Source organism: Shewanella sp. SM69, assembly GCF_025653985.1.
Classification (GTDB): domain Bacteria; phylum Pseudomonadota; class Gammaproteobacteria; order Enterobacterales; family Shewanellaceae; genus Shewanella; species Shewanella oncorhynchi.
In genome coordinates this window covers 1-115,343 of the sequence record NZ_JAKKRV010000005.1, presented here as the reverse complement: position 1 = coordinate 115,343, position 115,343 = coordinate 1, and the positions used below count along the sequence as shown (strand labels likewise).

Annotated in this window: 99 protein-coding genes, 1 tRNA gene and 1 pseudogene (1 of these 101 running past the window's edge); 41 read left to right on the top strand and 60 right to left on the bottom strand. The window is 45.0% G+C overall.

Annotated features, from left to right (window positions below):
- The 5 genes from lepA to rpoE all read right to left on the bottom strand — a co-directional run.
- A protein-coding gene (lepA, locus tag L5M37_RS09205) for a translation elongation factor 4 (RefSeq protein WP_028760822.1) crosses the window boundary here: on the bottom strand, positions 1-705 show its 5' end (the start). It extends 1,086 nt beyond the left edge of the window; the window shows 705 of its 1,791 coding nt (coding positions 1-705); the start codon lies at positions 703-705; its stop codon lies off the left edge, out of view.
- A 166-nt stretch (positions 706-871) separates the two neighbouring features.
- Complete coding sequence (locus L5M37_RS09200; protein ID WP_263200208.1) at positions 872-1,345, bottom strand: SoxR reducing system RseC family protein; 474 nt, start codon at positions 1,343-1,345, stop codon at positions 872-874.
- Between the two features lie 10 nt (positions 1,346-1,355).
- Complete coding sequence (locus tag L5M37_RS09195) at positions 1,356-2,288, bottom strand: MucB/RseB C-terminal domain-containing protein (protein WP_263200206.1); 933 nt, start codon at positions 2,286-2,288, stop codon at positions 1,356-1,358.
- 12 nt (positions 2,289-2,300) lie between these two features.
- The gene (locus L5M37_RS09190) at positions 2,301-2,927 is read right to left on the bottom strand and encodes a sigma-E factor negative regulatory protein (protein WP_028760825.1); all 627 of its coding nucleotides are present in this window, start codon (positions 2,925-2,927) and stop codon (positions 2,301-2,303) included.
- A gap of 41 nt (positions 2,928-2,968) precedes the next feature.
- On the bottom strand, positions 2,969-3,547 hold the full coding sequence (rpoE, locus tag L5M37_RS09185) for an RNA polymerase sigma factor RpoE (RefSeq protein ID WP_028760826.1): 579 nt from the start codon (positions 3,545-3,547) through the stop codon (positions 2,969-2,971).
- A gap of 190 nt (positions 3,548-3,737) precedes the next feature.
- Here rpoE and nadB point away from each other — a divergent pair, with 190 nt between their 5' ends.
- Positions 3,738-5,351, top strand: coding sequence for an L-aspartate oxidase (nadB, locus tag L5M37_RS09180; RefSeq protein WP_028760827.1), 1,614 nt, complete (start codon positions 3,738-3,740; stop codon positions 5,349-5,351).
- Positions 5,352-5,385: 34 nt separating this feature from the next.
- On the opposite strand, the gene L5M37_RS09175 is transcribed toward nadB, so the two are convergent.
- The 10 genes from L5M37_RS09175 to rppH form a co-directional block, all read right to left on the bottom strand.
- Positions 5,386-5,826 carry a protein YgfX gene (locus L5M37_RS09175; RefSeq protein ID WP_173497031.1) on the bottom strand — a complete coding sequence of 147 codons (441 nt, stop codon included), beginning with the start codon at positions 5,824-5,826 and terminating at the stop codon, positions 5,386-5,388.
- Entirely contained in the window at positions 5,807-6,055 is a 249-nt protein-coding gene (locus tag L5M37_RS09170) for a succinate dehydrogenase assembly factor 2 (protein ID WP_028760829.1), read from the bottom strand. Before L5M37_RS09170 ends, L5M37_RS09175 begins: the two co-directional genes overlap by 20 nt.
- Positions 6,056-6,140: 85 nt before the next feature.
- A complete protein-coding gene (nhaR, locus tag L5M37_RS09165; protein WP_028760830.1) occupies positions 6,141-7,049 on the bottom strand; it encodes a transcriptional activator NhaR in 909 nt (302 codons plus the stop codon).
- 115 nt (positions 7,050-7,164) lie between these two features.
- Positions 7,165-7,551, bottom strand: a complete 387-nt coding sequence (locus L5M37_RS09160; RefSeq protein ID WP_105249860.1) for a hypothetical protein — start codon at positions 7,549-7,551, stop codon at positions 7,165-7,167.
- Positions 7,552-7,553: 2 nt separating this feature from the next.
- Positions 7,554-8,723, bottom strand: a complete 1,170-nt coding sequence (gene nhaA, locus L5M37_RS09155) for a Na+/H+ antiporter NhaA (RefSeq protein WP_028760832.1) — start codon at positions 8,721-8,723, stop codon at positions 7,554-7,556.
- A 117-nt stretch (positions 8,724-8,840) separates the two neighbouring features.
- The gene (gene thyA, locus L5M37_RS09150; protein WP_105249861.1) at positions 8,841-9,635 is read right to left on the bottom strand and encodes a thymidylate synthase; all 795 of its coding nucleotides are present in this window, start codon (positions 9,633-9,635) and stop codon (positions 8,841-8,843) included.
- Complete coding sequence (gene lgt / locus L5M37_RS09145) at positions 9,632-10,441, bottom strand: prolipoprotein diacylglyceryl transferase (protein ID WP_263200204.1); 810 nt, start codon at positions 10,439-10,441, stop codon at positions 9,632-9,634. Before lgt ends, thyA begins: the two co-directional genes overlap by 4 nt.
- 42 nt (positions 10,442-10,483) lie before the next feature.
- The gene (locus tag L5M37_RS09140; RefSeq protein WP_028760835.1) at positions 10,484-11,284 is read right to left on the bottom strand and encodes a sulfite exporter TauE/SafE family protein; all 801 of its coding nucleotides are present in this window, start codon (positions 11,282-11,284) and stop codon (positions 10,484-10,486) included.
- Positions 11,285-11,343: 59 nt separating this feature from the next.
- Positions 11,344-13,578: a phosphoenolpyruvate--protein phosphotransferase gene (ptsP, locus tag L5M37_RS09135; RefSeq protein WP_263200202.1), complete on the bottom strand. Its 2,235-nt coding sequence runs from the start codon at positions 13,576-13,578 to the stop codon at positions 11,344-11,346.
- Between the two features lie 22 nt (positions 13,579-13,600).
- Positions 13,601-14,125, bottom strand: a complete 525-nt coding sequence (gene rppH, locus L5M37_RS09130; protein WP_006080762.1) for an RNA pyrophosphohydrolase — start codon at positions 14,123-14,125, stop codon at positions 13,601-13,603.
- A 690-nt stretch (positions 14,126-14,815) separates the two neighbouring features.
- On the opposite strand from rppH, the gene mutH reads away from it, so the two are divergent.
- Positions 14,816-15,487 (top strand): DNA mismatch repair endonuclease MutH, encoded by a 672-nt coding sequence (gene mutH, locus L5M37_RS09125; RefSeq protein ID WP_131523041.1) that lies wholly within the window; start codon positions 14,816-14,818, stop codon positions 15,485-15,487.
- 122 nt (positions 15,488-15,609) lie between these two features.
- Positions 15,610-16,677, top strand: a complete 1,068-nt coding sequence (locus L5M37_RS09120; RefSeq protein WP_105249866.1) for an adenylate/guanylate cyclase domain-containing protein — start codon at positions 15,610-15,612, stop codon at positions 16,675-16,677.
- A 55-nt stretch (positions 16,678-16,732) separates the two neighbouring features.
- Here the strand turns inward: L5M37_RS09120 and oxyR are convergent, their stop codons facing one another.
- The 3 genes from oxyR to L5M37_RS09105 form a co-directional block, all read right to left on the bottom strand.
- Positions 16,733-17,644, bottom strand: coding sequence for a hydrogen peroxide-inducible genes transcriptional activator OxyR (gene oxyR, locus L5M37_RS09115; RefSeq protein WP_198572141.1), 912 nt, complete (start codon positions 17,642-17,644; stop codon positions 16,733-16,735).
- A 282-nt stretch (positions 17,645-17,926) separates the two neighbouring features.
- A complete protein-coding gene (locus L5M37_RS09110) occupies positions 17,927-18,292 on the bottom strand; it encodes an Hpt domain-containing protein (protein WP_263200200.1) in 366 nt (121 codons plus the stop codon).
- A 204-nt stretch (positions 18,293-18,496) separates the two neighbouring features.
- A complete protein-coding gene (locus tag L5M37_RS09105) occupies positions 18,497-19,426 on the bottom strand; it encodes a TIGR01212 family radical SAM protein (protein ID WP_263200199.1) in 930 nt (309 codons plus the stop codon).
- Positions 19,427-20,013: 587 nt separating this feature from the next.
- Here L5M37_RS09105 and gltB point away from each other — a divergent pair.
- The 8 genes from gltB (at position 20,014) to L5M37_RS09065 (ending at position 30,023) form a co-directional block, all read left to right on the top strand.
- On the top strand, positions 20,014-24,462 hold the full coding sequence (gene gltB, locus L5M37_RS09100) for a glutamate synthase large subunit (protein WP_263200197.1): 4,449 nt from the start codon (positions 20,014-20,016) through the stop codon (positions 24,460-24,462).
- A gap of 6 nt (positions 24,463-24,468) precedes the next feature.
- Positions 24,469-25,875, top strand: a complete 1,407-nt coding sequence (locus L5M37_RS09095; protein WP_263200194.1) for an FAD-dependent oxidoreductase — start codon at positions 24,469-24,471, stop codon at positions 25,873-25,875.
- Positions 25,876-26,195: 320 nt separating this feature from the next.
- A complete protein-coding gene (locus L5M37_RS09090) occupies positions 26,196-26,906 on the top strand; it encodes a 5'-methylthioadenosine/adenosylhomocysteine nucleosidase (RefSeq protein ID WP_219252991.1) in 711 nt (236 codons plus the stop codon).
- A gap of 22 nt (positions 26,907-26,928) precedes the next feature.
- Positions 26,929-27,918: a cobalamin biosynthesis protein gene (locus L5M37_RS09085; RefSeq protein ID WP_263200192.1), complete on the top strand. Its 990-nt coding sequence runs from the start codon at positions 26,929-26,931 to the stop codon at positions 27,916-27,918.
- Positions 27,919-27,974: 56 nt separating this feature from the next.
- On the top strand, positions 27,975-28,352 hold the full coding sequence (locus L5M37_RS09080; protein WP_012088590.1) for a DUF2721 domain-containing protein: 378 nt from the start codon (positions 27,975-27,977) through the stop codon (positions 28,350-28,352).
- A complete protein-coding gene (locus L5M37_RS09075) occupies positions 28,349-28,975 on the top strand; it encodes a trimeric intracellular cation channel family protein (protein ID WP_105249873.1) in 627 nt (208 codons plus the stop codon). Before L5M37_RS09080 ends, L5M37_RS09075 begins: the two co-directional genes overlap by 4 nt.
- A 1-nt stretch (position 28,976) precedes the next feature.
- Positions 28,977-29,468 (top strand): nuclear transport factor 2 family protein, encoded by a 492-nt coding sequence (locus L5M37_RS09070; RefSeq protein WP_028760847.1) that lies wholly within the window; start codon positions 28,977-28,979, stop codon positions 29,466-29,468.
- A gap of 126 nt (positions 29,469-29,594) precedes the next feature.
- Positions 29,595-30,023, top strand: a complete 429-nt coding sequence (locus tag L5M37_RS09065) for a hypothetical protein (RefSeq protein ID WP_263200191.1) — start codon at positions 29,595-29,597, stop codon at positions 30,021-30,023.
- Positions 30,024-30,122: 99 nt separating this feature from the next.
- Here the strand turns inward: L5M37_RS09065 and tyrS are convergent, their stop codons facing one another.
- Entirely contained in the window at positions 30,123-31,316 is a 1,194-nt protein-coding gene (tyrS, locus tag L5M37_RS09060; protein ID WP_263200188.1) for a tyrosine--tRNA ligase, read from the bottom strand.
- A gap of 126 nt (positions 31,317-31,442) precedes the next feature.
- Here tyrS and L5M37_RS09055 point away from each other — a divergent pair, with 126 nt between their 5' ends.
- From L5M37_RS09055 to L5M37_RS09035, 5 genes are all read left to right on the top strand, one after another.
- Positions 31,443-32,849, top strand: coding sequence for a peptidoglycan DD-metalloendopeptidase family protein (locus tag L5M37_RS09055; protein WP_263200187.1), 1,407 nt, complete (start codon positions 31,443-31,445; stop codon positions 32,847-32,849).
- Between the two features lie 20 nt (positions 32,850-32,869).
- Complete coding sequence (locus L5M37_RS09050) at positions 32,870-33,979, top strand: anhydro-N-acetylmuramic acid kinase (RefSeq protein WP_263200185.1); 1,110 nt, start codon at positions 32,870-32,872, stop codon at positions 33,977-33,979.
- A gap of 433 nt (positions 33,980-34,412) precedes the next feature.
- Positions 34,413-35,108 carry an aquaporin Z gene (aqpZ, locus tag L5M37_RS09045; protein WP_212599971.1) on the top strand — a complete coding sequence of 232 codons (696 nt, stop codon included), beginning with the start codon at positions 34,413-34,415 and terminating at the stop codon, positions 35,106-35,108.
- Between the two features lie 164 nt (positions 35,109-35,272).
- Entirely contained in the window at positions 35,273-35,653 is a 381-nt protein-coding gene (locus tag L5M37_RS09040) for a DUF2750 domain-containing protein (RefSeq protein WP_028760853.1), read from the top strand.
- A 25-nt stretch (positions 35,654-35,678) separates the two neighbouring features.
- Positions 35,679-36,128, top strand: a complete 450-nt coding sequence (locus L5M37_RS09035; protein ID WP_168823456.1) for a hypothetical protein — start codon at positions 35,679-35,681, stop codon at positions 36,126-36,128.
- 115 nt (positions 36,129-36,243) lie between these two features.
- Here the strand turns inward: L5M37_RS09035 and erpA are convergent, their stop codons facing one another.
- Both erpA and L5M37_RS09025 read right to left on the bottom strand, forming a co-directional pair.
- Positions 36,244-36,594: an iron-sulfur cluster insertion protein ErpA gene (gene erpA / locus L5M37_RS09030; RefSeq protein WP_006080742.1), complete on the bottom strand. Its 351-nt coding sequence runs from the start codon at positions 36,592-36,594 to the stop codon at positions 36,244-36,246.
- Positions 36,587-37,390 carry a DUF6776 family protein gene (locus L5M37_RS09025; RefSeq protein WP_263200184.1) on the bottom strand — a complete coding sequence of 268 codons (804 nt, stop codon included), beginning with the start codon at positions 37,388-37,390 and terminating at the stop codon, positions 36,587-36,589. Before L5M37_RS09025 ends, erpA begins: the two co-directional genes overlap by 8 nt.
- Positions 37,391-37,464: 74 nt before the next feature.
- Between L5M37_RS09025 and L5M37_RS09020 the strand changes: the two genes are divergently transcribed.
- From L5M37_RS09020 to nhaD, 4 genes are all read left to right on the top strand, one after another.
- Entirely contained in the window at positions 37,465-39,189 is a 1,725-nt protein-coding gene (locus tag L5M37_RS09020) for a chloride channel protein (protein WP_263200182.1), read from the top strand.
- A 231-nt stretch (positions 39,190-39,420) separates the two neighbouring features.
- On the top strand, positions 39,421-40,440 hold the full coding sequence (locus tag L5M37_RS09015; protein ID WP_105249881.1) for an aspartate carbamoyltransferase: 1,020 nt from the start codon (positions 39,421-39,423) through the stop codon (positions 40,438-40,440).
- Positions 40,441-40,466: 26 nt separating this feature from the next.
- Positions 40,467-41,759 carry a glutamate-1-semialdehyde 2,1-aminomutase gene (gene hemL / locus L5M37_RS09010; protein WP_263146046.1) on the top strand — a complete coding sequence of 431 codons (1,293 nt, stop codon included), beginning with the start codon at positions 40,467-40,469 and terminating at the stop codon, positions 41,757-41,759.
- A 797-nt stretch (positions 41,760-42,556) separates the two neighbouring features.
- Entirely contained in the window at positions 42,557-43,804 is a 1,248-nt protein-coding gene (nhaD, locus tag L5M37_RS09005) for a sodium:proton antiporter NhaD (RefSeq protein ID WP_028760859.1), read from the top strand.
- Positions 43,805-43,911: 107 nt separating this feature from the next.
- Here nhaD and L5M37_RS09000 read toward each other — a convergent pair whose 3' ends face one another.
- Positions 43,912-44,994: a general secretion pathway protein GspB gene (locus L5M37_RS09000; RefSeq protein WP_131523057.1), complete on the bottom strand. Its 1,083-nt coding sequence runs from the start codon at positions 44,992-44,994 to the stop codon at positions 43,912-43,914.
- Positions 44,994-46,667, bottom strand: coding sequence for an ExeA family protein (locus L5M37_RS08995; RefSeq protein WP_263200179.1), 1,674 nt, complete (start codon positions 46,665-46,667; stop codon positions 44,994-44,996). The genes L5M37_RS09000 and L5M37_RS08995 overlap by 1 nt, the downstream gene beginning before the upstream one ends.
- 178 nt (positions 46,668-46,845) lie before the next feature.
- Here L5M37_RS08995 and L5M37_RS08990 point away from each other — a divergent pair, with 178 nt between their 5' ends.
- Together L5M37_RS08990 and L5M37_RS08985 are read left to right on the top strand one after the other, a co-directional pair.
- Entirely contained in the window at positions 46,846-48,096 is a 1,251-nt protein-coding gene (locus L5M37_RS08990) for a multifunctional CCA addition/repair protein (protein ID WP_263200178.1), read from the top strand.
- A gap of 233 nt (positions 48,097-48,329) precedes the next feature.
- Positions 48,330-48,596 carry an Lpp/OprI family alanine-zipper lipoprotein gene (locus tag L5M37_RS08985; RefSeq protein WP_006080732.1) on the top strand — a complete coding sequence of 89 codons (267 nt, stop codon included), beginning with the start codon at positions 48,330-48,332 and terminating at the stop codon, positions 48,594-48,596.
- 623 nt (positions 48,597-49,219) lie between these two features.
- Here the strand turns inward: L5M37_RS08985 and L5M37_RS08980 are convergent.
- From L5M37_RS08980 to folB, 4 genes are all read right to left on the bottom strand, one after another.
- Positions 49,220-50,062, bottom strand: a complete 843-nt coding sequence (locus L5M37_RS08980) for a putative RNA methyltransferase (RefSeq protein ID WP_263200177.1) — start codon at positions 50,060-50,062, stop codon at positions 49,220-49,222.
- A 118-nt stretch (positions 50,063-50,180) separates the two neighbouring features.
- On the bottom strand, positions 50,181-50,981 hold the full coding sequence (locus L5M37_RS08975) for an undecaprenyl-diphosphate phosphatase (protein WP_105249887.1): 801 nt from the start codon (positions 50,979-50,981) through the stop codon (positions 50,181-50,183).
- Positions 50,982-50,999: 18 nt separating this feature from the next.
- A complete protein-coding gene (gene folK, locus L5M37_RS08970) occupies positions 51,000-51,503 on the bottom strand; it encodes a 2-amino-4-hydroxy-6-hydroxymethyldihydropteridine diphosphokinase (protein ID WP_105249888.1) in 504 nt (167 codons plus the stop codon).
- A gap of 68 nt (positions 51,504-51,571) precedes the next feature.
- Positions 51,572-51,922, bottom strand: coding sequence for a dihydroneopterin aldolase (gene folB, locus L5M37_RS08965; protein WP_105249889.1), 351 nt, complete (start codon positions 51,920-51,922; stop codon positions 51,572-51,574).
- A gap of 268 nt (positions 51,923-52,190) precedes the next feature.
- On the opposite strand from folB, the gene plsY reads away from it, so the two are divergent.
- Positions 52,191-52,802: a glycerol-3-phosphate 1-O-acyltransferase PlsY gene (gene plsY, locus L5M37_RS08960; RefSeq protein WP_212599962.1), complete on the top strand. Its 612-nt coding sequence runs from the start codon at positions 52,191-52,193 to the stop codon at positions 52,800-52,802.
- A gap of 83 nt (positions 52,803-52,885) precedes the next feature.
- Here the strand turns inward: plsY and tsaD are convergent, their stop codons facing one another.
- Positions 52,886-53,902, bottom strand: a complete 1,017-nt coding sequence (gene tsaD, locus L5M37_RS08955) for a tRNA (adenosine(37)-N6)-threonylcarbamoyltransferase complex transferase subunit TsaD (RefSeq protein ID WP_131523062.1) — start codon at positions 53,900-53,902, stop codon at positions 52,886-52,888.
- Positions 53,903-54,117: 215 nt separating this feature from the next.
- Here tsaD and rpsU point away from each other — a divergent pair, with 215 nt between their 5' ends.
- The 5 genes from rpsU (at position 54,118) to L5M37_RS08930 (ending at position 58,897) form a co-directional block, all read left to right on the top strand.
- The gene (rpsU, locus tag L5M37_RS08950) at positions 54,118-54,333 is read left to right on the top strand and encodes a 30S ribosomal protein S21 (protein ID WP_006080725.1); all 216 of its coding nucleotides are present in this window, start codon (positions 54,118-54,120) and stop codon (positions 54,331-54,333) included.
- 6 nt (positions 54,334-54,339) lie between these two features.
- Positions 54,340-54,783 (top strand): GatB/YqeY domain-containing protein, encoded by a 444-nt coding sequence (locus L5M37_RS08945; protein WP_028760869.1) that lies wholly within the window; start codon positions 54,340-54,342, stop codon positions 54,781-54,783.
- A gap of 83 nt (positions 54,784-54,866) precedes the next feature.
- On the top strand, positions 54,867-56,591 hold the full coding sequence (gene dnaG / locus L5M37_RS08940; protein WP_263200176.1) for a DNA primase: 1,725 nt from the start codon (positions 54,867-54,869) through the stop codon (positions 56,589-56,591).
- Positions 56,592-56,726: 135 nt separating this feature from the next.
- A complete protein-coding gene (gene rpoD / locus L5M37_RS08935; protein WP_105249892.1) occupies positions 56,727-58,565 on the top strand; it encodes an RNA polymerase sigma factor RpoD in 1,839 nt (612 codons plus the stop codon).
- A gap of 255 nt (positions 58,566-58,820) precedes the next feature.
- Positions 58,821-58,897, top strand: a tRNA-Ile gene (locus L5M37_RS08930).
- Between the two features lie 243 nt (positions 58,898-59,140).
- On the opposite strand, the gene L5M37_RS08925 is transcribed toward L5M37_RS08930, so the two are convergent.
- Positions 59,141-61,261, bottom strand: coding sequence for a methyl-accepting chemotaxis protein (locus tag L5M37_RS08925; protein ID WP_131523064.1), 2,121 nt, complete (start codon positions 61,259-61,261; stop codon positions 59,141-59,143).
- A 230-nt stretch (positions 61,262-61,491) separates the two neighbouring features.
- The gene (gene mak, locus L5M37_RS08920) at positions 61,492-62,388 is read right to left on the bottom strand and encodes a fructokinase (protein WP_263200175.1); all 897 of its coding nucleotides are present in this window, start codon (positions 62,386-62,388) and stop codon (positions 61,492-61,494) included.
- Positions 62,389-62,807: 419 nt separating this feature from the next.
- On the opposite strand from mak, the gene L5M37_RS08915 reads away from it, so the two are divergent.
- Both L5M37_RS08915 and L5M37_RS08910 read left to right on the top strand, forming a co-directional pair.
- Positions 62,808-64,373 carry a peptide MFS transporter gene (locus L5M37_RS08915; protein ID WP_028760874.1) on the top strand — a complete coding sequence of 522 codons (1,566 nt, stop codon included), beginning with the start codon at positions 62,808-62,810 and terminating at the stop codon, positions 64,371-64,373.
- 513 nt (positions 64,374-64,886) lie between these two features.
- The gene (locus tag L5M37_RS08910; protein ID WP_263200174.1) at positions 64,887-65,894 is read left to right on the top strand and encodes an LLM class flavin-dependent oxidoreductase; all 1,008 of its coding nucleotides are present in this window, start codon (positions 64,887-64,889) and stop codon (positions 65,892-65,894) included.
- 143 nt (positions 65,895-66,037) lie between these two features.
- Here L5M37_RS08910 and gabT read toward each other — a convergent pair whose 3' ends face one another.
- From gabT to L5M37_RS08860, 10 genes are all read right to left on the bottom strand, one after another.
- Positions 66,038-67,315, bottom strand: coding sequence for a 4-aminobutyrate--2-oxoglutarate transaminase (gene gabT / locus L5M37_RS08905; RefSeq protein WP_113941280.1), 1,278 nt, complete (start codon positions 67,313-67,315; stop codon positions 66,038-66,040).
- A gap of 32 nt (positions 67,316-67,347) precedes the next feature.
- On the bottom strand, positions 67,348-68,796 hold the full coding sequence (gene gabD / locus L5M37_RS08900; RefSeq protein WP_263200173.1) for an NADP-dependent succinate-semialdehyde dehydrogenase: 1,449 nt from the start codon (positions 68,794-68,796) through the stop codon (positions 67,348-67,350).
- Positions 68,797-68,846: 50 nt separating this feature from the next.
- Positions 68,847-70,133: an NAD(P)/FAD-dependent oxidoreductase gene (locus tag L5M37_RS08895; RefSeq protein ID WP_263200172.1), complete on the bottom strand. Its 1,287-nt coding sequence runs from the start codon at positions 70,131-70,133 to the stop codon at positions 68,847-68,849.
- A gap of 262 nt (positions 70,134-70,395) precedes the next feature.
- On the bottom strand, positions 70,396-71,211 hold the full coding sequence (locus L5M37_RS08890) for an ABC transporter permease subunit (protein ID WP_105249905.1): 816 nt from the start codon (positions 71,209-71,211) through the stop codon (positions 70,396-70,398).
- Positions 71,208-72,113, bottom strand: coding sequence for an ABC transporter permease subunit (locus L5M37_RS08885; protein WP_212599956.1), 906 nt, complete (start codon positions 72,111-72,113; stop codon positions 71,208-71,210). The genes L5M37_RS08890 and L5M37_RS08885 overlap by 4 nt, the downstream gene beginning before the upstream one ends.
- Positions 72,110-73,246, bottom strand: coding sequence for a polyamine ABC transporter ATP-binding protein (gene potA, locus L5M37_RS08880; protein ID WP_028760881.1), 1,137 nt, complete (start codon positions 73,244-73,246; stop codon positions 72,110-72,112). The genes L5M37_RS08885 and potA overlap by 4 nt, the downstream gene beginning before the upstream one ends.
- 177 nt (positions 73,247-73,423) lie before the next feature.
- Entirely contained in the window at positions 73,424-74,524 is a 1,101-nt protein-coding gene (locus L5M37_RS08875; protein ID WP_028760882.1) for a polyamine ABC transporter substrate-binding protein, read from the bottom strand.
- A gap of 599 nt (positions 74,525-75,123) precedes the next feature.
- Complete coding sequence (locus tag L5M37_RS08870) at positions 75,124-76,479, bottom strand: glutamine synthetase family protein (RefSeq protein WP_105249908.1); 1,356 nt, start codon at positions 76,477-76,479, stop codon at positions 75,124-75,126.
- A 2-nt stretch (positions 76,480-76,481) separates the two neighbouring features.
- Positions 76,482-77,243, bottom strand: a complete 762-nt coding sequence (locus L5M37_RS08865) for a gamma-glutamyl-gamma-aminobutyrate hydrolase family protein (RefSeq protein ID WP_219252965.1) — start codon at positions 77,241-77,243, stop codon at positions 76,482-76,484.
- A 699-nt stretch (positions 77,244-77,942) separates the two neighbouring features.
- A complete protein-coding gene (locus L5M37_RS08860) occupies positions 77,943-78,491 on the bottom strand; it encodes a cupin domain-containing protein (RefSeq protein WP_028760885.1) in 549 nt (182 codons plus the stop codon).
- Positions 78,492-78,727: 236 nt separating this feature from the next.
- Here L5M37_RS08860 and L5M37_RS08855 point away from each other — a divergent pair, with 236 nt between their 5' ends.
- The gene (locus L5M37_RS08855) at positions 78,728-80,035 is read left to right on the top strand and encodes an NAD(P)/FAD-dependent oxidoreductase (protein WP_263200171.1); all 1,308 of its coding nucleotides are present in this window, start codon (positions 78,728-78,730) and stop codon (positions 80,033-80,035) included.
- Here L5M37_RS08855 and L5M37_RS08850 read toward each other — a convergent pair.
- The 6 genes from L5M37_RS08850 to L5M37_RS08825 form a co-directional block, all read right to left on the bottom strand.
- Positions 80,019-80,525 carry a DUF2937 family protein gene (locus tag L5M37_RS08850; RefSeq protein WP_028760887.1) on the bottom strand — a complete coding sequence of 169 codons (507 nt, stop codon included), beginning with the start codon at positions 80,523-80,525 and terminating at the stop codon, positions 80,019-80,021. The two genes, L5M37_RS08855 and L5M37_RS08850, sit on opposite strands and share 17 nt — an antisense overlap.
- A 105-nt stretch (positions 80,526-80,630) precedes the next feature.
- A complete protein-coding gene (locus L5M37_RS08845) occupies positions 80,631-81,491 on the bottom strand; it encodes a sulfurtransferase (protein WP_212599954.1) in 861 nt (286 codons plus the stop codon).
- Between the two features lie 230 nt (positions 81,492-81,721).
- Complete coding sequence (locus tag L5M37_RS08840; RefSeq protein ID WP_263200170.1) at positions 81,722-82,135, bottom strand: septal ring lytic transglycosylase RlpA family protein; 414 nt, start codon at positions 82,133-82,135, stop codon at positions 81,722-81,724.
- Between the two features lie 262 nt (positions 82,136-82,397).
- On the bottom strand, positions 82,398-82,793 hold the full coding sequence (locus L5M37_RS08835; protein WP_173497017.1) for a hypothetical protein: 396 nt from the start codon (positions 82,791-82,793) through the stop codon (positions 82,398-82,400).
- A 106-nt stretch (positions 82,794-82,899) separates the two neighbouring features.
- Positions 82,900-83,307, bottom strand: coding sequence for a hypothetical protein (locus tag L5M37_RS08830; RefSeq protein ID WP_173246211.1), 408 nt, complete (start codon positions 83,305-83,307; stop codon positions 82,900-82,902).
- Positions 83,308-83,730: 423 nt separating this feature from the next.
- Entirely contained in the window at positions 83,731-85,227 is a 1,497-nt protein-coding gene (locus L5M37_RS08825) for an aldehyde dehydrogenase (protein ID WP_028760892.1), read from the bottom strand.
- 280 nt (positions 85,228-85,507) lie between these two features.
- Between L5M37_RS08825 and L5M37_RS08820 the strand changes: the two genes are divergently transcribed.
- The 4 genes from L5M37_RS08820 to L5M37_RS08805 all read left to right on the top strand — a co-directional run bounded on the left by L5M37_RS08820 (position 85,508) and on the right by L5M37_RS08805 (position 89,707).
- Positions 85,508-86,845, top strand: a complete 1,338-nt coding sequence (locus L5M37_RS08820) for an aspartate aminotransferase family protein (RefSeq protein WP_263200169.1) — start codon at positions 85,508-85,510, stop codon at positions 86,843-86,845.
- Between the two features lie 69 nt (positions 86,846-86,914).
- Positions 86,915-88,405, top strand: a complete 1,491-nt coding sequence (locus L5M37_RS08815; RefSeq protein WP_173246218.1) for a CoA-acylating methylmalonate-semialdehyde dehydrogenase — start codon at positions 86,915-86,917, stop codon at positions 88,403-88,405.
- A gap of 30 nt (positions 88,406-88,435) precedes the next feature.
- Complete coding sequence (locus L5M37_RS08810; RefSeq protein WP_263200166.1) at positions 88,436-88,801, top strand: cupin domain-containing protein; 366 nt, start codon at positions 88,436-88,438, stop codon at positions 88,799-88,801.
- Positions 88,802-88,984: 183 nt separating this feature from the next.
- Entirely contained in the window at positions 88,985-89,707 is a 723-nt protein-coding gene (locus tag L5M37_RS08805; protein ID WP_263200164.1) for a TorF family putative porin, read from the top strand.
- 71 nt (positions 89,708-89,778) lie between these two features.
- On the opposite strand, the gene nagP is transcribed toward L5M37_RS08805, so the two are convergent.
- From nagP to L5M37_RS08765, 8 genes are all read right to left on the bottom strand, one after another.
- Positions 89,779-91,077: an N-acetylglucosamine MFS transporter NagP gene (gene nagP / locus L5M37_RS08800; RefSeq protein WP_263200303.1), complete on the bottom strand. Its 1,299-nt coding sequence runs from the start codon at positions 91,075-91,077 to the stop codon at positions 89,779-89,781.
- 323 nt (positions 91,078-91,400) lie between these two features.
- On the bottom strand, positions 91,401-92,555 hold the full coding sequence (nagX, locus tag L5M37_RS08795) for a transmembrane glucosamine N-acetyltransferase NagX (protein WP_263200163.1): 1,155 nt from the start codon (positions 92,553-92,555) through the stop codon (positions 91,401-91,403).
- A 469-nt stretch (positions 92,556-93,024) separates the two neighbouring features.
- The gene (gene nagA / locus L5M37_RS08790; protein WP_263200161.1) at positions 93,025-94,194 is read right to left on the bottom strand and encodes an N-acetylglucosamine-6-phosphate deacetylase; all 1,170 of its coding nucleotides are present in this window, start codon (positions 94,192-94,194) and stop codon (positions 93,025-93,027) included.
- 133 nt (positions 94,195-94,327) lie between these two features.
- A complete protein-coding gene (gene nagB-II / locus L5M37_RS08785; protein ID WP_263200159.1) occupies positions 94,328-95,326 on the bottom strand; it encodes a glucosamine-6-phosphate deaminase NagB-II in 999 nt (332 codons plus the stop codon).
- A 17-nt stretch (positions 95,327-95,343) separates the two neighbouring features.
- Positions 95,344-96,279: an N-acetylglucosamine kinase gene (nagK, locus tag L5M37_RS08780; protein ID WP_263200157.1), complete on the bottom strand. Its 936-nt coding sequence runs from the start codon at positions 96,277-96,279 to the stop codon at positions 95,344-95,346.
- A gap of 223 nt (positions 96,280-96,502) precedes the next feature.
- Positions 96,503-99,301, bottom strand: coding sequence for a family 20 glycosylhydrolase (locus tag L5M37_RS08775; RefSeq protein WP_263200155.1), 2,799 nt, complete (start codon positions 99,299-99,301; stop codon positions 96,503-96,505).
- A gap of 28 nt (positions 99,302-99,329) precedes the next feature.
- A complete protein-coding gene (locus L5M37_RS08770) occupies positions 99,330-100,817 on the bottom strand; it encodes a methyl-accepting chemotaxis protein (RefSeq protein WP_113941300.1) in 1,488 nt (495 codons plus the stop codon).
- Positions 100,817-101,833 carry a substrate-binding periplasmic protein gene (locus L5M37_RS08765; protein ID WP_113941301.1) on the bottom strand — a complete coding sequence of 339 codons (1,017 nt, stop codon included), beginning with the start codon at positions 101,831-101,833 and terminating at the stop codon, positions 100,817-100,819. The genes L5M37_RS08770 and L5M37_RS08765 overlap by 1 nt, the downstream gene beginning before the upstream one ends.
- Positions 101,834-102,329: 496 nt before the next feature.
- On the opposite strand from L5M37_RS08765, the gene L5M37_RS08760 reads away from it, so the two are divergent.
- Together L5M37_RS08760 and L5M37_RS08755 are read left to right on the top strand one after the other, a co-directional pair.
- Positions 102,330-103,247: a sulfite exporter TauE/SafE family protein gene (locus tag L5M37_RS08760; RefSeq protein ID WP_263200153.1), complete on the top strand. Its 918-nt coding sequence runs from the start codon at positions 102,330-102,332 to the stop codon at positions 103,245-103,247.
- Between the two features lie 14 nt (positions 103,248-103,261).
- A complete protein-coding gene (locus L5M37_RS08755; RefSeq protein WP_263200152.1) occupies positions 103,262-104,788 on the top strand; it encodes a tryptophan halogenase family protein in 1,527 nt (508 codons plus the stop codon).
- Positions 104,789-104,841: 53 nt separating this feature from the next.
- Here L5M37_RS08755 and L5M37_RS08750 read toward each other — a convergent pair whose 3' ends face one another.
- The 3 genes from L5M37_RS08750 to L5M37_RS08740 all read right to left on the bottom strand — a co-directional run bounded on the left by L5M37_RS08750 (position 104,842) and on the right by L5M37_RS08740 (position 109,882).
- Positions 104,842-106,383 carry a tryptophan halogenase family protein gene (locus tag L5M37_RS08750; protein WP_263200150.1) on the bottom strand — a complete coding sequence of 514 codons (1,542 nt, stop codon included), beginning with the start codon at positions 106,381-106,383 and terminating at the stop codon, positions 104,842-104,844.
- A gap of 20 nt (positions 106,384-106,403) precedes the next feature.
- On the bottom strand, positions 106,404-107,108 hold the full coding sequence (locus L5M37_RS08745; RefSeq protein ID WP_113941305.1) for a SapC family protein: 705 nt from the start codon (positions 107,106-107,108) through the stop codon (positions 106,404-106,406).
- 95 nt (positions 107,109-107,203) lie between these two features.
- Complete coding sequence (locus tag L5M37_RS08740) at positions 107,204-109,882, bottom strand: TonB-dependent receptor (protein WP_113941306.1); 2,679 nt, start codon at positions 109,880-109,882, stop codon at positions 107,204-107,206.
- Positions 109,883-110,270: 388 nt separating this feature from the next.
- Between L5M37_RS08740 and L5M37_RS08735 the strand changes: the two genes are divergently transcribed.
- The gene (locus L5M37_RS08735; protein WP_263200147.1) at positions 110,271-111,284 is read left to right on the top strand and encodes a LacI family DNA-binding transcriptional regulator; all 1,014 of its coding nucleotides are present in this window, start codon (positions 110,271-110,273) and stop codon (positions 111,282-111,284) included.
- Between the two features lie 52 nt (positions 111,285-111,336).
- Here L5M37_RS08735 and L5M37_RS08730 read toward each other — a convergent pair whose 3' ends face one another.
- Together L5M37_RS08730 and glnB are read right to left on the bottom strand one after the other, a co-directional pair.
- Complete coding sequence (locus L5M37_RS08730) at positions 111,337-112,626, bottom strand: NAD(P)/FAD-dependent oxidoreductase (protein WP_028760910.1); 1,290 nt, start codon at positions 112,624-112,626, stop codon at positions 111,337-111,339.
- 196 nt (positions 112,627-112,822) lie between these two features.
- Positions 112,823-113,161, bottom strand: a complete 339-nt coding sequence (glnB, locus tag L5M37_RS08725; RefSeq protein ID WP_028760911.1) for a nitrogen regulatory protein P-II — start codon at positions 113,159-113,161, stop codon at positions 112,823-112,825.
- Between the two features lie 241 nt (positions 113,162-113,402).
- Here glnB and L5M37_RS08720 point away from each other — a divergent pair, with 241 nt between their 5' ends.
- Both L5M37_RS08720 and L5M37_RS08715 read left to right on the top strand, forming a co-directional pair.
- Positions 113,403-113,915, top strand: a complete 513-nt coding sequence (locus L5M37_RS08720) for a GspH/FimT family pseudopilin (RefSeq protein ID WP_263179861.1) — start codon at positions 113,403-113,405, stop codon at positions 113,913-113,915.
- A gap of 117 nt (positions 113,916-114,032) precedes the next feature.
- Positions 114,033-114,527 carry a GspH/FimT family pseudopilin gene (locus L5M37_RS08715; protein ID WP_263179860.1) on the top strand — a complete coding sequence of 165 codons (495 nt, stop codon included), beginning with the start codon at positions 114,033-114,035 and terminating at the stop codon, positions 114,525-114,527.
- Positions 114,528-114,619: 92 nt separating this feature from the next.
- Here L5M37_RS08715 and L5M37_RS08710 read toward each other — a convergent pair whose 3' ends face one another.
- Positions 114,620-114,925, bottom strand: coding sequence for a TapY2 family type IVa secretion system protein (locus L5M37_RS08710; protein WP_263200145.1), 306 nt, complete (start codon positions 114,923-114,925; stop codon positions 114,620-114,622).
- A 279-nt stretch (positions 114,926-115,204) separates the two neighbouring features.
- Between L5M37_RS08710 and L5M37_RS08705 the strand changes: the two are divergent.
- Positions 115,205-115,343, top strand: a pseudogene (locus L5M37_RS08705) (IS4 family transposase); the annotation flags it as partial.

Here is a 115,343-nt window from a genome sequence, read left to right as displayed (position 1 = left end):
ATCCGCAGTGTGGTTTTGCCCTGTAGACATTACCTTAAACTTGTCACCTTTTTTCAGGCTACCGTGTTTAATTCGCACTAACGACACTACGCCTAAGTAATTATCAAACCAAGAATCGATGATCAAGGCTTGCAATGGTGCGTCAGGATCGCCTTCTGGCGGTGGAATTTTGGCAACAATGACTTCTAAAACCTCATCGACACCGACACCGGTTTTAGCCGAACAACGCACAGCATCCATCGCATCAATACCGACGATATCTTCAATCTCGGCAGCAACACGTTCCGGATCGGCTTGTGGTAAGTCAATCTTGTTTAAAATGGGTACCACATCTAGATTCATATCCAGCGCGGTATAACAGTTTGCCAGTGTCTGAGCTTCAACGCCCTGACCCGCATCAACCACCAGCAAAGCACCTTCACAGGCAGCTAATGAGCGCGAGACCTCGTAGGAGAAGTCAACGTGACCTGGGGTATCAATAAAGTTGAGTTGATAGACAAGGCCATCTTTGGCTTTATAATCCAAAGTGACACTTTGTGCCTTAATCGTAATACCACGCTCACGTTCTAGATCCATAGAATCTAAAACTTGAGAATCCATTTCACGGTCGGTTAAACCGCCACAAACCTGAATAAGACGATCTGATAGCGTCGATTTACCATGGTCGATATGGGCAATAATTGAGAAGTTTCTAATTTGTTTCATTATGCTGCAATGACTAATACTGAAAATGGATACGGTTCAAAGGAGCGAAATTGTACCTGATTGCGGTTTCAATACCAATCACATTCACTCCTACTTAAGACAGGCCGATAAAACAACGCCCAAAACCGCAGTTAGCTGCTATTTGATAAAAAATAACACATTGAAATTATTGAGCTAATTCGTTTAAATTGATGCTCCTACCTAAATAGGCCAAAATCACAGGCTGAGCATCAACTTCTAAACGTTTAGCCTGTTGCTTACCAAAAGACCACGCAATCAAGGCACCAACGGCCGCAAAGCCCATGGCACCTAGGTTAGGATTAAACTCAAGCAACTGGCCTAAAAATTGGCCTAACGCAGCGCCAACAAACAAACCAAACAGCGGCATTAAATAGATTAATGCCGCAGCTTTGAGGATTACGCTCTCGGGAAGTCCTAGTTTGAGTAACTCACCCGCCTCGCAGCGGCGCTCACTCTGAATCGAAAATTGCTGGGTTTTCGAGGAAAAAGCCTGAGCAACAGCAGAAGTCCCGCAAGACTCACTGTTACTGCAGCTCTTGCAGGTACTCTTAAGTTCGACTTCAACCGTCAACCAGCCTTGGCTATCACTGGCGACGACTCGGGCAATTTCTTCCATCATAATCGGCGTCCTATTCTAGCGTCAGACTTTTAGCAATGCGTGTTAGAGTTTCTGTCGGCACTTTACCCACAGCAACCACTTCGGCATTACCCACTTTTTCTGAGACTAACGACAAACCATTACGGGTGATTAACTCCTCAGGCAATGGACTTGTACTTGCTCTCGCAACATAAACGGAGATACTCGCTAGCCCATCAGTTAGTGCTATGTATTCCACCGCCTCATGGCTACCAATCAATCTATGGTGATCACGCACGACCACAGTAAAACCTGCGGGTAACCAAGCAAATTGCCAGTTTTGACCGTCTTGGCGCTCGGCTTGATCGATAACTGCAGGCCATTCTTGCTTATAGGCTTCTTGCAAAATGGCTGGCGGCTCGCTGAATTCGATGAGTTCAATCACCATGATCTGCTCAAGCAATTGCTTATCTTGAGTCAGCATGTCGTATCGCAGCGGCAGATAGGTTTCCATATCGAGCCAAATTTGAAAGCCATAACGGAATTCATCATTGGGCAATAGGCGGATCATTTGCCCCGGACGACCAGCAATACGGGTGCGACCACCAAGCACAAACTGATAACCCACTTCTAAATCCGCCATATTGGCAGAAAAAGCGGCAGGCCAAACACCTTGGATATGATTAGAAACAATACTGTATGCAGGCTCGTCGTGCTCAATAAAGGTGACACGATTGCCGACACGCACAGCATTTTTAGGTGGACCGTTAAGGTATTCTAGAAAGGCAACTTCTTGATTATTCACCTTACCATGCAGGTAAACCAAAGGCCGAATATGATCGGCCTGAAGTTGAATAATCGATGCTTTAAACTCTTTCTCTCGTAAAGCCTGACTCATTTTCTCGAGCCAAGCTTTGGCAGGCATGTCTTCCTGCGCGGTTGCAGGAAAGACCAAGGCTAATAAAGCCAACAGGATTAGACGCAAGCTAACTCCTCGTTATTGATTGACCGGAACAGGTACGACCTCGGTATTGTCCTCTACAACCGCACCAGTATTCAATCGTTGTTGCAACATATGATCTTGGATATAAGTATTAATTCGGCGACGTTGCTCATTTACCTGATCATTGGTATAGCCTTGATTCTGTTGTACAGGACCGGTTTGTAGGCTCACAGGTGATGCGCTACCAATCAGCGGCCTTGTAATTAACACGGGCGATGGTGACGCGGCATCATCGGCGGTTTGATTGTAATTCTGCACACCCACAATCGCAAACATAGCAACCGTCGCAGCAATGGCATATTGACCAAATTGCTTAAATAAAGGTACGACGCGGCTTTGCTCCGAATTGGCGGCAATTTGTGGCGTTACAGGTGCAGTGACTTTAGACGCATGATGCTTAGGCGCAACTATCGCTGGCTCAAGTTCAATGGCGGCAGCAATGCTAGCAGAGAGATCTAACACAATAGTCTGCGGCAATTCGCCACGCATGGCATCGCCTATCATATGATAGTTATGCCATTTATCATGTGAATGTGTATCAGCAGATAACTCTGCCATGGTCTGCGCATCAGTCTCTCCATCGACTGCGGCAGATACCCATTCTTGACCTAATTTATCCATTTTTCACCTGTCTAAATATAAGGGTTTCTTAAAATAAGAATTTAGGCTTCCAGCAACGGCTGGAGCTTTTTATCGATTGCCTCTCGAGCTCGGAAGATACGCGATCTTACGGTCCCGACAGGACAATCCATGACTATGGCAATATCTTCGTAACTCATACCATCGAGTTCACGCAATGAGATGGCCATTCGTAATTCTTCAGGCAAGGTCTCTAATGTATCGAAAATCACTTTTTTGATTTCATCCGATAACATTAGCCGTTCTGGGGAGGCAAACTCCTTCAGCGCGTCACTGCCTTCGTAATATTCGGCATCTTCTGCATCAACATCATTCGCAGGCGTTCTACGCCCCTGTGATACGAGATAATTCTTCGCAGTGTTTACTGCGATGCGGTACAACCAAGTATAAAATGCACTTTCACCGCGAAAGTTTGGCAAAGCTCTGTAAGCTTTGATAAACGCTTCCTGTGCCACATCAGCAACGTCCGCTTGGTTCCGTACATAACGGGATATCAAGCTAATGACTTTACTTTGATATTTAAGCACTAACAGGTTAAAAGCGTTTTTATCACCTTGTTGTACGCGCTCAACTAATTGTTGATCACTTAATTGTCCACTCATCCGAGCCGACTTCTCCTAAATCTAAAATGCTGATTTCTCAGTCGCTCGAATCATATTCACTTATGTAGACTCGCGGGCTTTGAAAAAGTTCTAAAAATTATACAAAAAAAGTAAGGTAAAAAGGAAAGTACCCATAATCGGTGAGTTGGTTTACCATAGTTGGCACTCTTCAGTCACATCATGATACCCGATGAAACAAGTAGTTGAACACCAATCTGACATATTAGTCATAGGTAGCGGTGCCGCAGGTCTGACACTAGCTTTGCATCTTGCTGAAAAAGCAAAAGTAATTCTGCTTTCAAAAGGCCCACTCTCGGAAGGGTCGACTTACTACGCCCAAGGCGGTATCGCCTCCGTCTTCGACGAAAGTGACACTATCGAATCCCATGTTGCAGACACCTTAATCGCAGGGGCGGGTTTATGTGACAAAGACGTTGTCACTTTCACGGCTGAAAATGCCAAGAGTGCGATGCAATGGCTTATCGAATGTGGCGTTGCCTTCGATAAAGAAGAAACCACTGACGGTAATGCAAAAGACGCACCTTACCATTTAACCCGTGAAGGCGGCCATAGCCACAGACGTATTCTGCACGCTGCCGATGCCACAGGCAAAGAAGTGCAAACCACACTGCAAGAGCGCGCACTCGCCCACCCCAATATTCAAGTTTTAGAACGCTATAACGCCATCGACCTCATCACCACCCGTAAGTTAAATCGCCCAGGTAATCGTGTGTTAGGCGCTTATGTGTGGAATCGCAATGAAGAGCACGTCGAAACCGTTAAGGCCAAGTTTGTTGCGTTAGCAACAGGCGGTAGCTCTAAGGTTTATCAATATACCTCAAACCCCGATGTCGCTAGTGGTGATGGTATTGCCATGGCATGGCGTGCAGGTTGCCGCGTGGCGAATATGGAGTTCAACCAATTCCATCCGACGTGTTTGTACCACGCAGATGCGCGCAACTTCTTACTCACCGAAGCCCTGCGTGGTGAAGGGGCTTATCTGCGTCGTCCTGATGGCAGCCGCTTTATGCCGGACTTTGATGAACGCGCTGAACTCGCTCCCCGTGACATCGTTGCCCGCGCCATCGACTATGAGATGAAACGTCTCGGTGCCGACTGTGTGTATCTGGATATCAGCCATAAAGATGCTGACTTTGTGATGAAGCATTTTCCGACCATCTATAGCCGTTGCTTAGATCTAGGAATTGATATCACTAAAGATGCTATCCCTGTGGTGCCTGCTGCTCACTATACCTGCGGTGGTGTAATGACAGATATGCACGGTCAGACGGATCTCAATGGTCTCTATGCTATTGGTGAAGTCGCCTATACGGGCTTACATGGCGCCAATCGTCTGGCGAGTAACTCGTTACTCGAATGTTTAGTGTTTGCCCGTGCGGCGTCACAGGATATAGAAAGCCAACTGCATAAAATTCAAATCCCGGGACAAATTCCAGCATGGGATGAAAGTAAAGTGTCGAACTCGGATGAGGAAGTGGTCATCGCCCATAACTGGCACGAACTGCGGTTATTCATGTGGGACTACGTTGGAATTGTACGCTCTGATAAACGTCTGGAGCGAGCACTGCGCCGCTGCCTGATGTTACAGCAAGAAATTCAGGAATATTACAGTAACTTCAGGGTTAGCAATAACTTGCTCGAATTACGTAACTTAGTGCAAGTGGCCGAATTAATTATTCGCTGTGCCATGGAGCGTAAAGAAAGCCGTGGGCTGCATTTTAATATCGATCATCCAGAGAAATTAGACGCGCCTCGCCCAACAATTTTACTACCAGAAAAGTAACCGCATACGCATAGATTACTTCATCATAAACAGACTAAATCTTAGAATGAGGTTTAGTCTGTTGCATTTTAGCCCGCAGCAACAGCCGACATAAATGTCGATAGTCAGTATCATTTAACATATCAGCCCAAACCAGCAAGAGCCGCAGCTGAGTATCCACTTCGATATAAATCAAGCAAACAAAGGGCGTGACCCAAGTGCGTTTTAGTACCTGAAAGTGCTCCCCCGTTGACAAACGTCCCTCGCCTTTATCACTCAGCACAAAATCTAAACGCCAATGCTGCAGTCGCCACAACTGCGACAGCAAAAAAATACTAACAAGTACGATAAACAAATATTTAAGCAGAGATAAGGCGATAATGTCGCTTTGGGGCCAAAGCAGAAATGAGCTAGAACAGACACCAATAAAAACGACCAACGAGAGTCGTTGGTCGAAAGAGGCTTTTACGCTGAAACTATGGTGCCGGTCTTCCACGGACTTTTACTATCATACGAGCCAGTTCAGTGTCAGGGCACACTTCATGGCCCATAAACCAAGCAAACAATTCTGGATCTTCACATTCCAACAAACGGATAAACACGGTTTTATCTTCATCGGACATTTCTTGATAGAAGTTTTCAACAAAAGGTTGAAGCAAGACGTCTAATTCCAGCATCCCACGACGACATGCCCAGCGAACCCTTGCGATGTTCATTAATTCCAAGGTATTTCTCCCAACACAGATTTGGCATTAGTCTATCAGTTCACTGACTAAAGTGTCGATTAACCCTTCATATTGACTCACAAAATTAGCATTGTTGTACTTGCGTATCGAGCCCCTCAAAGAGATCGCTAAAATCTGTATCCAATAATCGCTTTACCGCAGGATGTTGGATCATACGTTCCGCAAACATCACATGGTATTCCTCTTTCACATCGGTGGTTTCACCGAGCAAATTCATACCATGGGAAATCACTTCTTGGCGATAAATCGACGGTGTGACAAAAATACCTCGTTTAAGGTAACCAAAGGCCTTCATCATGGCCGCATCATCGAACTCGCCCAAGATACTGACTTTAAGATTTTGCTCGTCAAACCAGCGATATAGCTGTTGTCCGAGTGAAGTTCTACGGCCGGGGATTAATAGCTGGCCTTGTTCTAAACAGGCAGGAAAATCAGCGCTATAAGTCTCAGCGGAGAAAAAACTCACGCCACACTCGCCTAATTTTTTAGATAAAATTTCAGGGTATTTCAGTGACTCACCTGCACAATCCGAAAGGATCATATCCAATTTATGCTCACGTAAACGCGCCATTAGGCTCTCGTGAGTCGCCTCATAGCAGGCTAAGTGCATAGAATTGTCATTAGGCACTACGGATAATAAAACTCGGCTGACTAAAGCTTTAGATAAGGCATCGGCAATACCCACCTCGAATAACATGGCATCCGCTTTTTGATAGTTAAGTAAATCGAGCATTTCATAGCTAAGGCTAAACATCTTATCGGCGTAGCGAAAAACCAATTCACCTAATTCTGTCGCCTCCAATGTCCGCCCGACTCGCTTGAACAGACTGCCGTTTAACCTATCTTCTAAGGCACGAATTTGCCCCGTTATCGTTTGCGGCGTCAAACATAGGGCTTCGGCCGCCTTCGCGACCGAGCCCTTTTTCTTAATCATCCAAAAATAATACAAGTGGTTATAATTCAAGTGCAGCATGCTAACCCGCTGTTAATGCTCCCTCAAACGCCAAAGCGCTGAGGGGTTACTGTGTTATTTTAAACTCGATTAGTTTAAAATCAGATGATTAAAAACCTGATGATTCCCAGTCAAGTTACTTTAAACGCTGGCAGTCGAGTAAGTTAGTAACTATGCCTTGTAACTGCTCCAAATCGGCAGCATTCCCCAGACTTACCGCTTCAGTGACTCCTGAAACTAAAACGTTACGTTCTGGAATACGTTCGGCGCAATAGGTTCGATTCGCTTCTTGGAAACGTTTACCACCGCGATACTTAAGTGCCCTCGATTCATAACCATTAGTTTCTAATCTCGCCCCTAAGGAATCAGATTTAAACATCAAAGCGCCATCCACTATTCCTTCAAGATAGCTTTGGCAAGTCTGCGAGTTTGCATCCTGATTACAGGCCGAAATTTGCGATGCCGTCGCGGTTGTCGATAAACATAAGAGCGTTGCTATTCCCATTAATTTCAACTTTATCATAGTTATACTCCTTTATTAGGTAACACTTTTGATAACCAGAAATACCCGACTAACGCTGCCATAATCGAACCGATTAAGGTTCCTAGGCGTGCTAAGTCACCGTACATAGGGTCTGCATGTTCAAAAGCTAACGACGCAATAAACATAGACATAGTAAAACCAATACCGCACATGGCCGCGACGGGGGCAATTTGCTTCCAACCTACGCCATCAGGCAATTGCGCTAATTTTAGTTTCACCGCAATAAAGCTAAATAACATTACACCGATTGGCTTACCTAACATCAGACCCAATGCAATACCAACAGGAACAGGAGAAATTAACGTCTCCAAATTCATATTGCCGACATAAACACCCGCATTAGCAAAAGCAAACACTGGCAAAATGAGGAAAGTACTCCAAGGATGCAAACTATGCTCTAAGCCTTCTGAGGGTGAACTGCCATCCTTTGCCCGCAATGGGATACAAAAAGCAATGATGACGCCAGCCAGAGTCGCATGCACTCCAGACTTAAGAACGGCAACCCAAAGAATTAACCCTAAGATGCCATAGGGTAAAAGTGAAGTAACCCCTTTGCGGTTTAACCCGACCAGGCCCGCAATCGCTAAACTGGCAATCACTAAACTGATGGTTGATAAGTCAGTACTGTAAAACAGCGCGATAATCACTATGACGCCTAAGTCATCGATGATAGCTAAAGCAAGTAAGAAGACTTTCAGTGAAACAGGAACGCGGCTTCCGAGCAGCGCCATAATACCTAAGGCAAAGGCAATATCGGTCGCGGCAGGAATCGCCCAGCCCGCTTGTGTGACAGGATCACCGTAGTTAAACAGTAAGTACACACCAGCAGGGACTAACATGCCGCCAATGGCTGCAAAGGTAGGCAGGGAAGCTTGAGCGACACTCGATAAAGCGCCTTCAAGTAACTCACGTTTCACTTCTAAACCAATCAGCAAAAAGAATATGGCCATCAAGCCATCGTTTATCCACAGGATAAGTGGCTTGTGTATGTTGAGCTCGCCAATTTTGACTTGAACGTCAGTGCCTAAAAAGCCTTGATAAAGTCCAGATAAGGGGGAATTGGCCATCAGCATGGCTAAGGCAACAGCAACCAATAACAGGATACCGCCAGCCGACTCTTGGCTCAGAAAATTTCTAATTGCTTTTTCCATCTTGCACTCCTAAAAATCATAATGAATTGAGTGTAGACGAATTGTAATGACAAATATAATCGTAAGTTTCTCCCTAACACCTCGGTTATCCCGAAGTGTTAGACTAAAAAACATACATCACACAGCAACAGGGGCTTTGATATGAGGGTGTGGAGCGTAGTTTGTTAATTCAAAATCATCGAATTGATAGTCAAAAATCGACTCAGGTCTGCGTACAATAGTCATGGTCGGCAACGGTTTTGGATCACGACTTAACTGCAGTGCCGTCTGTTCCATATGATTAGAATATAAATGGGTATCGCCACCCGTCCACACAAAATCACCTAAGGCCAAGTCACATTGCTGGGCGACCATCATAGTTAACAAAGCATAACTGGCAATATTAAATGGCAAACCAAGAAACACATCACAACTACGCTGATACAGCTGACAAGATAATTTACCATCGGCTACATAGAACTGAAAAAACGCGTGGCACGGTGCCAAAGCCATTTTATCCAGTTCGCCCACGTTCCACGCAGAAACAATAAGACGGCGAGAATCTGGCTGAGATTTTATCTGGGCGATAACTTGCGAAATCTGATCGATAGCATCACCACTCTGGGTTGGCCAACTGCGCCACTGGGCACCATAAACTGGGCCCAAATCGCCATTATCATCGGCCCATTCATCCCAAATGCTGACCTTGTTTTCGCGTAAATAGGCAACGTTAGTTTCACCCTTCAAAAACCACAGCAATTCATGGATGATAGAGCGCATATGGCATTTTTTGGTGCTCACCAAAGGAAAACCTTTGCTCAAATCGAAGCGCATTTGATAGCCAAATACCGAGCGAGTCCCAGTACCTGTGCGATCCGATTTATCCACGCCTTCGGCTAATATGTGCTTCATTAAGTCTAAATATTGTTTCATTGCTGCTTACCTTGCTTACGAAAAATCAAGTACAAACCGATTAACACCATAGGCATAGAGAGTATCTGCCCCATAGTCATAAATCCCCAGTAGAGTCCCAACTGTGTGTCGGGTTGCCTCACAGTTTCAACCATAATACGGAACATACCGTAACCGACTAAGAACATACCAGAGACTGCACCGACTTTATCGGTACGTTTGCTAAACCAGTAAAGTAATAGGAATAATGCTACGCCTTCAAGGGCGAACTGATACAACTGGGATGGATGACGTGGGTCAGGCCCACCAGTTGGAAACACCATAGCCCAAGGCAGATCAGTGGTTCGTCCCCAAAGCTCGCCGTTGATAAAGTTACCAATACGACCAGCGCCTAAACCAATAGGCACAACAGGTGCCACCATATCGGCGACAGCAAAAAAAGTACGTTTTTGTTTCCACGCGATATAGAGCATCGCCGTAATCACGCCCATCAAACCGCCGTGGAAGGACATGCCACCTTCGGAGATTTTAAATAAATAGAGGGGACTGGCGAGGAAATAATCGAAATGATAAAAAAGCACGTAACCGATACGGCCACCTAAAATCACCCCAAGAAAACCATAAAAGAGTAAATCTGAAACTTGCTCCCGCGTCCATATCCCCTTTGAACGGTCGGCTTGGCGGTTCAACAACCACATGGCCGCAACAAATCCGACTAAATAGGTAAAACCATACCAACGCAGTGCCGGTTCAAAGGTTTGTCCAAAAAGATTAAACGGTCCAAATGAAACGATCACGGGATCGATATTGGGGAAACTCAACGCCATAACACATCCATTAGCAGCCTAAAACAAAGATAAACATAAAAACTAGGTCAGAATTAACTTAAGGCCGACACATAGAAGTAACAATGCAAATATCTTTTTAAGTACAGGTGTTGGCCAAGTGCTCGCCGCTTTTACCCCCACAGGCGCCATCAAGACAGAAGTAATCACTAAACCAAACAATGCAGGTAAATAGATATAGCCTAAGGTACCATAGGGCAACTCAGGGGCATTCATTCCTGCAATAATATAGCCGAAACTGCCAGAAAGAGAGATTAAGAAGCCCATCGCAGCAGAAAAACCCACGGCTTGACGCATCTGTAAACCATAAAAAGTCAAAAATGGCACTATCAGTATACCGCCACCTATCCCGGTCAAACCTGCCAAAACCGCAACAAAAGCCGATACAACAAAAAGCACTACTGAATTAGGTAATTGACGATTTGATTCGGCCTTAACGGGATAAGCCATTTGAATTGTCATTAAAATAACAAAGATGGCAAAACCTTGTTGTAACTTATCAGCGGGAATACGCTCAGCAATAAAACCTGAAGCCAGCGCGCCTATAATCAGGCCCGGTAACATTGATTTGAATAAATCCCAAGGCACATTGCCACGCTTATGGTGGGCACGTGCCGACGAAATAGAGGTGAGAATAATGGCTGCGAGCGAAGTGGCAATTGCAATATGGGGGAGCTGAGTAGAGCTAATACCGACCGATGGCAAAATATAAAGCAGTGCAGGCACTACAATCAAGCCGCCACCGATACCTAATAATCCTGCCATAAAGCCGACAAATGCGCCTAAAGCCAAGCAAATAAAGAACACCAACAACAAACTATCCACACGAGTACCTACAGCGTGATAAATTGAGGGCCTTAGCTTAAAGCAAAACACAGCATTAGTTAATTAAGAATTGTTGCAAGACCCTGCTGGGTCAAATATTCTTTAACCAGCTCACGCACTTGGAAGCCGTTTGATAGGCTCAGCGCTTTAGCAAGTAATTGATCTAAATCGGCCCGCGCAACACGTCGCAATAGATAATTGATCCGCGCTAAACTGCCCTGATTCATACTCAACTGATCGTATCCCATAGCCACCAGCAAAATGGCCCCCATAGGTTCGCCCGCGAGCTCTCCACAGATACTAATATCGAGTTTATGGTATCGACAATCGAGGTGCGCCTGATGCAAAGCCCGCAATATTCCAGGATGATAACTGTCAAATAACGAGCTCACCCGCGGGTTATTACGGTCAACAGCCAGTAAATATTGGGTTAAATCATTACTACCAACAGAGACAAAATCCACTCGTTTTGCCACATCATCCAACTGATATAGCATGGCGGGCACTTCGAGCATAATGCCTATTCGTGGCATCACTATGTCGCTGTTAACATCGTTTTTTAATTCGACATAGGCTTGTTGCAAATATTCTAAGGATTGATCGATTTCATCTAAGTTGCTGACCATAGGCAGCAAAATACTTAACTGTTTACCGTCTCCCCCAGCCTGTAGCATGGCCCGTAACTGCACCAAAAACAGCTCAGGATGATCCAGAGACAAGCGAATACCGCGCCATCCAAGGAAAGGATTGTCTTCTTTAATCGGGAAATACGGTAAAGGTTTATCGCCTCCCACATCTAAAGTACGCATCACCACAGGTCGACCGGACGCGGCCGATAAGACCTGTTGATAGACTTTGACTTGCTCAGATTCACTCGGGAAGCGCTGTTGCAACATAAAAGGAATTTCAGTGCGATAAAGCCCAATACCGTCGGCACCCTCTGCAATTTCAGAGGCAACACCACTGAGTAATCCCGCATTGAGATACAAGCGAATACGTGAACCATCTAAGGTTACAGAAGGCAGCGCTAATTCTTGGGCATACTGGCGTTGCAAGGCTTTTTGTGCCGAAATCAGGCTACGATACTCACCGACAATCGCAGGTGATGGCGACACCAATAACTGACCACGGCTTGCGTTTACGACTAAAAGTTTTTGGTCAATATTGGCAGATAACAGTTGCTCGACACCTGTGATTGCAGGCACACCTAAGGCGCGGGCTAAAATGGCGGCATGGGAGTTTACGCCACCTAGCTCAGTGACAATACCCGCAAGCTTTTGCCTTGGGAACTCAGCCAACATAGTCGCATCGGCTTCACGGGTAATGAGGATTACAGGTTTATCGGGCTCAAGCTCTAGACGTTCTGGCTCAATAAGTTGGCGCAATGCTTTTTGACCTAAGTCGCGAATATCGCTAGCCCGCTCCTTAAGGTAAGGGTCTTCCATTGCTAAAAACTGTTGAATATAACGTAGAGACACTCGGCTCACCGCCGACTCAGCAACCCAGCCTAATTGCACTTCACGGGTATATTCGCCGCCTAAACTAGCATCATCGAGCAGTAACTGTAATGCATTGAAAATGGAGACAACTTCGTCATCTTGCTCGCGATCAAACCGTTGAGATAAGGCACCTATCGCTTCTTTACAACGCACCATAGCCGTGGTTAAGCGACTCGATTCATAGGCAATATCGTCAGAACGCACCTCAGGCTGTTCAAGGGGAATTTCCCCACCAAGTACGAAGGCATACGCAATGGCGATACCGTTTGACGCTGAAGTACCTTGAAACAGAATTTGTTGATGATGGGAGCTGACTTGAGCTTTTTGTTTTAACCCACGCACCGCCATCGCTAACTGTGCAGCGAGGGTCATCAGAAAGGCTTCTTCGCCCTCACTGAATTGGCGAGCACTCGCCTGCTGTACCACTATCACCCCAACCACAGCCTTCTGGTAGATAATAGGTACAGCTAAAAAAGCGCGGTATTCTTCTTCGGCGACTTCAGGAAAAAGCTTAAACCTTGGATGAAGCCGAGCATCGGCTAAATTAACGGCCTCTTCTCGCTGAGCAGCAAGTCCAACTAAACCTTCAGTCAGCGGCATACGTACTCGACCAACGGCGCTTTTTTCAAGACCATCGGTTGCAGATAACACGAGTTCTTGCTCTTCTAGGATATAGATGGAGCAACATTGGGTTTCCATCGCCGCTTTAGTCGATGAAACTAAGATTTCTAATGCGGTTTCCAAACTGTGGGCAGATGCCACAGCCTGAGTAATATCCCTAAGCGTATTTAACACTGTTTTCAATCCTCTTTTGAAATCAGCCCGTTGTTTTTTGTCTTCCCCGTTTCCTAGGTATTTCTAGGGTTTGGAATGACAATGCCGTTACCGCAAACTCTTTCATCACCTTACGATAAACATCACGCTTAAATGACACAACTTGCCGCACAGGATACCAATAACTTACCCAGCGCCAATCGTCAAATTCAGGATGCCCAGAAGAACTCAAATTAATCGCACTATCTTGGCTTTTCAGTTGTAACAGAAACCACTTTTGTTTTTGCCCGATACACACAGGTTTACTGTCTTGCCTCACTAAACGCTTTGGCAAACGATAGCGCAACCAAGAACGGGTCGAGGTTAATATATGCACGTGTTCAGGTCTTAGGCCCACTTCTTCATACAACTCACGGTACATAGCCTCTTCTGCAGTCTCGCCATCATCGACGCCACCTTGAGGAAATTGCCATGAGTGTTGACCGAAACGTCTAGCCCACATGACTTGGCCATATCTGTTACAAATTATAATGCCCACATTTGCGCGAAAGCCGTCGCTATCAATCACATGGACTCCAAATCACATTAAATTTTAATAAACTGATTGTTTCATAAAGCTAGTCTCTCAGCAAACCTCTATTTTATCCTAAGCTTTGGATAACATCTGACTTAAAAGACATTTATCAACAATGCTAGGAGATGGAATCCGGGGATATCCACATTTTCTGTGGATATCTCTGTTTGAAACTCAGGTGAACTTGTTATAACGTTCAAAAAACATCTATTTACCATCGTTTTTTAAATTTAGCGTTAAAACTTAATAGCAAACAAATTCATAAGCTTGCATATTAATCATGATTTATTTTAGACTAAAAAACCAATAAAGCTCATTATTTGACCAGCAAGAAGTATTTCTATCATTCTCGCGATATTACTCAACTTTATACACAAATAGTGTCCACAACTGTCCACAAAAGCCAGAATAAATGCACTTTATTCGCATTGACTTAGGATTTTTATTAGGTTAAGAGGCTCACTTTACTGAGTTATCCATAATATCTGTGGATAAGTATGTGGGGAACGCAAGGGAAAGCAGAGAGTAACTTTGAACACTTTTTTGCAAAACGGGGGTTAACACGGATATAAAACTTAAAATCAGTCACTTAGAATAAAAACATTCGGTACAAGTTAATCCACCCTGTAGGGCTCATTTTTTAACCACCATTGCTAAGCGGTTATTTTTAAGTAAAATCCAGCCATGAATCGAATTATCCCCCCTGAAAATCTATCTGAACTACTCGAACGTGCCAACATGATGGCGGGCGTGAGTTTGGCGCAGATAGCCAGCCAAAGAAGCATTCGTGTCCCCAAGGATCTTAAACGCGATAAAGGTTGGGTCGGTCAACTAATCGAAATGGAATTAGGCGCAACGGCGGGTTCTAAACCTGAGCAAGATTTTCTACATTTAGGAGTCGAGCTTAAAACTATCCCCATTGATACACAGGGGCGACCGCTGGAGACCACTTATGTCTGCGTGGCGCCGCTATCAAATATCCAAGGATTAACCTGGCAAAACAGCTTAGTCTGCCATAAGTTACAGCGAGTACTTTGGGTACCCGTTGAAGGAGAGAGGCATATTCCTGTGGGTGAGCGCCGTATAGGTACGCCAATATTGTGGGAACCGGATCCGCACGAGTTGCAATTACTGCAACAGGATTGGGAAGAGATCATGGAGCTTATCGCCCTCGGAAAAGTAGAGAGGCTTACAGCGCGTCACGGCGAAGTGCTGCAATTGCGACCTAAGGCCGCGAATAGTAAGGCGTTAACACAAAGCATTGCCGAAGATGGTAGCCTCAAAATGACTAACCCTAGGGGTTTTTATTTAAAGACCAGTTTCACTGCTATGATACTTAATAAGGTATTTGGTTAATTTTTAGTAACGATATGAACTTGGATTGATCCAGATCACAAATTTCACTGGCACTAAGGTGACTCTTTTCTATAAACTACGGCATCCTGAAATCACAGCCGTATTCGGATACCAATCAAGCAGTGAGAGCACGTAGACAAGCGAAAAAACTCCTTTTTGCGATTTTAGCTTGGGCGATTGCCATGGCTGCATTCGTGTTTTTTCGATATGCCCAATCACCAGAGCTGCCCCAATGGGCGGTAAGTTCGGCTGATCTCGCAACACTTGCTATCTACATGGGGATTATTTTCGGCAGCTTACATTGGATGTCGAACGTCATTGCCGATTTCAGTGCAATCAATCGCCTCCCCTATGTGTTTTCAGTCATCTTTAAGGGCTTGTTTTTATTACTGGGTGCTACGACGTTAGCTTACATGACTCAGTTTTTAAATATGTGGGCCATCGAAAATCACATGTCGACCCTCAGACAAATGCTGACGGCGCACATTCTCTATAGTCCTTCATTCCAAGCATTGATCGTATATTTGGTCGTTGTACGAGTGAGCTTAGCTTTTGTCGAGCAAATGGCATTATTAGTCGGGCCGCGTATTTTACTCAACATAGGCCTTGGTAAATACCACAAGCCAAGATACGAGCAGCGCTTATTCCTCTATTTAGACATGGTCGCCTCAACCACACATGCCGAATCACTTGGCGATTACCGCTTTAGTCGATTGATCCAAGACAGCTTTAGTTTACTTTCAGATACAGTGTCCAATAACGAAGCTGAAATCTACCGCTATATGGGAGATGCAGTGCTGCTTCACTGGCCATTAGAAGAAGGGATAGTTCACGACCGCTGCATGAATATTTATTTTGAATTTAGCCAACAACTGAACTGGCAACGCCGCTACTTTGAAGAGCATTATGGCTTTGTGCCGAAATTTAAAGCGGCGGCCCATTGTGGCCAAGTCGTCGCTGCAGTTGTTGGTGTACAGAAACAAGAAATTAGTTTCTTTAGTGACGTGCTCAATACCTTAGCAAGACTGCAAGATCAATGTAATCCACTAGGACAGCGCATGTTGATTTCGGGTGCACTCGCGGGACGTTTAGATAACCCCAACACTCAGTATCACCTATCAAATCTAGGCCCAGTCAAACTCAAAGGGAAACAACACTCAATTGAAGTGTTTGGCGTTTCCCCGCTCTGATTTGTAATCGACTTTAAGCTTTAGCTTGAATTAATGCTTTGCAGTTACAGTCAGTTTATTCCCCGTCCTTAGTTAATAATTTTTGGATCATTAAACCTAAAGTGCGGAAAGTTAAGATCCGACTGGTGGTTTGACGCCAGACCAGGCCGATATCACGGTAAGGTGCCTCACCCGGTGGCGTCATCACCACTAAATCTGTGTCATTCAAAATACCCGCATCAATCGCCATTTGCGGAAGAAACGTGGTGCCCAGTTTACTGTTCACCATCTGCACTAAAGTATGCAAACTGGTGGCGGCAAACGGATTGACTTTCGCACTATCACCTAGCTGACATGCAGTAATAGCATGGCCTGTGATGCAATGCTCACTTTGCAGAAGAAAAATACTCTCGTCCGGCAGAGTTTGATAATCAATAGGTTGATGTATGCCACCCGCTAAATCTTTGTGGGCCACCATTTTGAAAGGATCTATGCCCACTTTCATGCTGTGGTAACCGCTAGTATCAACGGGTAGCGCTAGGATCAATAAGTCCAGCTCTCCTTTACCTAAAGCATCTAGCAAACGCTCAGTGGTATCTTCCTTCAATAATAAACTCATCGCCGGATAAGATTGCTGACACTGGCGGATCACACGACTCAATAGGAAAGGCGCTATGGTTGGAATACAGCCTAAGCGAATATCCCCCGTCATCGGCTCACCTTGATTTTTCACTAATTCCACCAAATCATCCACATCAGTGAGAATTTTACGGGCGCGCTGCACCACTTCTTCACCAATGGCGGTAAACATAAATGACTTATGGTCTCGCTCAATCAACTGATGCCCTAACTGCTCTTCTAGGTTTTGGATCCCACTTGAGAGCGTTGATTGACTGACGAAACACACCTTAGCGGCGCGGTTAAAATTCTGCTCTTGATGGAGATTCACCAAATAGAATAAGTTTTTTAAGCTAGGTAAACTTTTCATTTTCTCGATTGCCATGAAGGTTATGAATTAAGAAATTAAATCTACTTTAGCATAAGTGATGAGCAATAACGCGGCATAAGATATCAGGATTGTGACCCGAATCGATATTCAATCGGTTCGCCGTAAAACTTAAGTGGGAGTAACAAAATAAGATGGGAAAGGCGCTAACAAGAAAATGTCGAAAACAATAAACTTAATCGTAAAACCAATGCAAGATTCACTCAATTGAGCGCAACAATAGACATTATTGCTGCGCCTTAACTTACCTTAGCAAGTAATATTTTATGCTTTGGCTTGGAGGAATAACTTTAACTGTTGTAAATCTGTACTCGCGTGTTCAACGATGTCAGCAACCCAAGAGCCATGTTCAGCATCCCATCTTGCTTCTTCGCCATGCTGTAATAACTGGGCGATCTGCTGAATACGTTTTAACCCCACAGAACCTGCAGCACCTTTAAATTTATGTGCTTCTGAACATAAGGTATCTTTGTCTGCTGCGTCGTTAGCTTTCACTAGATTTCCAACATATTCAGGCATTAACTGCTCAAATAACACCACACTCTTGAGTAAGGTACCGGCACCAATGGCGCTGCAGTACTGTTCGAGAGTATTGAGATCTAGGATTGCTTCTAATTCAACTGTGGCCATAAGGCCTCCCTTAAGTGGTTCAATGCTTAAAACGAATTTATCACATGATACCCACTAAAATTGTCAGTGCAACTTATAGCGATATTCATGGTCTAATTCAGATTAAAATTAACAAAAAACAAACTAATAGTCGTAAATAAACGCTTACGAAATAATAGCGACGACATAACATTTGGGGAGTAAATTTATCCCACTAACTTGCCTCTATCGTTGCGCTAATGCGTGCCCTTGTCCACCATAAAGCTGCAAATTATCCACAATCGCCACCAATCCATCCCAACGATAGGCACACCAATCGGGTGCTAATAGCATAGGTTTTTTCGCATAAGCGGTGACACGGTGAAAAATAACTTCTAGGGGGGTATGGCGGATAATCTCGCCGACACTGTGGGCATAATCCTCAAGACTCAATAAAGGTAAGCGCCCACTTCGCCACGACTTAGCCATAGTGCTACCTTCGACGATATGCAAAGGATGTAGCTTCAAGCCATCAACGCCCTGCTGCAATACAGCAGCTAAAGTCGCCATATAATCGCTATGGGTTTCATCGGGTAAGCCAAGAATGAGATGAGTGCACACCTTAAGACCGCGAGCTCTCGCCCTCGACACAGTGTCACAATAACAGGCGAAATCATGGCCACGGTTAATTCTACGCAGTGTTTCATCTTTGGCTGTTTGCAACCCGAGCTCTAACCACACATCGACACCATTTGCCTGATAACGCGCCAGTAAATCCAGTACATTATTTGGCACACAATCGGGGCGAGTTCCTACACATAAACCGACTATCTCGCCATCTTTAACCGCTTCATCGTACTTAGCCATTAACACTTGATATTCATCGTAAGTGCTAGTATAGGCTTGAAAATAAGCAATAAATTTATCGGCTTGTGCCTGAGGCTTCGCCTCACGATAGCGGCTCTTACCCTGTTCGAGTTGCTCAGTAATACTCAATACATCGGCAGTTTGATGGCTAAATGACGCCACATTACAGAAAGTACAACCTCCGCGCCCTAAAGTGCCGTCACGGTTAGGGCAAGTAAACTTGGCATCTATAGTGAGTTTTCGCAGTCGGGTGCCATATCGCGCCTTACAAACGGCACCAAAGGTGTTCACATATGCATCAAGCCCCATCAGAGCACCCACCAAATTTCATATCGCTTCATTGAGAATAACCAAGATAAAATCACAAATAGAAAAGAAAATACGTGAACAAATAGAAGAAAAAGCTTAGTGTAAATAAGGTAGCGAGAGTTTTCTTGGCGCTACATCAAATTCCCGCCTGACTCATACCGTTATTATCATAAATGTGCGCATCCTCAAATTAGCCAGCTTACCGCTGAGATCTTGCTCACACCAAAATGAATAACAATTCAACAATTTTAATTTTTTATCTATTTACTGTGTTTGCAATAAAAATCACTATTTCTAAATCAAAAACAATCCCATCAGCATGTTACACCTTGGTAAATTTTGAGTTTGATAGTTTTTAAAATTCTTTTTATTCATAATGTTATACAGCACATTTTACTGTTGACGTTAACGTAAGGCAATTGTGGTTTGTGTATGAAACATGAATTAATACCCATGTTTTATGCAAATTTTTGGTTTGACCTTTATTGAATCTCAGGCTAATTTGGGTGGTTCGGGTGCATATCTATAGAAAGTCTTTACATTTTCTCCCCGAGTAGTAATCAGTTGAGGTCTAGGGAGGTTTTTGTATGAGCTTATATCATCCCAGTTTTGAGCGGGACAATTGTGGTTTTGGGTTGATAGCACAGATGGATGGCGAAGCCAGCCACCGCATAGTGCGCACGGCAATCCATGGTCTAGATCGCATGAAGCACCGAGGGGGCATTGCCTCCGACGGTCGCACTGGCGACGGCTGTGGTTTATTAATGCAATTACCCGTGCAATTTTTTGAAGCGATTGCCGCGGAAAATGATTGGCATTTGAGCAGAAAATTTGCCGTAGGTATGCTGTTTTTAAGTCAAGATGATGAACTGGCTGACCAAGCCAAGTTTATTCTTGAGCGCGAACTCGAGCGTGAAACCTTAAGTATTGCAGGCTGGCGCAAGGTGCCTGTCAATCCCGATGTGTTAGGTGAAATTGGCAAGGCTAGCCTGCCACAAATCTATCAAGTGCTGATCAACGCCCCCATTGGCTGGCGTGAAAAAGACTTGGAACGTCGCCTTTATATGGCGCGTCGCCGCCTAGAGCAGCAGATCACCGACGACAAAGACTTCTATGTCGCGAGTTTGTCAGGCCAAGTTATCGTCTATAAAGGTCTGATGATGCCTGTAGACTTGCCCGCGTTTTATCCCGATCTCGCGGACATTCGCTTAAAAAGCTCTATCTGCCTATTCCATCAACGTTTCTCAACAAATACTTCTCCTAAATGGCCATTAGCTCAGCCGTTTAGATATTTAGCCCATAACGGCGAAATCAATACGATTACGGGTAACCGTCAATGGGCCCGCGCCCGTGCCTATAAGTTTAATTCGCCGCTACTGCCAGATTTGCAGCAGGCCGCTCCCTTTGTGAATGAAACAGGCTCAGACTCTTCATCTTTAGATAATATGCTGGAAATGCTGTTATCTGGTGGCATGGACTTATACCGTGCCATGCGTCTATTGATCCCGCCTGCTTGGCAAAGTAATCCAGAAATGGATGACGAATTAAAAGCCTTCTACGACTTTAACTCTATGCACATGGAGCCTTGGGATGGTCCGGCAGGTATTGTGATGACCAACGGTCGCCATGCCGCCTGCGCTGTTGACCGTAATGGTCTGCGTCCATCGCGTTATGTGATCACAAAAGATCGTATTTTGACCTTAGCTTCCGAAGTCGGAATTTGGGATTACGCCGCCGATGAAGTGATTGAAAAAGGCCGAGTTGGGCCTGGAGAATTATTGGTACTCGATACCTTGAACGGCCGCCTGTACCAATCTTTTGAAATTGATAACGATCTTAAACGCCGCCACCCCTATAAAGAGTGGATGGCGAAAAACAGCCGTACTTTAACGCCAGCGGAAGATTTAGCCTCTGAGCAGCACGGTGCCAGCGAGTTAAGTCCTGAGCTATTGCTGCAATACCAAAAACAATTTGGCTATACCCGTGAGGAATTAGAACAAGTCATTTGGGTATTGGCGAAGCAAGGTGAAGAAGCTACAGGTTCTATGGGCGACGACACACCTATGGCGGTATTGTCGAAAAAGTCACGTTCACTGTATGACTATTTTAGGCAAAAATTTGCTCAAGTAACAAATCCCCCCATAGATCCATTACGTGAAAAGCACGTCATGTCATTGACCACTTGTATTGGCCGTGAACAGAACCTCTTCAATGAAACGACTGGGCATGCTTACCGGGTGATGTTCAATTCACCTATTTTATTATTCAGTGATTTTAACCAGTTACTGGGATTAGATAGCACTTACTATCGCGCCAATATTGTCGATTTAAATTACGAACCACAGGAAGGCTTAGAAAGCGCCATTCGCCGCATCACAGCCGAAGCCGAACGTTTAGCCCGCAGCGGCACGACTTTGTTGATCCTTTCAGATAGAGCCATAGGTAAAACAGCGCAAGTGATCCCCGCGGCCATGGCGGTCGGTTCTGTACAGCAAATGCTGGTGAATAAGAGCCTGCGCTGCGACACCAACATCATAGTTGAAACCGCATCGGCGCGAGATCCGCATCACTTTGCCGTATTGCTTGGCTTTGGTGCCACGGCGATTTATCCGTATTTAGTGTATGAGTCAATTTCCGAACTGGCGAAACGCCATGACTTAACCGATACCACGGCATTGATGTTGAACTTCCGCTACGGCATCGAAAAAGGCTTGCGTAAGATCATGTCCAAAATGGGTATTAGCACTGTCGGTTCCTACCGTTGTAGCCAACAGTTTGAAGCCATAGGCATTGCCAGCGAAGTGATCGAACTGTGTTTTAAAGGCGTAATTAGCCGCATCGAGGGCGCAGGCTTTGCAGACATAGCCCAAGACCAAGCGATTCTGCACAAAGCTGCCTACCGTACCCATGTGCCATTACCGCAAGGTGGCCTGCTGAAATACGTTGAGGGCGGCGAGTATCACTGTTTCAACCCTGATGTGGTCAACACCTTGCAAGCATCATTGATTGACAAAGACTTCGCGAGCTATAAAAAATTCACCGAACTCGTCGACAATCGTCCCGTGGCCACACTGCGTGACTTAATCGGTATTAAGGGCGCACAAACATCGATTAATGTCGCCGATGTAGAAGCGGCATCAAATCTATATTCACGTTTTGACAGTGCCGCCATGAGCATCGGCGCCTTGAGCCCTGAAGCTCATGAAGCGCTTGCTATTGCGATGAACCGCTTAGGTGGCCGCTCGAACTCAGGTGAAGGTGGTGAGGATGCACGCCGCTTTAATACTGAACGCAACTCTGCGATTAAACAGATTGCCTCGGCACGCTTTGGCGTTACGGCGCATTATTTAGTTAATGCTGATGTGTTACAGATTAAAGTCGCCCAAGGGGCAAAACCCGGTGAAGGTGGCCAGTTACCCGGCCATAAGGTGAGTGTTGAAATCGCCGGACTGCGTCATGCACGTCCTGGTGTGACCTTGATTTCACCGCCACCGCACCACGATATTTACTCTATCGAAGATTTAGCCCAGCTGATTTTCGACTTGAAGCAAATCAATACTAAAGCGCTGATTTCAGTGAAACTTGTGTCAGAACCCGGTGTGGGCACGATCGCCACCGGCGTGGCCAAAGCCTATGCGGACATGATCACGATTTCAGGGTATGACGGCGGCACAGGTGCTAGCCCAATTACCTCAGTGAAATATGCGGGCAGTCCATGGGAGCTAGGGTTAGCCGAGGTGCATCAATCGCTAGTAGAAAATGGTCTACGCCATAAAATTCGCCTGCAAGTCGATGGCGGCTTAAAAACCGGTACCGATGTGATTAAAGCCGCGTTATTGGGCGCCGAAAGCTTTGGTTTTGGTACTGTGCCTATGATCGCCCTAGGTTGTAAATACCTGCGTATTTGCCACTTGAACAACTGTGCGACTGGCGTAGCAACGCAAGATAAAAACCTGCGCGACAACCATTACCATGGTCTGCCAGAGCGAGTGATGACTTACTTTGAGTTTGTTGCACAGGAAGTTCGTGAATGGATGGCGACCTTAGGGGTGAGCAAGTTTGAAGACCTCGTCGGTCGCAGCGAATGGTTATATGCCCTCGAAGGCCAAACCGCGAAGCAACAAGGGCTCGACTTATCGCCGATTTTGTATCAACCCAAAGTGCCAGCAACCTCGTCACGCACTTGGCAAGAAACCAATCCACCGGCGGATTTAGGGCTGCTTAACCAGCATTTATTAAACGAATGCCAAAGCGCCGTCGATAAGGGCGAGAGTTTCGATGCAGCTTACAGCATCAACAACACAGACCGTTCCGTTGGCGCGACGTTGTCAGGCTATATCGCGAGCACGCTCGGCGTGAAAGGCACCAAAGCGCCGGTCAAACTGAGCTTTAACGGCAGTGCCGGCCAAAGTTTTGGCGTGTGGAACAGCCCAGGCCTTGAGTTAAAACTCTGCGGCGATGCCAACGACTATGTGGGTAAAGGCATGTCTGGCGGCCAAATCGTCATCTACCCGCCAATTGGCAGCCCGTTCCAAAGTGAGCGCAGCGCCATTGTCGGTAACACGTGTCTTTACGGCGCGACGGGCGGCAAGTTCTTCGCCGCAGGTCAAGCGGGCGAGCGTTTTGCAGTCCGTAACTCTGGGGCGATTGCTGTGGTCGAAGGGCTTGGCGATAACGGCTGCGAATACATGACCAGCGGCATTGTGGTTGTCCTTGGTAAAACAGGGGTGAACTTCGGCGCTGGGATGACAGGCGGTTTTGCCTATGTATTCGATCAATTCGGCCGCTTCAATCGCCGTGTGAACACTGAGCTTGTCGATACTCAAAAACTCGAATCACCGATCCATCAACAACATTTAAAAGGTCTGATTGAAGCCCACGTGGCCGAGACGGGCAGCGAACATGCAAAGATGATCTTAAGTGATTTTGGTAACTGGTTAGATTGCTTCGTATTAGTAAAACCTAAAAATATTGCCGTGGCCGATCTGCTCAAATTAGAGAAATCGAGCCCAGAATTAGTTGTAAAAGCGGGGTAATGGCGCATGAGTAACGATTTTCAATTTATTGAAGTGGGTCGTAAAGACCCCGCTAAACACCCTGCAGCTAAACGTGCGACTCAGTTTATTGAGATTTATCAGCCTTTTGCTCAGCCTCAAGTGGCTGAGCAAGCGGACCGCTGTTTAGATTGCGGCAATCCTTATTGTGAGTGGAAATGCCCGCTACACAATTATATTCCTAACTGGCTCAAGCTAGTGGAACAAGGTCGCATCATGGAAGCGGCAGATTTAGTGCATGAGACCAACACTCTGCCCGAAATCTGCGGCCGTGTTTGTCCACAAGACAGACTCTGTGAAGGTGCTTGTACTCTGAACGACGACTTTGGCGCTGTCACTATCGGTAATGTCGAAAAATACATTACCGACACAGCGATCGCCCAAGGCTGGCGCCCCGATATGAGCAAGGTCACGCCACGCCCTGAACGAGTGGCGATTGTCGGTGCGGGTCCTGCAGGTTTAGGCTGCGCGGATATTCTGTCTCGCAACGGTGTTAAAGCTGTGGTCTTTGATAAATATCCACAAATTGGTGGTCTACTCACCTACGGTATTCCGTCTTTTAAACTCGACAAAGCCGTTATGGCGACCCGTCGCAGTGTATTAGAAGGCATGGGCATTGAGTTCAAACTCGGTGTCACTGTCGGTAAGGACATCCCATTTACTAAACTGCTCGAAGAATACGATGCCGTCTTCCTCGGTATGGGCACCTATACCGCAATGAAAGCAGGCCTTGAGGGTGAAGATGCCCAAGGCGTATACCAAGCCCTGCCCTATTTGATTGGTAACACCCATCATTTAATGGGCACTCAGAATGCTGAAACGCCCTACCTGAGCCTTGAAGGTAAGCGTGTGGTGGTATTAGGCGGTGGTGATACTGCGATGGATTGTGTGCGCACAGCCGTCAGACAAGGTGCCAGCAGCGTAGTCTGTGCTTACCGCCGGGACGAGGCCAACATGCCAGGCTCACGTCGTGAAGTGCAAAATGCGCGGGAGGAAGGCGTTAACTTCCTGTTTAACCGTCAACCTGTGGCGATTAAAACCCAAGATGGCAAAGTGATCGGCATTGAATGCGTTGAAACCGCCATGGGAAAGGCCGATGCAAGCGGTCGTCAACGCGCCGAAGCGATTGCCGGTAGCGAACAGTTGCTCGAAGCCGATGCGATTATTATTGCCTTTGGTTTCCAACCTAGCCCAGCACCTTGGTTTGCCGAACACGGTATCGAGCTCGATCAATGGGGCCGAGTCAAAGCGAGTAAGTTAGATGAAAACCCATTCCAAACCACAAACCCGAAAGTGTTTGCCGGTGGTGATATGGTGCGTGGTTCTGACTTAGTCGTGACAGCCATTGCCGAAGGTCGCGATGCCGCCCAAGGTATTCTTAACTACTTAGACTAAGCGCTAAGCTTAAACGCCAATGTGTTTGTTTTATCGGTAAAAAACATTTTACCCTTGTCATTTTAACAAGCACTCTAATGGCTGGACTCGTGCAAACGAGTTCAGTCATTGGCTTGTGGCTTATCGCAATCGGTTGATGGATAAAATAGATAGATAAAGCGCGCATCTTAGGGGCGCACTTTTCCGTTAACCCTCCCGCGTTTTACCCCGCGATTATCAAGCAATCCCAATCTCGCCATAACGACTGCATAAAACTGTGTGGTATATTAGCCAGCATTACCGTGTCCCACTCTTTAAGTGTTGAATCAAAAAGGTCTCCCATGAAAATTGGAATTATTGGCGCAATGGAGCCAGAAGTCGCTCACCTGATCGCCGCCATGACAAATGCGACATCGCAAACCATTGCTGGTATTGAATTTATTGCTGGTACTCTCGCGGGTAAAGACGTAGTCGTGACTCGCTCAGGCATAGGTAAAGTCGCCGCAAGTATTGCGACCACGCTACTCATCGAAAAATATGCGCCGGATGCGGTGATCAATACTGGTTCTGCCGGTGGTTTTGTGGATTCGCTAGCCATTGGCGATATCGTGATTTCTTCTGAAGTGCGTCACCATGATGTGGATGTTACCGCCTTTGGTTATGAAATTGGCCAAATGGCACAGCAACCTGCTGCGTTTATTCCTGCCGCACATTTAGTTGAAGCCGCCAACAAAGCGATTGCTCAACTGGGTGAAGTCAAAGCGATTGAAGGTTTGATTTGTACTGGCGACAGCTTTATTTGCGATCCTGTTCGCACCCAAGCCATGCTCAAAAACTTCCCGACTATGGCCGCCTGTGAGATGGAAGGCGCGGCAATCGCTCAAGTTTGTCATCAGTTTGGAGTGCCATTTGTGGTGATCCGCTCTTTATCGGATAACGCCAACAATGACTCGCCAGTGGATTTCGACTCTTATATTGTCAAAGCGGGTTATCACTCGGCTCTGATGGTGATGTTGCTGCTTGAGCAACTGAATCCTAGCACAGTAAAATAATCACTTAAGTGGAAAGTACCGAATGCACACCTCTTTTTATCAACAACTTGTCGAGATAGATGGCGCTTTGTTTGAAGGCTTTTTGGTACTTTTTTTTGCTTTGTTATTGGCGCGGTTAGCGCCATTACCACGGGAAATGCAGCCGCTTATTTGGTTTAGCCATTTAGCCAAGCAACTCGCTGCCAAAGTGAATCGCCCAGAACGCTCTCCAAGCCAACAAGCCACAGCAGGCTTTTTAGCTATGATGTTGTTACTGTTTCCGTTTTGGGCCATTATCACCTTTTTGCTCGAACTGGCCGCCTTTCCATGGTTTTTCGAATTTTTGGTGCTTTATCTATGCTTAACCGATGCAGGGTTTAGCCAAGTCGCCGATGAAATCGCTAAAGCCTTAAAACGTGGAGACAATGCCAGCGCAAAAAAGCTTTTACAGCCTTGGGTAGTGCGCGATACCGATAGTTTGTCGGAAATCGGCCTAGCCAAAGCCACCATAGAAAAACTCGCCACAGCGCCTATTTACGGCACAGCATCGACCATTTTCTTTTTCGCTATTGCTGGAGCACCGCTAGTGCTAGCTGTGCGAATGCTCAAACAACTCGAATTGAGCTGGCCGCCCATTCAACCAAAGTATCAACATTTCTGCAGTACTGTGAATGGTGTATCCATTATCTTGCTGGCGATTCCGGCTTGGTTGTGGAGCCTGTCGCTCGCCATTCAAGGCGGGCCTAAGGCGTTTGCAAAACTTTTTAGAGCCCCTAAAAATCATCACGCTATTCGAGGTTATGTTCTCAGTGTGAATCTCGTGGCCAGTATTTTGAGAATCGAGCTCGGTGGACCACAGAAGTTTGCTGGCGTGCGTATCAATGTGGATAAATTGTGCTACGGTCCGCAGCCAACCAGTGATGACATCACGCCTGCAATTAAGCTGACCTCACGTGCCTGTACTATCTGGTTTAGCTTTATCATTATACTGCCCTTGTTATGGGCAAGTTTACGTTGGTTACAAAGCCTGTGATATGATGCCGCATTATCTCAACGTGAAGTTAAAGGCTGACCATCTTGCTCGAAAACATGCATGTTTCATTAACAACACCTGCGTTGTTATTTCCTGCTATCTCATTGTTATTATTAGCTTATACCAATCGTTTTTTTGCCTTAGCCGCATTAATCCGAAATTTAAGCAATGGTGAAAAACCCGTACATAAAGATCAAATTAAGAACCTGAGCCAGCGTATTACTATCATTCGTCGAATGCAGGAAGCAGGCGTGTCAAGCTTTGCCCTATGCGTACTGTGTATGATTTTTATCTATATAGGCTTTAATAAAACCGGCTCAGTGATTTTTGGCGCTAGCCTACTGCTCTTGCTCTATTCACTGATTTTATCTGTGATTGAAATCCGCATCTCTGTTGACGCATTAAATATCCATATCAAAGAGATGAGTAAATGAGCCAGTGGATCTACTTTTTTGATTTATGGGGTACCGCTGTATTTGCATTATCCGGCGCACTTGCCGCTGGACGCCATAGAATGGACCCCTTTGGCGTTATCGTGCTCGCCTCGGTTACCGCTGTCGGTGGTGGCAGTATTCGTGATGCCTTAATTGGTGCAACGCCAGTGTTCTGGATCCGCGACCCGAATTACATCATAGTGATCCTCGCGACCGTGCTCGTCTGTTTGCTATTAGTCCGTCGCCCTCGTAAGGTACCAGAGTATATTTTACCCGTCGCAGATGCCTTTGGATTGGCCCTCTTTACCGTGATAGGTGCTGAAAAGGCCCTCAATATGGGCTTGAGTGGGATGATTGCCGTGGTAATGGGCTTGATCACTGGCGTGGGAGGAGGCATTATTCGAGACTTACTGTGTAGACAAGTTCCTATGGTCTTACGCACAGAAGTCTATGCCACAGCTTCGATCATAGGTGGTATCGGCTATACCGTGAGCTTAGCCTACGGTATGGGCGAAAAAATGGCGCTGTTTCTGGCGATGGCCAGTGCCCTGTTAATCCGCTTAAGTGCCATCAAGTGGCATCTTTCATTACCGGCCTTTGATCTCAAGACCAAGAGGGAATAGTTTGCGAATATTGTGTTTTATTTTGTGCCTCATTTTTGTTCCAGCCCTCAATCCTGCAGCGGCGCAAGCCAACTCAGGTGAAATGCCACAAGAACAGCAGTTAGCCGTAAAATATATGAATGCGCTAACTGAACACGACTATAAGACACTGCGAAAATTCTATAACCGCGAAAGCGTCTTCTTCGACAAAACCGCCAACCGTAAATACACTGGCGGCCGCTTCATCATCGACTTCCTTGAGCGCGCCCACGAGGGCGTGCTCGAGTACAACTTCAACATAGAACATATGTATAACGCAGGCTCTTTAGTAGTGATGATAGGTAACTATCATTTCAAGGGTCCAGGTGAACAATTTGGCAAACCGGGGAAAATCATCGATGTTGCGATACCTGGTGTGACAAGCCTTAAGATCGACATGCTCAATCGCAGAGTAACGGAACATGTCGACCTAATCGATTACCAGACCATGTCAGACCAATTAGCGATGCAGTAGTCACAAAATTTACCCGTCTTTGAAACTTGATCCCTAAAAACGAGTCGAAACTAACAATGAGTCAATACCACTGCGTATTTTACCTTTGAAAAATTGACTGAGCCGTTTCGTTTCAATGAGGTTTGTATGAAGTTTTTTGGATTGATTGCCCTACTCGCCCTTAATGGCTTAATACTGGCCCCCAAAGCACAGGCTCTACAGCCCATTATCGTTTCCTACGCCGTCCAGCCAGTAAGCCATTTTAATCAACAACTACGTACCGCTCAGGCGCAACATCAGCCTTGGTCGGAAGATCCCAATAAAATCAGCAGCCAATATGCAGGCAACAAATTTACTTTAGTGCGAACTCAAACCAATAAAGATGGCATTTTGACCTATCAAGTGAGCGAACTTTCCAAGCAGCATCCACAGATGCTGTTGATTATCTCACTGAAACAAAACGCTAAACTTTGGCAGGTAAGTTCGGCCCAATTGGCATGGAAATGCAGTGGCGGGCAACACTTTGGCACCGACAGATGTAATATCGGCGAGCATGAGGCCAATACAGCGCCTTAATCTTGTTTTGTGAAAAGATTCAAAAACAAAGAGCGCCCTAAGGCGCTCTTTTTGTTCGTTTAAACTTACTGTAGCGTAAACCTAACTAAACCAACGTCACTATACCAAAGTCACTTTGGCAAACTTACGTTTACCGACTTGGAATACAGCAACAGTACCCGCGAACAAAGTCATACGGCTATCTTCTAGCTTTTCGCCGTCCATCTTCACCGCGCCTTGCTTGATCATCCGCATCGCTTCTGAAGTCGATGACACTAAGTCAGCGTCTTTCAACAGATTGGCAATCGCAATACCTTCACCCGCAGCTAACTCAATTTCTTCGATATCATCGGGGATCATGCCCTTAGAACGATCGACAAAGGCTTGATGCGCACTTTCGGCAGACGCTGCATCGTGGAAACGTGTGATAATTTCCTTAGCTAAGGCGATTTTAATGTCACGTGGGTTAGACCCATTCGCCACATCTTGCTTAAACTGTTCAATTTCAGCCAGTGGGCGGAATGACAGTAGTTCAAAGTAGCGCCACATCAAGTCATCCGAAATTGACATCAGCTTGCCAAACATTTCGTTGGCAGGTTCGCTCACGCCAATATAGTTATGCGCCGATTTAGACATTTTCTTCACGCCGTCTAAACCTTCGAGCAGCGGCATCATGATCACAGCTTGTGGCTTTTGGCCTTCAGCTTTTTGCAGTTCACGGCCCATTAACAGGTTGAACTTTTGATCTGTACCACCCAGCTCAACATCGGCCTGTAGCGCAACTGAGTCATAGCCCTGAAGTAAAGGATACATAAACTCATGAATCGCAATCGACTGACCCGAGGCATAACGCTTCTTAAAGTCATCGCGCTCCATCATACGAGCCACAGTTTGCTTAGACGCGAGACGGATCATACCAGCGGCGCCCAATGGCTCTAACCAGCTTGAGTTGAATTCGATACGAGTCTTAGCAGGATCGAGGATCTTGTAAACCTGTTCTTTATAGGTTTCCGCGTTCGCTAAAACTTGTTCACGGGTGAGCGGCGGACGTGTGCTATTTTTACCACTTGGGTCCCCCACCATACCAGTAAAGTCACCAATCAAAAAAATGACTTCATGACCTAACTCTTGGAATAATCTTAATTTATTTAAGATTACTGTGTGTCCAAGATGGATATCCGGAGCGGTAGGGTCAGCGCCTAACTTAATACGGAGTGGACGTCCTTCTTTGAGTTTTTCCAGCAGATCCGCTTCGAGTAAAATCTCATCGGTACCACGTCTAATTTCTGCTAATACTTGGTCTAAATCAGCCATCTCGGCAGGGACTCCTAAGGCCATGATCATAAAATGAAGAGACTTATGTTACTTGTTAGCCACCACAATTGAAAGTGTGTACACTAACGGGATTATTTAAGTCTCTGGTTATTGGTATCGGCGTCAATGGGAAAGGTTATAACGTTATTTAAATTGTTGCCTAAAAAGCATCAAATTCTCCTTAGCATTCTTTCAGTTATCACAATGATAACCATGCTTCTACCTTCTGAAGAAGCGCAAGCTTCAAGACAAACCACTAGCATTGATGACCAAGCTCAAATCAACACCCGTTATGATGTGCCCTTAGCTTTTCGCTCGCCTGAACGCCCTGAGTTGCCAGAAGGTCAAACAGATAATGCTCCGACAACGGCTGAACCGTTATCCTCACCCGATGCGCTCGCTACAGCTGGAGTCAATAATCAAGCCGCAGGATCCCACGAAAGCGCTCTACACAGAGATGTCGAACATTTTAACGTCAAAAATGGTGATACTTTAGCCGCGGTATTTGACCGCGCTGGCTTAACCAGCAAAGACGTTTATGAAATCACCCAGTTGCCTTTAGCCAAGCAAAATTTACTTAAGATAATGCCGGGCGAAGAAATTGTGATTTCAAAGGATGCAAACGGTAATTTGACTGAAGTACGTTATCGGGTCGATGCTATTTCCACGCTAGTCATCACTAAAAGCCAAGAGCAATACAACGAAAAAATCTCCGAAAAGGATGTGGAAATCCGCAACCATTTCACCAGTGCCAAAATTAAGAGCAATTTCTGGAATGCCGCCGTGGATGCAGGCATGTCTGCTAACCAGATATTACAATTATCGACCGTATTCGGCTGGGATATCGACTTTGCCTTAGACTTACGCGAAGGCGACAGCTTCGCCATTATTTACGAGCAAGAATATGCCGATGGTGAATTTTTGCGTAATGGCAATATCTTAGCTGCAGAATTTGTTAACCAAGATGAGCGCTATACTGCCATTCGCTATACCGACGGTAACTATTATTCCGAAAATGGCACTAGCATGCGTAAAGCCTTCCTGCGCTCACCGGTCGATTTTAAGTATGTCAGCTCCAACTTTAACCCAAGACGTTTGCACCCAGTGACAGGCCAAGTCAAAGCCCATCGCGGTGTAGACTATGTCGCAGCCATTGGCACGCCCATTAAAGCTGCGGGTAGTGGACGCGTTATTGAGTCTGGTTATAATCAATTCAACGGTAACTATGTGTTTATTAAACATAACGATACCTATACCACCAAATATCTACACCTCACAAAACGTAATGTCAGCAAAGGCGCCAACGTTAAGCAAGGACAAATTATTGGTACTTTAGGTAAAACAGGCCGTGTCACAGGGGCTCATTTACATTACGAATTTATCGTCAATGGCGTACACCGCAACCCGAGAACGATTACGCTACCGAAATCCGAATCAATTGCGAGAAAAGAAAAAAATCAATTCGATGCACTTAGCAAGCAATTGATGACTACACTTTCGCAAAACAAGCAAACGCAATTGGCAATGCAATAACGACGGATGGATTCCTCCCAATGAAAAACGCTTATTATATTGGACTTATGTCAGGCACCAGCATGGACGGTGTCGATGCAGTATTGGTCGACTTTTCAGGCGCGCAGCCGCAGCTTATCGCCAGCCATACCGAAGCTATTCCGAGCCATTTGCTCAAAGGTTTACAGCGCCTGTGCTTACCCAGCTCAGATGAAATTAACCGCCTCGGCCGTTTAGATCGTAATGTGGGTCAGCTGTTTGCCTTAGCCGTCAATAATCTGATGGCTAAATGTGCTATTGCGAAAGAAGATGTCATCGCCATTGGTAGCCATGGTCAAACTGTGCGCCATATGCCAAACCTCGAAGTGGGTTTTACCTTACAAATTGGCGATCCTAATACTATTGCGACCGAAACAGGCATAGATGTCATTGCCGATTTTCGTCGCAAAGATATTGCTCTTGGTGGGCAAGGCGCGCCCTTAGTACCCGCATTCCACCAGCAAACCTTTGCCCAAGTCGGTAAAAAACGTGTCATCCTCAATATTGGTGGTATTGCCAATATCACCTATCTGCCGGGCAATAGCGAAGAAGTCTTAGGCTTTGATACAGGGCCAGGCAACACCTTAATTGATGCCTGGATGCAACAGGTTAAAAGTGAACCCTTCGATAAAAATGGCGAATGGGCTGCATCCGGAAAAACAGATCAAAGCTTATTAACTCAGTTGCTTTCGCATCCGTATTTTTCCCTTGCTTACCCTAAAAGCACTGGTCGCGAACTGTTTAACCAAGCTTGGTTAGAGCAGCAATTATCGCCCTTTAATCATTTAGATGAAGAAGATATTCAATCAACTTTATTGGATTTAACCTGCCACAGCATAACCCAAGACATTATTAAACTATCCAATGAAGGGGAATTATTCGTCTGTGGTGGTGGCGCATTTAATGGTCAACTGATGCAGCGTCTTGCAGCCTTATTACCAGGTTATAAGCTGGATACTACCTCGGCCCTTGGCGTCGATCCTAAGTGGGCAGAAGGCATCGCCTTTGCCTGGCTCGCCATGCGCAATCACTTAGGTTTACCCGCTAATCTCCCTGCAGTAACAGGCGCCTCCCGCGAAGCCGTACTCGGCGGACGATTTAGCGCTAAGTAATTAGCCTTCGCAAAATACTAAAGCGATAACCTAAACAAGAGCTTCTACATGAAGCTCTTGTTGTCTTTAAAAGACAAACTAATCTTTTCCCCTCTTCCTGCCTAAATTTATCAAGAAAATCAGCAGCTATTTTAAAGCCATCTATTCTTAATTACTGAAGCATTTAGTGACAGAAACATGAGTAAAAAAGTTTCGTCACTGAAGCTTAATAAAGTCTCACTATAGTAAAAACGGATACAGGATATTGCTATAAACAGCTCAAACACTTAGGAATAGCCTCATAGGTGTTCAATAAGAAACTGGTTTTAAGGGAACTCATGTCTACAGCGCGATTTTGCTCACTCAGACAAGATCCGCTAATAGGCAGGTAAATTAGGAATAAAGACGCACTGATTAACAAACAAGCGTCTTTAAAAGAATAGGAAATCAAACAATGAACATGTCACAAAAAATGGCGGCAGAATTTCTCGGCACCTTGTGGTTAGTCCTTGGAGGCTGTGGTAGTGCAGTACTTGCCGCTGCATTTCCCGAGGTGGGCATAGGCTTACTCGGCGTCGCTTTAGCTTTTGGATTAACCGTATTAACCATGGCCTTTGCGATTGGCCATATTTCAGGTTGTCATCTCAACCCTGCAGTGTCATTCGGCCTTTGGGCTGGGGGACGTTTTCCGGCAGCAGAATTATTGCCCTATATCGTAGCCCAAGTCGCGGGTGGAATTGTTGGCGCTGGCATCTTGTATCTCATCGCTTCAGGACAAGAGGGATTTTCACTCGCGGGCGGATTTGCCTCTAACGGTTTTGGGGAGCACTCACCGGGTGGCTATAGCATGCTGTCGGTGATGATTTGTGAAATCGTTATGACACTGTTCTTCTTGATTATTATTTTAGGCGCCACCGATGAGCGAGCGCCTAAGGGATTTGCCCCAATTGCCATAGGGTTAGGTTTAACCTTAATTCACCTTATTAGTATTCCTGTGTCCAATACTTCGGTGAACCCAGCGCGTAGCACAGGCCCTGCACTGTTTGTCGGTGACTGGGCGGTATCACAACTCTGGTTGTTCTGGGTAGCACCGATTGTCGGCGCTATTTTGGCGGGCTTTATCTATCGCTACTTCCGCGCGGCAGAATAAAAGCCGAAGATCTAACACAACAGCGCTCTCTTGGCGCTGTTGTTCTTTTTCTAATCCCGCTCTAATGTTACCATTTAGCCAACTGGCGAATTTTGCTGTGCCCTAGGTTTTTACATTAGAGACACAACAGGCTTCGCCCTATCCAAGCAAAAGAGATATTTTTCATGAGCAAGACTGTTAAAAACCTCGCTGAGACAGCAGCAATGACGCCAGAAGCCCGTTACGATTACCTCGTTGAACAAGTTAAAGAACACAAAATACTTTGGACATTACAAGACCAAGACGGTTGCGTGATGTTAACCACTGAAGAAGAAGATTGCATCCCAATGTGGCCAACCGAAGAAGCCGCTGATTCTTGGGCTGTGGATGAATGGAGTGATTGCCAAACGTTAGCGATTCCACTCGATGAATTTCACGAAAGATGGGTGCCAGGCATGGAAGATGACGACCTCTTTGTCGCCGTATTCCCTGTATTAGATGATTTAGGTGTGGTAATCCCGCCTTATGAGTTAGATCAAAGATTAGCGCCTAAGCAAAGCCACTAATCACTATCGCTAAACGAGAATGCCTATGAGCGAGCAAAAATCGGCGATACCGACACCAGAGGCAAGTACAGCCCTGAGTCAGCACTTTCCGAAACGACTCATTGCCCTATTGCTAGTGTATGTTGTTGCGTCAGTGAGTGGCTTAATCGCTAAGCAAGGGGTGTTATTTTGTCTGCTAACCCTCCTGATGGTGATTGCCATTATCGGTCGGCAAAAAGCAGGGCTTATCATGCTGCGCGGCTACACAGTCGTGCAGCTTGGATTGATTAGCATGCTGCCAGTGATCATGTACGATCCGGGCAACTTAGTGGTAGGTCCAACGACAGTGTACTTAGGTGAATGGCAGGGAAAACTGCCTGACTATGTGATTTTTATCGCTTTGATCGTCTTGTCATTACTGCAAGTTTGGATAGCATTTGATAAAAAGGTAAAGGCATGGTTTAAACCTAAGCTTAACCTGAACATCATGAGCTAAGCTCTTGTAGAAAATAAATTTAGCCCAACAAAAAGCCGTCATTGCGACGGCTTTTTTGATCTCACTCCACACCTAAAAAGATGCAAAGTTAGTCATCATTAAACAGAAAAACTTTTTACACAGAGAAACTGGCACCACAACCACAGGTTGTGGTTGCGTTAGGGTTTTTCACGAAGAAGCGAGAACCTTCCAGTCCTGAAGTGTAATCCACTTCACCACCGACTAAATATTGTAGGCTCATAGGATCAACAACCAAGAGAACGCCTTGTTTTTCTATCGTAAAATCGCCGTCATTGACCTTTTCATCAAAGGTAAAGCCGTACTGAAATCCAGAACAACCACCACCAGTCACATAGACTCGTAGCTTAAGCGCAGGATTTTGCTCTTCTTCCAGCAAACCTTTCACCTTAGCGGCTGCCGCATCGGTAAATTGGATTGGCATTGCTGTATCAGCTTGATCAGTCATTACTACCTCTTACATCAGTTTTCTGGGGCAAATTATCCTTTACCTGACTGTTTTGTTCAAGTATTACCCGTGGTTCTTTTTCACCCTGTAATAACTCAGGGGCACTATAGACATGTTCGGTCTGCGAATTCTTAGTCCAGCGGCTCGAAGGCACCAGCACTTTGACTTTCACTTGTTGTAAATTAAAGCCAGCAGGAACAGTGACCTTGGTATCTATGACTTGAAAATAGCGAAAATCAAATTCCAACTTAGAACCCGTGAGTTTGTTCACACTCAAGCTAACAGATTTGCCATCTTGCACACCAATGAGCGTCAATTCTGTTCGACCTTGAATAGCTTGCTTACGCTTTTGCAACTGAGTCAACACCAACTTGAGATGATATTCATCGGCCAAAGCGCCCGGCGTCATTTCAAGTCCGTGAATAGCGACACCTTCAGCATTATCATCCGGTGTCATAATGCTGCGGTAAAATGCCAGCTCATGTTCCAATTCTTTTTGCTTTTTCATTTGCTGGCCAAACATTTCTTGCATTTGGGTATTAGCCTCGCGCTCGACGGACAGCTCTAAATTTCGGGTTGCAAGTAGTTGGGTCTGTGCCTCTAACTCAGCGGTCAAGCGTTGAGTCTTGCTGCTGATATGCTTAACAACAGGCTCATCGCTACTTAATAGCAGAAAACTTATCCAAGCCCCAAAAAGAATAGAAACTAACACTAAAAGCGATAAATACACTGAAGATGGACGATACTTGTGCTCCATCACTTGCAGCCGATCTAGCCAACGATGATAATTTGGCATTAGGTAACAGCCCCTTATATAAAATACAATCAACTCAAGAACAAGTTCGATACAATACAACTCAGGCCAATGTAGTGCAATTAACGATAAATAAAGTCGCTATCCAACATGCCATAGTCACAGCCAAAAAGTATTTAACCAATGAGCTACGTGACCATTTATCTCAAGCCCGCATCAGTGCACAGCTGTGCATACTGGCACTGTTATTTGCTATTTTTGCATCCTGTGTGATCTTACTGTTTCGACTCTTGCTCGTTTGGGCTAATCATTACACCCAAATACAGGCGCTGGATTTTACGGGGAACGTCGCCGACTGGCGAGCCCTGTTACCCCTTTTAGGCGCAATATTAATTTGGATAGTGGCGAAGTTGGGCTCCAAACGCTACAAACGTATGGGAATAGCCTATGTGTTACATAGAGTTAAACTGCATTATGGTAAAATTCCCCTACAATCCGCCGCTGGGCAATTTTTTCAAGCACTCTTTGCCCTAGGCACAAATTTCTCCGTCGGTCGTGAAGGTCCAGCCATTCATCTGGGTGCTGTCAGCGCCAGTTTTCTCGCTGAAAAATTCAATCTTCCCGATAATAGCGTACGCATCATGTGTGCCAGTGGCATTGCCGCAGGGATTGCCGCCACTTTTAACGCGCCCTTGGCGGCGGTGATTTTTGTACTCGAAGTGATAGTACGTGAATATAAAATCCATTACTTCTTCCCGATTATGCTCTCCGCAATTTGTGGCGCGGTTTCAAGCCAATTAGTGTTTGGTAATGTGCACGAATTTGACCGTATTCAAGTGATCCACATTCCCTTAGATCACTACCCTATTCTCGCCATCGGCGGCGTAGTATTAGGCTGCGCTGCGGCGCTGTTTAATTACTCACTCTTAAAAGTTACCGCGACGGGGCAAAACTGGCCACTGATTTACCGACTATTACTGGCGGGCAGCGTCACCACCTTAATAGGTCTAGTATTGCCACAAGCCCTTGGCACAGGCGATCTCGCTATTGGCGAAGCCATTAGCCAACATCCAAGCCTGTTGCTGTTAATCGCCCTATTATTTGCCAAAATCATTGCCACTATTGCGGCGATTGGCTTAGGTATTCCCGGCGGTTTAATTGGTCCACTTTATGGTATCGGCGCGCTGCTCGGGGCGATTTTGGCGCTGATCAGCGCTATCTTATTCCCGTCCATCGCCCCTTATGTAGGGCTTTACACTGTGATCGGCATGACAGCCATGATGGGCGTGTGTTTAAGCGCGCCGCTGGCCGCCTTAGTCGCCCTGTTAGAAATGACTAATGACGCCAGCATTATTTTACCGGCAATGTTTGTAACAATTCCGGCTTTTTTAATTGCTTATCAGGGTTTTAAGACCGACTCCATTTTCTTTAAGCAATTAGAAATTATGGGACTAGGCTATAAGGTCGCCCCCGTGAATTTAGCACTGCAGAAAAAAGGCGTGCGAGCCTTAATGGATAAACGCTTTGTTATCGTCAATAACAACGATGAATTGTTACTCGAAGTGCTAAAACGCGCCGAAGGTCGCCCTGTGCTAGTCCGCAATGCCGATGGCATTATCGAAATGCTTAGTCTTGAAATGCAATCCTATGATGACAGTACCACGCTATCACGCCATCCCATGCAAGGGCTAAGCGACAGCACCACCCTCAATGAAGTCTATTCACTATTGTCGCCCAAACGCTGCGGTGAGGTGTTTATCTATCAAGATACACCAGACAATGTGGTTGGGGTGATCAGTTGGTCGAACCTACAACATGAGATTCGTTCAGGCCAAGCCTAATATCGCTTCAAAATCTAGCCGCTATTCAATACCTAATTTTGATTCAAACCTGAGGCGGCAGATTAAAAGCTTTGGGCTTCATCGCAAAAATCTAACACAGTGGCAATGTGGCTATTTCGTTGCCCCAGTGCTTCTGCTACAATCGCGCCTCAGCCACCCTACATAACATCAGGGCAGATAAGCGCGATACCGCTGCTTAAAATGCCCCCTAGCAAATTGGAAAACAGGCTGATGAATCAGTTCGAAGGATCCCATATCCTCTCCGTAAACCAGTTAGATCTTGACTCAATCCAAACTATTTTTAATGTCGCTAGCCGCATGATGCCCTATGCACTTCGAGAGAAGCGCAATAATGTGCTCGATGGCGCCATTTTAGGTAACCTGTTTTTCGAACCGAGTACCCGTACCCGCGTGAGTTTTGGTTGTGCCTTTAACTTGCTCGGCGGCCATGTACGTGAAACCACAGGCATGGCTTCATCGTCTTTATCTAAAGGTGAATCCCTGTACGATACGGCGCGGGTGTTATCCACCTATTCTGATGTCATTGCCATGCGCCATCCAGACTCTTACTCGGTCAAAGAGTTTGCTGAAGGCAGCCGCGTCCCAGTGATCAACGGCGGCGATGGTTCGAACGAGCATCCGACCCAAGCTTTGCTCGACTTATACACTATCCAAAAAGAACTCAAGTGTGCTGGCCGCGGTATCGATGGCATGCACATCGCTATGGTCGGCGACTTAAAATTTGGCCGTACTGTGCATTCACTGTCGCGCTTACTCTGCATGTATAAGAACATCAGTTTCACACTGATTTCACCCGCTGAATTAGCGATGCCTGATTATGTGATCTCCGACATTGAAAATGCTGGCCATAGCATCAAAATAACCGACCAACTTGAAGGCCATTTAGATCAAGCAGATATTTTGTATCTCACTCGCATTCAAGAAGAACGCTTCCCTTCACAGGAAGAAGCAAATAAGTATCGCGGCAAGTTCCGCTTAAATCGCAGTATTTACACTCAGCATTGCAAATCTAACACTGTCATTATGCATCCGCTTCCAAGGGATTCACGTGCGCAAGCAAATGAGTTAGATAATGATTTAAATAGCCATCCCAATCTTGCTATCTTCAGACAGGCGGATAATGGGCTGTTAATTCGCATGGCTTTGTTTGCATTGACACTCGGCGTTGATAATCAACTCGAAAAATATGAGTGTCCGGTTAATTGGTATTCACGTAAAGCCGATCGCTAGTTGGCTACAGACTTTAAGGACTAAACATGACCCGTTCCGAAGCGCTATTTGAACAGGCTAAAAAAACCATCCCCGGCGGCGTTAACTCTCCGGTTCGTGCATTTAATGGTGTAGGCGGTTCGCCCCTGTTTATTGAAAAAGCTAACGGCGCTTATATTTACGATGCCGATGGTAAAGCTTATATCGACTATGTCGGTTCTTGGGGCCCGATGATCCTCGGCCACAACCATCCTAAAATCCGTGCAGCTGTATTAGCAGCGGTAGAAAATGGCTTATCTTTTGGTGCGCCAACTGAGCTTGAAGTGCAAATGGCCGAAAAAGTCATCTCTATGGTGCCTTCTATCGAGCAAGTACGCATGGTGAGTTCAGGTACAGAAGCCACTATGAGTGCTATCCGTTTAGCACGCGGTTTTACCAATCGTGACAAGATCTTAAAATTTGAAGGCTGCTACCACGGCCACGCAGATTGCCTGTTAGTGAAAGCCGGTTCTGGCGCGTTAACGTTAGGTCAACCTAGCTCACCCGGTATTCCTGAAGATTTTGCCAAGCACACCTTAACCGCTGTGTATAACGATTTAGATTCAGTTAGAACCCTGTTCGAACAGTATCCAACTGAGATTTCTTGCATCATCATAGAGCCAGTTGCTGGCAACATGAACTGCATTCCACCTGTCCCAGGTTTCCTTCAAGGCCTGCGTGATATGTGTGATGAATTTGGCGCGCTGTTGATTATCGATGAAGTGATGACAGGTTTTCGCGTATCACTAAGTGGCGCTCAAGGTTACTACGGCGTCACACCAGACTTAACCACACTAGGTAAAGTGATTGGTGGCGGTATGCCAGTGGGGGCTTTCGGTGGCCGTAAAGATGTGATGCAATTTATCGCCCCTACGGGTCCGGTTTACCAAGCGGGTACGTTATCGGGTAACCCCATTGCAATGTCAGCGGGTCTGGCACAAATGGAAGCCCTGTGTGAAGAAGGTCTATACGAAGCACTGAGCGCGAAAACCAAACGTATTGCAGAAGGCTTTAAAGCGGCTGCGGATAAGCACGGTATTCCAATGGCAATCAACTATGTTGGTGGTATGTTCGGTTTCTTCTTCACGGAACAACCCAAGATCACTCGTTTCGATCAAGTGACCCAATGCAATATCGAACAGTTCCGTATTTTCTACCACGGCATGCTAGATGAAGGTGTTTACTTAGCGCCAAGTGCCTATGAAGCTGGCTTCCTGTCAATGGCCCATGGCGAAGAAGAGATGCGCTTAACCTTAGAAGCGGCAGATCGTGTATTGGCTAGCATGAAAGCGGCAAGCTAAGCCTAAACTTTAGTATTTAAGCCGTTTAAAAATAACAAAGGGACGCCAATGCGTCCCTTTGCTTTTATTCGATTTAGTTAGCTTTGTGTCGCTTTAATAACGATCAGACTTTTTAGAACCTAAAGCCGATTTAAATATTATCCCAGCCACCATGAATTGTAAGGTAAAGTGGATATGCTCAATAACGTGCTAAGGCCAACCCATCACGCCCAGCGCAATAAGTTGCTTACCACAATACGTTAACCAAACGAGTGAGCCTAAAAGCAAAAGACTCCAGATAACAAATGTCATTTTCCTCTACTCCAAAACACAATATCCAGTATTGATACCCAAACAAGCTCAAGACGCAGAATTCCGCAGGACTGAGTGCTAAGAGCACTCTACTTCCGAGTGGCACTCATTCAAAAGACAAGCATTAAAAATGCCTGCCTACATAGGCATGACAATTCAGGAATATCGACCTGAATAAAAATTAATTGAAGAATATGCAAACTAACTGCTTAGACTTTAATCGTAGATCTCACTTTTAACGCGGTAATCAAATCAAACAATACAGTTAATAACGCTGCAATAATCACAATAACCAATATATAAAACTAATTAGCAACCCAAAAGCATGAGATGGACATCACAAAGAAGCATTAAATTGAGTTACAGCTAACAGTTGCGTTCTCTAGCCCATTATGTTCTGATCCGCACGCGCTAACACGGCTAGCTTAATTTAGCCTTGATATGCCCAATCTTTAGGTTGACTCAAGTCGCCCTACGACATCAAAACAGCAGTTGGAATTGCAGTTATGTTAAATACCTTTCTCATCTTACTGGCCGTGCTCGCATTGCTCAGTATTATTTTCGAAGAAGTGACCCACCTTAATAAAGCAAAAACCACCTTATTCTTTGGTTGTATCTCTTGGGTAGCGCTGTTTATGGCTGCAGGGGAACCGGCTAATGAGAAAATCGTTGCCCATCAGCTCAATGAAAATTTGCTCGAGATTGCCACACTTTGGCTCTTTCTGATGTCGACCATGACCTTCGTAGCATATTTGAATGCTAAGGGTATGATCCAAATCATGGTGCAAAAGCTGTTTCCGCAGAAAGTATCAGTGCGTATGTTAATGATCCAAGTCGCCCTATTTGCACTCGTGCTCTCAGCATTTTGTGATAACGTCACCGCGACTTTAGTGTCTTTAGGTTTATTAACCACCTTTAAACTCGACAAGCAAATGCGCCGTAGAATGGCAGTGTTGATTATATTCGCGGTGAACTCAGGCGGTGTAGCCCTGATCACTGGCGATGTGACGACACTGATGATCTTCTTAGCTGGACATGTGCATATGTCTGAACTGCTGATGTTATTTATCCCATCGGCCGTGAGCGTGATTTTACTGGCAACTCTGTTCTCACTCAAAGCCGAAGGTGTTGTGAGCACGACGCCAATCAAACATACTTATCAAACCGTTGATGTATTGATTGCCCTCGTCTTCTTCTGCACCATTTTAATGACCATGCTACTCAACATATTGTTTGGTATCCCGCCAGTGTTAACCTTCTTAACGGGTCTATCAATTATGTTCCTGATTGGCCATACCACGCGCAGTGATAAAGAAGAAATCAAGATCCTAGAGTATATTCGCCAAGTTGAATACGACACCCTGTTGTTCTTCTTAGGTATTTTACTGCTCGTTGGTATGCTTAAAGAAATTGGCACCTTAGACATGTTGACTGAAGCTTATACTCAGTTTAATCCAAACATCTCTAACTTCGTCACTGGTATGGGCTCAGCCTTAATTGATAACGTACCGCTAACGGCGGCATTGTTAAAAGCCAATCCAGTACTGAGTACTCCTGAATGGCTTGGCTTGACTTACAGCGTCGGAGTCGGTGGTTCACTGCTGATTATCGGTTCAGCATCAGGTATTGTAGCCATGAGTAAAGTGAAAGAACTGACTTTTGTGAGCTACTTGAAATATGTTCCTGCACTTTTCCTCTGCTACAGCGTCGGTTACGCACTGACCCTATTCTTAGCCAACAGACTGTTTGATTAAGTTGAGATTCACTAAGATCAAAAAAGGCGCCTAGTGCGCCTTTTTTATCAACTACTTATTTATTGTTACCACAAATAACCGCTAGCATGACTTATCGTAATACCTGATTAGATTGCGGGCACCTTAAACTGGGTTCCTTGAATATCTAACACTATGTCCCTTGGACGGATAGAGATGATTTTCAGCTTACCAGCAATCATATCCCCTTCTTGTAACTCGGCACCGTCTACATTCAGCCATCTCTGGGCAGGGTCGCTGGAATAAACATGAGCAACGATATTAAATTCAGGCACTTGCAATTGCAGACCTGCAGGTAATTGGCCATATTTCGGAATTTCATCCACAGCAGTTTTAGGGATAGGATCTAATTTAGCTTCAGTGACATTCGTCTCTGCAGCATTAACATATTCCACATCCTTTAATGCATTTTGAAAGGAAGCCACTAACTTATCTTCATCGCGACTTTTATTGGTCTCTAAACCGACATCTTCCGCCGCGGCACTGACTTGTTGACGCAGGGCTTCAAGACTCGCTAGACCCGACTCATTGGCATTAGCACCTAACATCATAGGCTGCTGTGCTTGCGTCTCTGCTGGCACAACCGCTTCCTGACTTGCCGCATCGACTTGGGCTGACGTCGACATATAATCTGCGTAGCTTGAATCACTAAAACCCGAATTGCTATCACTTTGAGCCGGCATGCCAACAGAATTGGTCGTTATATTCGCGCTAGCATTCACTTGAGGCGCATTTGATACTACAGTCTCAGCCTGAAATTGCGGCGATACCGTTAGCTCGGGTAAAGTCTGCGTCCGAGGAAGCGCCACTTTCCCAGCAAGCCGAACACCTGAAGCAGCACTGGGCTCAACTTGGAGCTCAGAGGCAGCTCCTACCGTAGACTGAAGCTCATTTTTAATCGCAGTCGAAGCGGGCAATGATGAAATTGATGGCAGTACGTTAGCCACTGCCACAGTATCACTTTGGGGAGGTCGAGTTTTATCCCAAACGCTTAATCCCCAAGCCACACCAATTCCTGCGGCAACTGCAACGACTAATATAGACAGTTTTCCTATCGGCACACCCGATTTACGTGGCTGTGGATAATTCGCCCTTGGCGTCATCACAGCATCAGGTAACGGTGATTGTTGCTGTTGTTTATTGCGGGTTACGGCATCGAGTAAAATGGACATCAGCTGCGCGCCCCATCATCAGTTAACCGTGGGCCTTGCTGACTTAAATACAAATTTAATCTCACTAATGTTTGATTCCCTGCAATACCATCGGCTTTTAATCCATGCTGACTTTGGAAGGTTTTAAGATCATTTTCCAATTGCACATCAAATTGATTAACCCGACGGGGGCTACGACCATTCACATGGGCTAACGCATTCTCTAACCACTGTAATTGACCAGGACTCGATTTTTGACTGATATCCATCATAGGCAAATTAGGTGCTTGCCATAATATTTCAAAGGTGCCACTGAAATGTTGATTAAACCAAGCTCTATCAACCCAAAGTTGCTGCTCACCCAGTTGCATCAGTAATTGTTCCCCCTCTACCGCAAGCACTGCACCATAAAAATCTTGTTGCTTGTCATCAACCAAATACACGACAGCCGGATAATTAAGCCGAGTCAGTGACATCCAGTTACCCTGCTGTTGATAGCAAGCTAATCCTTGCTCAACCGCCGATTGGCAAGCCGTCAAGCCTTTATAGGGCACTTTGCCCCACACGCTAAACAAACCTGCAAAAGCAGTATCGATATTGCGACTCTGATTAATCGCCTCGTTTAACAGACGCTGATTGGGATCGGGAATGGAAGTCTGACCGCTTGGTTGATTAGTCGGTTTTACGGACTTATCAGCGATGTCTTCCCCGCCCAAGGTTTGAGCATTTAATGACGCCACATTTGTTGGCACAGACTCAGAAACCAAATTGGACGCTGGCACCGTATTGACTGACTTATCAGTAAATAACCAATAAGACACACCAAACGCAACACATAACGCCGCAGCGGTTGCTGTCGGCCACAAATACCTATTTTGAGTCGGTTCTTCTTCACCTAATACTTCAGCCGCAGCTTGCCGCACCATATGATGATCTATGGGCACCCGCGATTGTGCATAGCCTGCCATCAGTGAACGTTCACATAAAAGGTTAATTAATCGAGGGATGCCGCCACTGTATTTCTGCAAAACGTTAACGGCTTTACGGGTGAATAAAGGCTCAAACCGCCCTGCCACTTGCAAACGATGCAGCACATAGAGGGCGATTTCATCTTCATTGAGCGGCAATAAATGATAACGAGCCGTGATCCGCTGGGCTAACTGACGCAATTCTTGGCGCTTCAATAACAGCTGCAATTCCGGCTGACCGATTAAAATCACCTGCAATAACTTCTTAGTGTCCGTCTCCAAATTGGTCAGAAGACGCAATTGCTCCAGCACCTCAGGACGTAAATGCTGTGCTTCATCGATAATGAGCACGGTATTACGACCTTTGCTGTGATTCGCCAATAAAAAACGGCTCAAGTGATCAGTCAATTGCTTGAGTGTAGGATTATCGCCGTAGGAAATCTTAAGCTCATCACAAAGCGTTGCGAGTAATTCAAGCTCAGTTAACGACGGATTAAGGATAAAAGCAGTATCGGTATTGTCGGGCAATTGCCCAAGCAAACAACGAGATACTGTTGTTTTACCCGTACCGACTTCCCCTGTTAACAACACAAAGCCGCCCGTTTCCCCTAACCCATAGGTTAAATGGGCTAACGCCTCTCTGTGCCTATCACTCAGAAATAAATAATGGGGATTGGGTGCAATTGAAAAAGGGTTATCGCTGAGTCCGTAAAAGGCCTTGTACATACCACCAATCATCCTAATTTAAAAATAACGCCCCACGTTAAAGCGTCCCAATGTTATTGTCAAAATATCTGCAACATCAATGTGACAGATAAGTGCGCAAATATCTCGCAACGACTTTATCCATCATCTTAATGAGCGTGATAAGCTATGTTCATGACACATTAGCCGAATCTTGCCTGTGAAAATATATCTCGTCGGCGGTGCTGTACGTGACAGCCTGCTCAATCTTCCCATTAAAGATAAAGATTACCTCGTCGTTGGAGCAACACCAGAACAAATGCTGCAACAGGGTTACCGCCAAGTGGGTAAAGATTTCCCCGTATTTCTACACCCCAAAAATCAACAAGAATATGCTTTAGCCCGAACCGAACGAAAAATTGGTCTGGGTTATGGTGGTTTTAGCTGCCACGCCAGCCCAGATGTGACTTTAGAGCAAGATTTGTTGCGCCGAGATCTAACCATCAATGCGATCGCCCAAGATGAAAAGGGCAACTTATATGATCCTTTTAATGGTATTGAGGATATTAACGCGCGCCTGTTACGCCATGTGTCGGATGCTTTCGTTGAAGATCCACTGCGAGTGTTACGCGTCGCCCGCTTTGCCGCAAGGTTTCATGCCTTAGGATTTCAAATTGCCGCAGAAACCCTGGCACTGATGCGTCAAATTAGCGCAAGCGATGAGCTTAGCGCTTTAACGGCGGAGCGAGTTTGGCAAGAAGTTGATAAAAGTTTAGGCGGACCTCACCCAGAGGTCTTTTTTGAGGTACTTCACCAATGTGGCGCACTCGAAGTCCTATTCCCTGAAATTCACGCCTTATTTGGCATACCTCAACCTGAAAAATGGCATCCTGAAATAGATACTGGCGTGCATACCTTAATGGTGCTCGCTCAAGCCGCACTGCTCACTGAGGATAAAAGCGTTCGGTTTGCCGCCCTAGTACATGATTTGGGCAAAGCACTGAGCCCAAAAGAGCATTTACCAAAGCATCACGGCCACGGCCAGAAAGGCTTGCCACTCATAAAAGCCCTCTGTACACGTTTACGAGTACCGAATGAGGCACGCGATCTGGCGTTGCTCGTCAGCGACCAACATCAGAACATCCATCAGGCATTCGAGCTCAGAGCCGAAACTATCGTTAAAATATTCGATAAAGCTGACTTTTGGCGTAAACCAGAGCGCTTAACGCAACTTATATTAGCTTGCACCGCAGATATGCGTGGCCGCACAGGATTTGAAAACATCCCATATCCTCAGGGAGAGTATTTAACTCAGTGCTTCACTGTCGCCAATAATGTCGATATTGCCGCCATCATAGCCACTGGTTTCCAAGGCGCAGAGATAAAACAAGCCTTAAATTTACATCGAGTTGAAGCCGTCAGTCAGTTTAAACAAAAAATGCAAACAAAACTGCCGATGGACAACCAGTAGTTTGTAAAGGATTTGTAAGTCGTGCATCACTGCATGGTGAATAATGCCCCTTTTTACGATTAGAAATGTCGATATCACATAGAAAAAAAGCTTTTAAAAAAAATTTATATGCCTATAGTGGTTAAACACATTAATATTCGTAGCAAATTAAAATAGCTATGTCATAATTAGGCAGTTTCGCTTACAAAGTAACGAAACATTCAAATCCAACCTATTTTAAGGGATTTTTTACAATGAACAAAAAAGTACTGATGATTGCTGGTTTAGCAATGACTGCCCTACTAGGTGGTTGCGCGAACACTACTGCTCTGGAAGAAAGCGTTGCAACTCTGGGCAACAAAGTTGATCAATTGTCAGCTGATGTTGGTTCTCTGAAATCAGAGCAAAGCAAACTGTCTGCAGACGTTAAAGATGCAAAAGCAGCATCTATGGACGCACAAGCAGAAGCTAAACGCGCAAACGACCGTTTAGACAACGTTGCTTCTCGTTACAAGAAGTAATGAAAGGTAATTTAGCTTACTATTTAGTAAGTTAAGACAAAAGGCTTAAGAAAGATGAAAGCGATAAGCACATCAATCTAAGCCTTTTTTTATACCTGCAATTCAAGATTGCCATGCAAAGAATAGCGAATGCGGCAATACAAAATCGCTAAATTGATTTTAAACTTCCAAAGGCATGTTAAAGGCGATTCGCCTACCTCCCCCCTAAAAGTTAGCCTTGGCATACTTCTGTATAAACGAGTGCTATCCCTCTTTTAAATAAAGTCGCGTTATTAATCTAAACTTCTCGTTTACGTTTTTAAGCATCCCTAACAATCAGCCTCATTTATCATAAAAAATGTATTTATGGGAAATGAAAGCTATTAATTTAAAGCACAGCTATAGATAAAAAAATCGAGGCTATATGGGGAAACAAAGGCAATAAGAAGGTTGTATTTGTCACTGAACAAATAGGCCTAAAGTTAAAAACAATAACACCTTCAGCCTATCCAACATAAAAATAACATAAAAACGTCAAACAGAATCATAGACTTGAGTAATATAGCCTTTTAAAACATCAAAAAACCATCTAACTAAGCCTATGAATTGTCTTAAAATTAACCGCATCGACTGCAAGTTTTAACCTATAGCGATTCACTCACGCGTTTATGTGCTAAGACTAATACATAATCAATTTCTAGCGACTCAAAATGATTAGCTTGAATATCGTGTTTCATCTTGTCAGTTGCACGCCACGCATAGGGTGCCATATCCAATAACGTTAATGCCTGCTCACCGGTAACAGATAAGGTGAAGCGCAGTGACTGAGTTTCTTTTACCAATAATGCTGAAGGTAAATTCACTTGGAAAGTTTTTTCAGCCAAGTCGGAATAAATATATTCTCTGAGTTGCCATAGATGTCGTGGCCCAGGCATAACCAGTAACATGGTCCCATCGTCTTTCAATACCCTGACAGACTCTTTTCCCTTTAACGGCCTATCAATAACAGTAATAAAATCCACACAATTATCGGCGAAGGGTAATTTTTTAGAAGAGCTTAAACACAAGATCCCAGGAGTCTGCGCTTTTGCTGCAGCAAAAATAGCATTTTCTGCGTCCGCTATACCTACGTACTGGACGTTTCGCGGATTTTCGACCTCTGCCAACTTGGAAGCTAAAGCACGCAAATAGAAGCCCTCAGCGCATTCATAATCCAATAAACAAGCGTCAGGCTTGATAGAGCCCGTGATTAACTCAGCCAGTTTATCGATTAAAGGCGAAAAGATGCCTGATTCGAGAAGAAAACGCTTAGCCCTAACTTGCTCGCGCGAATCCCCTGTCGGCTTTTGGCGTTGTGGTTTAGTAAAAACCCAATACCCTTGCTCATTCCGATCAAAGTGATGCTTATTTGCACAATAAAAACCTTGTGAGGCTTTGTGTTGTTTTAACGCAAGTCCGCAGGTTGGACACTGATATTCGAGACCCATATAAAGCTCCAAAAATAAGTTAAGCTTCAGAAAAATGAGGAAGCTCCAAAAACAAAAATCGGGTACTTGACCCGATTCTATTATTCATAATTTCACTATGATGACTAAGCTGGAATGACTACAAAAAAATAAATCCACACAGCACAGCACCCAGTGCCAAACGGTAAATAACAAACGGGGTCATTCCCATGCGGCTGATGATTTTCAAGAAATAATGAATACATGCATAAGCTGCAACAAAGGAAATTAAAGTGCCTAAGATCAATGCTTGATAATCAATTGGCAGCTCGCTTTCCGCCAAATCTTTACCCACTAAAATTGCCGCGCCTAAGCTCACAGGCACTGACATTAAGAATGAAAAGCGAGCCGCAGCATCTCGACTCAAACCTAGCATTAGCGCCGCGGTCATAGTGGCACCAGAACGTGAAGTTCCAGGGATTAAAGCAAGCGCCTGGGCGAAACCAATTAACAAGGCTTTGCGCCATCCAGTCTGATAGATTGTTAAATCGCGGCGCGACATCTTATCAGCCCACCACAGCAATAAACCAAAAACGACTGTCGTGACCGCGATAACCTCTGTATTACGTAGGTGAGTTGCAATAAAATCCTTAGCCATAAAACCAAAAAATACAGCGGGTAACGTCGCCAGAATAATCCACCATGCCAGCTTGCTGTCTTCGGATTGCTGACCTTTAAAAATGCTTGCAACCCAAGCATTAAACATAGCCCATAACTCGTGTCTAAAATAAATCACCACAGCAAATAACGACCCAGTATTCACCGCCACGTCGAATGACAAACCTTGATCTTCCCAGCCTAAAAGCTGAGCAGGCAGAATTAAGTGGGCAGAACTAGAAATAGGTAAAAACTCAGTTAGCCCTTGAATAAGCGCTAAAATAATGACCTGAAACGTATCCATGACAATCCTATCAATAAATTAAAACGTCAGCCCTTGGGGCCATTCAAACATCACAGGCCAAAGTCGCTGTGACTCTTTATCATACTCTTGCCACAAACTGGCATAGCTTTTATCAACCAACGGATGAATCAATTCCGGCGCTAACTCGGCTAATGGCCATAACACAAAGGCATTATTAACTATCTCTGCACGGGGGAGCGTAACGGGCGTTTCACATACCACATGGTCATAAAGCAGCAGGTCTAAATCTAAAGTTCTTGGGCTAAATTTCTTCGCCCCGACAAGCCGGCCGTGATTCTGCTCGATTTGCTTAAACTGCGCAACTACCGCAGCAATATTAAGGTCAGTTTCAGCACTAGCAACCATATTCAAAAAGTTAGTGCCACTAAAACCTACCGCTTCACTTTCATACATGGATGAGAGGCGCAGCGGCCCAAAACACGCTCGCAGCGATGTTAATCCTGCTTGCAGATGCTGTTCAGGCTCGATATTGCTACCTAGACTGATATAAATACGTGCCATGCAATGTCCGATTTATCTGAAGATAAACATGATTTCTTAATCAACAGTCGAGTTGATCAAACTCTTATCTAACGTGAGCGCTCTATCTCAACGCCAACCGATGCGGCAGTGGCTACTGCCCCCGGCTTCATCACGACAACTTTCACCCAAGTCACGTTAAATTCTTGAAGTAAGCAATCCGCTACACGCTCGGCAACCGTTTCGATTAACTCGATTGGATGCTCAGTAATAAGTTCTGTTAATCGATTGGAAACTGTCTCATAGCAAAGCGCATATTGATAATCGTCTGTCGCGGCGGCAGGTTTGTTATCCCACGCCATATCTAAATCTAGCAACAGGCTCTGATGGATTGTCTTTTCCCACTCATAGACACCAATCACAGTATCAACGCGTAATTGCCGTATAAGTACTTTATCCATGCTTTCTCCAACTAACTTACTACTATGAGGTCTGATAAGCTAAAAGCGATCCTAGCTGTATAATCCGCAATCTTCTGACAGATAACTAATTTGCTTTCTACTCGAGCCAATCCACAGTAGGATAACGCCCTAAAAGGATTTGCTCATTCAGAAAATATCTCAACCTCAAATGGGCGAGTTATTCCACAAACCTATAGCGGGATTGACAACTGAGTCAGCTTTTTAAATTGTTGCGCGATAATACCTTAAGACGCGTAAGGAAACCAATGTGAGTCCATTAACACTGACACTTTTGATGATTTTGGCCGCCTATTTGGCAGGTTCAATCTCGAGTGCTGTGCTGGTTTGTAGAATGAGGGGTTTACCCGATCCAAGATTACAGGGTTCAGGTAATCCGGGAGCCACCAATGTACTGCGAATTGGCGGCGCGAGTTCGGCTGCCATGGTGTTGTTTTTTGACATGCTCAAAGGCGCCCTACCATCTTATTTAGCCTATCTGATGGGCATAGATGCAGTCTCACTCGGACTTATCGCTATCGCCGCCTGCCTTGGGCATATTTATCCCATATTTTTTGGATTTAAGGGGGGGAAAGGTGTCGCAACGGCTTTTGGTGCTATGGCTCCCATTGGCGATGATTTAGCCATTTGCTTAATGGCATCTTGGATTGTCCTCCTCTTAATTAGCCGCTACTCGTCCCTTGCAGCCATTCTGACGGCCTTACTTGCACCACTTTATACTTGGTGGTTAGACGACAGATTTACCATTCCCGTTGCCATGCTATCGACGCTTATCATTATTCGTCATAAAGACAATATCCAACGGCTACTTAAAGGTGAAGAGTCCAAAGTTTCACGTAAAAAAACGCCTAAAAAATCTTAATGTGACAACATTATCCCAATAAAAAACTGCGCTATAAGCGCAGTTTTTTTGTTTCAACATAACCTATCAACATCAAAGGCGTTTTATGCCACAGGTGGCAAGGTATCTAACGGCCATCTTGGCTGACCTTTTACCGCCAAATCTTCGTGCTGCCCCGCTTTTAAACGCTGCAATCCTGCAAAGGCAATCATGGCGCCGTTATCGGTACAAAACTCACCACGGGGATAAAACACTTGTCCACCAAGCGAGCTCATCATTTCGGCCAAGGTTTCTCTTAAGCGCGTATTCGCACTCACGCCACCGGCGATCACTAAGCGGTTATAGCCTGTTTGCTTCAGTGCACGGCGACATTTAATCGCTAGCGTATCAACCACAGCTTCTTCAAAAGCACGCGCAATATTGGCACGAGTCTGTTCATCGTCAGGTTCGGCAGCAATGGTATTAGCGGTAAAGGTTTTTAGACCCGAAAAGCTAAAATCGAGTCCAGGTCTATCGGTCATAGGCCGCGGAAACTTATACCCTGCAGGTAAACCTTTAGCAGCAAGCTTTGCTAAACGCGGACCGCCGGGATAATCCAGCCCCATTAACTTAGCTGTTTTATCAAACGCTTCACCCGCAGCATCATCAACAGACTCGCCTAATACTTCATAGCGGCCAATTCCATCGACTTTAACCAACATAGAATGGCCACCAGAGACCAATAAGGCCACAAATGGGAACTCGGGCGCGTCATCTTCAAGCATAGGCGCCAGTAGATGTCCTTCCATATGATGCACACCAATAGCAGGCTTGTCCCAAGCAAACGCCAGTGACCGCCCCACACAGGCGCCAACAAGCAAAGCACCAATCAAACCTGGGCCCTTGGTATAGGCAATCCCATCGAGATCAGCAATTTCAGTATTCGCATCTTTCAGCGCTTGACGAATAAGCGGCACAATTTTGCGCACATGGTCACGTGACGCCAGTTCAGGCACCACACCACCATAGTCAGCATGCAACTTAACCTGACTGTATAAAGTATGAGATAATAAGCCCAGTTCATCGTCATAGACGGCGATACCTGTCTCGTCACAGGATGTTTCAATACCTAAAACCCGCATGGTGTCTCATCAATTGCTAACTAAAGGGCGCCAATTCTACCTGCAAGCGCTCAATTACTCCAGTCGCGCAGGCCATATTGAGTCCACTATAGGACTGAGCTCAGTTTTAGGGCTTTACAAGCCTAGGTGTCTCGGTATAAAATTCCGCACCATTTTAAATAGACTTGGTTCGAGCAATTGAACCAGAACAACCTACACCTAAGGGGTGATGGCGTATGCCAATTATTAAAGTACGTGAAAACGAACCATTCGACGTAGCTCTGCGTCGTTTCAAGCGCTCTTGTGAAAAAGCTGGTATTTTAGCCGACGTGCGTGCTCGTGAATTCTACGAGAAGCCAACTACTGCACGTAAGCGCGCAAAAGCAGCTGCAGTTAAACGTTTAGCTAAGAAGCTTTCTCGCGAAAACGCACGTCGCGTACGTTTATATTAATCTCATATGAGCCTAATTGATCAGCTAAAAGACCATATGAAACAGGCCATGATCGCCAAAGAGAAGGCGCGCTTGAGCACTATTCGTATGGCATTAGCCGCCATCAAACAGATTGAAGTGGATACCCGCGAATCTCTGACTGATGAACAGGTTATAGCGGTCTTAACCAAAATGGTGAAACAACGTCGTGACTCGATTGCTCAATTTGAAGCAGCGGGTCGTAACGAGTTGGCCGACGTGGAAGCAGCAGAGATTCAAGTTATTGAAGCTTTCCTGCCTACCCCTCTTACAGAGGCGGAAATCGCGGCGCTCATCGATGCAACTATTGTAGAAGTAGGTGCATCCGCCATGGCGGATATGGGCAAAGTAATGGGAGCATTGAAATCTAAAGTGCAAGGACGTGCAGACATGGGCGCTATCGGCGCTATGATCCGTGCTAAATTGCAATAATTAGCGTTTCACTGTATGAACAAGCCGTGCCTATGCGCGGCTTGTTTGTTTAAATTCGCGCAAGGCGGGATTTTAAGCACTCAATGGCAATACCTCGTGATTTTATCAATGAGCTAATCGCTCGCACTGACATAGTCGAACTTATCGATCGTAAGGTGCCCTTGAAAAAGGCGGGTAAGAACTACTCGGCCTGTTGTCCTTTTCATAGCGAAAAATCACCTTCGTTTACCGTCAGCCGTGATAAACAGTTCTATCATTGCTTTGGCTGCGGTGCTCACGGCAACGCCATCGATTTTGTGATGGAGTATGACCGACTCGATTTTATTGATGCAATTGAAGATTTGGCGGGCCAGCTTGGATTAGAGGTTCCCAGAGAACAAGGCACAGGCAAGCGACATGATGAAGGTTTAAGTCGTGACTTATATCAACTCATGGAAGAAGCGAGCCTTTACTTTCAAAACCAACTTAGACAACACCAAGATAAACAAAAAGTTATCGATTATCTTGCCTATCGCGGTTTATCCGATGATGTAGTAGAACATTTTGGTATTGGCTTTGCGCCAGACGGTTGGGATGGCTTATTGGGCCGCTATCGTCAGAATCAAGATGCGCAGGATAAGTTACTGACTGCGGGTATGTTAATTAGCAACGACAGTGGGAAACGTTACGACAGATTTCGTGACCGCCTCATGTTTCCTATCCGCGACAGGCGCGGACGAGTCATTGGTTTTGGTGGCAGAGTTTTAGGTGATGGCACACCCAAATACTTGAATTCTCCAGAAACGCCCATATTTCATAAGGGCAATGAGCTTTATGGTCTCTATGAACTAAAGCAACGCTATCGCGATCCAGACAAAGTACTGATCGTTGAAGGCTATATGGATGTGGTGGCATTGGCGCAATTTGGCGTCGATTATGCTGTCGCATCATTAGGCACCTCGACCACAGCAGAGCAATTTCAGCTTTTGCTGCGCAGCGCTAAAGAAGTGATTTGCTGTTACGACGGCGACAGAGCAGGTACTGAAGCGGCATGGCGCGCCTTAGAAACGGCATTGCCATTATTAAAGCCGGGCGATCAAGTGCGATTTATGTTCCTGCCTCAGGCCGAAGATCCTGATTCTATGGTTCGTAAAATTGGTAAAGATGCATTTGAAACCTTAATGGACTCTGCCATTGCACTACCCGAGTTTCTATTTGACACGTTAGCGACAAAATACGGTACAGATAAAGGCAACTTAGCGAAACAAGCTTTTATCTTAATTGAAAAAATTCAAGACACTGTGCTGCAAAATTTACTGCTTGAGAACTTAGCTCACAAGTTAGGAATGAACAGCTCAGAAGATATGAAAAAGAAGCTAGGCTTTAGCGTGAAACAAGCTAAACCAATGGCAAGTAAAGGATTAAAAGGACGCGGTACACCATTGCGACTCGCCATCGCACTGTTAGTACAACATCCTAAACTGGGTATGGGTTTACCCCCACAACCCGCACTCGCCCACTTGCAGATGCCAGGCATAGAATTGCTGCCACTGTTATTGGAGATGACTCGAGAGCAAACGTTAAACAGCGCACAACTACTTGAACAATTCCGAGAGCACCCCTACAGCGGCACTCTCCATAAATTGGCCCAATGGGACCATCAAGTGGCGGATGAAAACTTGCTCGAAAAGTTTAAACAAACCCTGGTTTGGCTGAACAATCAATATATTGAACAACGATATCAGGAATTGAGTCTAAAACAGACTCATACAAAAGAAGAGAAGATGCAGCTCTCGAAGCTGATCTCAGTCATGAAAGGGTTAAACTGAGGCAAAAATGTCCTCATTCGCTACCCCAGTGACTAGCACAGATATGTGCACACGGCTATAATTGACGATTTGCGCGGCACTTGGCTTATGCTAAGTGTCCGTCGTTGTAACAGTTTCCCAACTTGGATGATATCTATGGATCATACTCCGCAGTCGCAACTTAAGCTGTTGCTTGCCAAAGGTAAAGAGCAAGGTTACTTAACCTATGCAGAAGTGAACGATCACTTACCTGCAGACATGGTCGATTCTGACCAGATCGAAGATATTATCCAGATGATAAATGACATGGGTATCCGGGTGTTCGAAGAAGCCCCAGATGCCGATGACATGATGATGTCGGAAGACAACACAGACGAAGATGCAGCAGAAGAAGCCGCCGCAGCACTGGCAACAGTGGAAAGCGAACTTGGCCGCACAACCGATCCCGTGCGCATGTACATGCGTGAAATGGGTACCGTTGAGCTTCTGACCCGCGAAGGCGAAATTGTTATCGCCAAACGCATCGAAGAAGGCATCAACACAGTTCAAAGTTCAGTCGCCGAATATCCACAAGCGATCGCTATGATCCTTGAGCAATTCGACCAATTTGAAGCCGACGAACTGCGCTTATCTGATATTATCTCTGGATTTGTAAACCCGGACGAAGATGACGTCGCCCCGACCGCCACTCACATCGGCTCAGAATTATCTGAAGAAGAGCTGGACGATGAAGATGACGAAGAGGATGACGATGACAGCGAAGATGAAGAAGAAGGCAACAAAGGGCCTGATCCTGAAGAAGCTCGTGAAAGATTCGGTCAACTCAGAGCCGCTTACGAAAGCGCACTGAAAATTATCGAAGCTAAGGGCCGTGAACACCCTGAATCGGTAAAAGCCCTCTTCGAAATCGGCGAAATCTTCAAAGAATTCCGCTTAGTACCTAAGCAGTTTGACCGTTTAGTCAAAAGCATGCGCACTATGATGGACCGCGTGCGTGTTCAAGAACGTTTAGTGTTAAAACTGTGCGTTGAACAAGCCAAAATGCCGAAGAAAAACTTCGTCAAATTCTTCACTGGCAACGAAACCAACCTTGATTGGTTCAACACAGAGAAAGCCTCAACGAAACCTTATGCCGAAGGCCTAAGAATGGTTGAAGATGACGTCATTCGTTGTCGTACCAAGCTTGCAGCAGTTGAAGAAGAAACCGGCTTAGCGATTTCTGCCATAAAAGACATCAACCGTCGTATGTCAATCGGTGAAGCCAAAGCTCGCCGTGCGAAGAAAGAAATGGTTGAAGCCAACTTACGTCTGGTAATTTCTATCGCGAAGAAATACACCAACCGTGGTCTGCAATTCTTGGACTTAATCCAAGAAGGTAACATTGGCTTAATGAAAGCCGTAGATAAATTCGAATACCGTCGTGGTTACAAATTTTCGACCTATGCAACTTGGTGGATCCGTCAGGCGATTACTCGCTCTATTGCCGACCAAGCGCGCACGATTCGTATTCCAGTACATATGATCGAAACAATCAACAAGCTGAACCGTATCTCTCGCCAAATGCTACAGGAAATGGGCCGCGAGCCTTCACCTGAAGAACTGGCTGAGCGTATGATGATGCCGGAAGATAAGATCCGTAAGGTACTGAAAATAGCTAAAGAACCTATCTCCATGGAAACCCCAATCGGTGACGATGAAGATTCGCATTTAGGTGATTTTATCGAGGATACAACCCTCGAATTACCACTGGATTCAGCGACCAGCGAAAGCTTGAAAAACGCCACTCACGAAGTTTTAGCAGGTCTAACCGCCCGTGAAGCGAAAGTGCTGCGTATGCGTTTTGGTATCGATATGAACACTGACCACACACTTGAAGAAGTGGGTAAACAGTTCGACGTGACCCGTGAACGTATTCGTCAGATTGAAGCTAAGGCACTGCGCAAACTGCGTCACCCTTCACGCTCAGAAATCTTAAAATCGTTCCTAGATGAATAGGCTGTTAAAAGCCTAAAGTAATCTAAGTAAGATTTGAAGCCCTGCCCATGCAGGGCTTTTTATTGTCTTTATCACCTCAATTTATGCACAAGCACAGCATCGAAGCCTTAAATTTAGGCGACGAGGGCATTTAAGTTGATTAACAGATAACCAATTGAATCAGTTGCGTGAATTTCCAGCCAAAACACGGGTGACAAGCGTAAGTAAGCTTAGTATACTTCCTCCCGCTTCAGGTAATGACGATTACCTTAAGTCGGCCCCTTAGCTCAGTTGGTTAGAGCACACGACTCATAATCGTTAGGTCCACGGTTCAAGTCCGTGAGGGGCCACCACCCGATTCAACGAAAAAGCCCATTGATTCAATGGGCTTTTTCGTATCTAAAAACTGATCTCCGCTATTTATCACACAATATCCGTGTATTTACACATTCCCCTCGCTGAACTGTTTTAAATTTTTAGCCTATTCGATGTTATTTAAATATCCATAAAAATAGGCTCTTTGATAAGTGTTAAGCAGCTACACAATCAAAGAGCCTATTTAAAATCAATGAGCTAATTCCACAAATATCTGAGTGCTAGGTTTTTAACTTGCCTAACTGCTCATGTTGCTGCTTCACTAAGTTTGCTAAAACTACACTGCTTTGCTGTGCTTCACCCGCAAGACGCGCAAGTTCAGAAGCCGAATCAGAAATGCCTGTAATATTGCGATTAACCTCTTCAGTCACCGCGCTCTGCTCTTCTGCTGCTGCCGCGATATGGGTCACTTGGCCCGAAATTTCTTCAATCTGACTCACCATAGAGTTCAATGAGTTCAGCGCTTGCTCAGTTTGAGATACGGCCATTTGTGCCCGTTCAGCGCCTTTATCTATGATGCCAGAAGCACTTTGAACTTCTTTTTGCAGTGCATCGATAAGAGTACTAATATCATTCGTCGAGCTTTGAGTCTTAGATGCCAGCGCACGGACTTCGTCAGCCACCACTGCAAAACCCCGTCCTTGTTCACCCGCCCTCGCCGCTTCAATCGCCGCATTTAATGCCAGCAGGTTTGTTTGTGCGGCAATGGAACTGATCACCTCAAGAATACGACTAATATTCATACTGCTGTCAGCGACTTTACTCACGGCCAGCTTAGCTTCCATTGACTCTTTAGACATAGTCGCCACAAAGCCCATCGCCTTAGTCAGACTTTCTTCACTGTGACGAATGTTGCGTGACATAGCTTCTGTTTCTGCAGCGGTTTGCTCAGACGCCTTAGCAACCTCAAGTGCGGTGGCACTCATTTGGTTTACGGCCGTTACCACACTCTCAATTTCACCATATTGACGATTGACACTATCACGCGTGAGCTGGGCAATTTTCGCTGAGGCTTGGCTTTCTTCCTGAGAACGACTCGCGAGGGTTTTAAGTTCGGCAATCAAGTTTTTCAGTTTATAAATAAAGGAGTTGAAACCTTTTGCTAACGCAATCAACTCTGCATGGGAGTCCACTTCTATCGATTGCGTTAAATCGCCATCAGCGCTTGCCAGGTGTTCTACACGGCCTTGGATCATCTTTAAGGGTGAAATAATGCTACGGATCACTAGGCTAATCGTAATCACAGCAGCAATCGACACGACAACACCGACCATGAGCAACAAACTTCCCAAGGAAGTTGCCATTTCATCCATATCATTATTCAACACAATCGAACTCTTGTACGCCTGCGCAGTCGGCACTTGGATCACTAAGGACCACTCGGCATTCGCTAAAGGGATCTTAATTGGGTAGGCAACAATAATTTCATCATCGTTAACCATGTAACCCGAGTTCTTGTGTAACGAGATAATTTGTGAAGCAATAGCTGGATTTATTGACTCAGCTAAAGGGCGTGCCTTTTTACTGTAATGACTTGCTGCAACCACTAAACCGCGGGTACTCAATAAAGTTACTTTCGCTTGCCCATCGTAGAGGCTCTTAGATAACTTATCGATAAGAGTTTGAAAGACGGGTAAGTTTAAATCAACACCGACCACACCGATAAACTGTTTATGCTTAAGCACTGGAACAGTTAGCGAGGTCATTAATGCTTTGTTACCGGGAGTGATTTCGTATAAATACGGCTCCATTAGACAGGGCTTTAAGGTTTCTTTACCGCATAAATACCATTCTGCATCACGGATCCCAAATTCATTTAGGCTAGTAAGGTATTTTTCTGACGAATCTTCAACCTGTTGATGTGCAACAGTGCCATTGTCATCACGGGTATAGTAAACCTCTAGGGCACCTGATGTCGTTACACTGTGGCTGGAATTAATATTCAGAAACTCAGTATCGAGCCCATCATAACCATTAGGTTCAAACTGGGCATACATGGAGGAAACTTGCGCATTCTTCTTAAGCACAGCCGCCACAGTGAGTTCTAAACGATCACGCTTTAAGGGAAGTTCTTCTGCCGTACTCTCCACCATACCGGCAAAAGAGTAAGGAATACGATAGGCTTCGTTAATAAATCCAGCGACCATTTCGCCATATTCACCGGCGCGGGCTTCGAGTTTATCCCGCGTTTCAGTTTGTAGGGTATTTTGAACTTGATCCGATAATTGCGCGTTTTGAGCCGACAGTGTCCACCATAAACTGATAGATAAAATAGCCACTATCGATAAAAATAATGCTGATGTAATCCACAACAACTTAGTACTGATGGACAAATGCTTCATCTAGTAAACTCCCAAGAGAACGACAATAGCGTAATTATTTTGATCTACTTTATTTTTATACTTTCTATACAGCATTAAAAATAGCACTTAGGGTAAGAATTACCAGCACTTAAGATAAAGAGTTGTCAATGGAATGTAAAACTTTTGAATGACTAAATCAAAAAAAGGCCAAATTCAAATAAATGAATTCAGCCTTTAATATCAAACACTATACTTGATTGAGTCTAGGATTAGCGTCCCCACAACCAAGCGGCGCCACGCACCCCAGATGAAGCACCATAATAATTTTTAACAACGGGTGTGTGGCACTCTCGGCCAACCACATAGAGCGGCAAAATTTTCGGTAATTCGGTATAAATAGCATCGATGTTAGACACGCCGCCGCCAAGGACGATAACATCAGGATCCATCATATTGATCACATGGGCCAATGAACGGGCTAAACGATCAATAAAGCGGTTAAATGCTTGAGTTGCCAGCGGATCTCCCGCTTGCATCATTTGGGCAATTTCAATACCGCTGTCAGCAACACCGCCCGCAGCGCGAAAGTCGCGAACAAAGCCTGTTCCAGATATAAACGTTTCGATACAGTCTCTATTACCACAAAAACACGTCGTGGTATTAAATTCATCGGCTTTCATCCACGGTAAAGGATTATGGCCCCACTCACCACCAATACCATTGCCACCATCATGTACTTGGCCTTTAATTGCGATACCAGCACCACATCCCGTTCCAATAATGGCACCAAATACAACGGACTTTCCTGCGGCAGCGCCATCTACCGCTTCTGATACGGCAAAACAGTTCGCATCATTAGCAATTTTTACTTTACGATTTAATCGAGCCCCCAGATCCACATCGAGTGGATGACCATTGATCCAAGTTGAATTAGCATTTTTTACTAGACCAGTAAAAGGAGAAACAACCCCAGGAATACCTATTCCGATAGTGGCGGTTTGCTGCAGGCTGTCTTCGACTTCAGTTACCAATGCAACCAAAGCATTGACTGTCGCAACATATTCTCTCGGTGTCGGGATGCGTTTACGAAAGACTTCGTTACCATCGCTATCTAATGCGACTACCTCGATTTTTGTGCCACCAAGATCGATACCAATTCGTAACATTCATATACTCCGTTTAAATATATTTAACGCAAAGCGGTGCATTAACAACCTGATGCATATCTACAACTGTAGAGACGCTGCTAAGTAGAACTTTTCGTTTTAAAGTTATCTACATTAGAATTTCCAAGCGCACTATGCCTGCTGGGCAAACAGCAATCAACCTCAATGTATTTAAATACACCATAGCGCATACCCGCACATGCCATTATCTGCTTATCCGATCGTACTGCGAATGTTCCTTGATTTATCCGCAGCAGAAAAACTTGGATAGAACTGTCTCCGCTTAAATCCACCTTAAAATTGATAAGGTCATTTGTAACAAAGTCTGTTTTTGCCTATGTCTGCCATTGGTTTGAATTGGTTATCGCCTTATACTTTTGAGCTCAAATATTAAAACAACAATGTTGGAAGCAAGCGATATGACTATTGGGACTGCTCCGGTAAGTAAAACACATTCATTTATGACTGTGTCTCTTATCGAATTATGGGAACGCTTTGGTTATTACGGCATGCAAGCGCTGATTGTGTACTTTATGGTGCAGCGCCTTGGCTTTGATGACTCACGTGCAAACTTAGTATGGAGTGCCTGTGCGGCACTTATTTATGTATCACCGGCAATTGGTGGCTGGGTTGGGGATAAAATCCTCGGCACCAAACGCACTATGCTGCTCGGTGCGGGGATCCTCTCTCTGGGTTATGCGCTAATGGCCGTACCCACTGAAAATACGTGGTTTATGTTTTCAGCGCTCGGCGTGATTGTGGTCGGTAACGGCCTATTCAAGCCGAATGCGGGTAACTTAGTCCGTAAAATCTATGAAGGTGACGATTCTAAAATCGACAGTGCTTTTACCATCTATTACATGGCAGTAAACGTGGGTTCGACCTTCTCTATGTTGCTCACGCCTTGGATTAAAGATTACGTTAACGCCCAATATGGCAACGAATTTGGCTGGCACGCAGCCTTTGCCGTGTGCTGTGTCGGTATATTGGTGGGGTTAGGTAACTATGCACTCATGCGTAAAAGTCTAGTCCATTACGGTTCTGAGCCTGATACTCGCCCAGTGAACAAGAAAAACCTCGCGATTGTATTGGGTCTATCCGCATTGTCGGTTGTCGCTTCAGCCATTATTCTTGAATATGAAGCTGTCGCGCGCGTCTTCGTTTATGCAGCAGGCGTAGCCGTATTGGCAATCTTCTTCCACTTGATCCGCACCAGCGAAACCAGTGAAAGAGCAGGACTGATTGCAGCGCTGATCCTTACGGTGCAAACCGTGTTCTTCTTTATTTTCTATCAACAAATGTCAACGTCACTCGCGCTGTTTGCCCTGCGTAACGTGGATTGGGATTTTCAAGTTTTTGGTACCCACTTGTGGACTTGGTCACCTGCCCAGTTCCAAGCATTAAATCCATTATGGATTATGGTATTAAGTCCAGTACTCGCATGGAGCTATTCGTGGGCTGGACGCAATGATAAAGACTTTTCTATCGCGGCGAAGTTTGCTCTCGGTTTTGCCGTTGTGGCTATTGGCTTCTTTATCTATGGCTTTGCAGGCCAATTTGCCGTCAATGGTAAAACCTCTTCATGGATCATGATCTGGGGCTATGCCTCTTACTCTTTAGGGGAATTGCTGGTGAGTGGTCTTGGACTTGCCATGATTGCTCGCTACGTACCTGCACGCATGGGCGGCTTTATGATGGGTGCCTATTTCGTCGCATCAGGTATTTCACAGTATCTGGGCGGTGTGGTTGCTAACTTCGCCAGTGTACCCAAGGATTTAGTCGACCCACTGCAAACCTTACCCGTATACACAAGTCTGTTTAATAAACTAGGTATAGCCGCTGTGGTCTGTACCTTTATTGCACTTGCGGTATTACCTCTGATGCGTCGCCTGACTGAGACTCACCATTCACATAACAATGCGGCTGATCATGATATTAATGAAAGTGCTGCAGCATCGCTACGGGATGTGAAAGCCGAGCAGTAATGCTCGACTGACAATAGCGATTTTTCTATTGCATAACATTAACTGCCGATAGCCCTGCTATCGGCAGTTTTTTATCACTTCATTCAACATCGTTTATACCCTTATATTGCTACTCATAACCAAATGAGCTTTAGCGAAAGTCATGCAATCCTACTGTGACTGGCTTAGCGCTGAGTTGCTGAGAATAAGAACTTCAGTTCCACATTATCGGCCCTCACACGCGGATGACTTCAGCCCCTCAATTTGTTACAAAGCGAGTACACACTCAGTTGCATGGCGATGCTCAAGTGCAGACTCACATTGAAATAATGAAGGGGAAAGTGTTATCCATTAAAGCTTGATAAGCCGTGTCGTTAACCCCATATCAATAACACTGAATACCTTTTATTCATCAAGACTGAGCCGTTAACGCTTTTTCTTAGCAATGAGCCTAGCAATGCAACAAACAATACGCCTAACACAGTTAGCGCCTCTTGTTGTCGCTAGCAAAAACGGCTGCCACTTGGAGACACTATGTCACAACCGACATCAATATTGGCCGATATTCCCTTCTCGCTATTGGAACTCGCGCCCATGCGCCAAGGCTCAACAGTGGGCGAAACGCTTCAAAACAGTTTGCAGTATGCCAAGGAAGCCGACAGACTCGGCTTTAATCGTTTTTGGTTTGCCGAACACCACAATATGCCCGGTATCGCCAGCGCGGCGACCTCGGTATTAATTGGCTATATTGCTGGCAATACTCAGCGTATTCGCGTCGGCGCGGGTGGGATTATGCTGCCAAACCATGCGCCTTTAGTGGTCGCCGAACAGTTCGGTACCCTTGAAAGCTTATATCCTGGTCGAATCGATTTAGGACTAGGCCGCGCGCCCGGCAGCGATCAAATTACCAGCCGAGCACTGAACCGTGATACCAGTCGCGCCGAACAATTCCCTGAAGAAGTCAGTGAATTACAAACTCTACTTGGCCCTTACAATGGTCGCCATGCGGTGCGAGCTATTCCCGGAGAAGGCACTAATGTGCCGATTTGGTTATTGGGCTCGAGTCTCTTTAGCGCGCAGTTAGCGGCGCAGCGCGGTTTACCCTATGTGTTTGCGGGCCACTTTGCACCACGTTTTCTCTACGATGCGATTGAAATCTATCGCCGCGACTTTAAACCTTCTCAAGTGCTTGATAAGCCCTATGTGATGCTCGGCTTGCCATTAGTTGCCGCCGATACAGATGAAGAGGCCCAATATTTGGGCACGACCTCAAAACAGCGCGTGCTGGCACTTATCCGTGGTCACGAGTTATGGCTAAAGCCACCGGTTGATACTATGGATGGCTTATGGAGTGCGCAAGAAGAAACCTATGTCGATAATTTCTTAGGTTTATCAGTTACTGGTGGCCCAGCGACGATTAAGCATCGCTTGGAAATGATCGTAAAAGAACTCGGCGTGAATGAGTTTATTTTTACCAACGACTTGTATGACCTTGATAAACGCAAAAAAGCGCTGCAGATCCTAATGGAGATTAAAAAATAGCGATTCATTTAACTGATGAGTGCTGAAAGTCACTGGCAGTAAAAACAGCCAATTCCAAAACAATCGCCCCAATAAAAATCCCGCCGAAGCGGGATTTTTATTGGGCAAAACTGTCATCTAAATCGTTTTATATCAAAGCGATATTAGCTTTTCAGTACGGCATTAAAGCTGGCGCTAAGAATACCAAGGCCTGCATCAATTTGTGCATCCGGCGCCGTTAATGGCACCAAAATACGCAGCACATTACCGTAGGTACCGCAGGATAATAAAATCAATCCACGGTCACGGGCATCGCTCAACACTTGCGCGCAATAGTGCGGCGCAGGTTTACCCTCTTCCATCAATTCGATGGCGATCATCGCGCCTAAACCACGCACATCGGCGATTTGCGCATGTTCGACCTGCATTACATTCAGGGCAGACTTAATTCGCTCACCAATGGCATTTGCCCTTTCTAGCAACTTTTCTTCTTCAAACACTTCAATGACAGCAAGCGCAGCAGCGCACGCTAACGGATTACCACCATAAGTACCGCCAAGACCACCGGGACCCACTGCGTCCATGACTTGGGCGCGGCCAGTAATGCCAGAAAGTGGGAACCCACCCGCGATAGATTTAGCAAAGGTCGTGATATCTGCAGCAACCCCCATTTGCTCCATAGCGAAGAAAGTGCCAGTACGGCCCGCGCCTGTTTGCACTTCATCGGCGATCAGCATAATGCCTTCACGGTCGCATAGTGCGCGTAAACGTTGCATAAAGGCGGGCGATGCGGCGTAGAAACCGCCCTCGCCCTGCACTGGCTCTAAAATAATGGCGGCGATATCACTCGGCTCGGCATCATTTTTAAAGATACGTTCAATCGAGGCCATAGCATCATCATCGGACACGCCATGCATTTCGCACGGGAACTCAGCGCGGAACACATTCGCCGACATCAGCCCCATACCTTTACTGTAAGGCGCGACTTTTCCGGTCAATGCCAAAGCCGCAATAGTGCGACCATGGTAGCCCGAGGTAAACGCAATCACGCCAGCACGTTTGGTATAGGCACGCGCCACTTTAACTGCGTTTTCAACCGCTTCTGAACCACTAGTGAATAGTGCCGTCTTCTTGGCAAAATCCCCAGGAACCAGTTGATTGAGCTTTTCACATACTTGAATATAGCTCTCGTAGCCGAGCACCATAAAACAGGTATGGGAAAAGTTATCCAGCTGAGCCGCAACCGCCGCCTTCACTTTAGGATGAAGGTGGCCCGTATTGAGCACGGCAATGCCGCCCGCAAAATCGATAAACTCGCGACCTTCAACATCCCACACAGTCGCATTTTCGGCGCGGGCGGTAAAAATAGGGTGAATTTGCCCGACACCACCCGCAACTGCGGCTTGGCGACGTGCCATCAATGAATCATTGGTTGTTGTCATTTAGTCTTCCTCACTCGCCAAATCGGGCCGTATTAAACGGACATACAGATATATTTAATTTCTAGATATTCTTCGATACCGAACTTAGAGCCTTCACGGCCAAGCCCTGAAGATTTCATCCCACCAAAGGGCGCGACTTCCGTCGAAATCAAGCCAGTGTTGACCCCAACCATGCCATATTCCAAGGCTTCGGCGACTTTCCACACCAATGAAATATCGCGACCATAGAAATAGGCGGCGAGGCCAAATTCAGTATCATTAGCTTGTTTGATCACATCGTCGACATCGCTGAATTTAAACAGCGGCGCGAGTGGACCAAAAGTTTCTTCACGGGCAACAAGCATGCTTTTATCGACATTGGTGAGCACGGTTGGCTCGAAGAAATTACCGCCAAGATCGTGGACTTTGCCGCCTGCGAGCACAGAGGCGCCTTTGGCGATGGCATCGATAAGGTGACTTTGTACTTTCTCGACTGCGGCAGCATTGATCAACGGGCCAGTAGTCACACCTTCCTTGATGCCCTCTCCAACCTTAAGCTTGCCCACAGCAGTGCTGAGTTTTAAGGCGAATTCATCGTATACGCCGTCTTGTACATAAATACGGTTAGCACAGACGCAGGTTTGGCCGGCATTACGATATTTAGCTATCATGGCGCCTTCGACAGCGGCATCGATATTGGCATCGTTAAATACGATAAATGGTGCATTGCCGCCAAGCTCTAGCGACAATTTTTTTAAGGTAGGCGCGCATTGCGCCATTAATTTAATACCGATATTGGTTGAGCCCGTGAAGGATAATTTACGCACTATGGGATTAGCACACATTTCATTACCAATCTGCACCGCATCACCCGTTAGAACACTAAATACGCCCGCAGGAATACCGGCACGCTTAGCGAGTTCAGCCATCGCTAATGCGGTAAAGGGGGTTTGGTGCGCAGGTTTTACCACCATAGTGCAACCCGCAGCTAACGCTGGAGCGGCTTTGCGGGTGATCATCGCGGCAGGAAAGTTCCACGGCGTAATCGCGGCGGTTACACCGACAGGCTGCTTAATTACTATCAAGCGCTTATCCCCTTGATGCCCAGGAATGGTATCGCCATAAATACGTTTCGCTTCTTCGGCAAACCACTCGATAAACGAAGCGGCATAGGTTACTTCACCTTTCGCTTCTGCCAGCGGTTTACCCTGCTCAGTCGTCATGAGCAATGCTAAGTCATCACTGTTTTCATTGAGTAATTCAAACCAACGCCTTAACTTAGCGCCGCGCTCTTTGGCTGTGAGCGCTCGCCATGCAGGTAAAGCCGCTTCTGCCGCCTTAATCGCCATTTCAGTTTCAACTTGTCCCATATTAGGAACGTAGCCAATCACGGCATTGGTTGCGGGATTAACCACCTTTAGCGTGTCACCAGAAACGGCATCACACCATTGACCATTAATAAAAGACTGTTGATGTAGCAAACTCGGATCATTTAATTGCACAAGGATTTCCTCGTATTATGAAGCTACCTAGCTTCTTAAAAGTGATGATGTTAAAGACCTAGTTTGTCTCTTAACGTGTAATACCAAGCTCCGATAGCACTAAAAGGGACGCGAAGTGCGTGACCGCCGGGGAAAGGATAATGTGGCAATTCAGCAAAGGCATCGAAGCGCGTGGCTTGGCCGTTGAGCATTTCGGCCAGTAACTTGCCCGCCAGATGGGTATAAGTGACACCGTGACCACTACACCCCTGTGAATAATAGATGTTCTTACCAATACGACCGACCTGTGGCAGGCGCGACAGCGTCAGGAGGAAGTTACCTGTCCACGCATAATCGATCTTCACATCCTTTAATTGCGGGAAGGTTTTGAGCATATTCGGAATAATGATCGATTTAATGTCCGCCGGATCGCGGGCACCATACACTACGCCACCGCCGTAAATCATCCGCTTGTCGCCAGACAGACGGAAATAATCGAGCAGATAGTTACAATCTTCGACGCAGTAATCCTGTGGTAATAAGCTCGCAGCCAGATCGGCACTCAAAGGCTCTGTGGTAATCACTTGCGTGCCGCAGGGCATAGATTTTGCCTGCAGCTCTGGCATTAACTTACCTAAATAGGCATTACCCGCCACGACCACAAACTTGGTTTTTACACTGCCCTGCGCCGTATGCACAACCGGGCTATCGCCCTCATCGACACTCAACACCGCTGAGTCTTCAAAAATTTTACCGCCGAGGGATTCAACCGCGCGCGCTTCGCCTAGGGCTAAATTAAGCGGGTGAATATGGCCACCACTTTTATCGAGTAGACCACCGACATAACGCTCAGTATTTACCACACCGCGAATACCTTTAGCATCGAGAAGTTCGAGCTGATTAACATGGCCGTGGCTTTCCCACAGTTGTTTTTGATGGCGTAGATGGCCCATTTGTTTTTCGTTCATCGCGGCAAACACGCCGCCATCTTTTAGATCGCATTGAATATTATACTTAGCAATACGATCGCGGATGATTTGCCCGCCCTCAAAGGCCATTTGGCCAAAGAGTTTACCTTGTTCTTTACCAACTGTTTTTTCAATAGTATCAATGTCACGGCTATAACTATTAACGATTTGTCCGCCATTACGGCCCGAGGCGCCCCAGCCAATGCGAGCGGCTTCTAACACCACCACACTCATGCCCGATTCTAATAAATGCAGCGCGGCAGAAAGGCCTGTATAACCTGCGCCAATCACACAAACATCGGCTTCAATCGATTCCTGTAGACGCGGACGTTCAACCTTATCGTTGGCCGATGCCGCATAATATGATCCAGCGTGAGCTATGGCAGACATGTTGTTCCCTTGAATTCTAATGTTCATTATTTTAAACAGCCATCACATCCTACACCTTCATAAAACGAAACACTAGCCAGAAAAGCGCAATAATTTACATTTTGTTTGATATATCAAACACGCGATTATTTTTAGCTCAGTGATTCAATTCTGGTGATCTTGAGTAACAGGACTAGCCTGCAAAGCAAAGCGGGTGATGGGAGCGGTGACAAATATCAAGGATGGCTTTGGCAATACCAAAGCCATCCCCAAATTAAGCTAACTAGTTCATTGGTGTACGGTCGCGTTTCTCTGCCCGTCTTGCCATATACCAAGAAAGGAAAGCGATGAGTGAAACACACAGTATGATCAGCGTCGCTAAGGCATTGATCTTAGGAGAAACCCCTAAACGTACAGAAGAGAACACCACCATAGGCAAGGTCGTTGCACCAGGGCCTGAGGCAAAGCTTGCGATCACTAAATCGTCTAAAGACAAACTGAATGACAACAACCAACCCGCCACCAGCGCTGGCGAAATCATAGGCACAGTGATCAAGAAGAAAGTCTTGAGCGGTGTTGCCCCTAAGTCCATTGCCGCCTCTTCGATTGACATATCAAGCTCGCGCAATCTTGAAGACACCACCACAGCCACATAGGCAGCACAAAATGTTGAGTGTGCAATCCACACTGTCATCATGCCACGCTCCCTAGGCCAGCCCAACAAATCTGCCATGTGCACAAACAGTAAAAGCAAAGACAGACCAGTGATCACTTCAGGCATTACCAGCGGTGCAGTAATCATGTTCGACAGGGTCAGTTTTGCCCATGAACGCTTAAAGCGTGTCATCACAAAGGCTGCCATAGTGCCGATAATGACCGCCATAGTTGAGCTATAAAACGCTATCCGCAGGCTGGTCCATACTGCATCTAAAATCTGTTGGTCTTGAAATAACTCGCCATACCATTTAGGTGAAAATCCACCCCATACCGTCACTAATTTAGAGTCGTTAAAGGAATAAATCACCAGCACTAACATAGGTGCATACAAGAAAAATAAGCCAAACCAGAGCATCACTGAAGAAAAGCTTAATTTTTTCATAGGTCTTTCTCCAAACTACGCGCCTGATAGCGATGGAATAAAGTGATCGGAATAATCAATAGACCCAACATCACAATCGCCAGTGACGAAGCCACAGGCCAGTCGCGGTTATTGAAAAACTCTTGCCATAACACTCGACCTATCATCAAGGAATCGGGACCACCGAGTAGCTCTGGGATCACAAACTCACCCACGGCAGGAATAAACACCAGCATAGAACCAGCAATCACACCACTTTTTGACAGCGGGAAAGTGATTTTCCAGAAGGTATTCAAACGGCTTGAACCTAAGTCAGACGCAGCTTCAATCAAACTCATATCAAGTTTCACTAAGGTGGCGTACAAGGGCAGAATCATAAAGGGTAAATACGCATAGATAATGCCGATATACACGGCAATATTGGTATTGAGGATCTGTAACGGCTCAGAAATAATCCCCAACCACATCAGTGAATTATTGATGATCCCTGTGTTACTTAAGATCCCCATCCAAGCGTAAACGCGGATTAAAAATGAGGTCCAAGAAGGCAACATAACTAACAGCAGCAGCACGGTTTGCAACCGCGCAGGGGCACGGGCAATGGCATAGGCCATTGGGTAGCCAATAATCAAGCAGCCCAAGGTCGAAATTAACGCCATTTTCAATGAGCTGAGATAAGCCATGTAATATAGCGAATCATCAAGCAACATCAAATAGTTACCCAAATGCAGGAAGATATTTAATACATCGTCAGCATATTGGAATGTTGCTTCATAGGGCGGGATAGCAATCGCCGCCGTCGAAAAACTCAGTTTAAGGACAATCGCAAACGGTAAGGCAAAAAACAGCAGCAGCCAAGCGTAGGGAATACCTATGGTCCAGAAGCGGCCCTTAAGCCACTTTACTTTAATGGGTTTCTTCATGATCTCAACACCACGCCACTGGTGTCCTCCCAACTAATGAACACTTCGTCATCCCATGTGGCATGATCAGCGCGGCGTTCACGGTTAGTCATACTGCACTGTACGATTTGACCATTCTCTAAACGAATGTAATAGACTGAAATACCGCCTAAATACGCGATATCATGCACGATTCCTTTCGCCCAGTTGTACTGACCTTCAGGCTGCTCACGGCTAATAATGGTCTTTTCGGGACGCACTGCTAGCCAAACATTCTTATCTTCAACGTTAGTCGTGACGCCATAACCGACATAGAAAGGTTGGGCCAAATCATTAGACTTAATGATCAGATGGTCGACTTCATCTACTTCAATCGCGCCACCAAACAAATTCACAGTACCGATAAACTCAGCAATCATGCGGCTGTTCGGGCTTTCGTAAATATCCATTGGCGAGCCAGTTTGAGCAATCCAGCCATCACTCATGATCGAAATTCGACCAGCCATTGTCATGGCTTCTTCCTGATCGTGGGTCACCATCACGCAGGTCACGCCGACACGCTCAAGGATTTCAACCACTTCTAGCTGCATTTGGGTACGCAGTTTTTTATCTAATGCGCCCATAGGCTCATCGAGCAGTAATAATTTAGGTCGTTTCGCCAATGAACGGGCCAGTGCAACACGCTGGCGCTGACCACCAGATAACTGATGCGGTTTACGCTTACCATATTGCTCCATATGCACGAGTTTCAGCATATCTTGCACACGCTGTTCAATTTCGGCTTTAGGTAGCTTGTCTTGCTTCAAACCAAATGCAATGTTTTGTGCCACTGTCATGTGGGGAAACAAAGCATAGGATTGAAACATCATATTGATGGGACGTTCGTATGGTGGTAAATCGGTGATATCTTCCCCATCAAGGAAAATACGGCCAGAGGTGGGCTTTTCAAAACCCGCCAACATACGCAATAGTGTTGACTTACCCGAGCCCGAGCCGCCAAGTAAGGCAAAAATTTCGCCTTTATTGATAGTTAATGACACATCGTCGACAGCCCGCACGTCATCGAATAATTTGCTTACCCGCTCAATCTTGAGCAGTACTTTTTCTTGCGTCTTTGTTGTCGGTTTATTGGTGACGCTCGAGGTGATTGCCATAGTACTTCTCCACCCGAAAATGAGGCGTAGATACGCTCAAACTCTAGGTTCAACACGATTAATGAATGAAAAGTGGTTAAACAAACTGTGTCAAATCCTATACGTGGATTAACTATGCATAGGATTGGACATAGAAGTTTGCCAAGCTGGGGGCAAGCTAGGCTTGCCCCCTATCGACTATTGTCCTGACTTCACTTTGGTCCAAACACGAGTTAATACGCGCTGAATTTTCAAAGGACGAATTTCACCGATATAAAGTTTGTCTAACACTTCTTGTGGTGGATAGATCGCAGGATCGGTACGGATAGCCTCATCAACCAGAGGTTGAGCGGGATCGTTCGGGTTAGCATAGGCCACATAGTTAGAGATAGGCGCTATGACTTCTGGACGTAGAAAATAGTTAATCAGCGTGAGTGCATTATCAACGTTCGTTGAATCAGCTGGGATAGCTAACATATCGAACCACAGATTGGCACCTTCTTTTGGAATGGAGTAGCCAATCTTATTGCCATTTTTTGCTTCTTCAGCACGGGCCTTCGCCTGGAATACGTCACCGGAGAAACCGTAAGCGACACAGATGTCACCGTTCGCTAAGTCAGAAATATAACGTGAAGAATGGAAATACGTCACATAAGGACGAATTTTTTCCAGTAACTCACCCGCTTTTTCATAATCTTCAGCCTTAGTGCTGTTAGGATCTAAGCCTAAATAAATCATCGCCTGTGGCACCATGTCGTCGGCAGAGTCCAACATAGCAAAGCCACACTTAGAAATTTTTTCAGCGTATTTAGGATTGAAGATCAGTTCCATTGAGTTAAATGGCGCATCTTCCCCCACAGCGGCTTTCACTTTATCTATGTTGTAACCAATGCCATTGGTTCCCCATAAATAAGGCACGGCATATTGGTTACCCGGATCGGCTTTTTCAAGCAACTTCATCAGGGCTGGATTTAAATTTTTAAAATTAGGTAACTTAGCGCGGTCTAAAGGTTTGAAAGCACCCGCTTTGATTTGCTTAGCGAGAAAGTGGTTAGAAGGTACAACGATATCGTAGCCACTACGACCAGACAGTAATTTAGCCTCAAGCACTTCATTACTATCAAATACATCGTAGATTACCCTAATGCTCGTTTCTTTCTTGAAGTTTTCTAAGGTATCTTCCGCGATATAATCTGACCAGTTATACACGCGAACCACTTCTTCCGCTTGGGCCACTGCGCTCGCAAATACGCTCGCAGTCACCAGCGCTAATGTGGTCATCTTATTAAATAGCTTCATGCTTTCTCCTTTCTCGGGTAGCAGAACTGCTTAAGCAAATTCTGACATTGTGTCACCGGGCTGCCCGGATATTGTTGTTATTTTCGACCAATGCTACACCTTAAAAACCGCATCGGCAGTCTCTACGGCATGATAACCATGCCTACTTTATATCTTGCTGCAATTTGTTAAGTATCAGGTTTCGTGCCAAATTTTCGAGGCATCGGTATTGCATTAACACTCAAAAAAATAGACTAAATATGACACTGCTTGTACATTTTGCAACATTAAGGCAAATGCCTCAAGTCCCTAAGCAATCGCAAAAAAACACTTAGATAAACACATTTTAAATATGACTAACAATTAGTTAGTAACGCTAGTAAGCGAACAACCTAAAATTGTTAAACCTATTTTATTTCCCTAGCAGACAAGCGATGGAATTGAATATTCACTTTAACGGACAAACCATTAAAAACCATCATATTATTTAACAAGCGAGTTGCACCAGTTAAGTGCAACCTCACTAAAACAGTGCACGCATCAGTATCGTTATGGCCAACGTTAACCCCTTATTCCTTGGGTTAACGCGGCAACACGGTCAGTGCAATCAATCCAAAACATTACACAGTGAGTAATAGGAATTCACGTTCCCATGAGCTGACAACACGGCGGAAGTTTTCAAGTTCAGCCTGTTTTACCGCAACAAATCCAGTGGTGAAGGATTCGCCTAAATATTGCTTACAGGCATCACTTTCTTCCATCGCCGCTAATGCTTCCTCTAATGTCAGCGGTAAACAATGGGTATTATTGCTACGGCTTTCATTGGCTTTACCTTGCACAGGAGTCGAAGGTTTTAGCGACTCAACCATGCCGATATAGCCACACAACAAGCTCGCGGCAATCGCCAAATAACAGTTAGCATCGGCGCCGGGAATGCGGTTTTCAATGCGACGGTTTTGTGGTGAAGATTCTGGAATGCGTAAACCACAGGTACGGTTTTCATCGCCCCATTCTAAGTTTACAGGTGCCGAAGTGCCGGGGAGGAAACGACGAAACGAGTTCGCATTTGGCGCCATCAGTGGCAGCAACTCAGGAATGAATTTTTGTAGGCCTGCAATATATCCCAAGAATAGCTTGCTCTTAGTCCCATCTTCATTGGTGAAAATATTCTTGCCCGTCTCTTTATTGATCACGCTTTGATGAATATGCATCGCACTGCCAGGCTCATCCGTCACGGGTTTTGCCATAAAAGTGGCGCAAACATCGTGCTTCAGCGCGGCTTCCCGTAAAGTGCGCTTAAAGATAAACACTTGATCAGCTAAAGATAATGCGTTGCCATGACTGAAGTTAATCTCCATCTGTGCGGGACCATCTTCATGGATTAAAGTATCGATATCTAAACCTTGAAGCTCACACCAATCGTACATGTCTTCAAACATAGGATCGTATTCGTTGGCAGCATCAATAGAGAATGACTGGCGACCCGCTTCGGGGCGGCCTGAACGACCAATTGGAGGCTTTAGGGGTAAATCGTGGTCGTCACTACGACGAGTCAAATAGAACTCCATTTCGGGAGCGATAACAGGTTCCCAGCCCTGTTCGTCATAGAGAGACAAGACTTTTTTCAATACGTTACGTGGTGAAAGCTCAATAGGATTACCCATTCTGTCGTAGCAATCGTGGATAACCTGTGCCGTGGCTTCGATGGTCCAAGGCAACATAAAGACGGCATTTTCATCGGGTACACAAACAAAATCGATGTCGGCGGGATCGAGCAAACTGTAATAAATCTCTTCGTCGACAAAATCACCGGTCACAGTTTGCAACAACACACTTTCGGGCAAACGCATGCCTTTTTCATCGAGAAACTTATCGACTGGAGCAATCTTGCCGCGGGCGATGCCAGTCATGTCACTGATAACACATTCGACTTCTGTGATTTTTCGTTCTTTTAAAAAAGCGATTAGCTTATTCATTATTATTTCACTCGAGTTGTAGCCCTACGTCGGCATGCATCACCGAAAGCATTGAAAATGGAGAGGTAAAACGGATTCTCGCTCACCTTCCACTCTGGATGCCATTGCACACCGAGGGCAAATTCTTTAGTACCAATTACGGAGAAAGCCTCCACTAACCCATCTGGAGCATAAGCTTCTGGCCGCAACCCAACACCCAGGCGCTCCACGCCTTGAGTATGTACAGAGTTAATCTCTGCAGAGTTACGGCCCCAGGCCTCGTAAATAAGCCCCCCGGGCTCAACAGTAATACTGTGAGAAGCCCCATACTGCACATCTAAGGATGTGGTTTTATCTTCTCGATGTTCAATAAAGCCACCCACCTCATGGAGCTTCTGATGCAAACTGCCACCAAAAGCCACATTCATTTCTTGAAAACCGCGACAAATACCTAATACAGGTACCCCAGCAGCAATAGCAGCGTGGATCAGCGGCAAAGTTGTCGCGTCACGTTTAGGATCATGGTGTGTACCAAGCTCACTCGGCTGGCCTGCATAAAGATGGGGTTCTACATTAGAAGGAGAGCCAGTAAACAAAATACCGTCAAGACGATCTAAAATAGCGTCTATCGGTAAATCGCCACCTAAAGATGGGATCACTAACGGCCAGCCTTTCGCGCCATTAACTACGCCTAAAAGGTATTTTTCACCAACAATATTAAAGGGGTGTGATCCCAATTGTTGATTGCATGCAATAACACCTATGAGGGGTAAATCGGCTGACATATCTCACCTTTAGAATTGATTTTACTAGCATAACGAACACTTTGCCTTTAAATGTTCATTTTTTCACACAGTACACCGAAATTTAGCACTAGGCAAGAGGTTAAACACTTGTTAAAGGTTATTTAATCCACTTATTCTTAATAAGCATAAATAACATGTAGTTAAATGTATATTTACCCCATTTCTCGCTAATTCATGTATATAAACCAGCGGTTACACCAGCATAAAGCTCACTTTTTACAGGGTAAATTAAACCGTATTCGAACCAAATTTGAACCAATATTATTTACACAAAGAAGAGGATACATAACCAATATGACAGGGTTAGAAAGCAGGTAATACCAATCGTATTAAATATCTGTTCATTCAGCGGGAGTTCAACGTGCTTTAGACAAGGCGAAGGCTTGAAGGCATAGTGGTGCTCTGTCGAAAGCCTTAAACGCAGTATAAAGCGCGTTGAAACCCGCCCTTCGGGAGCCTCACAGGCATCCCACTCCCGTGTTGCATTGACTTAAAAGGGAATGACCATTTCTGCGTCAATGCGCCTTGGATTGAAATGCCTGTGAGGCTCTGAACTGATTAGATATTTAATGTGATTGGTATAAATACGCAGTAATGTTGAATAACAGTATTAGGCCACTCACTTTTAGCGAATAAGTGGCCTAATATGTTGAATAATAGGGTAAGTTAATGACTTAATTAGAAGTTTGCAGGCGTAGTCGCACTAACTAGGCGACAAGGTTCATCGAAGGGATTGCGGAATCTATGGGGCAATTCACTGTTAAAATAATAACTGTCACCCGCTTCCAAAATATACACTTCATCCCCAACAGTGAGTTCGAATTTACCTTCTATCACCATAGCGGCCTCTTCACCTTCGTGCTTTAGCATCTCTTCACCCGTATCTGAACCGGGTGGGTAAATCTCATTCATCACTGACATTGCGCGGTTCGGGTAATCACGGCCAATCAGTTTAAATTCAAGTGGTCCAGTACCGATATTCAGTAATTCATTGGATCGATAGACGACCTTTTGCTCACTATCCGTTGAGGCTTCAATGGAGAAAAAGTCCACTAAAGACATCGGGATACCCGACAGCACTTTTTTTAAAGAGCTGACTGACGGGCTAACACTGTTTTTCTCGATCATTGAAATCGTACTGTTAGTCACACCAGCACGTTTGGCTAATTCTCGTTGAGATAAGCCTTTCATTTTTCTAACAGTTTTGAGGCTGGCTCCAATATCCAAATTTCACATCCCCCTAAAGGCTCGGGTCAATCCCGATAGATGACGAACAGGTTGTTCAGGATAAACACCATCCAGAACGCATTTTCGCCCAAAAAGCGCGTGTTTTACTGCTTTCATTGTATTCTACATAAAAAGCGTGTTAAATAAAACGAACACTTTTTTGCGTCATGTTAAAAGTGTGATGAGTATACTGAGACAAGTCCAATTTACAATAAAAACAATTTTTGGGAGCCATAATGGCAAGCAAACCTCCAGTGCACAGCGAACAGTATCCACACTCTTATTATGTTGATACTGCTAAAGAAATTTATGCGCACCCACAACTAGAAGGCAATATCAATGCCGATGTCTGTATCGTGGGCGGCGGCTTTAGCGGTATCAATACCGCCATAGAACTCGCACTGCGCGGTATGAGTGTTGTGCTGTTAGAAGCGAGGCGAATTGGCTGGGGCGCATCGGGGCGTAATGGCGGCGAACTCATTCGCGGCATAGGCCATGACCCTTCGCAATTTCAAAGTGAAATCGGCACTGAAGGTGTTCAAGCAATTCAACAGATGGGCTTTGAAGCCGTCGAAATTGTGCGAAATCGCATACAAGAACACAGTATCGACTGTGATCTGCAAATGGGTTATTGCGACTTAGCGGTAAAACCTCGTCACATGGATGAGCTTGAAGAAGAATTTAGCGCACTCAAGGCCATGGGTTATCAGCAAGAAATCAAGCTGTTAACTAAGCCACAATTAGGTGAAGTCATAGGCTCAGATTTTTATCAAGGTGCGCTGGTAGATATGGGCAGCGGCCATTTACACCCGCTGAATCTTGCTCTGGGTGAAGCTCGCGTCGCCCGTAATCTCGACGCTAGGTTGTTTGAGTACAGCGCTGCTGAAAAAATCATTCAAGGCGCCAAACCTAAGGTCATTACCGCTAAGGGCGAAGTCACATGCCAATACTTAGTGCTGGCGGGCAATGCCTATATCGGCCACAAACTTAATAGCTTTGTAGGGGGGAAAGTATTACCTGCAGGCAGTTATTTATTGGCAACAGAGCCCTTAACTGAGGCCCAATGCGCGAGTATTATCCCGCAAAACATGGCCTTCGCGGATATGCGAATTGCCCTAGATTACTTTCACTTATCGGCAGATCGTCGTTTGCTATTTGGCGGCCTTTGTACCTATTCGGGTAAAGATCCGAAAGACATTGAAGCGGCACTAAGACCGAATCTTGAGAAAGTTTTCCCGCAATTAAAAGGGGTACGTATCGATTATGAATGGGGCGGCATGATAGGTATCGGTGCTAACCGTATGCCACAAATTGGTCGCCTTCCTGATGCAAATAATATTTTTTACGCCCAAGCCTATGCGGGACACGGCGTGAATGCCACTCACATGGCGGCAAAACTGCTTGCCGAGGCCATTTGCCAACAGGCGGGACATTTCGATGTATTTGCTAAAATCAAACACATCACCTTCCCCGGCGGCCCGACGTTCCGCTCACCTATGCTCGCTGCAGGCATGCTATATCACAGATTTAAGGACTTGTTTTAAGTCGCTTGTTACGCCTTGCCCACAGGATAAAAGGGATAGACCCAAGATAATGCACGACTAAAGCCACCAAGACGCCAAAGCCAATACCACTAGAAGTTAAAGGTATCCCTGGCTTAAAGTTACTGATGGTTTTCTCAAGATAATCAAAGCGAACAGGGTTAAACATATAGGCAGTTTTCTCAAACAAATTGCCCGTATTAAAAATCGCCACGCCCTGTGTTAACGCTTTATAAAGCGCCAGTGTCTGTACCTTTTGCTCAGCGTCGGCACGCACACTTGGCTCCTCATTTTGCTGGTGGCGGGCAATCATGGCATCAACATCGGCGTAATGATATTCCTTAGCCGTTGCCTCGTAACCTTCTACCTGCCATCGAGTCGATTCATAAAGGCCTGATAAAAATTGCTGATAATGATCAGCCAGTTGTGGTAACTGTAAGGCAATCACTAAAATAAATCCAAATACCAATTTATCGATCAATCTCGCTATCAAAGGTTTCTCCTTGGCATTTCGCCAAACGACGTAAAAGTCACATGATGTTCAACAAAAACCACGGCTAACTTAATTAATCTACAGCACTAATTTCAATGGTGATACTCAATTAACACTTATCGGCAGATCGTTACGGCTGCCCCAATCCGCCCATGAACCGTCATAGAGGATAGGATGTGTATGCCCCGCGGCGACCGAAGCTAAGATCAAAATACACGCCGTAATCCCAGAACCACAGCTGAATATCCTTGCGGATTTATCCGCTGCTAGCCCTTGATAAATAGACTGTAGCTCACTGACCGTTTTGATTTTATTACCATCGAGCACTTGAGCGAAGGGTAAATTAACCGAGCAAGGAATATGTCCTGAGCGCACACCTGGGCGCAGCTCACTCACTTGCCCTAAAAAGCGTGGCGCACCACGGGCATCGACAATCGCCGTTCCGGCATCTTCAATTCGTGATAACACGGCCTCGGCATCCATCACAAGCTCGGGGTGGTATTGCAGCACATCCGCCAAAGTATCGATATCCGTCGGGCCATAATCGACGCCTTCGGCTTGATAACGCGATGAGGTAATGCGGTCTTCTTCAATCCATTGAGGCAAGCCACCATCGAGTACATAGACTCGATTAAAGCCCATGACTTTAAAGGTCCACCACGCCCGTGGGGCTGAATAAATGCCTTGGTTATCATAGATAACGATAACACTGTCGGCTTCAATCCCAAGTTGCGCTATCCCTTGGCTGAATTGCTCAAACGTCGGCAAGGCATGGATTTGAGTTGAAGTTTTATCGCAAAACACATTTTCCAAGTCGAATCGACGTGAGCGCGGAATGCAAATAGGCTCATCGTAAACCAGAGGTTCTTTACCAATAACGGTTTCCATACTGGCATCGAGCAAGACTAAATGGGGATCGGTGAGGTGTGCTTCGAGCCACTGCGTACTAACAAGTGGGTATTCCATAGCGGGTCCTTTTACTGTTATCCAAATCTGCCGATAGTCTCTCACCAAATGCCGTAAAGCCCAAATATCAGCTTAACAAATTGTCTGCTTTGGTATTTCTTTAAAAACGTCGACTCGATTTTATGCGCTCAATCATTAGTGCATTCAATCATTAGATTGCGTCGAAGCCGCGTTTTGAAGAGAGTGCTTTCAAACTGCTCATTTTCAAGTTGCCGCTTTCGAAATAGCCGCTATTTAATGACTTCAATTTTCACATCAATCAAACCAGAGGAAGTGTTGCCTATGCTGCTGAACGCCGATTTAGACAAATCAATAATGCGGCCACGCACGAAAGGCCCTCTATCATTGATTTTTACAATCACACTTTTGCCATTATCGACATTGGTGACCTTAACACTCGAGCCAAAGGGTAACTTTTTATGCGCTGCTGTCTTTAATTTATGTTTGTAAAGTTCACCGCTGGCCGTCTGCTTATTCTGATGTTTATCCCCATAAAATGAAGCCTGACCAGCTTCCGTGAATCCCACCCAGTTTCCATTCTCACCCGTCTGCATTGAAGAACAGCCGGCCAAAAAGCTTAGCAATGCCAGTACAAATAGTTTGACGACATTGAACTGCCTAATTGGGTTTTGAAGTGTATTCACATGACACCCTCTCTAATGAGTGAACGCTTTGCTGACGAGCGAAAGGCTCAACAAAAGTCTCGGGGAAAATAACCAACAACCTTAGATGGCAAAGCTCTAAGCTTGCATTCTAAAAGATCAAAATAAGAAACAATAAATTTCCACGAGGCTACAGCAGTTGCACGCTAAAATCACGTATTTACAGGTGAATGCTCTTACGTTGAGATAAAATATGCAGTCATAACGAGGCTTTGTTTCCTAATTTAGATCGGTAAACAAAGCCCTAACGAGTTAACACTTCATGGATAATCTCAAATTTGGGTTCTTTACCACTTGGCCATGTAGGTTTCTTTATGGGGTTTTCAAAAGTGGTCAGCCAAATATCAAGATCACAGGAACCAGACAAACAACCCATAAACGCAAAATACATTCCACTATTTATCATGTGACGGGCAAACTGAATAGCATCTTCAAGAGTGCCCTCTTCCCAGTTATGTGTGAACGTTTCATCATCCCATACCCATTTAATGGGGACTCCACTTTCATCACAAGCGAAGAACCTTACATTTCGATAACCTTTACTTGCTGTTTTTAGAGAATTTATAAAACTTTCTCTGATGTTATCGAATCTTTTTTTAAACTCTTCAATATCTAGATCTTTGCTAATAAAGTTCTTCATACTTGCCCTAGAGGTAAATACTACCAACGGTATGACATAACCACACACAAAAAATTCTATCCAATGAGCCCAGTGACTGATGTCGTTTAGCTCTGTTAGAAGCTAATTATGCCAAAGATTGGTATTCATTGCTGCCATTATGAAACAACCTAATTTCGATACATTTTATTTCTTTTTTAGAGGAAATTAATTGCTCCACCAACCAAATATAACCGATTTCATATAGCTTATTTTGTAGGGAGAACAAATCATCTTCTGGCATATTGTCTATATCAACATTCAATAACCAATACCAATTAAAGGCTTTAAATTCATAAACATACTCAAATTCACATACTGCAGTTAAAAGCCATGCGCCATTCATCATAGAGGCGATGTCGACAAAAAAATCGCAATATGCCTCACCTTGATTTTTACAAGAAATCGCATATTCCCTAACAAGTTCCATAAAATCGGATTTGTAACTATCTAGAGCTTTACTGACAATTGCCCCAAACTCTTCTACATTGTGCATACTTGCCTTCTTATTCAATACTCTAAGCACCCTATAATATCACAAATAACTTACAACACTTTTCACACTATGCCACTACACTATGACTAAATTCATTAATGGTAATGTTTGAAAGCCACAAATTTATAAGCGATAACTTACGATATTTATGAAGCAGATAAGAATGGAAGTAAATTGAGATATTAATGGGAGTGTTTAAAGTCAATATTCTATCGGGTATAAATGAGCAACAACATTACGAATCAAGACGGTAACATTTTATTTACGGTAACAGATGCAGATTTTACAAGTGAAATATGGCTTAGAAAAATGGGGACGCCTTGAGCTACAAAAAATAAAAAACCTCTTTCCATGTAATATGAAAAGAGGTTTTAGTATTGAGCGAAAGCGGCTCCTTCTCTTATATAGACAAAAAAAGAGCGGTTATAGCACGATCCAAGTCGCTTTCAATTCTGTGTATTTGTCGAAGGAGTGCAGAGATTTATCTCGGCCATTACCTGACTGTTTATAGCCACCGAATGGCGCTGTCATATCGCCGCCATCATAATGGTTGATCCACACCATGCCAGAGCGCAGGGCTTTAGCGGTTTTATGGGCCTTGCTGATATCCGATGTCCACACGCCAGCGGCTAAACCGTAAATAGTATCGTTGGCTATCGATATCGCCTCTTCCATGCCATTAAATTCAATAACAGATAACACAGGGCCAAAGATTTCTTCGCTGGCAATTTTCATTTGGTTGTTTACGTTAGAAAATACCGTTGGCTGCACATATACACCGCCCGTGTCGGCCATAACTTGGCAGCCACCGTGGACTAAGGTCGCACCTTCGTCTTTACCCGCTTTGATGTAACTGAGTACTGTGTCTAACTGTTGTTTATCGACAACGGCGCCGCTTACAGTGGCGGGATCGAGTGGATGCCCCGGATGCCATGATGCTAACTCCTCAGCAATAAGCGCGATAAGCTCATCTTTCACCCCAGATTCCACCAGCAAACGCGAACCTGCGGTACAAACTTCACCTTGATTGAAGGCAATGGCTTCGGCCGCAGCAACAGCGGCAGCTTTCAGATCTGGCGCGTCATTAAAGACGATATTGGGGCTCTTGCCTCCCGCCTCTAACCACACGCGTTTCATGTTCGACTCACCAGCGTAAATCATTAATTGTTTAGCAATTTTGGTGGAACCTGTGAACACCAACGTATCCACATCCATATGCAACGCTAAGGCTTTACCTACGGTATGACCAAATCCTGGCAACACGTTTAATACGCCTTGTGGGATCCCAGCTTCAATGGCGAGTTGCGCCATGCGGATAGCCGTTAAGGGTGATTTTTCAGAGGGTTTTAACACTACACTATTACCCGTGGCCAGCGCGGGCCCGAGCTTCCAACACGCCATCAGCATTGGGAAGTTCCACGGAACAATCGCGGCCACAACCCCCACAGGCTCACGGGTGATCATGCCAATTTCATTGTGAGCCGTTGGCGCGAGTTCATCGTAAATTTTATCAATCGCTTCGCCAGACCAGCGAATCGCACGGGCAGCCCCCGCCACATCCACAGCCTTGGAGAAACGAATTGGTTTACCCATGTCGAGGGTTTCTAACAGCGCGAGTTCATTGGCATTTTCTTCCAGTAACTCGGCGAAACGTATCATCACTTGTTTGCGCTTTACCGGAGATTGCTGCGACCAAACACCAGACTCGAATACACTGCGGCCATTAGCAACCGCAAGATTAGCATCTGCAAGATCGCAACTCGCCACTTTTACCAACAAGCGACCATCAATAGGACTAATACAATCAAAGGTGTTACCCGAAACGGCATCTTGGTATTCGCCATTGATAAACGCCTTACCATTAATAGACAGGCTGGCAGCCAGACTTTCCCATTCGCTACGTTTCTTCGGTGTGCTCATGATGACCTCTTAATAATTCGTATAGGTGTGGTTTATCGTTCATCGACAAGAAAATAGTGGTCTGTGACGACTTTAACGCAAATGCTAAACATCATCACAGTCATAATCCGAGCTTCAGGTTACGCTGTTTAAGCAATAAAATTCAATATTTTTTACAAAAATAGCTTTTTTGCCACAAATAACTGCACACGGCTCTTCCATGTTCATTATTTCTAACATAGCATAGCAAATATTAGCCACCCTAAAACAAGACCTGAAAATACAGGACAAGGTAGACACTATGGCCGATTTGCCGCTCAATTCCTCAAGCGCACCCTCACTTGAACATTTCTGGATGCCTTTTACCGCCAACCGCCAATTCAAAACCAACCCGCGATTACTCACCAAAGCGGAAGGCATGTATTACACGGATATTGATGGTAATAAGGTATTAGATGCCATCGCCGGTTTATGGTGTTGTAACGCAGGCCATGGTCGCAAAGAAATCAGCGAAGCGGTCAGCAAACAAATTAAAGAGATGGACTACGCGCCCTCCTTCCAAATGGGTCATCCTATCGCCTTTGAACTTGCCGAGCGGTTAGTCGAGCTCAGTCCTGAGGGATTGAACAAAGTCTTCTTTACTAACTCAGGTTCTGAGTCCGTCGATACTGCGCTTAAGATGGCACTTTGCTATCACAGAGCCAATGGTCAAGCCTCACGCACCCGCTTTATCGGGCGCGAAATGGGTTACCACGGTGTCGGCTTTGGCGGCATCTCTGTGGGTGGATTAAGCAATAACCGCAAAGCATTTAGCGGCCAATTATTGCAAGGCGTCGATCACTTACCGCACACCTTAGATATCCAAAATGCGGCATTTACCCGTGGACTCTCGCACTTTGGCGCTGAAAAAGCCGAAGTATTAGAACAACTAGTGACCCTGCATGGCGCCGAGAATATTGCCGCCGTGATCGTTGAACCAATGTCAGGCTCAGCAGGGGTGATATTGCCGCCACAAGGTTACTTAAAACGTCTGCGTGAAATCACTAAAAAGCACGGCATCCTACTGATTTTTGACGAAGTCATTACCGCTTTTGGCCGCGTTGGCGCCGCTTTTGCGAGTCAACGTTGGGGCGTTATTCCAGACATGATCACCACTGCTAAAGCCATCAATAACGGCGCCATCCCTATGGGCGCAGTGTTTGTGCAAGATTTTATCCACGACACTTGCATGCAAGGCCCCACAGAACTGATTGAGTTTTTCCACGGTTACACCTATTCAGGTCATCCAGTCGCAGCCGCCGCCGCACTTGCCACACTATCGATTTATGAGAATGAGCAATTATTCGAACGTAGTTTTGAGCTTGAGCGCTACTTTGAAGACGCCGTGCACAGCCTCAAAGGGTTGCCGAATGTGATTGATATCCGCAACACAGGCTTAGTGGCGGGGATTCAATTCTCCCCTAACGCTCAAGGCGCGGGTAAACGGGGTTACGGCGTGTTTGAACACTGCTTCCGCCACGGCACTTTAGTGCGAGCCACGGGCGACATCATTGCCATGTCACCGCCACTGATTGTCGATAAACGCGAGATTGACCAAATGGTTAATAGCCTAAGCGATGCCATTAACGCCGTTGGATAATAGCACCAGCGGTTCGTTCCACTCTCACATTTAACACCCCGCTGCGGCGGGGAACTTCAAAGGTTAACTATGCTCAAGATCACTCATTTTGTTAATGGTCAGCACACCCCTGCCAGTATAAGAACCCAAGATATTTTTGAACCCGCTACGGGTGAGCTACGTGGCCAAGTCTCACTGGCAAGCGAAACCGAAGTCGGCGAAGCCATCGCAATCGCAAAAAATGCCTTTGAAACCTGGTCGCAAGTCACGCCGCTCAACCGTGCTCGAGTGCTTTTTAAATTCAAAGCCTTAGTTGAGCAGAACCTAGATGAAATGGCGCAGCTTATCACCCGCGAGCACGGCAAAGTGATAGACGATGCTAAGGGCGAGTTGATCCGAGGTCTCGAAGTGGTCGAATTTGCCTGTGGTATTCCGCACTTGCTTAAAGGTGAACACACCCAGCAAGTGGGTGGCGGCGTCGATTCTTGGTCAGTTAATCAAGCTTTAGGTGTTGTCGCAGGCATAGCGCCCTTTAACTTCCCCGTGATGGTTCCCATGTGGATGTTCCCAATCGCGATTGCCTGCGGTAACACCTTTATTATGAAACCTTCAGAAAAAGACCCAAGCTCGGTGATGCGGATTGCCGAGCTGCTTAAAGAAGCGGGTCTTCCCGATGGCGTGTTTAACGTGATTAACGGCGACAAAGAAGCCGTCGATACCTTACTCACCCATAAAGATGTGCAAGCGGTGAGCTTTGTAGGCTCAACTCCGATTGCCGAATACATCTACAGCACAGCCTCTAAACATGGCAAACGCGTGCAAGCCTTAGGCGGCGCGAAAAATCATATGTTACTCATGCCAGATGCGGATTTAGATCAAGCCGTGAGCGCCTTAATAGGCGCAGCTTATGGCAGTGCTGGCGAGCGTTGTATGGCAATTTCAGTCGTACTCGCGGTAGGCGATGTGGGCGACGCGTTAGTGGAAAAACTGCTACCGCAAATCCAAACCTTAAAAGTCGGCAACGGCCTAACGCCGGAGATGGAAATGGGCCCGCTGATCTCAAAACAACACCTTGCCAAGGTCACCCAATATGTTGAAGCCGGTGTGCAAGAAGGTGCAGCGCTGCTGGTCGATGGCCGTAAACTGAGTGTTGAAGATCATCAGCAGGGCTATTTTCTCGGCGCCTGTCTATTCGACCATGTCACGCCTGAAATGAGCATCTACCGCGAAGAAATCTTTGGCCCAGTGCTGGCGATTGTGCGCGTGAAAGATTACCCAACGGCGCTTGAGCTGATTAACCGACACGAATTTGGTAATGGCACGGCGATTTTCACCCAAAGTGGTGAAGCGGCGCGACATTTCTGCCACCACGTACAAGTCGGTATGGTTGGAGTGAACGTGCCGATCCCAGTGCCGATGGCGTTCCACAGTTTTGGCGGTTGGAAGCGATCACTCTTTGGGCCGCTGCATATGCATGGCCCCGATGGCGTGCGTTTTTATACCAAACGTAAGGCTATTACTGCCCGCTGGCCCGTAGGCAAACAGACTCAAGCCGAGTTTGTGATGCCAACGATGAAATAGCCGAATATCAGCTCAACAAGGAAATCGCAAATGACTGTGAGTATCAACGCCATTATTCGCTTTGCTACGGTGCAAACACCCGTCGAAACCTACCAGTTACCGGCGGAAAAGTTGTTAACTGGCAATCCAACTCAAGGGCTAGAGAATCATTATTCTAGCCCTTGTGATCAATTTCACAGTGGAATTTGGCAAAGTGAATCAGGCGCTTGGAAAATAAACTACACTGAATACGAGTACTGCGAAATCCTCGAAGGGATGAGTGTTATCACCGATCTTCAAGGTCAATCGCAGACTTTCACTGTGGGTGACAGGTTTATCATACCCGCGGGTTTTCAAGGCACTTGGGAAGTCGTGGAGCCCTGCCGCAAGGTTTACGTCATTTACGAACAAAAGTGAGATCAACGAGGCTGATGTTAGCCTCAAAAAAGCTAAGTTATCTTAGCAATAACTCGCCATGAGGTCACAGCAACGGGTTTTCCTAGGCTGTTGTTTGGCAAACCAACGGATGCACTGGCGCGATTGAATAACCATGGTCGCCAGTAACACGTCCGAGTCAACAAAGAAAATGGGAGAAATACCGTGCATAATAATCTGAAAAAAAAACGGCTGGTACAGCTTGTCGGACTCGCGCTAACCACGACCCTATTCTCCGGCATTGCCGCCGCCGAAGTGACAGGGGAAATTAGTCTTACTAACGACTATCGTTTTCGCGGCGTATCACAAACCGCTGGCGATCCTGCCCTGCAAGGCGGTATTGATTGGAGCTTCGACTCAGGTTTCTCTGTCGGCGCTTGGGCAAGTAACGTGGATTTTGATGAGCCAGGTTATAACGGCCCAGCGATCGAATACGATTTCTATGTCGCCTATGGTGGTGAGATCAACGAAGATCTGACCTACGACATCACCCTTAACCGTTATAACTACTCAGGCGAGAGTGATATAGGTTATTTCGAAGTGATTACGGGTATGGAATTTAAGGGCTTTCGCCTAGCCTATTGGTTTACCAATGATTACGGTGGTACTGACTTAGATTATCACTATGGAGAACTAAACTACTCCTACGAATTTGTTGAAAACTGGAGTATCGATCTGCACTACGGCTATAACGTGGGTGATGCCTTAGATGATGGTGAAGGTTTTGATAGCTACTCTGATTACTCTGTTGGCGTATCGACCGAATTGGCAGGCTTTGGGCTTTCTCTCGCTTGGTTAGGCACAGATCTCAGCGGTGACCAAAAAGTCTCTGACGGTGCATTCAAAAACTCAGATACCGTGCTTGCGAGCGTAAGCTACGCGTTCTAATTTCGCCTTAGCTTGGTCCAACTAATACACAAAAAAGCCCTCATCATCGAGGGCTTCTCAAACAGACTTGACTACCAACTACGCATTTTATGGCCTTTCACCGCGTAGAAAAGGATGAACAAGTAGCATGGCAACATCACAATATAACCGCCCTGCATTCCCATATCTGTCGCCGAACTCATTAACCCCCAAGACACTGGACCAAAGGCGCCACCTGCAATCCCCATGATGAGAAGCGCAGAACCTGTACTGGTCAATTTACCCATACCAGATAAAGCTAGCGGCCACACCGCAGGCCAAACAATCGCATTAGCTAAACCAAGAAAAGCAATCATCAACAAAGTATCGGGCAGCGCCACACCGCCAAAAGGCACTAACAAAACATTAGCAATAGCGTAGGAATTATTGTCGCCAAACAAAATACCGCATGTCAGTAACAAACCCAGAATAGCCGACACCATCAAAGCCTTAGGTTGTGAAATAAAACGAGGAATTAACAGGATACCTAAAGAATAACCCAACACCATACACACCATAGTATAGGAAGTCATAACACCGTATGACTCTATGCCTAAAGACAAAGCAAATGTACCAATGGTATCGCCAGCAATAACCTCTACAGCAACATAAACAAACAGCGCTAACACGCCAAAGGCTAAGTTAGGGTGAGATAATGCCGCTTTAAGTTGCCCTTTATCAGTATTTTCAGCAGATTCATCTTCATTCAACAACTCTGGCAAAGGTGATTTTTTTACCGCGAGCGCTAAGATACCGATAAAAATAGCCATGCCTAAATAGGGAAATACTAAACCGTCAGCCATTTCTTCAATTTGCACTTGAGTTAGCTCAGTACCAATACGGTCTTTAAAGCTGTCTAAAATCAACGCCGAAAACACCAAAGGCGCAATCACACCCGCACCTTTATTCAAAATACCCATCACACTGACACGGGCGGCCGCAGATTCTTCAGGCCCCAAACGCACCACATAAGGGTTAACCGCAGTTTGTAATAGGGTTTGGCCTGCGCCCATCACTAATTGGGCGAAAAGGAATAAGGCAAATATTTGTGTTTCCGCAGCAGGGATAAACAGTAAGCCCGCCAACATCATCACGCCCATGCCTATCGCCATACCATTCTTATAGCCGACTTTGCGAATAAGCCAAGCGGATGGCAAGGCAGTAAAGGTCACTGCAATGTAAAAAGAAAACAGGATCAACGACGCTTGAAAGGGATTGAGTTGCAATATTTGTTTCAAATAAGGCATCAAAGAACCATTCAACCAAGTGGCGAATCCGAGGATGAAAAAGAGAGCGGCCACTATGGCCATGGGGAGAAAGCTGCTTTTCTGCTGGCTTTTATCGAGTGTCATTTCCATAAACCTGCTTCTTATAGTAATTAATTATTTAGGTGATAACGGGGTTTAAATTAATGCCTAAGTTCCCGAATATCCGTATCGCGACTCGTCCGCAATGGCTAATGTTATCATCCAAACGCACCATTGTTTCAGTGATGTTAAAACAAATAACACAAAAAGACAACGCTGTCATTTAATAAATTCTCGCGAATATTCCCTCGTAATCGTTAATTAGCCGACAGCTAAGTTGTAAGTAAGTAATGACTCACATTCAGAAAATAATGTAAAAAAAGCCGCAGACACTGAGTGCGTGCGGCTCAAGCTATTAAGCAAACAGACTAAATTCTGACAAAAATATTGCGGCGATACATCCAATATAACACCAGCCACTGCACCGCAAGCAAGCTGATAACCGCAGCTAACGCTTGAGCATTTTCAGGCAAGGCCATCACTAAGCCGCCAAACACGCTTTGGGCGATATATTTCCAATCCACTAAACTCGAGGCTAGGTAAATAATGATGGCGTTGGTGCCTATCACCACAAAGAAAAATGCGGCTTTTTGCCACTTAAGCACATCGACTAAGGCATAGAATACCGCCAGCAGGATCATGCTCCAGCCCGACGTCACCAGCACAAATGAACTGGTCCATAGCTCTTTATTGACCGGAATAATAAGATCCAACAGCCAACCTAAGGCTAAGCAAGCACCACCCGCTACGGCGAGTAATCCCACTTTGACCCACTCACCTTTAGGATGGGATTTAATAATAAAGTGGCCGACAAACACACCCGCTAACGCATTGACTATGGCGGGGATGGTCGACAGTAAACCTTCAGGATCGGGCGTGCGCCCCTGATAGCTTATGCCGGGTAGTAAAACTGAATCGACATAGGCATTGATGGATTGCGTTGGCGAGAGGACGCCCGCCTGTCCACCGGGGAAAGGCAACCAAAGTTGCATTGCGCCATAACCGAGTAAAATGCCCAAGGCGACAATAACTTGCGTTCGTAGACTCGTATGCCACACCAGTAATGCGGCAAAGAACCATGCAAAGGCGATTCGACCTAACACACTGGCATAGCGAATTTTTTCAGGATCGGCAGGTACACCTGTTCCCCAACCGTGATTGTATAAAATGCCCAGTAGCAGCAATAAAAAGAGTCGTTTAATCCCATGCCGATACACAGGTAATCGATCCTTCATCGGTAATTTATCTAAACGTTTGGGAGATAAACCTAAGGCCACACCAGAGAGGAAAATAAACAGCGGAAAAATCAAATCGTAGAAGTGAAAACCATGCCATTGGCTATGGTGCATTTGTTCATCACCCCATTGCCAACCTGCCCAGCCCGTTAAAATAAGCAAGCCCCCAAACAGGGCCTCACCGCCCAAAATCCAAAACATATCGAAGCCGCGCAGTGCATCCAGAGACATCAACCTAGGTTTATTCACCTTTACTGGCACAATCGCGTTTGTCTGTGTAGTCCCCATGCCATCATCCTTTATTATTGTTATTAAAAGTTTTTATAAAAGTTGAGCAAAACTAATACTGTATAAAATTAGTGTTGTACAATAAAAAAACTTAGCCCCTGTCATCAAAATACGACAAGGGCTATACCCAAGCTACCTGAAGATACGAGTTTCAGAGCGCCTAGGGTGCTTCAATTCAAGGCGCATCAATGAAAGAATGTCGGCCACCTTTTGAATTGATGCAAAACGGAAGTGGAGCGCCCTAGGCACTCCGTCCCGGCGGGTTTTAACGCACTTTATACTGCGTTGGTTATTTTTAACTTAGTCCACTAGGTCTGCAAATAACCGCAATCGCCATGGATGGCGTGAATGCCATTTATGCAGGAGCAATAAATGGCATTGCCTAAAGTGCGTTAAATTCCCGCTGAATCCTGCATTTTCAGGTAGTTTGGGTATAGATGTTAAAAATCACCTAAACTGCGAAAGCGATTTAAGGGTGTGCCCCTATTGCCTGGCCCGCATAAATCGGCCCTGAATAGACTGCCCGTCCCGCAATGTAGTTTGCCTGCACTTTGTTCTGCGCATCGAGCAAAACAAAATCAGCCCTATGTCCCAGTGCTAAACGGCCAGCTTTATGCTCAATTCCGAGGAACTGTGCGGGATATAACGCCGCCATTCTCAAGGCTTCCGCCAAAGGTAAACCTAACAAGTTCACCGTATTATTGACCGCAGTCGCCATATCGAGCACACAACCCGCCAGCTCACCTGTCACGGCATTTAATCTGTCGCCGACTCTCAGCACTCGAGTACCAAAAAGCTCAAAGCTAGTCTCATCGTCCATACCGACAGGCGGCATAGCATCGGTGACTAACATCATTTTGCCCCTCGGTTTTGCCCGTAGTGCGACCTTTGCCGCAGCGGGATGCACATGGTGACCATCGACAATCAAACCACACCAAGCGGTTTCACTCTCAATCGCCGCGCCAACCATGCCAGGCTCACGGGAACCCAGAGGAGACATCGCATTATAAAGATGGGTAAAGCCCGTCGCGCCTGCCGCTAATGCCGCAACCACAGTATCGTAGTCGGCATTAGAATGACCCAAACACACCTTAACGCCCGAGGCGACAAGCGTGCGGATCACCTCTGGTGACACATTCTCAGGCGCAAGCGTGACCACTTTAATCCCCAGATCTTGACGACAAAATACGGCGAGTTCAGCCTCTGTGATTTCGCGAATAAAGCCCTGCGGATGTACACCTTTTTTAGGCACAGATAAATGTGGCCCTTCAAAATGCACCCCTAAAACACCAGCGCTACCTTTGACTAAAGCCTCGGCCACTGCATCGGCCGCATTTGCCATCACGCTGACATCATCGGTGATAAGCGTGGGTAAAAATCCCGTCGTACCAAAACGCGCATGGGCACGGCCGATAGTCTCAATGCAATCAACACTCGGATCGGCATTGAATAACGCCCCGCCGCCGCCGTTCACTTGCACATCGATAAAACCAGGCACCAGCGTTCCAGCTTGGCGGATTTCCTTCGCGCCAACAACCGTATCAAACGCCAGAATGTGCCCGTCTTCAACAGTCACAGGAACATCTTGATGGAAATATTCACCATCAAAAATACGCTCGGCGATCAAGGTGATTTTCATCGCAAACCTCTTTCAATAAATAACGTGGTTAGCTTAAGGCTAAAATTAGGTTAACCGCGTGGGTTTAGCTGCAGATGCTTAATCGTGCAGCCTACCTAGACCTCTTAGACTTTGCCACTTAAAGCTAGGCAGCTTAAAGCGTTTGGGTCACTTTTTTAAGGCCAGCCGGTTGATCGGGATCGATACCGCGGGCAATCGCAACCACTGCCACATCGATATAGAATCGTTGTAATAACGCTAACGGAGCAACACGAGGGTGAATGTCGGTCGAGGTTTGATTCAGATGCACTAAATCGGCGCCGCGTTGGCTCACGTTTTCAATTTGTTCAATATGGCTAGCGTAGGATTCATCGCCAATGCACACATCAACAATAGTGAGTTTTTTCTCAACTAAGGTCACAGGACCGTGGAGGAACTCGGCGCTACTGAATGCTTCAGCATGAATTGAACACACTTCTTTTAGCTTAAGCGCGATTTCCTTAGATACCGCATAACCTAAACCACGGCCGAGTACGACTAAGTTCTTCACGTCAGCAACGGATTCTGGCGTGAGTTGTGGCTCAGCATCCACCGCCGTTTGCAGCGCTTGGGGTAAAGACGCTACGGCGCTAGCGAGCGATTCGCTTTGAGTCCAAGCGGCGGCGAGTTGTAAAATCGCCGACAAGGTCGCGAGGTAACTCTTAGTCGCAGCAACGGCTTTTTCTTCACCTGCACGTAAAGGCACAACGACATCGACGATATCTTTAATCGGTGCACTTTCATCATTCACTAAGGCAACACAGAAAGCACCAGCATTTTTTGCCATACGCGCCTGCGCTAAAATGTCAGGGCTACGGCCAGATTGTGAAATCACAATCACTAACGCGCCTTCGAGTTTCAAGGTTTTACCATACACACTCGCCACTGAAGGTGCGGCGGCGAAGGTCGGTACACCCGCTTCAATTTCAAATAAGTATTTAGCGAACACTCCCGCATGATCCGATGAGCCGCGACCTACTATCATCACAAAACGAGGGGCGAAGGCGCGCAGTTTCTCACCTAACTGCTGCATGATGTCAGCGTTAGCTTCTAATTGACCCGCAATTTTTTGCGGTGCAGTGCGCGCTTCTTGTTCCATAATAGTGTTTGTCATGTCTTTTACCTTCACGTTCAAATACAGGATTTGGCTTCAGTGCCTATGTGCACTGACAACGACTTATTAAATTCTTGCTGGGCGAAATACATAGCACCGAGTTCGGGTGGTGCTAAGGTTTCTGAAATCTTAGCGACCACATCGGCACCGAGCCAAGCTTGTAAAGGCTCAGCAAGACCACCGATCATAGAAAAACGCACCGGATTTAAGCTAAATAACTTACGCGCCATTTCGCTAATATAATCAGCACCTTCTTGCACTATGGCAGTCGCGACTGCGTCACCTTCATTGGCACAATCGAGTACGCTTCTGGCTAATGCGGCGTAGCAACTTGATGATTTACCCGCTAGATTTTCGACAATGCCTAGCGCATCGGTGACACCAAACTCATTCAACAGCATATCGGTTAATCGAGTTGGTACGGCAAAGCCATCGAGTGCTAACAGCACGTGTTCCGCAGCTTTTAATCCAAGCCAAGCACCGCTGCCCTTATCGCCCAATGCAAAACCATAACCACCAATACTCAAGCTGGTATCACCAACATGGGCATAACCGCAAGAGCCAGTACCCGTGATGATCACCGCGCCATCGGCACCGCGGTGGGCACCAATACAAGCCGTATGCAAATCGGTAGTGACATACATGGCTGCAAAAGGATGCTGCCAGTTGATAACATCTTGATATAACCTAGGGACATTTACGCCAGCAAGACCAAGACCCGCCACCAGCAAGTGACTATCGCTCTCGTTCATGCCCGCATCCAGCAACGCTAGGCGAGTCGATGCTTCAATGGATTCAAATGTTTGTGTGAGACCATGCAGTGGATTTGCGCGTCCAGCAACACCTGTCCCTAAAACGGTACCGTCTGCGCAGTAAATGGTGGCGCGACATTTACTGCCGCCGCCATCTACACCTATAAACAGTTGTTGATCTTTTGTCTGGACTAACCCCATGACACCCCTCTTCACCTATCAATGCAGCGCTACCGTTGCTTATTATTTGCCGTTAATACAGCGCTCAACTTTAGTTAACTCAATGTTACAGCAAGAATGACAGCGTTGTCATTTACTTTTTTAAGTGATTTATGATCTAAAATCAAATTTAGGTAATCACTGACACAGAAAAACGAAAAGGCTGTATTTTATCTTTAAAATACAGCCAGATATAAAAATCGATTTAGTTAACGATTAAACTTCGGCCTTTACGAATACCATCGGCAGCTATGGCGCGGATCTCAATCGGTGCAGTGACCGCCTGTCCCGCTTGATAAGCTTGCCATTGGCCATTTAGGCTTCGGTATTCCAGTTTGAGCCCGGGATAGGCGATATTAGCAAACAGCTTACCGTCACGGATCTCGGCGCCGACCGTCGGTACGCGATAATCAATCCCCGCTTTATCTAGCTTGATAAACTCTTTGTGGCCCAAGGTATTCGCAAGTTGTTGCCACTCCTTTGCCTGTGCATCACGCATGGCTAAGGTAAAAGCCCCCGAGCTTTGGTTATACACAGCGCCTTGATACTGATAAGGCACTTCCCACGCGGCTTGATGCCAAGCACGCTCGGCCAGCATCAACAAACGCGGAAACACCATGTATTCAATCGTATCGTCACTGCGAATCGACTCACTCCAAATCTGCCCTTGCAAGCCAGTAAAAGGTTTGCCTTTCTCCCTTGGACCCGAGACTTTTTTACCCGCCTCATCAAGTTTTACTCTGTCATCCGCTTCGAATGGCTGATTTTCAATATCGGTCCATTGCTCGGCGTTAGCGGCTAAATTATCAGGCATAAAGCTAAAGACTTTATGGCTGTTGGTCGCACGACTCGCCCAGTAATAACCATGCTCCTTAGGGTCGGCCTCATAGGGGAAATCAAAGTACAGCACCTCAGGATTAGAGAGCACGGTTTCCCAACCAAGATTCGCCTGCTGATTGGCGCGCGAATGACCTTTATGGGCAATCACGTCCCAAATATTAGACTGCACTTTAGCGGGCATATTCTCAGGGCGAACATGGCTCATGCCATCGCTCCATCCTGCTGCTTCAATGCCTTTGGCCGCTAACATAGTCGAAATTCGTTCAATAAAATAAGCACCTAAGTCATCTATCGACTTAACGCCTTTATCGTTATTGGCGACAAATGCTAAACATTGGGGTGATTGTTTCCAAGCTCCCGCCGTTTCATCGGCACCAATGTGGTAACGCGTCAATGGTTGACCCGCGGCTTGGTGTAACTTGGCTATTTCATCAATCACTTTATCGACAAACTGATAGGTCGATTCCATGCACACGTTAAGCGTATTGTCGTCGTAATATTGCACTGAAGAATAAACCGTTTTGTCGTTTGCATCGGATAACAAATATTGCTCAGCTGCAGTGGTTTGCCCTTCAGCTTGCAATTGACGATCGCCCGCATCTAACGCTTTTATCGCTGTGCTGGCTTGATTTGCCGTTTCCTGCACAGGGACAACCTGCACTTTGCCCGTGTTTTGAAGCTCTACGTCTTCAGCCTGTAATCGACGAAAACGCGCATCCATCGCTTTAATCGCAGCGCGGCTATGACCCGGCATATCCATTGATGGGATCACTTGAATTTGACGCGCCTCAGCATATTTCACTATGTCGATATAATCTTGTTTAGTGTAATAGCCATTGACACTAGTATCGCCAAACGGTCCACTGCCTAACTGCGGTAATAAGCAGGAATTTTCATCTAAATCATGGCAACGTTTACTGCCAATGTCGGTTAATTCAGGCAGACCATCGATTTCTAAACGCCAACCTTCATCGTCAGCCATGTGTAAATGCAGTTTATTGAGCTTATAAGCCGCCATTTGGTCGAGCAAATCCAGCAACAATTGTTTGCTGTGGAAATTACGTGCCACATCAATATGCATACCACGGAACGGATAACGTGGGCTGTCTTCAATGGTCATGGCATTCACTTTCAGCGAATTCACATCCACAAGGCTTGCTAATGATGACAAACCGTAAGAGAAGCCCGCCGAATCATTGGCAGCGATCACAATTTCAGTTGGCTGAATATCTAAGCGATAACTGCCCTTATCCCCTTTTTGGCTGGCAAATTTCACCGTAATGCCACTCGCAGATTCAGCCACACCCAGGCGAGCTAAACGTACCACCGCCGCCGCAACTTGACTCTTTTGCTCTGGGTTATCTTGCTGATATTCGAGCTTAATACCACCAGCAAGGGATACTGGTGTATCGGTTGAATAGATCTTCACCTTTTGTGGCGTTGGGATGATGGTATCCACAGCCAAGGCAGCATCTTCACTCACGCTTTGATTAGCTTTAAATAATTGCGCGGCATCGGCTGGCGCGAGTTTATCCGTTTCAGTGCGTTGATATTGGGTTTTAAAATTCGTAAACCCTTCAACATACGGACGCGTCTCTAAACCCGTTTCGGCATCTTTACCCACTTGAGTGCTGGCGATAATGACGGGTTCTAATCCTTTTGCTGCGAGGTAATAGTTTGGCATAGCGTCGGTTTCAGCCAATTGCCACGGCTCACCACGGAATGTCAGTTGCTTTTTCTCGCCCTTAATAAATCCCTTAAAAGCGGCCGTTGGCGTAATACGATGTAAATCGCCTTTAACGTGCGTTATCGTCAATTCACCGCTTTCAACCGATTGCACTGGGCGCATTTGGCTTAAATAAATTTCCCAATCTTGGCTGGCTAAATCCATACCGGGCACGAAATCAATTTGAGCGACAAAACAGCGACCATCGGCTTTATCTTTTAGGCACTTATCGTCTGGCACATTGGTCACAACACGGTAAGTTACGACTAACGAATCCCCGAGTTGTTGTAACTGCGCTTGAGTTAATGCGTCCTGAGCTTGCTGTGTTTGAGCCACAGCCTTATCGGCTGACGCTGCGGAAGGCGTCACAGGCGCCTCGGAACAGGCCGTTAATCCTAAAGCCAGTAAAATGGCGCTTGCTGAGAGTGTTTTTTTCATGATTATCCTTATCTAGCTCCAGAAATGGCTACAATCTGAAGGAAGTTACTAACGTCCGCAGTCTTTCCCCTTGGTGAAACAGTCGCTCGCTCGAGTGCGCTAAGTGCTCGCTATCGAGTGAGGCTGAACCTGAGACATTGGCAAGATCATTTAACGTACGAGAAATCGCTTCGGTGACGCAGGTTTGCTCCTGTGCCGCATGGGAAACTTCGATGTTCATATTACTGATATTTGAGACTAAATCAGTCACTTTAGTAAGCACTAACTTAATTTCTTCTGAGCGGTTAACGCCCTGAGTTGAGAGGGCTTGGCTCGCTTTCATCACAGTGACAGTTTCAGCCACTCGGCTCTGGACCTGCTGGATCATTTTCTGGATCTCACCAGTTGCCTGTTGGGTTCGGCTCGCCAGCGTACGCACTTCGTCGGCAACCACAGCAAAACCGCGCCCTTGTTCACCCGCCCTTGCCGCTTCAATGGCAGCATTAAGCGCCAGTAAGTTGGTTTGTTCGGCAATACTGTTGATGACTACAACGACTTCATCAATCTTTTGCGTTTCTTGCTGTAACTGTGAGACGGACAATGCCGAGCGGGCTAATTCAGATGCCAGTTTACGAGTAATGTCTAATCCCGAATCGAACTGCCGCTGGCTGTCATCGACCGCTTTATCGGCCTGACTCGCCGCATCCGCGGTGCGTTTCGCATTAATGGCGACTTCATTGGCACTGGCGCTCAGCTGAGTTACAGCCGTCACTGCCGCCTCGGTTTCTTTTAATTGGGTTTGCACACGATCATTGTTGGTTTGCGACAGAGACCCCAGCGCTTTGGCATCGCCCAGTAATTGCCCTGAGGTTTCGTGCACTCTGGAAATCGTGCCGTGAATTTGCTCAACAAAACCATTAAATGCCTTGGCAAGCTGACCAATCTCATCCTGACTCTCGACGGGTAATCTGTGGCATAAATCACCGTCACCGCTGGCAATTTCTTCCATAGCACGGACCACATTCCCAAGTGGATTAATCACTAAACGTTTAAGAATAATGAAGATAACAATTAAACTGCCACCGAGAATTAACAACGCCTGCAAGAAATAACCTAAGAGTAAATCTGACAACTGAGCGCGAATAGGTAACATAGAAAACTGAATGACCAATTGGCCCGTTGGGTTACCTTGCTCAGCAAATTGAATTTCACGTTTCACTAGATACTCATCGGCCACTGTTTGAGCCTGTTGACTCTCGGCTAATACTTTACCGCGATGGTCACTCACGATAATATGATAAATTTGCGCAGATTTAAGCATCACAGATAGCACTGCACGGATCTGCTCATAGTCGTAGGTGAAGATGGGCTGCGCCATGGTCACTTGTAAATTGGCGACGGTATTTTCTTCAAACTCAGTTTCACTGGCAGCCAATTTATCGCTCGCCAACCAGTAAGATGCACCGAACAGAACGCTAACAATCATAAAAATTGCTGCCGCTAATCCAATCTGTACTTTTAAGGCTAATGTTTTCATTATTTTGCACCTTGCATACTAAAAAGATCTAACCATAATTCTGTGCGTTCTATTGGTGTTAATGGACTTAAATCAGGTGTATCAAGACGGATAATCACCCGTTGTTCAAACTTAGCCTCACGATACAGTTGCTCAATTTTAAGCTCGCGATTAAACATCTCATCAAAAGAGCCGTCGCTTACCATACTTTCAAGCCCGGCTAAAATGGCCGCAGCAAGTTCGGGGCGCTTAGGGGAAACAAAGAAATAAGCTGGCGAACGATATTGCAGCAGGATATGGCTATCGACCTTAAGTGCGGGATCGGGGTGATTTGCGAGTTCTTCGCCAATTTCCTGGGCGCCGAGGGCAAGATAATCGAAACGCCCGCCTTCTAACATGGGGTATAAATTGGTGTACTGATAGCTAGTGACGACGGGTAATCCATTGGCTTCTAAAATCGTTGCATCGGGCCAATAACGATTTTGCCCCGCCTTTAACTGCCTAAAATCCGCCATGGTTTTCACATTAGCAAATCGTGCCTCATCCGATTTACGGATAATCAGCAGCCGATTACCGAGTAACCCTTTAAACAATGGAATGCGCACGGGAAGCACAGTTTCTTCCAATTCCTTTGAGGTCATGCTCCAAAACACGTCGACTGTCCCAGCGAGTGCTTCTTCGACCTTGCGCTTTTGATTCATTTGAGTCGACATTTCTTGCGCTTGATAACCCGAATCCGAGCGCCGCAGTGCTTCATCAAGTAACTTTAGCAACCATTCCTGCTGTATCGCGGTGGTGATTTTTTTTGAAACCTGTGCAGACGATTTAGACACATCAGAATTTGAAGCTAAATTGTTTATAGCGGTGTCGGTAGCAAATACAGCAAAAGAGGAAAATGCCGAAAAAAACGCTAAGGCCATTATAAACAGGGGGGTGCCAACCGTTCTTCTTGTCATGATGAGTGCGGTGATATGGGCAATGACACTCGTCATGCCAATTGCAATGACACGCATCACAGCCGTTAAATGAATCGCCATAAATTGCAGCCTCTTTTATTATCTGGTTTATACCAGTGAGTTTTATTTATCTATGCCGCTAACGTTCAAGTGCTGAGGTAGGCAGTTGAGTAATACCGTAAAAACATCCTAAAAAAATGGCTGGGCACTGCTTACAGTACCCAGCCCACGCTAGTTTCTGGGGAGAGACTATCAAAATATCAAAGACAAACGTATCGCCGCCCGACAGCAATACTCCTGCCAAACACATGATAAGGAGACCTCATCCTCTCATGCAGACCTTACAAACAACGCGTCACACAAGCAGATGACAGCGTTGTCATTATTAAAGTACACAAGAAAGAACAGGATTTCTACATTTTTTTGACAATTGTTGTTATTTTTTTATGAAAAAACATAATTAATGCTATTTTTTCATATACTTAAAATGTTTAATTTATTTATTCAAGCTTATGTGACAACGCTGTCTTTCATTGATAACATAGCGATAACATGACAAAGATCACGGTAGCTATTGATGAATCCCATTAACACACTTGTGCCCAATAATACCCAGCCTGCTCCGCGCTTAAATCGGTATTACCTAAACCTCAGTTTGGTATTACTACTCTGTGGAGCTTGGTTATTTTGGGCTAACCATTTTCATTCGCTATTTGATCTTATCCAAGAATATGGACGCTTCGTTTTTCTAGGAATCACAGGAGCGATATTTGCAAACTCGACGGGAGCTGGCGGTGGAGTAATCTTTATTCCGGTATTTTCGAGCCTCAACTTTAGTGAGTCTCAAAGTGTCTCGACTTCATTTATGATTCAATGCTTTGGCATGACAGCAGGCGCGATTTCATGGTCACTGCATTATAAAAAGCACCACCGAGAAGATGATGCATGGTCTGGTTTTGTAAAAGCATCATTACTTGCAGCCTTCTTTTCTGTCTTAGGTTTCTGGAGTAGCCAATTACTACAACTCAATTCGCCCTCTTCGCTACACACCAGCTTTAGCATTTTCTCGATAGTGCTTGGTATCGCCATCATTATCAGTAGCAAAAGTAGCACACAAATCACTCGCTCTATAATGCCGGTCGATTTTCTTTGGCTCGCTCTCATAGGCTATTTCGGCGGTATTATCACAGCTTGGTTATCGGTAGGCGTCGGTGAATTAGTCGTCATTTATCTCATGATAAGGGGACTATGCGCCAAAATGGCGGTCGCCACTGGCGTTGTTGTTTCTGCAATTACAGTTTGGTCAGCAAGCCCTATCCATATTTTTTCAACAAATAGCCATGCCCTCTTTGAGCTAGTGTTATTCGCAGGTCCTGGCGCCATTATCGGAGGATTACTTGCTCGTAAATTAGCGCTATTTCTCCCAGTAAAAGTATTAAAACTCTTTTTCTCCATTTGGATCATTTTGACGGGTAGCGTCATGTTGGCGAGTTAATAGGAAACATTAAGATGAATAATTCTCCGCTAAAAAGTATCACGATTGTCGGTGGCGGTAGCACAGGCTGGATGACGGCTCTCTACTTGAGTAAGTTATATAACCATTCGTCTAATATCATTGATATTAGACTTATCGAAAGTAAAGAAATTGGTATTATTGGCGTTGGTGAAGCTACCGTTCATAGTCTACGATTCTTCTTTGCAGCTATGGGATTAGATGAAAATGAACTACTTAGAGAAACAAACGCAACATTAAAGACTGGCATATTATTTCGTAACTGGATGAAACCAGTCGATGGTAAAATGCATGAATATTTCCATCCATTTGAGCAACAAAAACCATCTGGGAAAATTGATAATGCAAGTGCTTGGATTTTAAATAATCAGATTAATGAATCAAACAGCACTCCCTTTGCTGAAGCAACAAGTCTTTCATTTAGCTTAATGCAAAATAACTTAAGTCCTAAAACGCAATACTTGAATCAATATCAAGGCATTGTCCCCTATGGTTACCACTTAGACGCGACACTTATGGCGGCCTTTTTAAAGCGCAAAGCCACCCAAGCAGGGGTAGATCATGTTGAAGCAAATGTAACGGACGTTCTGGTTAATGATGGCAACATCATAGAGGTTGTAACTGATCAAGGCTCATTCAAGAGTGACATATTTATCGACTGTACAGGCTTTAAAGGGCTTTTAATTCAAAGCCTAAAGAATGATAACTGGCAATCATTCGAAACCGAATTACCTTGCAATAAAGCCGTTGCAATGCAGCGGGAATATCTGCCTCACCAGCTACCAAGAGCCTATACGACAGCAACAGCGCTTAGTCATGGTTGGGCTTGGGAAATTGACCTAACGAATCGTCAAGGAACGGGTTATGTCTACGATGGACATAGTCTAACGAGGGAGCAAGCTGAGGCTGAATTAAAAGCTTATCTTGGCGATGAACAAGAGATCATAAGAACTGTTCACTTAGATATGAAGATAGGTTGTAGACGTGAATTTTGGGTTGGAAATTGTATTGCAATGGGGCTCGCAGGTGGATTTATTGAACCCTTAGAATCGACAGGCTTGCATCTTATAAACTTAGGAGCAAGATTGCTAGCGACGCATTTAACTTCATCTAATCCCTCCCAAGCGATAAGGACGTCATATAATATCGCAATGAACGGATTGTATACCGATCTTAGACAATTTATCGTACTTCATTACTGTTTAACTGATAGAGATGATAATGAATTCTGGCAAAAAGCAGCACAAAGCTCAGTATTCATCCCTGCTCTAGAACAAAAAATGACACTATGGAAAGACAAAGTTTGTGAGTATGTCGATCTTGCTAATGGATATAGTTCAGTTTTTACAGATGAGAATTATCGCTACGTACTTTATGGTATGCAGCATATTCCTGAAATCCATATACCTTGTCCAAAAAATGAAATATCAAGAATACTCGACAACTTAAAAACACAACAGTTTAGAGCAAAAGAGCAATCTTTATCACATCAAGAATTCTTAGCGAAAATTAAAAATATTTAAAATCATAAAGAGCAAGATTAAAAATCTTGCTCTACTTACCATTTAATCAACCATTAATTAAGTTGGATGCCATACAACTTAATACGTTCAATTAACTCTCTATGGGGTAATAATTGCGATTTGAGTAATGTAACCTGCTTGCCTAATTTCTCGGTCATTACCGTGAAAAGCCTTTCCTCTTCATCATTTAATTTCCTCTCTAATTTTGACTCAAAGTCTGAGCCATAGAGTACATATAAATAATTTTCTAAATTGAAAAATTCTAGCGTAGAAGTAAAGTCATAGGCAGTCGGTATGTGATAGCGCCACAATTCTAAATGTTCTTTTAATGTGTCTGGAATACTTATTTCATTTTTATTATCAACCCAAAATGGCGTATCCATTCGTTTAGCTATGACATAATGAAGTTTGATAAAATCAATCACCCGATTCCAAGCATTCGATACGCGCTGATTATAACGATTAGCCACAAGTGGCATAACGTCAGTATTAGCAGGAAAACATTCGGCTAACATTCTGGCTGTCGCATCAAACATAAGCAGACCAGTCGCTTCTAGAGGTTCAACAAAACCACTCGACAAACCAATCGCCACACAGTTACCTTGCCACGATTTCTCTCTATACCCCACCTTCATCGGTATGTGTCGAAACGAGACGTGTTCTGTTGCTTTACCAAGATATTCCCGCAATACACTCTCAGCTTGCTCTATTGATGAATATTGACTGGAATACACATAACCAACACCACGACGTTCAGACAAACCGATATCCCATATCCAGCCAGCCTCTTGTGCTGTTGATTTAGTGAAACAAGGGATAGGCGTATATTTATCTTCATAAGGAAGCTGCACAACTAATGCTGAGTCGACAAACAAAATGTCACTCTTATCAACGAAGGGAACGTTACATGCGCTGCCAATGAGTTGAGCACTAAATCCAGTACAATCAACATACAAGTCCGCAGTCAATATACCAGCGTTATCAGTATGTAACTCTAAGATATTTCCCTGAGCGTCTATTTTTGTATCAATAACTTCTGCAAGCAGATGTTTAACGCCTAACTGTTCAACACCAAATTTGGTCAACATCTTGGTAAACTTTGCTGCATCGAGATGATACGCGTAATGCATAGCCCCTCGATATTGAGGCTGTGTCATCGCTTTAGGACCAAATCCCGCATCAATCAAATGACCTTGAACTGACACAAGATCAGCGTAGCGGCCTCTATCTGAAAGAGATTTATTGAGCCAAGTTGAAGTGAAATCTTTAAAGTAGGGATAATCAAATAAATGGTGATAGTACTCCCCTGAATTGGGTTTATTCCAATCAATGAATTTAACACTCTGCTTAAATGTTACATCACAGCAACGAATAAACTCATCTTCTCGAATACCAAAATACTTTAATGTTTCGCGTAACATAGGCACTGTCCCTTCACCAACGCCTATAGTAGGAATGTTCGGGGACTCAAGTAACATAACTTGTATTTTAGGTGTTCTAGCATTCAACTTTTTAGCTAAATGACAGGCAGAAATCCAACCTGCAGTTCCGCCACCAACAATGACGACACTCTTTATATTTTTTATTGAAGTCATGACCTATGCCTGCTGATTACTTAAACGCTCAACTCGATTTCTTCTTTCGCTAGGCGATTAATTTGATGTAATGAGTTCAAATGGCTGTAAATTGGCGCTAAAAGGCCTCGTTGCTTGATATCTAAGAACTCATCTGAGCTGAGTTGATTTAACTTAGCTTCATCGATGAAATAGATACCATTTATGCCGCGTTTTTCGCCTTTGATGTCAACGGTAAGACTTTGGGGAGAAAATAATTCTTTTTGAGCAAAAAATGCAATAATTGCCTTACTCATTTGCTCTTGTTCGAAGTTTTTTATAATACTGTCTTTACGCAATCTTAAAAACGCAGTTTCCTCTCCTCCTTCAAACAATGCATTTCCCTTATCAGTGCTCACATGAGCGCTTTCTTCTCGTATCCCCACCCATACTTTATCCTGCTGTTCAGCACTCAACATTAAACCAAACGGATAGTTTTTAAGTATATTTGGAATATACAGCCCTAACCATTTGCCATCTTTTTGCTTCAAATTCTGTCCAGGTTTTAATCCAAGCATAATTACGGACTGATATTCTCCTGTTTCACTATTTTTAACAAAAACAACAGGAGCATCTACAGCAGCAAAGGCAAACTCATAAATTGAAATGGGTAGTAAGTGTTGCGCAGCAACATGTTCATAAGTGGTAGGAGTCACTTTCAGGTGCGCATGTTTTGCTGAGTCAAGTGGGGTGATTGAATTAGTCATATGAGCTCCTTGAGGGCTTCTTCTGATTGAATATTATTGAGATATGAAAAAGGGAGCAAGCTCCCTTTTTCATTTATACCTGAGTTAAACCGAGATTAGAATCGTACGCTAGCGCCTAATGTAATTCGGCGGGCCATGTTGTATTCAAATACAGGGAAGCCATCCGTAAAACCACTTAGATTAGATTGGAACTGATTGTTACCAAACTGACGTGAACCTTCTTCTAACAGGTTATTACCATCAAGTTTAATATCCATATAATCAGTAACATGCCAAATTGCACTCAAATCCAAACTACCAAATGCATCGTGTAAACGATTACCGTATGAACCAGTTTCACGGATCATATATTCACTACGCCAGTTATATGCTAAACGAACTTGGAAAAAATCGTTTTCAAAATAACCAGTTAAGTTATATGAGTGCTTTGAACTATCGCTTAAGAACGGGTTGCGATCTGTATATGTATTTGGGCTAGTTTCACTATCAGTATAAGTGTAGTTAACAATTGAGCCGAAGCCGTTCCCAAAGTCTTGTTGATATTGCAGCTCTAAACCTTGGATTGTCGCAGATTCGCCATTGGCTTTCTCTTGCACAGTCCAACCACCAGCAACTTCATCAGGTTTTAACGTGCCAGTAAATGGGATATCGGCGCTATCTGCATGGTACTCACTAAAGGTTACGAAGTTTTTAACATCCTTCATAAATAAAGCCGCAGAAAGTAATGACTCTTCATTGAAATACCATTCAATGCCTAAGTCTATTTGATTAGCAATAAATGGTTTTAACCCGATATTGCCAACAACCCATTTTTGGTTATTAGGCACATCATCATTTGCACCTAAAACGTTAGGGTTAACATACATGTCATCATACTGTGGACGAGCCATAACTCGAGCCGCTGATGCGCGCAATATGAGATCTGGTGCTAAGTCGAATGCTACGTTTAAGCTTGGTAACCATTCCCCATAATTAGCTGAAGCATCGGTTTTCTTACCATCAACATAGTACGTTGAGGTCGCTTCAGTACCCGCATAACGCACACCAAAGTTACCGCGTACACCTTCTGATGCAAAGTTAGCCATCACATAAGCAGCATAGTTATCTTCATCAATTTCACGGTATGAACCAAAATCTTCAGTCTCACCGATGATGCTCGATTTAGCCCAATCTTTTAGTGCATCTGGATCAAAACGAATAATATCGTATTCACTTGTTCCTACAGCAAAAGTACCAGTATTTAAGCCTGCTGTTGATATGACGGGATTAAAGTCATCGGCTTGTACAAAGTCAAAACGGCGACTCGTTGTATTATGCTTCGCATATTTCAGACCCGTTTTAATGGCATTAACCACACCTAGATCTACATCAAACTTAATATCTGCTTGAATATAAGTTTCATCATCTGTTTTTGGTGTTTTATTAAAGTTACTGCCAGTACCCATTGCAAGCGAACCTGGATCATAAGTGGCTGTATCAAAACCATTTAAATCCCAAGTTTGATGACCATTGGTAAAGTCATAAGTCGCACCATTTAATGCTGTACCACCCAGACCATCTTCAACAACCATTTCAAAATCGGTACCACCAGTAGAACTTGTATCACCGATTTGAGTCGTAAACTGGTATCCATCACCGCTATATTCCATCTTCAAGTCGAAAACTTGAGACTTCATTGTCGCTTCACGAGGGCGAGCTTGCCAATATGCTAAGTTAACAGGGCCTGCAACTTGAGAACCTGACTGTGATGCATCTGGCTTATCACCACCACATAAACCGCAGCCACCAATCCATTCCGTGTTATCCCAAGCACCAGAACCTGGAGCTCCTGACCATGAAGTGTCAGCTTGCGTAAACCATAATGCGTAGTTGGTGTTGTCCGCGGCCATTTGCATGTCCATCGCGTTAAACACAAAGTTTAATGAATCAGACGGGGCATACTGGAATGTTGCAGCAATAGCTGAACGTTCGCGCTCTTGTTCAAATGCGACAGGGCCAGCACCCCATTCCCAAAAAGCTTCATCACCTTGACGCTGCAAGCTACGATTTTGCATAACACCAGAAACTAATACACCAAAAGTTTCATCATCATTCTTCCAGCTACCTAAGCCTGAAAATTGTGGATCTGTTTCACCCGAATCGCTTTGATATTGAGCTTCAGCAGAAGCAAAGAAAGTCATTGAATCCATATCCAATGGCTTACGGGTATTAACTACAACAGTACCACCCACACCACCTTCAGCTAAGTCCGCTTGAGATGATTTATAGACTTCTAAGTTACCAACTAATTCAGATGGTAATAATTCATAGTTAAATGAACGTTTTGCAGGCTCAAGAACAAACCAACCTGTTGAAGCTACGTTTTGTCCATTCAGAGTTGTCAAAGTCAGATCTTGACCCGCACCACGAATTGAAACACCCGCGCCTTCACCAAATTGACGCTGGATCGTGACACCAGGAATACGTTGCAGAGATTCTGCAACGTTTTTATCCGGAAATTTGCCAATGTCTTCAGCAGTAATCGCATCCACAGTACTGTCTGAGAAGCGTTTAGCATTTAAGTTAGCTTGCTGGGAAGCGCGAATACCGCGAACTTCAATTTTTTCAATATTTTCAGGTGCTGCGGTGGTTGCCACGGCGTCTGCAGCAACAGCGCTGATTGATACAGCACTACCAAGTAGGATAGCAATATTTGTAGCTAGTACGGTTTTCTTAAAGGTTGATGGTCGCATCTCGTTTCCCTTCCATAACTTTATTATCGTTTTAGTATTCATAACCATTCCTCGAGGAATGACAACGCTGTCATGTCTAGTGCAAACATTACACAATAATTAACAGCCTTGCCACAACAAAATAACGATGGAAGCAAAAAAATGTCATAAAGCAGAATTTTGAATCAGTAGTTTTATTAAAAACCATTATAAAACATGAGCTTTAATATTATGACGTAAATTTACAACTCCCAGCATAATTGTAACAATGATAAATTAACGCCAATTTGTAACAATTCAGGATTGCTAAGCACATCAAAAGCTCGCACTATAAGATGTATAAGTCAGAAAAAACTGATAAAAAATGTAAGCTTGTAAATTGCTGGTAAAGAATTTACGTTCATAGAACAGTTAAACCCCTCGCGACCTTAGACAAAGAGTTTTTACATCAATGAAAGTCACTATCAACGACGTAGCTAAATATGCTGGAGTGTCTATCAAGACAGTATCCCGTGTAACCAATAACGAACCTTCAGTGAAGCAGGCCACCGTTGACAAAGTGAACGAGGCGATAAAAGCACTTAACTACCAACCTAATTTAGCGGCAAGAAATCTAGCAGGAACTAAATCCTATGCTATTGGTTTTATTTACGATAACCCAAACGCTTACTATATTATTGATATGCAAAATGGGATCTTGTCAGCCTGTAAAGACAAGGGCTATGAACTTGTCATCCACCCTTGCAATGCCAAATCAGAGACCATATGTGATGAGCTTACAGCACTAGTCAAATATTCTAGGCTCGCAGGATTAGTACTAACACCTCCCTTGTCAGAAGATCCTAAAGTACTCAAAGCACTCACTGAAATTGATGCTAACTATGTGCGCATTATTGCGGGAGAAAAAGACAACGATCAGAATGGATTGACTATTTTAGTCAACGATAAATTCGGTGCAGTTCAAATCACCCAGCATCTGATTGATTTAGGCCACAAGCATATCGCTTTTTTAAGCGGAGATTTACACCATGAATCCACCAAAGAGCGATTACTTGGTTTTAAACAGGCATTAACAATAAATAACCTAAAGCTGAATGAAAACTACATAATTGAAGGGAAGTACTCATTTGAGTCCGGTGTTGATGGCGCTAACAAGCTCATCAAACTAAAAAATCGCCCGACGGCGATTGTTGCTTGTAACGATGAAATTGCCGCTGGTGCACTTTTTGCGGCTCGTTTAGCGGGTTTAGACATACCCGTTGATTTATCAATTGTCGGTTTCGAAGATAGCCCATTCTCACGTCAAACCTGGCCTAAACTTACCACAGTACATCAGCCAAACGCAGAAATAGCTCAGGTTGCTACTGAATTATTAATAGCAAAACGTCGCGAGCAAGATGCCATATATTCTAGAACCTTTACTCCTGAACCTGTCATTCGTGACTCGTCGGCAATTCCTAAATAATAATAAAAGAGAGCATATATGCTCTCTTTCTATCTCCTAAATCACATAGAAATCAATGTAATTTGAGCTTCGGACGCTGCCACTTCAATAACTTTTGTGCTACTCGATACACAATTGCCGAAAACCAACCATAAAGGCTGGCTAAATGCCTCTGATACAAAGAGATATACATCAATCTTGCTATATGGCCTTCAACAAAGAAAGTGCCAGAACGTAGGTTCCCCATTAAATTGCCTACCGCAGAGAAGCGGCTTAAAGACACTAATGAGCCGTAATCTTTATAAATAAAGGCCTTTTCAGGCTTACCTTGTAATCGATTAACGATATTATCAAACAAGGTATCAGCCATCTGAGCTGCTGCTTGCGCCCTTGGTGGAACAGGCTGGCCAGAACTTTGGATCAATAGAGCGCAATCACCAAGGGCGTAGATATCTTGATGACCTTTCACTCGCATACAATCATCAACTTCTACCTGATTTCGCGGAGTAATGGGCAGTTTTGCAAAATGCTGAAATGCTTTTGGCCCTTTGACACCGGCAGCCCATACTTTTAAGCCTGCTTTAATCACATCGCCATCTTGGGTAATGAAACCATCACGAGTCACTTCTTTAACTTGAACACCGATATGTAAACGTATACCAATCTGATCAAGAACAGCTTGAGCCCTAGCGCTTACACGCTCTGGTAATTGAGGAAGGATTTTGGGTGACGCTTCAATCAAATGCACATCAAGATGATGTTTCGCGATATTCAGATAACCGTACTCTTTAACAGACTCAATTACATGATGAAGCTCTGCTGCCAATTCAACACCTGTCGCACCCGCACCGACAATACCAATGCTGACTCTCTCTTGCGTTTCGTTTAATTGGAGTAAAGCGTCGAGTAATTTATGATGAAATAAATTGGCATTTTCAAGGCTGTCTAAGAAAATACAATGCTCATCAGCACCTAATGTATTGAAACTATTAGAAACCCCACCCAATGCAAGCACTAAAAAATCATAATCGATTTGTCGCTGCTCTAAGAGCAACTCGCCTTCATCATTATAGACTGCGGCTAACTGAATCGATTTAGCATCAGGCTCACACTGCTCTATCTCACCACGAATATAGCGATAACCGTTTTTAAGTCCATGATCACGATAGAGTAAACCTTCAATAGATTGATCTATCACACCAACAGCGACTTCGTGTAATTTAGGCTTCCATATATGAATAGGACTTTTATCAATTAAGCACACATCGACGACATCACTACCGCCCCATTTACGGCCCAACTTCGATGCAAGCGCTAAACCAGCAGCACCACCACCCACGATCACTATTCTTTTTGTAGCCAAAATGACAACCTCATAAAACTCATTTGCGAGGCTAAGTTATACCATGTTACAGATAAGAGATAACTACATTAGTTGAGTAAAACAGGCGATTTTCCATTAAAGATATTTCAGAAACCCAGCAGTACTATTTAGTTTTTCCATATGCTTAGGCAACAAAAAAGGGCCACTAGGCCCTTTAGAATCGTTCGTAAGCAGTTTATACCGCTTCTTCGTTTTCTTCACCCGTTCGAATACGGATAACACGTTCAACATCAGTGACAAAAATTTTACCATCACCAATTTTGCCTGTACGGGCCGTTTCAACAATCACATCAATTGCTTGGTCGAGCAGATCGTCTTGGATCACTAACTCTATTTTTACTTTGGGCAGAAAATCCACCATATATTCGGCACCACGATACAACTCTGTATGCCCTTTCTGACGACCAAAACCCTTAACCTCCAGTACCGTCATCCCAGTGATACCAATTTCTGCAAGTGATTCGCGCACATCATCTAACTTAAATGGCTTAATAATGGCTTCAACTTTTTTCATTAAAAATTCCTCATCCCTTGCAATAACATAAACAAACAGAATAACACTAGCTTACACGGGGTTACGTCAATATTGAAGTGAATGTAGTGCTTTACTCATAAAACACAGTTTCTATAAAATCGCTTTTAGCACATAAAAGTCTAAAAAAAGTACTATGAATATTGCCTCAGATTTTATACTTACATTCTAATCAGCACTAACTCGCTCGCGGGATGCAAGCGTAAAATAACAAGGATCTGTTATGAACTCACATCGAAAAGGCTTTAGCCTGATAGAAGTTATCACTACGATATCGATTTCAACAATCTTGTTAACAGTTGGAGCTCCTTCCTTGACCGAGCTCAGCGATCAGATAAGAGCTGATACCAATATTAAAACTATCCAGCAGACACTTCAATTTGCGCGAAATACAGCTGTTAGTTATGGTTATAGGGTCACAGTATGCCCACTCGTAAATGGGAAATGCACTCAAGATTGGCAAAAGGGATTAACAGTTTTCATTGATACAGGTGTAGTCGAAAGCTTCGATGCTAACGATAAAATTATTCGGGTCATTGATGAATTCGATTCGAAAGATTTTTTAACATACAATAAAAGTTCGATAAAATTTCAACCTGATGGATTAGCTTCTGGAAGTAATGGTACTTTCAAGTATTGCCCACGAACAATTGATAGCAAAAACTCCCGTGCAATCGTTGTTAATCAAGCGGGTAGAGTTCGCCTTTCTACCGCCAAAAATATCAATTGCAATTAAATTTAATTATATAAAAGCATAAAAATCAATTTATTGGGTATATTGAAAATATAGAATAGATACTGACCATTAGAGTCTCCTCGCATATACTTAGCTAAGTTTAACGAGGATAGCTACATGTTAATTATTTCAAGAGGATTTACCTTAGTCGAGCTGATGGTCACAATTGCCGTAGCAGCAATCTTACTAGCCATAGGGGTTCCATCACTTACGTCGCTATACGAAGGAACACGCAGTGCTAATGAAATACGAAAAATTAGTGATGTGTTTGCTTTTGCAAGAAACCAAGCTGTCAACTATGGCGCTACAGTAACAGTCTGCCCATACGCGGCATCACCATGCGGCACAGACTGGAATAAGGGGTTCAGTGTATATATTGACAATGGAGGTGCCAAGAATGTATTGAAAGTGATCGATAGTTTCAATACACACGATGTAATTTCTCTATCAGGGCCCGCCGATAAAAAAATTGATTTTACACCCGATGGTTTAGTCTCAGTTGAAACATCAATTATCTATTGTTCAAATGGGCAAAGTGACAATTCTAAAAGCATCAACATTAGCACTTCAGGTTTAATAAAAGAGGGCGCAGATGGGAAAAACTGCACATAAACTGTGGGAGACTAAATCTACCGTTCACTACCCTAAAATAATATTATCCTTAAATCGTTCGTTGTTAACATTTAAAAAATACATGCTGATGTTTATCTAGGTGTTAACTTATCCAACACTTGTGCCTTAGTATTAGTAAATTCCGCGTTTAATGCGACACACTCCTCAACACTATAGATGTAATATTTCGATCCATCATTTGATTGGCGAGTAGTACCAACAAGGCTAGCCATTCTCACATTCATTTCACTACTCTTCCAACGATAAAAGGAAATCTCAGCACTTTTCTTCGAAGTAATATAGCATTTAAAGTCCTGTTCGCTGACAGTAACGCCAGAGTCCGCCCAAACTAAGCTAGGCAATAAGACAACTGTGATAATGAGGTTCATTAATTTCATTTCCAACACTCCTTAGGCGTCTGTTCACCAGCTGCAGATACGCTAATTGTTTTACATGATCCATCTCTCTCTTGACTACTTCCCGTTACCACAGTCGCAGTGATATTTCCCGATGAATCAGACGAGACAGAGTAGTACCCGTGCTCGGTAATGAAAGGACTACTAGCAAAGCCCTGAAGAATCCCCTGATGATTTACAAATAAATCATCAAATTAGGGTGGAAGCGCATCTTGTTGCATGATCAAATGGTTTCGCTAAAAACTACACTTGGACAACAAGATGCGCGAAGCCAATATCCTACAACATTCTTTACACCAATACTGCCCAGAACTTCACCTAAAACGATTAAACAGCTTGATGCTGGCCTCTAAGGCACTGATTGAATGTAAGACACTGACCTTGACTGAGTTAGGTCGAA

Excerpts from the sequence above, each read along its gene's own strand:
- L5M37_RS09015 (WP_105249881.1), top strand. The coding sequence starts at position 39,421 with ATGAATCAGTTCGAAGGATCCCATATCCTCTCCGTAAACCAGTTAGAT.
- L5M37_RS09025 (WP_263200184.1), bottom strand. The coding sequence starts at position 37,390 with ATGCCAAATTATCATCGTTGGCTAGATCGGCTGCAAGTGATGGAGCAC.
- oxyR (WP_198572141.1), bottom strand. The coding sequence starts at position 17,644 with ATGAAAAGTTTACCTAGCTTAAAAAACTTATTCTATTTGGTGAATCTC.
- L5M37_RS09080 (WP_012088590.1), top strand. The coding sequence starts at position 27,975 with ATGCATGTTTCATTAACAACACCTGCGTTGTTATTTCCTGCTATCTCA.
- L5M37_RS09190 (WP_028760825.1), bottom strand. The coding sequence starts at position 2,927 with ATGGATAAATTAGGTCAAGAATGGGTATCTGCCGCAGTCGATGGAGAG.
- hemL (WP_263146046.1), top strand. The coding sequence starts at position 40,467 with ATGACCCGTTCCGAAGCGCTATTTGAACAGGCTAAAAAAACCATCCCC.
- nagP (WP_263200303.1), bottom strand. The coding sequence starts at position 91,077 with ATGACACTCGATAAAAGCCAGCAGAAAAGCAGCTTTCTCCCCATGGCC.
- L5M37_RS09095 (WP_263200194.1), top strand. The coding sequence starts at position 24,469 with ATGAGTAACGATTTTCAATTTATTGAAGTGGGTCGTAAAGACCCCGCT.
- L5M37_RS08720 (WP_263179861.1), top strand. The coding sequence starts at position 113,403 with ATGAACTCACATCGAAAAGGCTTTAGCCTGATAGAAGTTATCACTACG.
- L5M37_RS08995 (WP_263200179.1), bottom strand. The coding sequence starts at position 46,667 with ATGTACAAGGCCTTTTACGGACTCAGCGATAACCCTTTTTCAATTGCA.
- glnB (WP_028760911.1), bottom strand. The coding sequence starts at position 113,161 with ATGAAAAAAGTTGAAGCCATTATTAAGCCATTTAAGTTAGATGATGTG.
- gltB (WP_263200197.1), top strand. The coding sequence starts at position 20,014 with ATGAGCTTATATCATCCCAGTTTTGAGCGGGACAATTGTGGTTTTGGG.
- nhaA (WP_028760832.1), bottom strand. The coding sequence starts at position 8,723 with ATGGAAAAAGCAATTAGAAATTTTCTGAGCCAAGAGTCGGCTGGCGGT.
- L5M37_RS08890 (WP_105249905.1), bottom strand. The coding sequence starts at position 71,211 with ATGAAAAAATTAAGCTTTTCTTCAGTGATGCTCTGGTTTGGCTTATTT.
- L5M37_RS08735 (WP_263200147.1), top strand. The coding sequence starts at position 110,271 with ATGAAAGTCACTATCAACGACGTAGCTAAATATGCTGGAGTGTCTATC.
- L5M37_RS08760 (WP_263200153.1), top strand. The coding sequence starts at position 102,330 with ATGAATCCCATTAACACACTTGTGCCCAATAATACCCAGCCTGCTCCG.
- tsaD (WP_131523062.1), bottom strand. The coding sequence starts at position 53,902 with ATGCGGGTTTTAGGTATTGAAACATCCTGTGACGAGACAGGTATCGCC.
- L5M37_RS08975 (WP_105249887.1), bottom strand. The coding sequence starts at position 50,981 with ATGGATACGTTTCAGGTCATTATTTTAGCGCTTATTCAAGGGCTAACT.
- L5M37_RS08855 (WP_263200171.1), top strand. The coding sequence starts at position 78,728 with ATGGCAAGCAAACCTCCAGTGCACAGCGAACAGTATCCACACTCTTAT.
- mutH (WP_131523041.1), top strand. The coding sequence starts at position 14,816 with ATGAATCGAATTATCCCCCCTGAAAATCTATCTGAACTACTCGAACGT.
- nagA (WP_263200161.1), bottom strand. The coding sequence starts at position 94,194 with ATGAAAATCACCTTGATCGCCGAGCGTATTTTTGATGGTGAATATTTC.
- nhaR (WP_028760830.1), bottom strand. The coding sequence starts at position 7,049 with ATGCTGCACTTGAATTATAACCACTTGTATTATTTTTGGATGATTAAG.
- nagB-II (WP_263200159.1), bottom strand. The coding sequence starts at position 95,326 with ATGACAAACACTATTATGGAACAAGAAGCGCGCACTGCACCGCAAAAA.
- L5M37_RS08750 (WP_263200150.1), bottom strand. The coding sequence starts at position 106,383 with ATGACTTCAATAAAAAATATAAAGAGTGTCGTCATTGTTGGTGGCGGA.
- L5M37_RS08830 (WP_173246211.1), bottom strand. The coding sequence starts at position 83,307 with ATGCACAATGTAGAAGAGTTTGGGGCAATTGTCAGTAAAGCTCTAGAT.
- L5M37_RS08775 (WP_263200155.1), bottom strand. The coding sequence starts at position 99,301 with ATGAAAAAAACACTCTCAGCAAGCGCCATTTTACTGGCTTTAGGATTA.
- gabT (WP_113941280.1), bottom strand. The coding sequence starts at position 67,315 with ATGACAACAACCAATGATTCATTGATGGCACGTCGCCAAGCCGCAGTT.
- rpoE (WP_028760826.1), bottom strand. The coding sequence starts at position 3,547 with ATGAGTGGACAATTAAGTGATCAACAATTAGTTGAGCGCGTACAACAA.
- L5M37_RS09055 (WP_263200187.1), top strand. The coding sequence starts at position 31,443 with ATGGGAAAGGTTATAACGTTATTTAAATTGTTGCCTAAAAAGCATCAA.
- L5M37_RS09110 (WP_263200200.1), bottom strand. The coding sequence starts at position 18,292 with ATGGCCACAGTTGAATTAGAAGCAATCCTAGATCTCAATACTCTCGAA.
- L5M37_RS09000 (WP_131523057.1), bottom strand. The coding sequence starts at position 44,994 with ATGTCCATTTTACTCGATGCCGTAACCCGCAATAAACAACAGCAACAA.
- nagX (WP_263200163.1), bottom strand. The coding sequence starts at position 92,555 with ATGGGGACTACACAGACAAACGCGATTGTGCCAGTAAAGGTGAATAAA.
- L5M37_RS08710 (WP_263200145.1), bottom strand. The coding sequence starts at position 114,925 with ATGAAATTAATGAACCTCATTATCACAGTTGTCTTATTGCCTAGCTTA.
- L5M37_RS08865 (WP_219252965.1), bottom strand. The coding sequence starts at position 77,243 with ATGTCAGCCGATTTACCCCTCATAGGTGTTATTGCATGCAATCAACAA.
- L5M37_RS09065 (WP_263200191.1), top strand. The coding sequence starts at position 29,595 with ATGAAGTTTTTTGGATTGATTGCCCTACTCGCCCTTAATGGCTTAATA.
- L5M37_RS08985 (WP_006080732.1), top strand. The coding sequence starts at position 48,330 with ATGAACAAAAAAGTACTGATGATTGCTGGTTTAGCAATGACTGCCCTA.
- L5M37_RS09035 (WP_168823456.1), top strand. The coding sequence starts at position 35,679 with ATGAGCGAGCAAAAATCGGCGATACCGACACCAGAGGCAAGTACAGCC.
- L5M37_RS08755 (WP_263200152.1), top strand. The coding sequence starts at position 103,262 with ATGAATAATTCTCCGCTAAAAAGTATCACGATTGTCGGTGGCGGTAGC.
- L5M37_RS08945 (WP_028760869.1), top strand. The coding sequence starts at position 54,340 with ATGAGCCTAATTGATCAGCTAAAAGACCATATGAAACAGGCCATGATC.
- rpsU (WP_006080725.1), top strand. The coding sequence starts at position 54,118 with ATGCCAATTATTAAAGTACGTGAAAACGAACCATTCGACGTAGCTCTG.
- L5M37_RS09160 (WP_105249860.1), bottom strand. The coding sequence starts at position 7,551 with ATGATAAAGTTGAAATTAATGGGAATAGCAACGCTCTTATGTTTATCG.
- L5M37_RS08910 (WP_263200174.1), top strand. The coding sequence starts at position 64,887 with ATGTCACAACCGACATCAATATTGGCCGATATTCCCTTCTCGCTATTG.
- L5M37_RS09090 (WP_219252991.1), top strand. The coding sequence starts at position 26,196 with ATGAAAATTGGAATTATTGGCGCAATGGAGCCAGAAGTCGCTCACCTG.
- folK (WP_105249888.1), bottom strand. The coding sequence starts at position 51,503 with ATGGCACGTATTTATATCAGTCTAGGTAGCAATATCGAGCCTGAACAG.
- L5M37_RS08810 (WP_263200166.1), top strand. The coding sequence starts at position 88,436 with ATGACTGTGAGTATCAACGCCATTATTCGCTTTGCTACGGTGCAAACA.
- nagK (WP_263200157.1), bottom strand. The coding sequence starts at position 96,279 with ATGGGGTTAGTCCAGACAAAAGATCAACAACTGTTTATAGGTGTAGAT.
- L5M37_RS09105 (WP_263200199.1), bottom strand. The coding sequence starts at position 19,426 with ATGGGGCTTGATGCATATGTGAACACCTTTGGTGCCGTTTGTAAGGCG.
- L5M37_RS08885 (WP_212599956.1), bottom strand. The coding sequence starts at position 72,113 with ATGAAGAAACCCATTAAAGTAAAGTGGCTTAAGGGCCGCTTCTGGACC.
- L5M37_RS08980 (WP_263200177.1), bottom strand. The coding sequence starts at position 50,062 with ATGGGTCTCGAATATCAGTGTCCAACCTGCGGACTTGCGTTAAAACAA.
- potA (WP_028760881.1), bottom strand. The coding sequence starts at position 73,246 with ATGGCAATCACCTCGAGCGTCACCAATAAACCGACAACAAAGACGCAA.
- L5M37_RS08745 (WP_113941305.1), bottom strand. The coding sequence starts at position 107,108 with ATGACTAATTCAATCACCCCACTTGACTCAGCAAAACATGCGCACCTG.
- rpoD (WP_105249892.1), top strand. The coding sequence starts at position 56,727 with ATGGATCATACTCCGCAGTCGCAACTTAAGCTGTTGCTTGCCAAAGGT.
- L5M37_RS09075 (WP_105249873.1), top strand. The coding sequence starts at position 28,349 with ATGAGCCAGTGGATCTACTTTTTTGATTTATGGGGTACCGCTGTATTT.
- L5M37_RS09050 (WP_263200185.1), top strand. The coding sequence starts at position 32,870 with ATGAAAAACGCTTATTATATTGGACTTATGTCAGGCACCAGCATGGAC.
- erpA (WP_006080742.1), bottom strand. The coding sequence starts at position 36,594 with ATGACTGATCAAGCTGATACAGCAATGCCAATCCAATTTACCGATGCG.
- thyA (WP_105249861.1), bottom strand. The coding sequence starts at position 9,635 with ATGAAACAATATTTAGACTTAATGAAGCACATATTAGCCGAAGGCGTG.
- mak (WP_263200175.1), bottom strand. The coding sequence starts at position 62,388 with ATGTTACGAATTGGTATCGATCTTGGTGGCACAAAAATCGAGGTAGTC.
- L5M37_RS08740 (WP_113941306.1), bottom strand. The coding sequence starts at position 109,882 with ATGAATACTAAAACGATAATAAAGTTATGGAAGGGAAACGAGATGCGA.
- L5M37_RS08845 (WP_212599954.1), bottom strand. The coding sequence starts at position 81,491 with ATGGAATACCCACTTGTTAGTACGCAGTGGCTCGAAGCACACCTCACC.
- aqpZ (WP_212599971.1), top strand. The coding sequence starts at position 34,413 with ATGAACATGTCACAAAAAATGGCGGCAGAATTTCTCGGCACCTTGTGG.
- tyrS (WP_263200188.1), bottom strand. The coding sequence starts at position 31,316 with ATGGCTGATTTAGACCAAGTATTAGCAGAAATTAGACGTGGTACCGAT.
- L5M37_RS09040 (WP_028760853.1), top strand. The coding sequence starts at position 35,273 with ATGAGCAAGACTGTTAAAAACCTCGCTGAGACAGCAGCAATGACGCCA.
- L5M37_RS08825 (WP_028760892.1), bottom strand. The coding sequence starts at position 85,227 with ATGAGCACACCGAAGAAACGTAGCGAATGGGAAAGTCTGGCTGCCAGC.
- L5M37_RS09200 (WP_263200208.1), bottom strand. The coding sequence starts at position 1,345 with ATGATGGAAGAAATTGCCCGAGTCGTCGCCAGTGATAGCCAAGGCTGG.
- L5M37_RS09085 (WP_263200192.1), top strand. The coding sequence starts at position 26,929 with ATGCACACCTCTTTTTATCAACAACTTGTCGAGATAGATGGCGCTTTG.
- L5M37_RS08815 (WP_173246218.1), top strand. The coding sequence starts at position 86,915 with ATGCTCAAGATCACTCATTTTGTTAATGGTCAGCACACCCCTGCCAGT.
- L5M37_RS08820 (WP_263200169.1), top strand. The coding sequence starts at position 85,508 with ATGGCCGATTTGCCGCTCAATTCCTCAAGCGCACCCTCACTTGAACAT.
- dnaG (WP_263200176.1), top strand. The coding sequence starts at position 54,867 with ATGGCAATACCTCGTGATTTTATCAATGAGCTAATCGCTCGCACTGAC.
- L5M37_RS08875 (WP_028760882.1), bottom strand. The coding sequence starts at position 74,524 with ATGAAGCTATTTAATAAGATGACCACATTAGCGCTGGTGACTGCGAGC.
- L5M37_RS08870 (WP_105249908.1), bottom strand. The coding sequence starts at position 76,479 with ATGAATAAGCTAATCGCTTTTTTAAAAGAACGAAAAATCACAGAAGTC.
- L5M37_RS08765 (WP_113941301.1), bottom strand. The coding sequence starts at position 101,833 with ATGGCGATTCATTTAACGGCTGTGATGCGTGTCATTGCAATTGGCATG.
- L5M37_RS08835 (WP_173497017.1), bottom strand. The coding sequence starts at position 82,793 with ATGAAGAACTTTATTAGCAAAGATCTAGATATTGAAGAGTTTAAAAAA.
- L5M37_RS08915 (WP_028760874.1), top strand. The coding sequence starts at position 62,808 with ATGACTATTGGGACTGCTCCGGTAAGTAAAACACATTCATTTATGACT.
- L5M37_RS08925 (WP_131523064.1), bottom strand. The coding sequence starts at position 61,261 with ATGAAGCATTTGTCCATCAGTACTAAGTTGTTGTGGATTACATCAGCA.
- lgt (WP_263200204.1), bottom strand. The coding sequence starts at position 10,441 with ATGGCGTTGAGTTTCCCCAATATCGATCCCGTGATCGTTTCATTTGGA.
- L5M37_RS08895 (WP_263200172.1), bottom strand. The coding sequence starts at position 70,133 with ATGTCTGCCATAGCTCACGCTGGATCATATTATGCGGCATCGGCCAAC.
- nadB (WP_028760827.1), top strand. The coding sequence starts at position 3,738 with ATGAAACAAGTAGTTGAACACCAATCTGACATATTAGTCATAGGTAGC.
- L5M37_RS08770 (WP_113941300.1), bottom strand. The coding sequence starts at position 100,817 with ATGAAAACATTAGCCTTAAAAGTACAGATTGGATTAGCGGCAGCAATT.
- nhaD (WP_028760859.1), top strand. The coding sequence starts at position 42,557 with ATGTTAAATACCTTTCTCATCTTACTGGCCGTGCTCGCATTGCTCAGT.
- folB (WP_105249889.1), bottom strand. The coding sequence starts at position 51,922 with ATGGATAAAGTACTTATACGGCAATTACGCGTTGATACTGTGATTGGT.
- L5M37_RS08715 (WP_263179860.1), top strand. The coding sequence starts at position 114,033 with ATGTTAATTATTTCAAGAGGATTTACCTTAGTCGAGCTGATGGTCACA.